Source organism: Thalassospira lohafexi (assembly GCF_002844275.1).
GTDB classification, from domain to species: domain Bacteria; phylum Pseudomonadota; class Alphaproteobacteria; order Rhodospirillales; family Thalassospiraceae; genus Thalassospira; species Thalassospira lohafexi.
This window is the reverse complement of the sequence record NZ_NXGX01000004.1, coordinates 1-115,343: the sequence shown is the minus strand read 5'-3', so window position 1 is coordinate 115,343 and position 115,343 is coordinate 1. Positions and strand designations below refer to the sequence as shown.

93 protein-coding genes and 1 riboswitch (1 of these 94 running past the window's edge) are annotated in these 115,343 nt (G+C 53.9%); of the genes, 45 read left to right on the top strand and 48 right to left on the bottom strand.

All coding sequences use genetic code 11. The features are described from left to right. From COO92_RS10345 to COO92_RS10330, 5 genes are all read right to left on the bottom strand, one after another. On the bottom strand, window positions 1-108 hold the beginning of the coding sequence (locus COO92_RS10345; protein WP_101301919.1) for an HlyD family secretion protein. 930 nt of this gene lie to the left of the window's left edge; the window shows 108 of its 1,038 coding nt (coding positions 1-108); it begins with the start codon at window positions 106-108; its stop codon lies beyond the left edge, outside the window. 8 nt (window positions 109-116) lie between these two features. Beyond that, window positions 117-1,400: a glycosyltransferase family 2 protein gene (locus COO92_RS10340; protein WP_165792320.1), complete on the bottom strand. Its 1,284-nt coding sequence runs from the start codon at window positions 1,398-1,400 to the stop codon at window positions 117-119. Beyond that, window positions 1,390-2,721: a TackOD1 domain-containing metal-binding protein gene (locus tag COO92_RS22070; RefSeq protein ID WP_165792319.1), complete on the bottom strand. Its 1,332-nt coding sequence runs from the start codon at window positions 2,719-2,721 to the stop codon at window positions 1,390-1,392. The genes COO92_RS10340 and COO92_RS22070 overlap by 11 nt, the downstream gene beginning before the upstream one ends. Before the next feature lie 276 nt (window positions 2,722-2,997). Continuing rightward, window positions 2,998-3,741, bottom strand: coding sequence for a phosphoadenylyl-sulfate reductase (locus COO92_RS10335; protein ID WP_101302563.1), 744 nt, complete (start codon window positions 3,739-3,741; stop codon window positions 2,998-3,000). Further along, a complete protein-coding gene (locus tag COO92_RS10330; protein ID WP_101301915.1) occupies window positions 3,738-4,298 on the bottom strand; it encodes a precorrin-2 dehydrogenase/sirohydrochlorin ferrochelatase family protein in 561 nt (186 codons plus the stop codon). Before COO92_RS10330 ends, COO92_RS10335 begins: the two co-directional genes overlap by 4 nt. A 255-nt stretch (window positions 4,299-4,553) precedes the next feature. Between COO92_RS10330 and COO92_RS10325 the strand changes: the two genes are divergently transcribed. Next, entirely contained in the window at window positions 4,554-5,621 is a 1,068-nt protein-coding gene (locus COO92_RS10325; protein ID WP_101301913.1) for a COX15/CtaA family protein, read from the top strand. A 78-nt stretch (window positions 5,622-5,699) separates the two neighbouring features. Here COO92_RS10325 and COO92_RS10320 read toward each other — a convergent pair whose 3' ends face one another. Then, window positions 5,700-6,968 carry a DUF3422 family protein gene (locus COO92_RS10320; protein ID WP_101301911.1) on the bottom strand — a complete coding sequence of 423 codons (1,269 nt, stop codon included), beginning with the start codon at window positions 6,966-6,968 and terminating at the stop codon, window positions 5,700-5,702. Window positions 6,969-7,191: 223 nt separating this feature from the next. Here COO92_RS10320 and tldD point away from each other — a divergent pair, with 223 nt between their 5' ends. The 11 genes from tldD to COO92_RS10265 all read left to right on the top strand — a co-directional run bounded on the left by tldD (window position 7,192) and on the right by COO92_RS10265 (window position 22,497). Next, window positions 7,192-8,625 carry a metalloprotease TldD gene (gene tldD, locus COO92_RS10315; RefSeq protein WP_101301910.1) on the top strand — a complete coding sequence of 478 codons (1,434 nt, stop codon included), beginning with the start codon at window positions 7,192-7,194 and terminating at the stop codon, window positions 8,623-8,625. A 313-nt stretch (window positions 8,626-8,938) separates the two neighbouring features. Next, window positions 8,939-10,348 (top strand): tetratricopeptide repeat protein, encoded by a 1,410-nt coding sequence (locus COO92_RS10310; protein ID WP_240626399.1) that lies wholly within the window; start codon window positions 8,939-8,941, stop codon window positions 10,346-10,348. Between the two features lie 2 nt (window positions 10,349-10,350). Next, window positions 10,351-11,787, top strand: coding sequence for a FecR family protein (locus COO92_RS10305; protein WP_101301909.1), 1,437 nt, complete (start codon window positions 10,351-10,353; stop codon window positions 11,785-11,787). A gap of 32 nt (window positions 11,788-11,819) precedes the next feature. Beyond that, entirely contained in the window at window positions 11,820-14,111 is a 2,292-nt protein-coding gene (locus tag COO92_RS10300; protein WP_101301908.1) for a CHASE2 domain-containing protein, read from the top strand. A gap of 100 nt (window positions 14,112-14,211) precedes the next feature. Continuing rightward, a complete protein-coding gene (locus tag COO92_RS10295) occupies window positions 14,212-15,234 on the top strand; it encodes a threonine aldolase family protein (RefSeq protein ID WP_101301906.1) in 1,023 nt (340 codons plus the stop codon). A gap of 139 nt (window positions 15,235-15,373) precedes the next feature. Further along, window positions 15,374-16,393 carry a threonine aldolase family protein gene (locus tag COO92_RS10290; RefSeq protein ID WP_101302560.1) on the top strand — a complete coding sequence of 340 codons (1,020 nt, stop codon included), beginning with the start codon at window positions 15,374-15,376 and terminating at the stop codon, window positions 16,391-16,393. Between the two features lie 407 nt (window positions 16,394-16,800). Then, window positions 16,801-18,408, top strand: coding sequence for an ABC transporter substrate-binding protein (locus COO92_RS10285; protein ID WP_101301905.1), 1,608 nt, complete (start codon window positions 16,801-16,803; stop codon window positions 18,406-18,408). A gap of 121 nt (window positions 18,409-18,529) precedes the next feature. Continuing rightward, window positions 18,530-19,540 carry an ABC transporter permease subunit gene (locus COO92_RS10280; RefSeq protein ID WP_101301903.1) on the top strand — a complete coding sequence of 337 codons (1,011 nt, stop codon included), beginning with the start codon at window positions 18,530-18,532 and terminating at the stop codon, window positions 19,538-19,540. A gap of 12 nt (window positions 19,541-19,552) precedes the next feature. Then, complete coding sequence (locus COO92_RS10275; RefSeq protein WP_206186391.1) at window positions 19,553-20,485, top strand: ABC transporter permease subunit; 933 nt, start codon at window positions 19,553-19,555, stop codon at window positions 20,483-20,485. A 3-nt stretch (window positions 20,486-20,488) separates the two neighbouring features. Continuing rightward, complete coding sequence (gene dppD / locus COO92_RS10270; RefSeq protein WP_101301902.1) at window positions 20,489-21,502, top strand: dipeptide ABC transporter ATP-binding protein; 1,014 nt, start codon at window positions 20,489-20,491, stop codon at window positions 21,500-21,502. Beyond that, window positions 21,502-22,497, top strand: coding sequence for a peptide ABC transporter ATP-binding protein (locus COO92_RS10265; RefSeq protein WP_022734069.1), 996 nt, complete (start codon window positions 21,502-21,504; stop codon window positions 22,495-22,497). The genes dppD and COO92_RS10265 overlap by 1 nt, the downstream gene beginning before the upstream one ends. A gap of 113 nt (window positions 22,498-22,610) precedes the next feature. Here the strand turns inward: COO92_RS10265 and COO92_RS10260 are convergent, their stop codons facing one another. The 5 genes from COO92_RS10260 to COO92_RS10240 all read right to left on the bottom strand — a co-directional run bounded on the left by COO92_RS10260 (window position 22,611) and on the right by COO92_RS10240 (window position 26,825). Continuing rightward, a complete protein-coding gene (locus COO92_RS10260; protein WP_101301901.1) occupies window positions 22,611-23,114 on the bottom strand; it encodes a cupin domain-containing protein in 504 nt (167 codons plus the stop codon). A gap of 113 nt (window positions 23,115-23,227) precedes the next feature. Then, window positions 23,228-23,749 carry a copper chaperone PCu(A)C gene (locus tag COO92_RS10255; RefSeq protein WP_101301899.1) on the bottom strand — a complete coding sequence of 174 codons (522 nt, stop codon included), beginning with the start codon at window positions 23,747-23,749 and terminating at the stop codon, window positions 23,228-23,230. Window positions 23,750-23,815: 66 nt separating this feature from the next. After that, window positions 23,816-24,373: a DUF2946 family protein gene (locus COO92_RS10250; RefSeq protein WP_133125057.1), complete on the bottom strand. Its 558-nt coding sequence runs from the start codon at window positions 24,371-24,373 to the stop codon at window positions 23,816-23,818. 123 nt (window positions 24,374-24,496) lie between these two features. Further along, window positions 24,497-25,888: a class II fumarate hydratase gene (gene fumC / locus COO92_RS10245; RefSeq protein WP_101301895.1), complete on the bottom strand. Its 1,392-nt coding sequence runs from the start codon at window positions 25,886-25,888 to the stop codon at window positions 24,497-24,499. A gap of 139 nt (window positions 25,889-26,027) precedes the next feature. Beyond that, the gene (locus COO92_RS10240; RefSeq protein WP_101301893.1) at window positions 26,028-26,825 is read right to left on the bottom strand and encodes a DeoR/GlpR family DNA-binding transcription regulator; all 798 of its coding nucleotides are present in this window, start codon (window positions 26,823-26,825) and stop codon (window positions 26,028-26,030) included. A 276-nt stretch (window positions 26,826-27,101) separates the two neighbouring features. Between COO92_RS10240 and phnD the strand changes: the two genes are divergently transcribed. From phnD to glpD, 5 genes are all read left to right on the top strand, one after another. Continuing rightward, the gene (phnD, locus tag COO92_RS10235) at window positions 27,102-28,028 is read left to right on the top strand and encodes a phosphate/phosphite/phosphonate ABC transporter substrate-binding protein (protein ID WP_240626398.1); all 927 of its coding nucleotides are present in this window, start codon (window positions 27,102-27,104) and stop codon (window positions 28,026-28,028) included. 77 nt (window positions 28,029-28,105) lie between these two features. Beyond that, on the top strand, window positions 28,106-28,903 hold the full coding sequence (gene phnC / locus COO92_RS10230) for a phosphonate ABC transporter ATP-binding protein (protein ID WP_022734079.1): 798 nt from the start codon (window positions 28,106-28,108) through the stop codon (window positions 28,901-28,903). After that, window positions 28,900-29,706, top strand: coding sequence for a phosphonate ABC transporter, permease protein PhnE (phnE, locus tag COO92_RS10225; RefSeq protein WP_101301891.1), 807 nt, complete (start codon window positions 28,900-28,902; stop codon window positions 29,704-29,706). Before phnC ends, phnE (COO92_RS10225) begins: the two co-directional genes overlap by 4 nt. Further along, complete coding sequence (gene phnE, locus COO92_RS10220; RefSeq protein WP_022734081.1) at window positions 29,700-30,524, top strand: phosphonate ABC transporter, permease protein PhnE; 825 nt, start codon at window positions 29,700-29,702, stop codon at window positions 30,522-30,524. The genes phnE (COO92_RS10225) and phnE (COO92_RS10220) overlap by 7 nt, the downstream gene beginning before the upstream one ends. A gap of 1 nt (window position 30,525) precedes the next feature. Further along, window positions 30,526-32,046, top strand: coding sequence for a glycerol-3-phosphate dehydrogenase (gene glpD / locus COO92_RS10215; protein ID WP_101301889.1), 1,521 nt, complete (start codon window positions 30,526-30,528; stop codon window positions 32,044-32,046). A gap of 18 nt (window positions 32,047-32,064) precedes the next feature. Here the strand turns inward: glpD and COO92_RS10210 are convergent, their stop codons facing one another. The 3 genes from COO92_RS10210 to COO92_RS10200 form a co-directional block, all read right to left on the bottom strand. Then, window positions 32,065-32,367 carry a chorismate mutase gene (locus tag COO92_RS10210; RefSeq protein ID WP_101301888.1) on the bottom strand — a complete coding sequence of 101 codons (303 nt, stop codon included), beginning with the start codon at window positions 32,365-32,367 and terminating at the stop codon, window positions 32,065-32,067. A 70-nt stretch (window positions 32,368-32,437) separates the two neighbouring features. Beyond that, window positions 32,438-33,808 (bottom strand): glutamate--cysteine ligase, encoded by a 1,371-nt coding sequence (locus tag COO92_RS10205; RefSeq protein WP_022734084.1) that lies wholly within the window; start codon window positions 33,806-33,808, stop codon window positions 32,438-32,440. A gap of 11 nt (window positions 33,809-33,819) precedes the next feature. Beyond that, window positions 33,820-34,620, bottom strand: coding sequence for a 16S rRNA (uracil(1498)-N(3))-methyltransferase (locus COO92_RS10200; RefSeq protein ID WP_101301886.1), 801 nt, complete (start codon window positions 34,618-34,620; stop codon window positions 33,820-33,822). Between the two features lie 73 nt (window positions 34,621-34,693). Here COO92_RS10200 and ubiA point away from each other — a divergent pair, with 73 nt between their 5' ends. The 3 genes from ubiA (at window position 34,694) to COO92_RS10185 (ending at window position 38,326) form a co-directional block, all read left to right on the top strand. Continuing rightward, window positions 34,694-35,647 (top strand): 4-hydroxybenzoate octaprenyltransferase, encoded by a 954-nt coding sequence (gene ubiA / locus COO92_RS10195; protein WP_101301884.1) that lies wholly within the window; start codon window positions 34,694-34,696, stop codon window positions 35,645-35,647. Window positions 35,648-35,725: 78 nt separating this feature from the next. Next, window positions 35,726-37,525, top strand: coding sequence for a cation:proton antiporter (locus COO92_RS10190; RefSeq protein WP_101301882.1), 1,800 nt, complete (start codon window positions 35,726-35,728; stop codon window positions 37,523-37,525). 84 nt (window positions 37,526-37,609) lie between these two features. Continuing rightward, a complete protein-coding gene (locus tag COO92_RS10185; RefSeq protein ID WP_022734088.1) occupies window positions 37,610-38,326 on the top strand; it encodes a class I SAM-dependent methyltransferase in 717 nt (238 codons plus the stop codon). Between the two features lie 12 nt (window positions 38,327-38,338). Here COO92_RS10185 and COO92_RS10180 read toward each other — a convergent pair whose 3' ends face one another. The 3 genes from COO92_RS10180 to COO92_RS10170 all read right to left on the bottom strand — a co-directional run bounded on the left by COO92_RS10180 (window position 38,339) and on the right by COO92_RS10170 (window position 41,479). After that, window positions 38,339-40,036 carry a methyl-accepting chemotaxis protein gene (locus COO92_RS10180; protein ID WP_101301880.1) on the bottom strand — a complete coding sequence of 566 codons (1,698 nt, stop codon included), beginning with the start codon at window positions 40,034-40,036 and terminating at the stop codon, window positions 38,339-38,341. Between the two features lie 280 nt (window positions 40,037-40,316). Next, window positions 40,317-41,105 carry a hypothetical protein gene (locus tag COO92_RS10175; protein WP_101301878.1) on the bottom strand — a complete coding sequence of 263 codons (789 nt, stop codon included), beginning with the start codon at window positions 41,103-41,105 and terminating at the stop codon, window positions 40,317-40,319. A gap of 17 nt (window positions 41,106-41,122) precedes the next feature. Next, window positions 41,123-41,479, bottom strand: coding sequence for a DUF4170 domain-containing protein (locus COO92_RS10170; protein WP_101301876.1), 357 nt, complete (start codon window positions 41,477-41,479; stop codon window positions 41,123-41,125). Window positions 41,480-41,743: 264 nt separating this feature from the next. Between COO92_RS10170 and COO92_RS10165 the strand changes: the two genes are divergently transcribed. After that, window positions 41,744-43,270, top strand: a complete 1,527-nt coding sequence (locus COO92_RS10165) for a UbiD family decarboxylase (RefSeq protein ID WP_101302555.1) — start codon at window positions 41,744-41,746, stop codon at window positions 43,268-43,270. A gap of 19 nt (window positions 43,271-43,289) precedes the next feature. Here COO92_RS10165 and COO92_RS10160 read toward each other — a convergent pair whose 3' ends face one another. From COO92_RS10160 to COO92_RS10150, 3 genes are all read right to left on the bottom strand, one after another. Then, window positions 43,290-43,580: a CcdB family protein gene (locus COO92_RS10160; RefSeq protein WP_101301874.1), complete on the bottom strand. Its 291-nt coding sequence runs from the start codon at window positions 43,578-43,580 to the stop codon at window positions 43,290-43,292. Next, entirely contained in the window at window positions 43,580-43,822 is a 243-nt protein-coding gene (locus COO92_RS10155) for a type II toxin-antitoxin system CcdA family antitoxin (protein ID WP_101301873.1), read from the bottom strand. Before COO92_RS10155 ends, COO92_RS10160 begins: the two co-directional genes overlap by 1 nt. Before the next feature lie 61 nt (window positions 43,823-43,883). Further along, window positions 43,884-44,459: a hypothetical protein gene (locus COO92_RS10150; protein WP_101301871.1), complete on the bottom strand. Its 576-nt coding sequence runs from the start codon at window positions 44,457-44,459 to the stop codon at window positions 43,884-43,886. A gap of 238 nt (window positions 44,460-44,697) precedes the next feature. Between COO92_RS10150 and COO92_RS10145 the strand changes: the two genes are divergently transcribed. After that, on the top strand, window positions 44,698-46,047 hold the full coding sequence (locus COO92_RS10145) for a TldD/PmbA family protein (RefSeq protein ID WP_101301869.1): 1,350 nt from the start codon (window positions 44,698-44,700) through the stop codon (window positions 46,045-46,047). A 106-nt stretch (window positions 46,048-46,153) separates the two neighbouring features. Here the strand turns inward: COO92_RS10145 and COO92_RS10140 are convergent, their stop codons facing one another. Further along, entirely contained in the window at window positions 46,154-48,202 is a 2,049-nt protein-coding gene (locus COO92_RS10140) for a methyl-accepting chemotaxis protein (RefSeq protein ID WP_101301867.1), read from the bottom strand. 350 nt (window positions 48,203-48,552) lie between these two features. After that, window positions 48,553-49,476 carry a diacylglycerol/lipid kinase family protein gene (locus COO92_RS10135; RefSeq protein WP_101301865.1) on the bottom strand — a complete coding sequence of 308 codons (924 nt, stop codon included), beginning with the start codon at window positions 49,474-49,476 and terminating at the stop codon, window positions 48,553-48,555. Between the two features lie 218 nt (window positions 49,477-49,694). Here COO92_RS10135 and COO92_RS10130 point away from each other — a divergent pair, with 218 nt between their 5' ends. Beyond that, a complete protein-coding gene (locus tag COO92_RS10130) occupies window positions 49,695-50,612 on the top strand; it encodes a UDP-2,3-diacylglucosamine diphosphatase (RefSeq protein WP_101301863.1) in 918 nt (305 codons plus the stop codon). Continuing rightward, the gene (locus COO92_RS10125; protein ID WP_240626397.1) at window positions 50,609-51,733 is read left to right on the top strand and encodes a glycosyltransferase family 4 protein; all 1,125 of its coding nucleotides are present in this window, start codon (window positions 50,609-50,611) and stop codon (window positions 51,731-51,733) included. Before COO92_RS10130 ends, COO92_RS10125 begins: the two co-directional genes overlap by 4 nt. Window positions 51,734-51,756: 23 nt before the next feature. Here the strand turns inward: COO92_RS10125 and COO92_RS10120 are convergent, their stop codons facing one another. Next, the gene (locus COO92_RS10120) at window positions 51,757-52,557 is read right to left on the bottom strand and encodes a lipopolysaccharide kinase InaA family protein (protein ID WP_101301861.1); all 801 of its coding nucleotides are present in this window, start codon (window positions 52,555-52,557) and stop codon (window positions 51,757-51,759) included. A gap of 220 nt (window positions 52,558-52,777) precedes the next feature. Here COO92_RS10120 and COO92_RS10115 point away from each other — a divergent pair, with 220 nt between their 5' ends. The 7 genes from COO92_RS10115 (at window position 52,778) to COO92_RS10085 (ending at window position 59,819) form a co-directional block, all read left to right on the top strand. Next, on the top strand, window positions 52,778-54,544 hold the full coding sequence (locus COO92_RS10115) for an ABC transporter ATP-binding protein (protein ID WP_240626396.1): 1,767 nt from the start codon (window positions 52,778-52,780) through the stop codon (window positions 54,542-54,544). A gap of 26 nt (window positions 54,545-54,570) precedes the next feature. Next, the gene (locus COO92_RS10110) at window positions 54,571-55,338 is read left to right on the top strand and encodes a lysophospholipid acyltransferase family protein (protein ID WP_101301858.1); all 768 of its coding nucleotides are present in this window, start codon (window positions 54,571-54,573) and stop codon (window positions 55,336-55,338) included. Next, the gene (locus COO92_RS10105; RefSeq protein ID WP_101301856.1) at window positions 55,335-56,627 is read left to right on the top strand and encodes a 3-deoxy-D-manno-octulosonic acid transferase; all 1,293 of its coding nucleotides are present in this window, start codon (window positions 55,335-55,337) and stop codon (window positions 56,625-56,627) included. Before COO92_RS10110 ends, COO92_RS10105 begins: the two co-directional genes overlap by 4 nt. After that, window positions 56,620-57,591, top strand: a complete 972-nt coding sequence (gene lpxK / locus COO92_RS10100) for a tetraacyldisaccharide 4'-kinase (RefSeq protein WP_101301854.1) — start codon at window positions 56,620-56,622, stop codon at window positions 57,589-57,591. Before COO92_RS10105 ends, lpxK begins: the two co-directional genes overlap by 8 nt. Beyond that, window positions 57,584-58,483, top strand: coding sequence for an LpxL/LpxP family acyltransferase (locus tag COO92_RS10095; protein ID WP_101301852.1), 900 nt, complete (start codon window positions 57,584-57,586; stop codon window positions 58,481-58,483). The genes lpxK and COO92_RS10095 overlap by 8 nt, the downstream gene beginning before the upstream one ends. A gap of 166 nt (window positions 58,484-58,649) precedes the next feature. Continuing rightward, window positions 58,650-59,198 carry a hypothetical protein gene (locus COO92_RS10090; protein WP_240626395.1) on the top strand — a complete coding sequence of 183 codons (549 nt, stop codon included), beginning with the start codon at window positions 58,650-58,652 and terminating at the stop codon, window positions 59,196-59,198. A 141-nt stretch (window positions 59,199-59,339) separates the two neighbouring features. Next, window positions 59,340-59,819: a MarR family winged helix-turn-helix transcriptional regulator gene (locus COO92_RS10085; protein ID WP_101301848.1), complete on the top strand. Its 480-nt coding sequence runs from the start codon at window positions 59,340-59,342 to the stop codon at window positions 59,817-59,819. Here the strand turns inward: COO92_RS10085 and COO92_RS10080 are convergent. From COO92_RS10080 to xseA, 3 genes are read right to left on the bottom strand one after another with little or no spacing between them, the layout of a single operon-like run. Then, window positions 59,797-61,350 (bottom strand): gamma-glutamyltransferase family protein, encoded by a 1,554-nt coding sequence (locus COO92_RS10080; protein ID WP_101301846.1) that lies wholly within the window; start codon window positions 61,348-61,350, stop codon window positions 59,797-59,799. The genes COO92_RS10085 and COO92_RS10080 overlap by 23 nt on opposite strands. Before the next feature lie 15 nt (window positions 61,351-61,365). Then, a complete protein-coding gene (locus tag COO92_RS10075) occupies window positions 61,366-62,217 on the bottom strand; it encodes a M23 family metallopeptidase (protein ID WP_101301844.1) in 852 nt (283 codons plus the stop codon). Further along, window positions 62,217-63,911, bottom strand: coding sequence for an exodeoxyribonuclease VII large subunit (gene xseA, locus COO92_RS10070; RefSeq protein ID WP_101301842.1), 1,695 nt, complete (start codon window positions 63,909-63,911; stop codon window positions 62,217-62,219). Before xseA ends, COO92_RS10075 begins: the two co-directional genes overlap by 1 nt. A 116-nt stretch (window positions 63,912-64,027) precedes the next feature. Between xseA and purD the strand changes: the two genes are divergently transcribed. Further along, window positions 64,028-65,311 (top strand): phosphoribosylamine--glycine ligase, encoded by a 1,284-nt coding sequence (gene purD / locus COO92_RS10065; protein ID WP_101301840.1) that lies wholly within the window; start codon window positions 64,028-64,030, stop codon window positions 65,309-65,311. 34 nt (window positions 65,312-65,345) lie between these two features. Here purD and COO92_RS10060 read toward each other — a convergent pair whose 3' ends face one another. From COO92_RS10060 to COO92_RS10040, 4 genes are all read right to left on the bottom strand, one after another. Further along, the gene (locus COO92_RS10060) at window positions 65,346-66,182 is read right to left on the bottom strand and encodes an ABC transporter ATP-binding protein (protein WP_101301838.1); all 837 of its coding nucleotides are present in this window, start codon (window positions 66,180-66,182) and stop codon (window positions 65,346-65,348) included. Beyond that, a complete protein-coding gene (locus COO92_RS10055; protein ID WP_022734112.1) occupies window positions 66,179-67,213 on the bottom strand; it encodes a FecCD family ABC transporter permease in 1,035 nt (344 codons plus the stop codon). Before COO92_RS10055 ends, COO92_RS10060 begins: the two co-directional genes overlap by 4 nt. Beyond that, window positions 67,210-68,241, bottom strand: coding sequence for an ABC transporter substrate-binding protein (locus COO92_RS10050; protein WP_101301836.1), 1,032 nt, complete (start codon window positions 68,239-68,241; stop codon window positions 67,210-67,212). The genes COO92_RS10055 and COO92_RS10050 overlap by 4 nt, the downstream gene beginning before the upstream one ends. Window positions 68,242-68,471: 230 nt before the next feature. Continuing rightward, a riboswitch (cobalamin riboswitch) is annotated at window positions 68,472-68,675 on the bottom strand. Window positions 68,676-68,771: 96 nt separating this feature from the next. After that, entirely contained in the window at window positions 68,772-69,689 is a 918-nt protein-coding gene (locus COO92_RS10040; protein WP_101301832.1) for an AraC family transcriptional regulator, read from the bottom strand. Window positions 69,690-69,858: 169 nt separating this feature from the next. Between COO92_RS10040 and COO92_RS10035 the strand changes: the two genes are divergently transcribed. The 3 genes from COO92_RS10035 (at window position 69,859) to COO92_RS10025 (ending at window position 72,814) form a co-directional block, all read left to right on the top strand. After that, window positions 69,859-70,605, top strand: a complete 747-nt coding sequence (locus COO92_RS10035; RefSeq protein WP_206186390.1) for an SDR family oxidoreductase — start codon at window positions 69,859-69,861, stop codon at window positions 70,603-70,605. 32 nt (window positions 70,606-70,637) lie between these two features. Continuing rightward, window positions 70,638-70,988, top strand: coding sequence for an Atu4866 domain-containing protein (locus COO92_RS10030; protein ID WP_101301830.1), 351 nt, complete (start codon window positions 70,638-70,640; stop codon window positions 70,986-70,988). A 224-nt stretch (window positions 70,989-71,212) separates the two neighbouring features. Beyond that, window positions 71,213-72,814 (top strand): OpgD/OpgG family glucan biosynthesis protein, encoded by a 1,602-nt coding sequence (locus tag COO92_RS10025; RefSeq protein WP_101301828.1) that lies wholly within the window; start codon window positions 71,213-71,215, stop codon window positions 72,812-72,814. A 78-nt stretch (window positions 72,815-72,892) separates the two neighbouring features. Here COO92_RS10025 and COO92_RS10020 read toward each other — a convergent pair whose 3' ends face one another. Next, window positions 72,893-73,525, bottom strand: a complete 633-nt coding sequence (locus tag COO92_RS10020) for a class I SAM-dependent methyltransferase (RefSeq protein ID WP_101301826.1) — start codon at window positions 73,523-73,525, stop codon at window positions 72,893-72,895. A 154-nt stretch (window positions 73,526-73,679) separates the two neighbouring features. Here COO92_RS10020 and COO92_RS10015 point away from each other — a divergent pair, with 154 nt between their 5' ends. After that, window positions 73,680-74,153 (top strand): RrF2 family transcriptional regulator, encoded by a 474-nt coding sequence (locus COO92_RS10015; RefSeq protein ID WP_101301824.1) that lies wholly within the window; start codon window positions 73,680-73,682, stop codon window positions 74,151-74,153. A gap of 16 nt (window positions 74,154-74,169) precedes the next feature. Here the strand turns inward: COO92_RS10015 and COO92_RS10010 are convergent, their stop codons facing one another. After that, window positions 74,170-74,622, bottom strand: a complete 453-nt coding sequence (locus tag COO92_RS10010; protein ID WP_022734120.1) for a nucleoside deaminase — start codon at window positions 74,620-74,622, stop codon at window positions 74,170-74,172. A 563-nt stretch (window positions 74,623-75,185) separates the two neighbouring features. On the opposite strand from COO92_RS10010, the gene COO92_RS10000 reads away from it, so the two are divergent. The 6 genes from COO92_RS10000 (at window position 75,186) to COO92_RS09975 (ending at window position 81,882) form a co-directional block, all read left to right on the top strand. Continuing rightward, window positions 75,186-75,908 carry a gamma-glutamyl-gamma-aminobutyrate hydrolase family protein gene (locus tag COO92_RS10000; RefSeq protein WP_101301820.1) on the top strand — a complete coding sequence of 241 codons (723 nt, stop codon included), beginning with the start codon at window positions 75,186-75,188 and terminating at the stop codon, window positions 75,906-75,908. Beyond that, a complete protein-coding gene (locus tag COO92_RS22370) occupies window positions 75,905-77,737 on the top strand; it encodes a pseudouridine synthase (RefSeq protein WP_101301819.1) in 1,833 nt (610 codons plus the stop codon). Before COO92_RS10000 ends, COO92_RS22370 begins: the two co-directional genes overlap by 4 nt. Before the next feature lie 6 nt (window positions 77,738-77,743). Then, window positions 77,744-78,313, top strand: coding sequence for a 16S rRNA (guanine(966)-N(2))-methyltransferase RsmD (rsmD, locus tag COO92_RS09990; protein WP_022734123.1), 570 nt, complete (start codon window positions 77,744-77,746; stop codon window positions 78,311-78,313). A 99-nt stretch (window positions 78,314-78,412) separates the two neighbouring features. After that, window positions 78,413-78,994, top strand: a complete 582-nt coding sequence (locus tag COO92_RS09985) for a helix-turn-helix domain-containing protein (protein ID WP_101301817.1) — start codon at window positions 78,413-78,415, stop codon at window positions 78,992-78,994. Between the two features lie 159 nt (window positions 78,995-79,153). Further along, window positions 79,154-80,320, top strand: a complete 1,167-nt coding sequence (locus COO92_RS09980) for an MFS transporter (protein WP_101301815.1) — start codon at window positions 79,154-79,156, stop codon at window positions 80,318-80,320. 104 nt (window positions 80,321-80,424) lie between these two features. After that, a complete protein-coding gene (locus COO92_RS09975; protein WP_101301814.1) occupies window positions 80,425-81,882 on the top strand; it encodes a serine hydrolase domain-containing protein in 1,458 nt (485 codons plus the stop codon). 7 nt (window positions 81,883-81,889) lie between these two features. On the opposite strand, the gene chrA is transcribed toward COO92_RS09975, so the two are convergent. The 4 genes from chrA to COO92_RS09955 all read right to left on the bottom strand — a co-directional run bounded on the left by chrA (window position 81,890) and on the right by COO92_RS09955 (window position 86,124). Then, window positions 81,890-83,179 (bottom strand): chromate efflux transporter, encoded by a 1,290-nt coding sequence (chrA, locus tag COO92_RS09970; RefSeq protein ID WP_101301812.1) that lies wholly within the window; start codon window positions 83,177-83,179, stop codon window positions 81,890-81,892. A gap of 184 nt (window positions 83,180-83,363) precedes the next feature. Further along, entirely contained in the window at window positions 83,364-84,833 is a 1,470-nt protein-coding gene (locus COO92_RS09965) for an AMP nucleosidase (protein WP_101301810.1), read from the bottom strand. Between the two features lie 519 nt (window positions 84,834-85,352). Continuing rightward, window positions 85,353-85,595 (bottom strand): hypothetical protein, encoded by a 243-nt coding sequence (locus tag COO92_RS09960; RefSeq protein ID WP_101301808.1) that lies wholly within the window; start codon window positions 85,593-85,595, stop codon window positions 85,353-85,355. A 1-nt stretch (window position 85,596) separates the two neighbouring features. Further along, window positions 85,597-86,124 carry an RNA polymerase sigma factor gene (locus COO92_RS09955; protein WP_101301807.1) on the bottom strand — a complete coding sequence of 176 codons (528 nt, stop codon included), beginning with the start codon at window positions 86,122-86,124 and terminating at the stop codon, window positions 85,597-85,599. A 342-nt stretch (window positions 86,125-86,466) separates the two neighbouring features. Here COO92_RS09955 and COO92_RS09950 point away from each other — a divergent pair, with 342 nt between their 5' ends. Then, window positions 86,467-86,676, top strand: a complete 210-nt coding sequence (locus tag COO92_RS09950; RefSeq protein WP_022734131.1) for a hypothetical protein — start codon at window positions 86,467-86,469, stop codon at window positions 86,674-86,676. A gap of 65 nt (window positions 86,677-86,741) precedes the next feature. On the opposite strand, the gene COO92_RS09945 is transcribed toward COO92_RS09950, so the two are convergent. Together COO92_RS09945 and COO92_RS09940 are read right to left on the bottom strand one after the other, a co-directional pair. Further along, complete coding sequence (locus tag COO92_RS09945; RefSeq protein ID WP_101301806.1) at window positions 86,742-87,326, bottom strand: YqaA family protein; 585 nt, start codon at window positions 87,324-87,326, stop codon at window positions 86,742-86,744. 114 nt (window positions 87,327-87,440) lie between these two features. Beyond that, complete coding sequence (locus tag COO92_RS09940) at window positions 87,441-87,905, bottom strand: hypothetical protein (protein WP_101302552.1); 465 nt, start codon at window positions 87,903-87,905, stop codon at window positions 87,441-87,443. Window positions 87,906-88,122: 217 nt separating this feature from the next. Here COO92_RS09940 and COO92_RS09935 point away from each other — a divergent pair, with 217 nt between their 5' ends. After that, window positions 88,123-88,626, top strand: coding sequence for a Dps family protein (locus COO92_RS09935; protein WP_101301805.1), 504 nt, complete (start codon window positions 88,123-88,125; stop codon window positions 88,624-88,626). A gap of 75 nt (window positions 88,627-88,701) precedes the next feature. Continuing rightward, complete coding sequence (locus COO92_RS09930) at window positions 88,702-90,084, top strand: diacylglycerol/lipid kinase family protein (RefSeq protein WP_101302551.1); 1,383 nt, start codon at window positions 88,702-88,704, stop codon at window positions 90,082-90,084. 73 nt (window positions 90,085-90,157) lie between these two features. On the opposite strand, the gene ftsY is transcribed toward COO92_RS09930, so the two are convergent. From ftsY to COO92_RS09880, 10 genes are all read right to left on the bottom strand, one after another. Continuing rightward, complete coding sequence (gene ftsY, locus COO92_RS09925) at window positions 90,158-91,093, bottom strand: signal recognition particle-docking protein FtsY (protein WP_101301803.1); 936 nt, start codon at window positions 91,091-91,093, stop codon at window positions 90,158-90,160. Then, window positions 91,090-92,346, bottom strand: coding sequence for a tRNA (N(6)-L-threonylcarbamoyladenosine(37)-C(2))-methylthiotransferase MtaB (gene mtaB / locus COO92_RS09920; protein WP_022734137.1), 1,257 nt, complete (start codon window positions 92,344-92,346; stop codon window positions 91,090-91,092). The genes ftsY and mtaB overlap by 4 nt, the downstream gene beginning before the upstream one ends. Window positions 92,347-92,554: 208 nt before the next feature. Continuing rightward, complete coding sequence (locus COO92_RS09915) at window positions 92,555-93,580, bottom strand: GGDEF domain-containing protein (RefSeq protein ID WP_101301801.1); 1,026 nt, start codon at window positions 93,578-93,580, stop codon at window positions 92,555-92,557. A gap of 146 nt (window positions 93,581-93,726) precedes the next feature. Beyond that, on the bottom strand, window positions 93,727-94,659 hold the full coding sequence (gene argB / locus COO92_RS09910; RefSeq protein WP_022734139.1) for an acetylglutamate kinase: 933 nt from the start codon (window positions 94,657-94,659) through the stop codon (window positions 93,727-93,729). Between the two features lie 54 nt (window positions 94,660-94,713). After that, the gene (yihA, locus tag COO92_RS09905; protein ID WP_022734140.1) at window positions 94,714-95,376 is read right to left on the bottom strand and encodes a ribosome biogenesis GTP-binding protein YihA/YsxC; all 663 of its coding nucleotides are present in this window, start codon (window positions 95,374-95,376) and stop codon (window positions 94,714-94,716) included. Window positions 95,377-95,446: 70 nt separating this feature from the next. Further along, window positions 95,447-97,159, bottom strand: coding sequence for a membrane protein insertase YidC (gene yidC / locus COO92_RS09900; protein ID WP_101301799.1), 1,713 nt, complete (start codon window positions 97,157-97,159; stop codon window positions 95,447-95,449). A 45-nt stretch (window positions 97,160-97,204) separates the two neighbouring features. Then, entirely contained in the window at window positions 97,205-97,516 is a 312-nt protein-coding gene (yidD, locus tag COO92_RS09895; RefSeq protein WP_022734142.1) for a membrane protein insertion efficiency factor YidD, read from the bottom strand. Beyond that, window positions 97,513-97,974, bottom strand: a complete 462-nt coding sequence (gene rnpA / locus COO92_RS09890; protein ID WP_101301798.1) for a ribonuclease P protein component — start codon at window positions 97,972-97,974, stop codon at window positions 97,513-97,515. The genes yidD and rnpA overlap by 4 nt, the downstream gene beginning before the upstream one ends. A 4-nt stretch (window positions 97,975-97,978) precedes the next feature. Then, the gene (gene rpmH, locus COO92_RS09885) at window positions 97,979-98,113 is read right to left on the bottom strand and encodes a 50S ribosomal protein L34 (RefSeq protein WP_033369208.1); all 135 of its coding nucleotides are present in this window, start codon (window positions 98,111-98,113) and stop codon (window positions 97,979-97,981) included. A 159-nt stretch (window positions 98,114-98,272) separates the two neighbouring features. Next, on the bottom strand, window positions 98,273-115,300 hold the full coding sequence (locus COO92_RS09880; RefSeq protein ID WP_206186389.1) for a calcium-binding protein: 17,028 nt from the start codon (window positions 115,298-115,300) through the stop codon (window positions 98,273-98,275). Window positions 115,301-115,343: the final 43 nt, after the last annotated feature.

Here is a 115,343-nt window from a genome sequence, read left to right as displayed (position 1 = left end):
AAGCAAAAGCAAGCCAACATAAATCCAGCGCCCAAGATTGCGCTTTTTGGGGATGGCGCGCGGCTCGCGGATCAATCGGGTTGATGGTCGGTGATTTTTAAGTTTCATTTTCTCGACTACTTATTATCTGCACGGGTTTCACGCGCTGCATGTCGCACACGACGCGGCACGTAGTTGTCATCAAAGGACCGTCGGAAAATCAGTTCGTCAAAGCAGGCGACAAGTCGCACAAACCGCAAAAACAGTGAATTAAACAGCCCATAGCCAATGACATACAGCCAAAGTCGCCCAATTTCCGGACGCGGGCTGGCAATTTGGGCCATCGCAAACCCGATAATCCCAAACGCCGAATAGGCCAAAAGGTTCACAACCGCGATGATCCAGCCAAAGCTGCCATAGACCTCAAAAAGCCAAATCAGATAAATCACGAATGACAGCGACAGGAATGCCTGAAAGAACAGGATATCGATGGTTCCCAACGCATTGGACAGACGAAACTGTGCATCTGTCGGATCGAGGAACACCCGGTAGCGCCGCCAACGCATCCGCACCAGTGATCTGTCCCAACGCAATCGTTGGCGTACAAGTTGACCGAAAGTTTCGGGAACATCGGTCAAACACCATGCGTCGGGCGCAAAACGGATCCGCCATCCGGCACGACGGATTTTGTTGGTCAGTTCGGCGTCTTCACCGGGACCAACCGACCAGCCACCAACTTGTTCAAGCGCCTGCCGGCGAAAGGCACCAAAGGCACCAGACACAATAAACAAGACGCCAAGCATGTCGGATACCTGCCGACCCAAACCGATAGAAATCTGGTATTGAATAGCCTGCCAGCGGGTCGCAAGTGAAACCTCTGGATTACGTGCGCCAAGGTTTCCGGCAACCGCACCGGTTTTCGGATCATCGAAGCCTTTCAGCAATTCCTCAAACGCGTTGCAGTCATAGGTGGTATCCGCATCGGCAATGATCACGATATCACCCGTGCATTCCGCCAGACCAAGATTGGCCGCGGCCGACTTTCCACCGCGAACCTGACTTGTCCGAACCACATCAACCAGACCGTCGCGCATCAGGATGTTGGCAACCTCCACACTTTTATCGGTCGAGCCATCATCCACAATCACGATTTGATCGGGCCGCACTGTTTGTTCGCGCATCGACATGATGGCGCGCGGCAGGTTGTCCGCCTCATTATGGCCGGGCAGCAGAACCGAGATACGAGGACGGTTCAACGGCTTACGCGGCAGGCCGTCCGGTTTTTTGAAAATTGTCGCAATGCAGACCGCAAGCCCAGCCAGCATGAAGCGTGGCAATTCCAGCAAAAAGAAATGCCAGAACATCGCAAAGAATGCCGGAAAGCTTAGTGATATCAGATAATTGATACCATCAGCGAACATTGCGAACCTCGCGCAAGATGTCACGCACGGAACGGTCGGACCAATCTTCGAAGCGATAATCGGGATGACCAGTGAGGTTTTTGCCAAGACCAGCGTCAATACGCCGGACAATGGCATCAAATTCGCTGGCATCGGTTTCGGGGAAGGCAAACACAATCTGATCCCCGGCCGCATACAGGAAATCTGAGTCCCGCAGAGTTTCGCGTAGCAGCTTGATCAATGTTTCGCGCATGGCACTGTCAAACCGGACGGGCTGATCCAGATCATCCTGTCCGGTATTAATCCTGACGGCCGCGATGCTAAACGGGCGCCCATAACGCTGTGCCGTACTCAACCCGTTATCAAGAAGGGCGACAAAGGTCGCGTAATCCTTAGAAGGTTCAAATTCGCCCAGTGCATTTTCAAGGCCGGGAACAGGCAACCGGCCCAGCAACAGGGCTTCTCGGCCTGCCTGAGAAAGACGGTAGTGATACCAGTCGCGTTGTGGGGTCTCGTCGCTCAGGGTCAGTTCTGCACAGTCAAGGCATTCGAAATATACATCGGGGCTTTCTGTGACAGCATGGCAATTGCTACATTTTTCGACACGCCCTGGCTTGTCATAATCCACCCCGAAATGGTCCAGATTTTGTTCGCAGGACGGGCAGATCATCCTGCCACCTGCACTTAATTGAAAGGCATCTTGTGGCCCCTGATGTCCGCAAGAAAAGTGATGAACAATGTCGAGTTCCTGTAAGTCCGACGACCGGCACTCCGGGCAATTTTCGGCAACATTCAAACGCGATGAGCCGCAACGGCCACAAAGGTGGGTTTTACGCCAATAGTCACGTTCCAGTAGCCCTTGCCGATACAACTGCGTCAAAAGGCTTCGCGATGCCAGATCAGGCCGAAGCCGCGAATATGCCACGGAGGATCTGCTTCCGGGTGCCCATGCGGGCACCGCGTCACATTGCCGGGTGGCAAGGTAGCCCAGAACATTCAGCCCTTCGCGGTCTTCCTTTGGGCGTGTACTGCCAAGTTTTGCAATCCGGCTTAGTTTTTCATAAGCGTCGCGGATTGCTTCATGGAGGAATTGATGGCTGATTTCGGGAAAGGCACCATCGACAAATTCCGGTGGATTTTCACCGAACCAATAAATCGGGAAAAGGTCGTGAGCTGCGGCTGCGCGCAAGGTAATGATCGCTTCTTGCGACAAATCGGTATTCTGATCGCAGAACACCGCCGAGAATTTACGTGAATTCGTTGCTTTGCGTACATTGACAGGCAGTTGTTCGAACATGCCAATTGTCAAAACGTCAAGCAGTTCCGCTTGCGCTACTTTCATTGTTGATTTGCCCTTTTCGTCCAACCAGTCCGCGCCTTACCGGTTCATATTCGACCAGCTTTACGAGCATCGGATTAACTAGCCATACGAACAAAAACGCATGACGGGTCACAAAGCAACGTGACATGTCTTTTTATTTTTCAATGAAATATGGGATAATTTTGACGGATTTTAAAACGACGCCGGTTTCACACGAATGGAACCATAAGTTATATCCAAAACGGCCACCTGATCACAGGTGGCCGTTTGTGGTTCTGATATCCGATGTTGAGATGTTCAGATAATGTAATGGATACCGCATTCGGTTTTATCCTGCCCGGCCCAACGGCCCGCACGCACATCGGTTGTGCCCGGATCAACCCGGTCTGTGCACGGCATGCAGCCGATGGATAAGAAACCCTCGGCCTGAAGCGGATGACGCGGCAGTGCGCGATGCTCAAAAATATCGTCGATATCTTCGGGCTTATATCCGGCGAGCGGGTTGATCTTGATACGCGTACCTGCCGTTTCAATCGCCGGAAGCGCGTCACGTTCCCCACCATGGAAACGCTTACGCCCCGTCAACCATGCGTCATAGCCCGTGAGTGCGCGTTGAAGCGGTTCGACCTTGCGCAAATAGCAGCATTTCGCCACATCGGATGCAAACAGCATTCCGTCAGGATCATCTGCTTTGAGCTTGTTTTCGTCCGGACGCATGATCTTGATGTTGGTCAGACCAAGCTGATCAACCAACTGTTCGCGGTACGTATGGGTTTCACCAAACAGCTTGCGGGTATCAAGGAAAATGATCGGCAGATTGGCATCAACCTCGGCCACCAGCGCCAGCAGTGCTGCCGCCTCTGTCCCAAAGGATGAGGTCATGGTGATTTTGCCGTTGAATTCTTCATGCACCATCGGCTCGATCAGAGCCGCACCCTGCAAATTACCATAACGGCTCATCAAAGACGCAACTCGATCCGTGGCCTCTTCAAGAGACATGGATCCACCAGTCAGAATGTCTTCTTCACGCATTACATTCATGGCAACCATCCACGACGATCAATATATTCATCCGTCTTTTCAAGCAACTGCTGCATATTTGCACCATTGGCTTTCCACTTTTCTCGTTCGGCAGAAAGCGCAGTAAGCCGATCTGACCAGTTTGGTTCCAGCCACTTATCTATCGCACGTCGTATACGTCCTGCAAGTCTTGGGCTATGACCGTTGGTCGAAATCGTGATCATCAGGTCACCACGCTGAACGCGCGCTGGCGAGAAAAAATCACAGTATTCCTTGACGTCTTCGACATTGGCAATCGTGCCGACCGCCTTGGCAATGGCGGCCAACTCGGCGGACTTTTCTTCGCCAAGGTCGACAATAAACATAATGGACGCCGCATTGACATCTGCCGAATTTGGCAAATAACGATGCAGCCGGTCACCAGCCTGTCGGGCCAGTTCAGGTATCGGGCCTTCAGAATAGACGGTGACGTATTTCGCCCCATCACCGTCAAGCTGTTGCAAACGGTTCAGCGTCGGCTGACCGTTGCCGACCAATGCGACCGAAAGCCGCGTCAGGTCCAGATTGATGGGAAACATCGTCGATCCTCTAAAGGGTTTCTATTGGTTAACCCTGACAATGAGTGTGGAGATTAAAAAATTCAATACATTTTTTATGTGTTTTTAATTTATACAACACTATTTTATATGTTTATTTAACCTGAACCTGAGCGATCTGAAGGCATTGAGATATTCGTACAGCTTTTCATGCATTTTTTGGAAAACCACCCTATATTGGGCCAAATTCCGCCAGCAAGCGTGCCCGCGCGCACTGAATGACGAGAGAACCACCAAATGCCCAGTAGTGCCTCCTCCGCCCTGTCAGGTAAGGTCCTTCAAAATCCGGCCCCTGATACAGTCGCCCATAAGAATGTCGCCATCTGGCTGTTTTCCTGTGCCGCACTTGTGTTCATCATGGTGGTGATTGGCGGGCTAACACGCCTTACGGAGTCGGGGCTGTCGATTGTTGAATGGCGACCGTTCACCGGGATCATCCCGCCATTAAACGACGCGGACTGGGCTGCGCTTTATGCCAAGTACAGCCAATACCCGGAATTCCAGAAAGTAAATGCCTGGATGTCCGTGGATGATTTCAAAAATATCTTCTGGCTGGAATTCATTCACCGGCTTTGGGGCCGTTTGATCGGCATTGTGTTCTTCATCCCGTTCGTCTGGTTTCTTGCCAAACGCTCCATTGATGGTGCGACGAAGTGGAAACTGTGGGGGCTTTTCATCCTTGGCGGGCTTCAGGGCCTGATGGGCTGGTACATGGTGATGAGCGGCCTGGTCGATCGCCCCGATGTCAGCCAGTACCGCCTGACCGCGCATTTTGGATTGGCACTGGTGATTTTCATCGCCCTTTTGTGGGTTGGACTTAATCAGTACGCCCCGCGCCCCGTTGGCACAAACGGATCAAGACGTGGATTGCAATTGCTGTGTCTGATCGTATTCACCGCCCTTTCGGGCGGCTTCGTCGCCGGGCTGGATGCAGGATATGCCTTTAACACCTTCCCTTTGATGGATGGGCAACTGATCCCGGATGGCCTTTATGTGTTTGATCCAACGTGGCTGGCCCCGTTTGAAGACCATATGACCGTGCAATGGGATCACCGCTGGCTGGCCAAACTGACCTTTGTACTGGTGCTGGTGTTCTGGTGGCGAGCTGGGAAATGGGACCTGACATCTAATCAACGCTTTGCAACACATCTGGTCTTGGCCGCAGCCTGCCTTCAGGTGGCACTTGGCATTTCGACCCTGCTGTCCGTTGTCTGGTTGCCGCTTGGCGTCGCGCATCAGGCTGGCGCGGTAGTACTCGTCGGAACCGCAACCTATGCAGCCTATAAGCTGCGCCGCGCAAACTGACAAAACTACAGAAATTGCAATATTTTAAAAAGGGCAGCCCGCGAGCTGCCCTTTTGATTTTGTAGCACCCATGCCGATTTAGGTATCGGCCCGATGCAATGCCTTCCTGATCCGTCGCATCGAAATCCAGATCGCAGCCAATACCACCGGCACCGCCAACCCGGTCGCCATCCGATCATTGATTGGAACGCCCGCATCCTTAAGCGCCTTAAACAAATAGCCCAGCAGGCCAACCGCATAATATGTAATGGCGGCCACAGACAGGCCTTCGACGGTTTGTTGCAGGCGGAGTTGCAATTTCACCCGGCGGTCCATGCTGGCCAGAAGGTCGCGGTTTTGTGCTTCCAGCAGGATATCAACACGGGTGCGCAAAAGATTATTAGCGCGCGCCACCCGTTTTGACAGGACTTCCAACCGATCACCAATATTCTGGCAGGTCCGCATGGCCGGCGCCAAACGGCGCTCCATGAATTCGGTGATGGTTTGCAGGCCTTCTACCCGTTCTTCGCGAAGTTCAAGCAGGCGGGCCTGCACAATGCGGTAATAGGCGCGTGCGGCACTGAAACGGTAATTGAGCGATGCCGCCATTTCTTCGGTCTGGGCGGCAAGGTCGGTCAATTTAGATAGGGTTTCTTCGTCATTGGTTTGTGTCTTGCTGGCCATTTCAGCGGTGATGTCTGATAGCCGGGTATCAATCTCGGAAACCTTGGGGGTTGCACAATGGGCCAATGGAAAGGCCAGCAACGCCATCATGCGATAGACTTCGATTTCCTTGAGACGTTGAACCAGACGCCCTGTCTGAAGCTGTTCCATCCCCTGATCACGGATCAGAATACGGCCAAATCCGTCTCCATGCAGGCGAAAGTCCGTCCAGACTTTTGCCGTTCCACCCAGAACCCGGCTGCCGGTCAGGCCGTTATGATCAAACAGGCGTGAAATTTCTTCGTCGTTACGCCCGGTTTTTTCAACCGCGATGTGCAGGCCAACAATCAACTGTCCGGGTGTCGCTGACAACCAATCCTGCGGGATCAAATTAATCACCGGGTCTTCGAACGGATCGTCAAACTCGGCGGATCGCTTAAAGACATAGACCGTGAATTCCGCATGACGTTCCCAAATGACGGTGAAACCGTCACAGGCAGCTTCGTAATATTTCTGGTCGGCCGCCGGGGGTGTCAGGCTGTATCGGCGGCAAAAAGACAGGAAGTGATCGCGCACGTCATCGTCAAGGTCTTCGCCCGCGTGAAACGCAATGCAAGAACATCGCGCCGGGCTTGAAACCCCACCAAACGGGCGGGCATGGATTTCATTATGGAGTGCGACACGCTGGGGATGTTCAACAAACATTGCCACGGGCTTTCATAATTGGCCATTGCGGTCTATATAAAACGTTCGGACTGCGGTTTTGAAACGTCGTTTTGAACCGCAAACCGACACACCCTGTATAGACGAAAGTCCAAGGTGACAGAAACCCCAGAAAGCATAAGGGAAAATACTGTCACAAGTGCTTTCATCATATGGGGAAAATCATTTGCCCGGCCAACGCTTTGACGGCCCCCAAGGAGGTTTCATGACCGATCTTCGCACCACCGACAATCTGTTTTTCGCCAAAGGTGATCTTGATCGCGAACGGCTTGAAAATCAGGTCAATGACGCGCTCGGCGCCGCAGAAGACGGGGAACTGTTTTTGGAATACCGCCAGTCTGAAAGTCTGGTCTGGGATGATGGCCGCCTGCGCAGTGCCAATTTTGATACTGCACAAGGGTTTGGCCTGCGCGCTGTTGCCGACGAAGCCACCGCGTTTTCGCACTCCAACGAACTCTCGAATGACGCAGTTGCCCGGGCTGCCGAAACCGTTAAGGCAGTTGGACAAGGGCGTTCCGGCAAAGTCGATCTTGGATCGATTGGTACCAATATATCGCTTTATTCGGATGTGAACCCGCTGGGTGAGGCAACGTTTGAGGCCAAAGTTGACCTTCTGGCACAGATTGATGCCTATGCCCGATCACGCGATCCGCGCGTAGCCCAAGTATCCGCATCGATTTCAGGCAATTGGCAGGCGGTGCAAATCTGGCGTTCTGGCGGCCAGCGCATTGGTGATATTCGCCCATTGGTGCGGTTCAACGTGTCGGTTGTCGTCAAACAGGGCGACCGTATGGAATCGGGTTCCCACGGTGAAGGCGGGCGGATTGGCTATGACGGTTTCTTTGACGAGAAAACCTGGAAATCCGCCGTCGACGAAGCACTTCGTCAGGCCGTCGTGAACCTTGAATCCGTGGCCGCACCGGCAGGTGAAATGACTGTGGTGCTTGGTCCGGGTTGGCCGGGGATTTTGCTGCATGAAGCCATCGGTCACGGGCTTGAAGGTGATTTTAACCGTAAGGGCACATCGGCCTTTGCCGGACTTTTGGGACAGCGCATCGCGTCACCCGGGGTTACGGTTGTTGATGATGGCACCATCAATGATCGTCGTGGGTCACTGTCGATTGACGATGAAGGCACCCCGACTCAGCAAACCGTTCTGATCGAAGACGGCATCCTCAAGGGCTTTATGCAGGACCGATTGAATGCACGTCTTACCGGGGTTAAATCCACCGGCAATGGCCGTCGTCAATCTTATGCCCACGCACCAATGCCCCGCATGACCAACACCTATATGCTGGGCGGTGACAAAGACCCTGCTGAAATACTGGCATCGGTCAAAAACGGTATCTATGCCGTCAATTTTGCTGGCGGGCAGGTTGATATCACCTCAGGTAAATTCGTATTTTCCGCATCCGAAGCCTATTTGATCGAAAATGGCAAACTCGGCGCGCCGGTCAAGGGTGCGACCCTGATTGGTAATGGCCCCGACAGCCTGACCAAGGTCTCCATGGTTGGCAACGACATGAAACTTGATAATGGCATCGGGACATGCGGCAAGGATGGTCAGGGCGTTCCTGTGGGTGTCGGCCAACCGACCCTGCGCATTGACGGCCTGACCGTGGGCGGAACGGCGGTATAACCCGCCTCCCCTCCCGCACAGGGGAATGACCTATTTTCATACAGATAACTTATCCTATTGTATGATGATACTATGCTGATCATCACGAGGACACCCATCGGGCGCATGGCTTACATCATGCGCCCGGACCTCATAATCTGTCTAAAGTAGATTCAAAAGATTTCGGATGCGGCTTGTCAGGTTCTGGCACCTGATCAGCTTACATTCGCCCGGTTGGGAGACCGGAAAAATCTGCGAGATTTTGGGGGATGACTTGAAGACAAGCCGATCGCGGCACGGCACAGCATTATTGGCTGTGCTCGGGGTCTTGGTAATGGGGATAACCGGTGCCGATGCGCAACAAGGCGTCGATGTGCGCACCGACGAGGCGCGTCAGTTTTCCACTGATTTTGACCGGCTTACCGATGTCACAGAACGGGCGAACCGTTTGCTTAAAACCGATGATGGCGGCGACATCACCTACGGCGACATTCTGGCCAATCCTGATGATATTGTTTTGAATTTCCGCTGGGCCAAGGCGCAACTTGGGCGCGGTGATGTGCGCGGCGCATCGGCCACCCTTGAACGTATTCTGGTTCTTGATCCGGACCTTGCACCTGTGCGTTTGTATTACGCGATTGTCCTGTATCGCCTTGACAGTCTTGATGAAGCGCGTGCGCAGTTTGATCGCCTAAGGGGAATGAACGTATCACCAGAAGTTGCTGCTGATATTGATCGGTATATCTCAGCCATTGAACGCCGTCGCAAACGCCTGCGGCAGGCCATTACCTTGACACTGGGCAGTCAGATCGACAGCAACCGAAATGCCGCCGCATCAGACAAGGAACAGTTGGTAACCGGAACATTGACTCAAATCACGTCAAGTTCGGACAAACCAACCAATGACATCGCCTATATCGGCGCTCTGCGCTATGATCTGAGCTACGATCTTGGCTATCAGGAAGGTCATGAACTCTTTGCCAGCATGACCGGCTATGCCAGTGATCAGGTGCAACTGGACTCCCTTGACCTTGGATCGTTTTCGGTTGATGCCGGGGCGCGTATTCGCGGCGGATATTGGGTTTTGACACCATCGATCAACCAAACCGCACAATCGCTTTCCAAGGAAAAGTACCTGACATCGCGCACGGGTCGACTGCGCCTTGATTGGAACCCGCGCCCGTTCTTTAATTTGAACGGTGATATCAGCTATTCTGACGAACGCTATCAAAACACCTCTGAGTCCAGCGCACTGCGTCTGCATTCCGGGCAACGCTATGGCACACGACTTGGCGGTAACTACACTTGGACGCCCAATAATCGCACCACGGTTAATCTTTTTGCGGGTGAAAAAGATGCTGCGCGCAACTATTATAGTTATGACAGCTTGAGCGGCGAGCTGATCCATGCTTATCTATTTGGTGGGGGAAGTTACATAAGCGGAAGTATCCGCCATGGTATTGATCGTTATCGCGACCCGGATTTTCTGGTGACCGGCAATTCGCCGCAACATCGAACGGATCGCAGCACACGGACAAGATTGACCTATGGCGCACCACTTTCACAATTGCTGCCGTCTGATTTGTTTGGGGATAGCAAAGCGGCAGATCAGGTATACAGCTTTTTGGCACCGATCAATTGGTCCATCACGGGTGAATATCTGAACACAAAATCAAACATTCCCAATTACGAATATCACAATGCCCGGGCGCAGTTTTATCTGACCCGGCGATGGGAGTTCTAGGAATGCTAGACCATGTAACCGCCACCCGTTCCACCCGTCACTTTGCGCGATGGATGAAAACCTTTGCATTTGGTAGTGCCCTTGCGCTCTGCATCTCACTAACAGCACCGGCCAAAGCCGACCTTAACGCCGAAATGGCGGGTGTTTCTGCAGCCGTGACTGGAGAAGTCTTGCTGGCGAAATCAGCGGGCGAAATCGGCACGTTGGTTGAAAGCGGAATGCCGGTTTATCTTGGGGATCGCATTACCACATCGCCCAATGCCGGGATGCAGATCCTGCTGCTGGACGAGACGGTTTTTACCATTGGCCCGAACAGCGACATTGCAATTGATGAATTTGTCTATGACCCGGTGACCGGCAATGGCCGCATTGTCGCCGACATGGCGCGTGGGGTGATGCGCTTTATCACAGGTAAAATCCCACTCAACAACCCGGCCAGCATGGACATCAACCTTCCGGTTGGCTCCATCGGCATTCGCGGCACCATTGGCCTGATCCGGTCTGTCTCCGCCGAGCAAGCCAATCAAATCATGCCCGGCACATTTGATACATCCAGCCCGGATGGCGCCAATCAGCAGATTTTCATGGCAGTTAACCAAGGACCCGGCCTGTCGCGCAATGACACCACATCGCGCCCCGGCGCCTTTGCCGTATCAGATCAGACCGGCAACAGCGAAAACATCACCGGTGAGAATTTCGGCGTCTTTATCAGCAACTCGGTTGTAACCGAACCGGCGCGCTTTCCGCTTGGTGTTGCGACCTATGATTTTTCTGCCAATCTTGTAAGGACAGCGTCACGCCGGACAAATGATGACGGCAGCTCCTCGTCGACAAGCAGCTCTGCACCCCTGGTAAGTCAGCAACAAGCTGCGCAGGCGAACACGCAAACCGGATCAACAATGGCATCGTCGCTTGATGTCGCGCTGGCGCAGGTCGGCACGACCAGCCCATCTTCGACAGAAGATGAAACGACGTCGATCCTCGGCAATGTTACCAGCTCAAACAGCAGTGACAGCGGAAGCAATAGCGGGAGCGATACATTCACTTTTGATGCATTGCGCCAGATTAGCAGTGGTTCGGCTTCGACCGGCACGATCAATATTGATGGTGCGAATGTTGATTACAGCTTTAGTTCGACCGTTGATTTTGCGAACCGGACTGTCGGCATTCTGTTTTCAAATATCACTCAAACAGGTTCCGGCCTGACTGGTAAAGCGGGCTTCCTTGATGGCAGCTATAACGCAACCACTTACGATTATTCTGGTAGCAACGGACAGGTATCTTTCTCTGGCTCCGATTTTCAGTATACTTCCGACTGTGTCACGCTTGGTTGCAATGCGTCCGCAACGTTCAAAGACGCTCACAATGTTGACTTCAATCTATCGACTGACGATTATTCGTCCGGCACAGATGGCAGCGCGACACTGACCGACGATTGAAAACTGGCAGGCAAAATGACATTAAAACCCTCATGCGCCTGACTAAACGACGTTTACTGACATCGCTACATTATCTTGGTCCTTTGGCCATCCTGCTTGGCTGCATCTTTTTGCGGTGGCAGGATGTGCCGTTTGTGGATCAGTTGCGCCTGAGCGTTTTTGATACCTATCAGCGTATTTCGCCACGGACTTACGAAGATGTCGGGGTGCGGATTGTCGATATTGACGAGCGCAGCCTTGAGGAACTTGGTCAATGGCCGTGGCCACGCACACGGCTGGCTGGGCTTCTATACCGTTTGCGATTATCTGGCGCGCAGGTCGTCGGGTTTGACATTGTGTTTGCCGAACCGGACCGAACATCCCCCGCCCGTGTTGTCAACGATTGGCCATCGGGTCCGGACACCGACAAAATCAAGGCTCTGGCCGATAACCTTCCCGATCATGATGCGCTATTTGCCCAGTTCATTCGTGGCACGGGAAAGGTGGTTACCGCCATCCAGCTGACCACCAAGAAAATCAATGAGTTGCCGCGCCAGACCGGCAATTTCAGCGTTGCTGGCGAGGCCGGACGCACACTTTCCGATTTTATTCCGGTGCTGCCCGGGGCGGCCAAAAACCTTGATGCGATTGAGGACGCCGCCAGTGGCAATGCATTGGTCAATGTATCGCCCGAACAGGATGGCATTGTCCGCCGGGTGCCATTGCTCGCCGCCATTGATCATGAACTTCCCGCTATTGGCATGCCTGTTTATCCCACACTATCGATGGAAATGTTGCGGGTGCTGCAAGATGCACCGCGCACCATGAATGTGCGGATGTCAGGCGCAAGTGGCAGCGAACGCTGGACACAATCACAGGGGATTGAGGCCATCCGCGTTGGCGCAGTTACCATTCCGACCGATCATGCCGGACACATGTGGGTGCATTTCACCGGCCATCAGACGGATCGGTATATTTCCGCAGCCGACGTTATGAATGACGCGCTGCCCAGCGGCAGCCTGCAAAACAAAGTTGTACTGATCGGAACAAGTGCGGCGGGGCTTCTTGATTTGCGGTCCACGCCGCTTGACCGGGTTTTACCCGGTGTGGAAGTTCATGCCGAGATGCTTGAACAAATGATCCTTGAACATTTTCTAACCCGCCCCTATTGGGCCGCAGAGGCCGAAACCATTGTCCTGTTGATACTGGGTCTATTTTTTGTTCTGGCCGTCCCACGTCTGGGTGCAATTTGGCCTGCGGTCATTGGCAGCAGCTTAGCGCTTGGCGCAATCACCTTTTCCTGGTGGGCCTATAGCAGCCAATTGTTGCTGATTGATCCGGCCTATCCACTGATCAGTCTTTTGGCAGTATATCTTGCGACCAGCTCAATCGGCTTCATGCGCACCGAAGGCGAACGGCGACAAGTCAGGTCAGCCTTCGCCAACTATTTATCCCCGGCACTGGTCGAACAGCTTGCCCGTCACCCCGACCGCCTAAAACTTGGCGGGGAAACCCGTGACATGACCTTGATGTTTTGTGATGTACGTGGATTTACTGCAATTTCCGAGGGTTTCAAATCCAATCCGCAAGGCTTAACCCGCCTGATCAATCGGCTCCTGACCCCACTTACCGACTGCATCCTTCGACGTGAAGGTACGATTGATAAATACATGGGTGACTGCATCATGGCATTCTGGAATGCGCCGCTTGATGTCAAAAACCATGCTCATCAAGCCTGCGAAAGCGCACTTGCCATGCGGCGTGCACTTGATGAACTCAATACCGAACGCCAAACCGAAGCCACAAATGAAAACAGCCCGTTTTTGCCGCTAAATGTCGGGATCGGGATCAATTGCGGTGATTGCCTTGTTGGCAATATGGGATCTGATCAGCGGTTTGATTATTCGGTTCTGGGCGATGCGGTCAATCTGGCATCGCGTCTTGAGGGACAGTCAAAAAACTATGGCGTTGATATCGTTCTGGGCGAAGCCATTGCTGAACGCGTTCACAACGATTTTGCCATTCTCGAACTTGATCTGATTGCGGTAAAAGGCAAAAGCGAAGCGGTCCATATCCATGCGCTGTTGGGCGATGCAAACCTGCAAAACTCGGATGGGTTTGCATTCCTCCGGAACGCACATCAAAGCATGATAAGCGCATATCGCGCCCAGAACTGGGACGCCGCCGCGGCCTTGCTTGATCAATGCCGTGAAATATCGCGCACCGCTGACAACGCTGGGCCACTTAACGGACTTTATGATCTTTACGAGGAGCGCATTCGCCTCTTCCGCGCAACACCGCCCCCCACCAATTGGAACGGTGTTTTTGTTGCGATCAGCAAATAGTGTCTCTTGCCACGTGGGCGAAATCACAACACTCTGCTGAATGCTAACCTTGCCAGCCCCACCAGAAGACCATCGCCACCAAAGCGACAAAGAGGATTTGATGAACTTCTCATCTGACAATGTTTCGCCGATCTGCCCCGAAATCCTGTCTGCCATCGTAGCGGAAAGTGAAAGTGCCGCCCTGCCCTATGGCGCGGATGACAAAAGTCAGCAGCTTGATACCGCCTTTTCCGAGCTGTTTGGCACTGAGGTCGCAGTTGTCCCGGTCGCAACCGGCACCGCAGCAAACCTCATCGGTCTTTCTGGTCTGGTATCGCCGTTTGGCGGAGTGGTTTGCCACCACCACGCCCATATAAATATGACGGAATCAACAGGGGTGGCATTCTATGGCGGGGGAACAAAGCTTTTGGGACTTGATGGCCCATCGGCCAAGATCGAGGCGGCGACACTTGATAGCTTTTTGACCGCACACAGCCCCAATGGCATGCATTCGGTTGATCCGGAATGTGTCGCCATTACCCAGACCACCGAGTTCGGAACAGTTTATACTGTTGATGAGATCCATGCGATTGGCTCGGTATGTCAGAAACACGACATGCGGCTGTTCATGGATGGTGCACGGTTTGCCAACGCGGTTGCCGCTCTTGAGTGCCATCCATCCGATATCACGTGGAAGGCTGGCGTTGATGTATTGAGTTTCGGGGCGACCAAAAACGGTGCCTTGGCGGTGGATGCCATTATCCTGTTTGACCCTGAATTACGCCGTCACACCGAAAAAAGCCGCAAGCGCGGCGGACATCTGTTTTCCAAGCATCGCTACCTTGCCGCACAGCTTCTGGCCTATGTGCAAGATGACCTTTGGCTGCGAAATGCACGCCACGCCAATACAGCTGCAATCACCTTAATGCAAAGCCTTGAGGCCCTTGGCGCCAAAGCGGCCTTCCCGCCACAGGGAAATGAGCTGTTTATTCATATGAATGACGATCTTGCCAAAACGCTCCGCGATGCCGGAATTATTTTTCGCCCGTGGGCATCTATTGGCCCGGATGCATATCGCTTTGTCTGTGCTTGGAACAGCCCCACAGATTTGATCCGGGACCTTGGCAAAACAATCGCCGGCTAAGGCGGGTCCATTTTCAAACAATGGCAACCCTACGCACATGCCAGCCCCATTGCCTTCTTCAATGATTGCGTGTGATAACGTCGTTCATAAACACAAACTTCCCATCCGTTTTGCCACCAAGATATATGCGAGAAAACCGATGAATTTTGCGTCTGATAACGTAACGCCCTTTTGCCCCGAAGTCCTTGAAGCCATCAGCCATGAGGGCAAAAGCAACGCCCCGGCATATGGCGGCGACGATATCAGCCAGCAACTTGATGCGGCCTTCTCCGACCTGTTTGGCACAGACGTCGCGGTTATTCCCGTTGCCACGGGCACCGCAGCAAATTGCATCAGCTTATCCGCCCTTGTATCGCCCTATGGCGGGGTGATTTGTCATCACGAAGCCCACATCAACGAAGATGAAAGCACTGGCGTTGCCTTTTTCACCGGCGGAGCCAAGCTTCTGCCAATGGATGGGCCGACGGCAAAGCTTGAAGCCAGCACCCTTGACCAGTTTATCGCCGGGCAGGTTAATCGCGGCGTGCATTCTGTTTCACCAGAATGTGTTGCCATTACCCAAGCAACGGAACTGGGAACGGTGTATACGCAGGCTGAAGTCAGCGCGATTGGTGACGTTTGTAAAAAACACGGCTTGCGCCTGTTTATGGATGGGGCGCGCTTTGCCAATGCGGTTGCGCATCTGGGTTGCCATCCCGCCGACATCACGTGGAAAGCTGGCGTTGATGCGCTGAGCTTTGGCGCGACCAAAAATGGCGCGATGGCCGTCGATGCGATTGTGCTATTTGACACCAGCCTGAAAACCCGCGTTGAACAGGCACGTAAACGCAGCGGACATTTACATTCCAAACACCGGTATCTTGCGACCCAGCTTCTGGCTTATGTCAAAAACGATGTTTGGCTGAAAAATGCGGGGCATGCGAATGATGCAGCAACGGTTCTTACCGATATTCTGTGCCAGCACGGTGCCACACTTGCCCATCCGTCGGACGGCAATGAATTGTTCGTCCATCTTGACGCCGATCTTGCCGAGAAACTGCGTGCGGCTGGTGTTCAATTTCATCCGTGGCCGTCGCTTGGTGCAACTGTTTATCGTTTCGTCGCGGCATGGAGCACGGATATCGCGCAAGTCCACGAACTTAATGCACGCATAGGTTAGTTTCTGGTGCTTGCGGGGGAAGTTATTCAAACGAATCATTGAAATTCAATGGGATATGAATCGTTTGAAACCACATCTCCAACACGTGATATTCGCGTTTCCCCGCCTAAGCCCCGAAAAAAATGCACACCTCCCATACACAAATGCGGGGGTGATTTTCATAAAAATAACAAACACTTGACATAAATTCATCATTCACGGGGCTTGCCATACCTACGTAGAACCACGCAGCAAGCGTTGACGATACCTAGAAACCCTGATTATTTTCCCTCGTCGATTACCAACATAGAGTGTTGTTGGATCGGGTAACCCCGTCCGTTCCAGTGCGCACACTGCCAAGCATGACTTTCAACAAGATCATGTGGTGTTTGCCATTGTGTTCGGGCCAGCCTTGAGGGAGGCATTTAATGAAAGCGAATTTCGTCAAAGCGGCGATTGGTGCAGGTCTGCTTGCAGCCACCGCACTTGCTGCTCCGACTGCTGCTTCGGCAAAAACTCTGGTGTATTGCTCGGAAGGTAGCCCGGAAGGCTTTAACCCGTCGCTTTACACCGCAGGTACCACCTTCGACGCCTCCTCGCGTCAGGTCTTTAACCGTCTGGTACAGTTCAAGCGCGGCACCACCACCATCGTTCCGGGTCTTGCGACCAGCTGGGACGTGTCGGCTGATGGTCAGGAATACACCTTTAACCTTCGTAAAGGCGTCAAGTTCCATACCACCGATGCCTTCACCCCGACCCGTGATTTCAATGCTGATGACGTGATCTTTACCTTCATGCGTCAGTTTGACAAAAATCACCCGTACCATGGTGTTTCAGGCGGCTCGTACGAGTACTTCAACGGCATGTCCATGCCAGACCTGATCAAAGACATCGTCAAAGTTGATGATTACACTGTCAAATTCGTTCTGAACCGTCCGGAAGCCCCGTTCATCGCCAATATGGCCATGGATTTTGCATCCGTTCTGTCGGCTGAATATGCTGACAAAATGATGGAAGCCGGTACCCCGGAAAATGTTGACCTGAACCCGGTCGGCACTGGTCCGTTCCAGCTTGTTCAGTATCAAAAAGACGCGGTTATCCGTTACAAAGCATTCCCGGAATATTGGGAAGGCAAAGCGGCAATCGATAACCTGATCTTCGCCATTACGCCTGACAGCACTGTTCGCTATCAGAAGCTCAAAGCTGGCGAATGCCATGTCATGCCGTACCCGAACCCGGCTGACCTGACCGCGATGGATGCTGATGAAGACGTCAACCTGCTGAGCCAGGAAGGTCTGAACGTTGGCTATCTCGGCTACAACACCGAAAAAGAACCCTTTACCGATGTGAAAGTGCGTAAAGCACTGACCATGGCGATCAACAAAGACGCCATCATCGAAGGTGTCTATCAGGGTGCGGGTGCGCCTGCTAAGAACCCGATCCCGCCGACGATCTGGTCTTATAATAACGATACCGTTGATGACCCCTACGATCCGGAAGCAGCCAAAGCCCTTCTGGCAGAAGCTGGTTACCCGGACGGGTTCAAAACCGATATCTGGGCCATGCCGGTTCAGCGTCCTTACAACCCGAATGCACGTCGTATGGCTGAACTGATTCAGGCTGACTGGGCGAAAATTGGTGTTCAGGCCGAAATCGTTTCCTATGAGTGGGGTGAATACCTTGAGCGCACCAAGAACGGTGAACAGGGTACCTTCATGCTCGGTTGGACCGGCGATAACGGCGACCCCGATAACTTCCTTGCAGTGCTTCTCGGCTGTGACGCGGTTGGTGGTTCGAACCGCGCTCGTTTCTGTAACGACGAATTCGAACAGCTGATTCAGCAGGCAAAAACCACTTCGGACGTTCTTGAGCGTACCCGTCTGTACGAAGAAGCTCAGGTTGTCTTCAAACGTGAAGCGCCTTGGGCAACCATCGCACACTCGATCGTTTTCGAACCGATCCGTAACGAAGTTGTCGACTACAAGATTGATCCGTTTGGTGGTCACATCTTCTATGGTGTCGACATCAAAGAATAAGACGCACCAAAACCTTGTCGAAGAGGCCCGGACTTCCGGGCCTCTTTGCAATTCCGCAAAATAGAGAGAGACATCCACCCACAACCCTACCTGTGCGTGGATGCAATAAAGGCCCGATGGCATGCTAGGTTTCCTTTTACGCCGTTTGGGTGACGTCATACCCACCTTCTTTGGCGTTACCATTCTGGTGTTTCTGATGATCCACCTGATCCCGAGCGACCCGATCCAGATGATGGCGGGTGAACGCGGCGTTGATCCCGCACGTTACGCCGAACTGCAAAAGGAATTCGGCTTTGATAAGCCGCTTGTGGTTCAGTATTTCAATTATCTCGGCGGCGTATTGCAGGGCGATCTGGGTAAATCCTTTGTCACCAAACGTCCGGTGATTGAGGAATTCACAACCCTGTTCCCGGCAACCATCGAACTGAGTGTGATGGGCATATTATTTGCCATCATAATCGGCCTGCCACTTGGGGTGATTGCCGCCATCAACAGGGGAAAATGGCTCGACCATCTTACGATGAGTCTGTCATTGACCGGCTATTCGATGCCGATCTTCTGGTGGGCGTTGCTACTGATCATGTTCTTTTCGACAACTCTAGGCTGGACACCGGTGTCTGGACGATTGTCGGTCTTTTACTATATCGAACCCACCACCGGTTTCATGTTGATCGATACTTTGCTCAGTGGCGAAAAAGGCGCGTTTACCAGCGCGCTCAGCCACTTGATCCTGCCGACCATAGCACTGGGCACCATTCCCATGGCGGTGATCGCACGTATGACACGGTCATCAATGCTCGAAGTTCTGGGCGAGGAATATATTCGTGTCGCACGCGCCAAGGGCTTAACCCCCATGCGCGTCATCATGGTTCATGCCCTGCGCAATGCACTGATCCCGGTGATCACGGTCATTGGCCTTCAGGTGGGTGTACTGTTTGCCGGTGCGATCCTGACCGAAACCATCTTTTCGTGGCCCGGCATTGGCAAATGGATTGTCGAGGCGCTAAACCGTCGCGATTACCCGACCATTCAGGGTGGCATTTTGATGATTGCCTTTGTCGTGATGGGTGTGAACCTGTTTGTCGATCTGATGTATGGGGTGATCAATCCCCGTATCCGGCATAAACGTTAAGGAGCGCGGGACATGACAAGTCAAAACACGCCGTCAACTGCACCGCAAAATGCCGTAGACGACGCCATGGACACGGTGGGAAAGCCGCCAAGCCCGTTCATCGAAACATGGAACTATTTCCGTAAAAACCGCGGCGCCTATGTCGGGTTGATCGTCATTGCGATCATCCTGTTTGTTGCCGCGTTCGCAACGTTTATCGCCCCTTACGATCCGATTTTGCAGGACCGCACCGCGTTCCTCAAACCGCCGATATGGATGGAGGGTGCCGATCCGCGTTACATCCTTGGCACCGATGCGGTGGGCCGCGATATTCTGTCGCGCCTGATCCACGGTGCTCAATTATCGGTATCGATCGGTGTCTTTGTCGTCATCATTTCGATGGTAACCGGCATTATACTTGGCATCACAGCCGGGTATTTCCGGGGATGGATCGAAGTTGGCATCATGCGCTTGATGGATACCATGCTGGCATTGCCCAGTCTGATCATGGCGATGGCAATTGTCGCCATCCTCGGTCCGGGGCTTGAAAATGCCATGCTGGCCATCGCGATTGTTCAGCTTCCCCACTATGTCCGCCTGTCGCGTGCATCGGTGGTGACGGAGCTTAACAAGGAATATGTTATCGCGTCCCAGATTGCGGGTGCCGGTCATATGCGCCAGATGTTTATCAACATCCTGCCCAACTGCATGGCACCGCTGATTGTTCAGGGGACACTTGGTATTTCCAGCGCCATTCTTGATGCTGCGGCCCTTGGCTTCCTGGGTCTTGGTGCGCAGCCGCCGCTGCCCGAATGGGGTACCATGCTGGCCGAAGCCCGCGAATTTGTGGGTTCGGCATGGTGGGTGATCACCTTCCCCGGTCTTTGCATCCTCGTCACCGTGCTTGCCTTCAACCTGATGGGTGATGGTTTGCGCGATGCCCTTGATCCTAAAATGAAGCGGTAAGTTATGGCTCTTCTCGAAGTTAAAAACCTGACAGTCGAGTTCGGCTCCGAAGACAAGCCGTTTCGTGCTGTTGATTCAGTAAGCTACTCGGTTGATCGCGGCGAAGTCCTTGGCATCGTCGGTGAATCGGGCTCTGGTAAATCTGTGTCGTCGCTTGCGATTATGGGGCTGATCGATTTTCCCGGTCGCGTGACAGCAGACAGTCTGACCTTTGATGGTCAGGACCTGCTCAAGATGCCTGCCAAGAAACGCCGTGCGATTACGGGCAAAGACATCGCCATGATCTTTCAGGATCCGATGTCGGCCCTTAATCCATGCTTTACGGTTGAAGCCCAAATCATGGAGGCGCTTAAGGTCCATGAAGGCGGCAACAAAAAGCAGCGTCGTGAACGCACGCTTGATCTGCTTAATCAGGTCGGCATTCCCGATCCGAAGTCACGCATGACGGCCTATCCGCACCAGTTGTCGGGCGGCATGAGCCAGCGTATCGTCATCGCCATGGCGATTGCCTGTCAACCGCGCCTTCTGATTGCCGATGAGCCGACCACCGCCTTGGATGTCACCATTCAGGCCCAGATCATCGACCTTCTGCTTAAATTGCAGGACGACAGCGATATGGGACTGCTTTTGATCACCCATGACCTTGCACTGGTCTCCGAGGCCGCCAACCGCATTCAGGTCATGTATGCCGGTCAGCTGTTTGAAAGTGGACCGGCCGACAGTATCTTTGCAGCACCGCGTCATCCCTATACTCAGGCCCTGCTTGAAGCATTGCCAGAACGTTCAACAGGCAATGACCGACTGAGCACCATCCCCGGCGTGGTTCCGGGTCAGTATGACCGCCCGAAAGGCTGTTTACTGGCACCGCGTTGCCGTTACGCCAATGATCACTGCATTCAGGATCGCCCGGAAGTCACCGATTTTAACGGACGTGATGTGCGGTGTTTCTATCCACTGAATGACCAAGGCCAACCGACGGGTCAAACCACCGGCCAAACTGCCGGGGAGACAGTATAATGAGCTTTCTCGATACCAAACCCGGTGTTCCGTTGCTGGAATCCGACGATCTTGTCCGGCACTACGATGTTAATCGTGGCCTTGGCAAACCCAGTGCCACGGTCAAGGCGCTGGACGGTGTTTCGTTTACGCTTGAAGCCCAAAAGACTTTGGCGGTTGTTGGGGAATCTGGCTGTGGCAAATCGACCCTTGGCCGTCAGTTGACCCTGATTGAAAAGCCAAGTGCCGGACAGCTTAAAATCAATGGTGAGGCCGTCGGCGATCTGTCCGACAAAGACGCCAAGATGTTCCGTCGCACGGTTCAGATGATTTTCCAGAACCCGTATGGGTCGCTGAACCCTCGTAAAAAAGTCGGTCAGATCCTGGGCGAGCCCGTCTTGCTCAATATGGATCACCTTGGCCGTAAGGAACGCGAAGAACGGGTGCGCGACACAATGGCCAAGGTTGGCCTGCGCCCTGAGTTCTATGGCCGCTATCCGCATATGTTTTCAGGTGGGCAGCGTCAACGCATCTCGATTGCACGTGCGCTGATTTTGGAACCGAAAGTCATCGTAGCCGACGAACCGGTTTCCGCCCTTGACGTGTCGGTGCAGGCACAGGTTCTCAACTTGATGATGGACCTGCAGGAAGAGATGAATGTCGCCTATGTCTTCATCTCGCACGATCTTTCTGTCGTCAGACATATTGCAGATGACGTCATGGTGATGTATCTCGGTCGCGTCGCGGAAAAAGGACCGACCGAAGAAATCTTTGCCAAGCCATTACACCCCTATACGCGGGCACTTTTGGCATCGGCGCCAAAGATTGATCCGGCACAACGCGTGAAGGCAGAACCGCTTACCGGCGAGCTGCCTTCGCCGATCAACCCGCCATCGGGCTGTGCGTTTCATAAACGCTGCCCGTTCGCCAACGAACATTGTGCACAGGTCCGCCCGGAACTGCGCATGTTCGAGGGCCGCGAGGTGGCATGCCATCGGGTTGAGGAAATCGCCTGACAACAGGTGATCACCCGGATTGCCAAACAGGTTTTCCGGGGAGACAAGGGAGCAAGGGGGCGCGCTGTAACCAGCTGCGCCCCTGCGCATTTCGGGGCTTTTTCTTTAAAAAATCAGTCGCGCGTCAAGGTGGCAATCATGTCCGATGCTGCGGGCCATTTGGCGGTCAATGCCGTACGCGTGCCCATGGAGAAATCGGAAAAATCAAATCCCGGTGCCACGGTACAGCCCAAAAGCGCGAACTTTCCGCCGGGTTTCAGGCGTGCGCCCTGCCAGACATTTTTTGGCACAACCATTTGCGGTTTTTGCCCTGCCAGCAGGTCCTTGCCAATTTCAACATGCTTGTGCGTGCCATCGTCAAACAGCTGAAGCTGTTCAACCGCATCACCAAGGTAATGATGGAAAATCTCGTCACTGGTCAGGATGTGCATGCCTGAAAAGGTATCTGGCGTCAGAAGATAATAAATCGCCGTGCCGGTGCTGCGCACGCCCAGATAGCGGTTGCCCGGATTACAGGTTTCAAAGGATCGAAATGTTTCGGCGTAATAGCCGCCTTCGGGATGAGGTTGCAGGCCGAGTTTTGCGATCAGGTCGTCAATCGTGATGGCATCTGGCATGGCGTACTTCCCTTTAATCAACGGCATTTATTTCCCGACATCATGACGAAAAAAGGGGAAAGGCGCAAACCTTCCCCCTGATATATTCAGCCCGACTTGATGGGGTCACACACCTAGTTGGTTTTGTGATCCATCTTGTCATGGTCCATTTCGCCGTGGTTCATCTCGCCATGATCCATGTCGCCCATGCCAGCCGGTCCTTTGGCAAGCGGACCAAGCACATTGATCATCACCGGCACATCACCCGCTTTTTCAAATTCAAGCGTCACGTTGATCATTTCGCCTTCGGTAAGCGGCTTTTTCAGGCCCATCAGCATGACGTGATAGCTGCCCGGCTTGAACATGACAGTGCCGTGCATCGGCACATCAATGCCGCCTTCGACCTGGCGCATCTTCATGACGTTGTTGGCCATGATGTGGGTATGAAGCTCGGTTTTTTCCGCCAGATCACTGCGTACGCCAACAACCCGATCCGCGTCACCGTGATTGACGACTTCAAGGAAAGCGACACCATTGCGCACCTGACCAAGCGACGCTTTGGACCATGCGTCCTTGATTTCGATATCCGCGGCGAAGGCGCTGGAAACAACAAACAGCGACGCAATGGTCGCAATAACAGCAAACAGTTTTTTCATGTGATTTCATCCGTCTTTTGGCCTGCAACACGCAGGCCGATTTCATCAATGGTCTTTGGTTTGAAATCAGACGGAAAGTGGTGGTGCACGCGAATGACGGATGCGCGGAATTTCATGTCCTGCCGCCACCCCGATCGCATGGGCATAGGTGATATGACCGACCTTTGACACCGGCGAAATGTCGGGCACACCCAGATCAACAAAAACACCATGATGGGTCGCACAAAGCGAACAGAACCCATGGGCGGCATTATTCTCGCCATCTGGCGTCGGCAAGTCACCCCCACCAAGCGACACGGCCCGAATACCATCCGGTGTGCAGATCAGCAAAAGATCACCGCCGGGTGCAGCCTGTGCGCCAGAAACGCCAATCCCCTGCCCGCCAAGAAGTGCCGTGATAAAGCCCGATTGCGTGACACCAGCCAGCAAAATAACACACGCCATGCCCCAGACCTGAAGCAAACGGCTTAGAGGTCGGACACAGCTGGCACTATGTGAGCAGGTAAAAACACGCATCGGTTTGATATGCACGATATAGCGGTCCCTCGCAATGACATTGATCATGTCGGTCCGGCCATTTGGGGCAATGATGCCAACGGTCCAAATATCAGGAAACCCCATCATGCCGTTTCACCGCAAAATTGTTCCGGCCATGCTCAATGCAGCCTATGGCCGTCATGCTCTAACAACAAAGGCCGGACTGATATCCGCCCGGCCTTTGATCCAAAAAACGTAATGCCCGCGCCATCAGATCATGTTACGCGCCTGAACCAGTTCATCGAACTTGTTTCCGTCAAGGAAACCAAGTGCGACGGTTGCTTCTTTCAGGCTGGACCGATCCTTATGCGCCTTTTTGGCAACGGCGGCTGCATTGTCATAGCCAATATGCGGCGCCAAGGCCGTCACCAGCATCAGACTTTGTTCGACATAGTGATCGATCTTTTCCTGATCGGCATCCAACCCGGCAATGCAATTATCCGCAAAGCTTGCGGACGCATCGGCGATCAGGCGGATTGATTGCAACAAGTTATAAATGATCACCGGTTTAAACACATTAAGGTCAAGATGCCCGTTTGATCCACCAACCGTAACCGCAACATGATTGCCAATAACCTGCGCGCAGACCATGGTCAGCGCCTCTGCCTGCGTCGGGTTGACCTTGCCTGGCATGATAGAGGACCCCGGTTCGTTGGCCGGCAGGACCAATTCACCCAACCCGCAACGCGGGCCCGATCCCAGCAGACGAATGTCGTTGCCGATTTTCATCAGGGACGTTGCAAGAACGTTCATAACACCCGACATTTCAACGCAGGCGTCATGGGCAGCCAAGGCTTCGAACTTGTTTTGGGCGGTTTCAAACGCAATACCGGTAATGTCAGATGCCTGTTTGGCAAATTCGACATCAAAGCCCTTTGGCGCATTCAGCCCGGTGCCCAATGCGGTTCCGCCCTGTGCGAGTTTACGTAAACGTTTCATCGCATCATCAATGCGGTCCAGACCAAATTCAATTTGCATGGCATAGCCGGAAAATTCCTGCCCAAGCGTCAGGGGCACGGCATCCTGCATATGGGTTCGGCCAATTTTCACGATATCGGCGAACGCTTTTTCCTTGGCTTCAAGAGTACTGCGCAGATGCTTTAACGCCGGTTTGAGGTTTTCTTCAATCTCGACCACGGCCGCAATATGCATGGCCGCCGGGAAACTGTCGTTCGATGACTGCCCACGGTTCACATGGTCATTGGGATGGACAGGATCACGTAGCCCCATCGGTTTACCAAGAATTTCACAGGCGCGGTTTGCGATCACTTCGTTGGTGTTCATGTTGGTCTGGGTACCCGACCCTGTTTGCCAGACAACCAGCGGAAAATGATCCAGCAACTTGCCATCGGCAACTTCGCGTGCCGCCGTTTCAATCGCCCGTGCAAGCTCCCCGTCCAGATTTCCAAGCGCGACATTGGCCCGCGCTGCGGCAAGTTTCTGAATACCGAACGCCTTGATCAACGCGTCTGGCATCCGTTCCCCACCAATGCGAAAATTCTGGGTGGAACGCTGTGTTTGCGCCCCCCAATATCGGTCTGCGGGCACATCAATCGTCCCCATGGTATCTTGCTCGGTACGGGTGGTCACTTGATTGGTCACGATAGAAATCCTCCGTGTCAGAAAACAAACTGACCGGGGCGGGAAACCCGGCACGGCAATCCTCTCGGTACTGCCATTTTGGGAATATGGTCTGGAACCTGCCGTAACGCAAATCCGATTGAGACCAATTCTTAAAATGTCAGGCGATCTTCGTTTGGGCGTCTTGCCACGTCACAAGCTTGATGCCTGCGCGCTGAAGCTGCGAGATGGTTTTCTGCGACGGCACCAGATCCGTGATGATCCCGGTCAGGGCCTCAATCGGGGCGACATTTTCAAGATAACGCTGATCAAATTTGGTGTGATCCACCATCAACCAGGTTTCGTCAGACCGTTCCATCATCGAACGTTTGACCGCAACCGCACGCCGGTTTACATCACTAAAGCCCGGCCAAGAGACACCCGACGCACCGATAAAGGCGATATTGGCGTGAAACCGGCGCAGGAAATCAATGGTGTCACTTCCGTACACGGCATTTTCGCGAACATCAAAAACGCCCGGACACATCACCACATCATCACGGTCGGGCATATCGCCCATGCCATGAACCACCACATAACAGTTGGTGATAAACGTACGCGCCTGCGTCCCGCCATTCACTGCAAGATACGGTGCCAACTGGGCCACTGTTGATCCGGCATCAATCATCACAACATCACCCGGGCGCACCAGATTGGCCGCAAGCATACCAATACGGTCCAGTCCGGCCACTGCGGTTGATTGACGTTCGATCAGGTCAGGCTGATGTCCCATGGGCTGCGCCGATGCCCCGCCGAACTCGCGCTTGATCAAGCCATCTTCGCTGAGCGCATCAAGATCACGGCGAATGGTTTCGGTCGCAACGTCGAATCGCTCCGCCAATGTGGCAACTCTCACATGCGGATGGAGCTTGAGTTCCTGCAGAATGCTCTGCTGGCGTTGTTTTTTTCCAATTCGCAAAGCAATTCCTCCCCCAATACTGGCGTTTTACCTGACTTAAAGAGCACTTTAGCAATATTGATGGAAACCTTTTGTTACAGTTTTGTGTTGATTTCCAAACTTTTTCAAATTCATAATGTTGGGAAAAGCAACAATACCAAAACCACAAAACCACAAAATCGCTGGGAAAACCCGGCTTTCATAGGGAAGAAAGGTCACAACATCGTGTTTTCACATTCGAAAAAAACAGACACATTGAAGCTCACCACCTTGTTCGCAGCAATCGGTATGGTTGGCATGGCATCCGCTCCGGCTCATGCGGCGGACGATTGCATTGCGCGTGGCGATCTTGATCAGATCTATTGCGATATGGATGGCGATCTGGTTGCAGATGCACCGGCTGCGGATCAGCTGGTTGATCCCGATACCCTCGTCTTTGCCTATACCCCGGTCGAAGACCCAGCGGTTTATGCAGACATCTGGAATCCGTTCCTTGAACATCTCGAAAAAGTCACTGGCAAAGACGTTCACTTCTTTGCAGTTCAGTCGAACTCTGCCGAAGTTGAAGCCATGCGTTCAGGCCGCCTGCATGTTGCCGGCTTCTCGACCGGGCCGACCCCGTTTGCGGTGAACCTTGCCGGTGCGGTTCCATTTGCCCTGATGGGTGCGGATGATGGTCGTTTTGGTTATACGCTTCAGCTTTATACCCGCACCGACAGCGGCATTGACACGGTTGCCGACCTTAAGGGCAAGCGCGTTGCGCACACCTCACCGACCTCGAACTCGGGCAACCTTGCTCCGCGTGCACTTCTTCCGGGTCAGGGCATCGTTCCTGAACAGGATTACGAAGTTGTCTATTCCGGTTCGCACGACCAGTCGATCCTTGGCGTTGTTGCCGGCGACTATGACGCAGCCCCGGTCGCATCCGAGGTGGTTGAACGTATGGCGCAGCGTGATCTTTATGATCCCAAAGAAGTCAAAATCATCTACGAGAGCAAGCCCTTCCCGACCACCTCGTTCAACTATGCCCACAATCTGAAGCCTGAACTGGTCGAGAAAATCAAAGAAGCCTTCTTTACCTTCGACATGAAGGGCACTGCCCTTGGCGAAGAGTTCAAAGGTGTCTCGAAATTCCTGCCGATCACCTATCAGGATGACTGGGCGGTTATTCGCGAAATTCAGGCTGCCAACGGTGTTAAATACACCCCTGACAACCTGAAATAATTCACACCATCGCACACCACAGCAGGGCCTGATGATTTCGGGCCCTGCAATGGCCCATTTATATCCGGGGTAACGCAATGCTGCGTATCAAAGAACTCGTAAAACGCTATGGCGACGAAAAGGCAGTGTTGAAAAACCTGAACCTTGAAGTGCCGGGCGAAAGTGTCGTTTCAATCATCGGCGCGTCTGGCGCTGGTAAAAGTACCTTGTTGCGCTGTATTAACCGCCTTGTTGAGCCATCTTCAGGCTCCATCGAATTGAACGGCACAGAACTGACCAAGCTGGAAGGCAAATCGCTGCGCCTCGCGCGTCGCCGCATTGGTATGGTGTTTCAGGGCTTTAATCTGATTGAACGCCTGACGGTCATGGAAAACGTCCAATCTGGCCGTCTCGGTTACCTTCCGGCATGGCGCGCTGTCAGCCGCAAATATCCGCAAGAAGACATCGACCGCGCTTTCCATCTGATGGAACGTGTCGGTATTGCCCATTATGCCAATAAACGTGCGAGTGAACTTTCCGGTGGTGAACGCCAACGTGTTGGTGTTGTGCGCGCCCTGATGCAGGAACCGGAAATTCTGCTGGCCGACGAGCCGACCGCATCGCTTGATCCGAAAACATCGCGTCAGATCATGGAACTGTTGCGCGCACTCGCATCCGAGCTGCAGCTGCCGGTTCTGATCAACATCCACAACGTTAACGAAGCCAAGGAATATACCCAGCGTATCGTTGGCATGCGGTTTGGTCGTATCATCTTTGACGGTGAACCTGTCGATCTGAGCAACGACGCCATGGATGAAATCTATGCCGGTGTTCCGGCTGAAGAACGCGGCGGCGCCGAAAGCAGCACTCATTTGCGTGAGGTTGCGGCAAAATGAATACGACCGTTGAAAAAACGGGTCGCACCTGGAAAAAGCCTCCCTTCATCGCCAATCCGGCGATCCGTTGGGCGCTGATCATTGGGATTGCGGCCTATGTCTGGTGGGCGATCACGACCCTGCCATTCGACTGGGAACGTATTCAGCAAGGCATCCCGCGCGCCATACGTATCTTTAAGGGGGCCTTCCCCCCCAGCTTCCTGCGCGGTGAATTGCTGTTTGACGGCTTTATGGAAAGCATCAAGATTGCGATTGTCTCGACCTTGCTTGGTCTGGCTCTTAGCATTCCGATTGCCTTTGCATCGGCCTCAAACGTTGCGCCCAAATGGCTTTACACCATCGGGCGCGGCGTGATCATCGTCGCCCGTTCCTTCCATCCGGTGATCGTTGCCATCCTGTTTGTGAAGGCAGTTGGTTTTGGTCCGCTGGCTGGCATCTTGACCCTGACCATCTATTCCATCGGGTTCGTGGCCAAAATGTTGGCCGAACGGATTGAGGAAATCGATTGGGGTCAGGTCGAAGCTATCAAAGCAGCCGGGGGTGGCACGTTCGTCACCATGCTCTATGCCGTGATTCCGCAAATCATGCCGCGTCAGATTGGTCTTTCGATCTATCAGCTTGATAGCAACCTGCGTGCATCCGCCATTGTTGGAATCGTCGGTGCCGGTGGTATCGGATCGACCCTGCTCAATGCGTTTGGACGCTATGACTATGACTTCGCGCTGGCGATTACGCTGTGCATCATTGCCGTTATCCTTGTCAGTGAAGCCATCAGCGGCCGGATCAGGAGGAACCTATGGTAGCCACCACACAAAATTCCGGCCCTGACGCCATCGCGCATCGCGAATGGGCGCGCTATACCTCCAAACAACGCTGGCAGCGTTTTGGGGCGATGGGGCTTGTCGCACTTGCGGTTGTCTGGTCACTATCGACGATCAATGTCATCTGGCCATGGTTGTGGGATGCCCCGCAACAGATGGGAGATCTGTTTGGTCGTATGTTCCCGCCTTCGCTTGAGGGCTGGAAAGACATCGCATGGACGCTTTTGGAAACGATCAATATCGCGACCATCGCGACATTCTTTGCCGTTTTCCTATCCTTGCCGATTGCGCTGATTTCGGCCCAAAACACAACGCCAAACCGCTATACCCTGTGGCTTGGCCGGTTCATTCTGGTGTCGTCACGCTCGGTCAACACCATTATCTGGGCATTGCTGTTTGTCGCGGTATTCGGCCCGGGTGTTCTGGCGGGTATTCTGGCCATCGTGTTCAGATCGCTTGGCTTCCTTGGCAAGTTGCTTGGCGAGGCGATTGAGGAAATTGACCGTGCCCCGATCGAGGCCCTTGAGGCAGTTGGTGCATCGCGGTTCAAAATCCTGATTTACGGGGTAATTCCGCAAGTCATGCCGACCTTCTTTGCCGTATCGATCCTGCGGTGGGACATCAACCTTCGCGAAAGCACGGTTCTCGGTCTTGTCGGGGCCGGTGGTATCGGCATCATCCTTCAGGGTGCGATTGATACTTTTGCCTGGCAAACCGTTGCGACGATCCTTCTGGCGATTATCGGCCTTGTCATCATTGGCGAGGCGATCTCGGCTTACCTGCGTAAGAAGGTGATCTAACGTGACAAGAACGTACGACCTTCTGGTCGTAGGCGGCGGCATCAATGGGGCTGGTATTGCCCGTGATGCCGCCGGTCGCGGACTGTCTGTTCTTTTGGTCGAACAGCGCGACCTTGCCTCGGCCACGTCTTCCTCCTCGACCAAACTTATCCATGGCGGCCTTAGATATCTTGAACATTACGAATTCCGGTTGGTGCGCGAAGCCCTTCAGGAACGTGAAGTTCTGTTGTCCGCAGCCCCGCATATCATCTGGCCCCTGACCTTTGTCTTGCCGCACCATAAAGGTTTGCGTCCGAAATGGATGCTGCGTGCCGGTCTGTTTTTGTACGACCATCTGGCACGGCGTAAACGCCTGCCCGGATCGCGTTCCGTATCACTTAACGGGACGCCCGAAGGTGATCCGTTAAAGGCAACATTTGGCAGCGGCTTTTCCTATTCCGACTGCTGGGTCGATGATGCACGTCTTGTTGTGCTTAATGCGCAGGACGCACAGGCACATGGCGCTGAAATTCGCACCCGAACACAGTGCAAAAGTCTGGTCCGTCATGCGGATCACTGGAACGCCCAACTGTCGCAAGACGATGGCTCAACGCAAGTGGTGCGGGCCCGTTCGGTGGTCAATGCCGCCGGTCCATGGGTAACCGAAATGGTGCAGAATGCCGGACTTGGGGATAAGGCCGCTGGCCTGCGTCTGGTCAAGGGCAGCCACATCATTGTCCCGCGCATTCACGACCATGATCATTGCTATATCTTCCAGAACGGCGATGGACGGATTGCCTTTGCCATCCCCTATCAGCGCGAATACACCCTGATCGGCACCACCGACATTCCCTATGACGGTGATCCGGCCAAAGTCAAAATCAGCAGCGATGAAATCGACTACCTGCTTGAACTGGTCAATGGGTATCTCGCCAAACCCGTCACACGCGATGAAATCGTTTGGGACTATGCTGGTGTGCGTCCGCTTTATGATGACAAGAACGCCAATGCATCCGCCGTGACCCGCGATTATGTGTTTGATCTTGATACCGGAGACACCGAAAACGCCCCGGCAATCCTGTCGATCTATGGCGGTAAAATAACCACCTATCGCAGGCTTGCCGAACACGCGATGCAAAAGCTTGGCCCGGTTCTGGGCAACACTGCACCAGACTGGACAGCCTCAGCCATCCTTCCGGGCGGGGATATGGAGGATGGCGATTTTGATCGTTTCCTTGCCACCGCCAAGGCGAGGCTTGACTGGGTACCAGATGCGCTTTTGCACCGTCTGGCCCGATGCTATGGCACGGCCCTTTACAAGATTATTGGCGATGCCTCTGAAATTTCACAATTAGGACAAGAGGTTGCGCCAAATCTGTATGAATGTGAGTTGCTCTACCTGATTGCCAATGAATGGGCCACCACCACAGACGATGTTTTGTGGCGCCGGACCAAGCTTGGCCTCGGGATGCAGTCTGATCAGGTCGACGCAGTTACCCACTGGTTTGCCACCCAAGCCCGACTTGGTCAGGCTGCACAATAACCCCAAGGAACACGAAACTTAATCGCGCAGGTCATCCCATTTGATGAATTCATGGGCAATGAAATCTTCCATCATTGCGCGCCACATGCGTTCAGCCATGTCTTCGTCAAAACCATCAATGCGACACTGTGCCTTTACCTTGGCAATCACATCCTCGATGCGGTCTTCATCACGGACCGCATCGCGGGATGGCTTAATCCGTGCGGCCTGTTCGATATAGTTCAACCGTTCGGCCATCAATGCGACCAACAATCGATCAACACGATCCACATTTTCACGAACGTCAGACATGGTTTCGCAGTGATTGGCTTTGGCAGACATGGCAGCAAGGTTTCCTGATGTGTTTTCATGACAAAAAAGGCGGTGATTTCTCACCGCCTGATCCGTTGCCTTAGTAAGCATATTCCTTGAACAGCGGATCGACCGATCCGTTCCATTCAGTTTCATATTTATCCAAAAATTCTTCAGCCAAGGTCCGACCGCTTTCAGCGACGTCTTCAAGGCTGTCAAGGAAGTGGCTTTCATCATCGCCGTAGCCATCCATGCGACCACGGTTTTTCAAGCCTTGCTTGGCGATTGCCAGAACTTCTTTGGACAGGTCCTGAACCGTGCCGTTTTTGAACTTGGTGGCAAGGGCCGTGCGCGGCACATCGTTACGCAATGCTTCGCGCTCGGAGGTGCTCAGGTCACTGACCAAATTCCATGCCGCGTCCAGTGCCGCATCATCATAAAGCAAGCCAACCCAGAAGGCCGGCAACGCACAAATGCGCTTCCACGGGCCGCCATCCGCCCCACGCATCTCAAGAAACTTCTTAAGACGCACTTCCGGGAAGGCTGTGGTCATATGATCTGACCAGTCATTCATGGTCGGGCGTTCACCAGGCAAAACATCAAGTTTGCCATCCATGAAATCACGGAACGATTTGCCCGCCGCATTGATGTATTTGCCATCGCGGTAGACAAAATACATCGGCACATCAAGCATGTAATCGACATAGCGTTCAAAGCCAAAACCGTCTTCAAACACAAACGGCAACATGCCGCATCGATCCGGGTCGGTATCGGTCCAGACGTTCGACCGTGCAGACAGAAAACCACTTGGTTTGCCATCAACAAACGGGGACGCGGCAAATAAGGCCGTGGCAACTGGCTGCAAAGCCAAAGACGTTCTGAATTTTTTGACCATGTCGGCCTCGGACGCGTAGTCCAGATTGACCTGAATGGTCGAGGTCCGCAGCATCATATCAAGGCCGAGATTACCGACCTTTGGCATATATTCGCCCATGATCGCGTAGCGCCCCTTGGGCATCCACGGGATATCCTCACGCGCCCATTTCGGATTATGCCCGACACCAAGCATATCGATGCCAAGACCATCGCAAATTTCGCGCACTTCATGAAGATGGGTATGAACTTCACCACAGGTCTGGTGAATGTTTTTAAGTGGAGCACCCGACAATTCAATCTGACCGCCCGGTTCGAGAGATACAGAACATTTGTCTTTGGTAAGGGCAATCACATTGCCGTTTTCAATGACCGGTTCCCAGTCAAATCTTCGGGCAAGTTCGGTAAGAAGGGTTTTAACACCGCGTTCCCCTTCGTAGGGGATCGGGCGAAGATCATCGCGGGTAAAGGCGAATTTTTCGTGTTCGGTACCGATGGCCCAGTCACTTTTTGGCGTAGAGCCGGACTCGAACCATTCGACAAGCTGGCGCCGGCTTTCAATAGCCGGACTATCACCAGTGGAGGCGCTGACAGTCATAAGGGCTTCCCCTAATCTCTCGTGACCGGTTGGTTAGACCAATCGCCGAGGCGATCCTGAAACACCGTTAAAGCAGCAATTGCCGCCGTTTCAGCACGCAGGATTCGCGGACCGAGACTGACAGGTGTGGCAAAAGACTGTTTGCGGATACGTTCAAGTTCGTCGGCGCTAAAGCCGCCTTCAGGTCCAATCACGAGTGCATGGTTAATAACATTGACATTGTCGATAGCCGAGCCAGCGCCCTTTGCCAATAGCTGACTTAGCACTTCACCAATTGGTGACCCGGATCCCGTTTCGTCACAGAACAGCAAATGGTGGTTTTCCGGGCAATTTGCCACCCAATCGAGAAGACGCACTGGTTTAAATATTTCTGGCACCGTCAGGCGTTCGCACTGCTCGGCCGCTTCAATCACCTGTGCCTGCAAGCGATCAAGGCGGACTTTGTCGGTAATGCCGTGCTGGGTAATGACGGGTTGTAACCGTCCGACTCCCATCTCGACGGCCTTTTCGATCAGGAAATCAAGCCGCTGCTTTTTGATCGGGGCAAAGACAAGTGTCGGCCCAACTTCGGTCCCTTGTGCACGCAATTGACTTTCAACGGCAACACTTCCCTTCTTTTTGCGAAGTTCGTTAATGGTTGCCAACCATTCGCCATCAAGACCATTAAATATCTTTACCGGCGTTCCGGGCTTGAGCCGCATCACATGTTCAAGGTAATGAGACTGTTCAGAGGAAAGTTCGATCTCGCATCCCGGCGTGATAGGATCAGAGACGAAAAGGCGTTGGCGCGCACGGGTGGCGTCTGCTGTCATGGATATCCTCAAACATAGCCCAAAGCCGATAAATGGCCGGGTTCGAATTCGTTAGGCGTTACATAGGTCGATTATGACACAGGTCAACCAACCAATACAGACTGGCAAAAACGACATGCCCCAAGACGGCTGGATTGACCGTTTTGTACCAGCCCCCGCACGCCCCTATCTGAAATTGCTGCGCCTTGACCGGCCGATTGGCACGTGGCTTTTGCTGTTGCCCTGCTGGTGGTCAACCGCCATGGCGGGCGGCATAACCGCCGACATCACCGCAAAGCAGATTGTCATCATGATGGCACTGTTTGGGGTTGGTGCCCTGATCATGCGCGGGGCTGGGTGCGTGATCAATGATCTGGCGGACCGTAATTTTGATGGCAAGGTCGAACGCACCACCACGCGCCCGCTTCCCAGTGGTCAGGTAAAAGTCTGGCAGGCGTTACTATTCCTTGGTGTCATCTTGTTGCTGGGCCTCGCCATTCTGGTGCAGTTCCGTATTGAGGCGATCATTGTCGGCGTTTGTTCCTTACCGATCATCATCACCTATCCGTTTATGAAACGCGTCACCTATTGGCCGCAGGCCTGCCTTGGTCTGGCGTTTAACTGGGGTGCCTTGGTCGGGTGGACGGCGGTAACCGGAACGGTGGAACCCGCCGCCATTGCAATGTACGCCGCCGGGTTCTTCTGGACGCTGGGCTATGACACGATTTATGCCCATCAGGACAAGGACGATGATGAAAAAATCGGTTTGAAATCACTGGCCCTGCGTCTGGGGGATGCAACCCCGAAATGGGCCAAGGGGTTTTATACCATGACCACGCTTTTGCTTGGCGTTGCCGGGATGCTGGCCGATCTGCACTGGTCGTATTTCGTCCTTCTGGGCCTTGCAGGCATTCATCTTGGCTGGCAGGTCGCGACGGTGAAACTTGATGATGCGGCAAACTGCCTGAAACGATTTAAATCCAACCGCGATTACGGTTTGCTGGTTCTCGGCGCAATCGTGATTTCGCACCTGATTGCCATTGCCTGATATCCAACGCGGTGGGGCTGGGTTTTTGAAATCAGCACACCATCTGTCTGATATCATTTTGTTTATAAGGGCGTGTTTATGACTGCACCGCTGGCCTTGATGATTGCCGGATTGATCCTTGCGGGGGTTGGCGCCCAATGGATGGCGTGGCGTGCTGGCGTGCCCGCCATCGTGTTGCTTTCGGCCCTCGGACTGATTCTTGGTCCGGGGACCGGGTTGCTGGATCCGGTGACCGATTTTGGCGCGCTGTTACAGCCCCTTGTTGCGGTTGCGGTGGCTGTCATCCTGTTTGAAGGCGGTCTGGCACTCGATTTTCGCGAACTCCGCCACAGTGTGAGCGGCATCTTGCGCCTCACCACCATCGCCCCGCTTTTGGCGTGGCTTCTTGGTGCGTTTGCAGCCCACTATCTGGCCGATTTGTCATGGCCGGTAGCCGCCCTGTTTGGCGGGATCATGATTGTCACGGGTCCAACCGTGATCGCGCCACTATTGCGCCACGCGCGTATGGCCAAACATCCCAGTACGCTTTTGAAATGGGAAGGCATTGTTAATGACCCGATTGGCGCGCTGTTTGCCGTTCTGGCCTATGAAATCATTGTCGCCAGCCAGCGGGGAAACGGCCTGAGTGCCGCGATTGGGCATCTGGCCTTTAACATCCTGATTGCCATTGCAATTGGTCTGGTCGCCGGGCTTTGCACCGTGCAGGTGTTTCGTCGGGGCTGGATACCTGAATTCCTTAAGGCGCCGCTGGTTCTGGGTGTCCTTCTGACCTGCTTTGCCGGGGCCAATATTGTTCAGGAAGAAACCGGACTTTTGGCGGTCACCGTATTGGGACTTGTCATTGGCAATGCACATTTGATGGCGATTGATGAAATCCGCCGGTTTAAGGAAACCCTGACCGTCATTCTGGTTTCAAGTGTCTTCATCATTCTGACCGCGACATTGGAATGGTCGATGGTTGAAGAACTCACATGGGGGCATGGGCTTTTTGTCGCAGCGATGCTGTTTGTTGTTCGGCCTGTCTCAATCATCGGCGCATTGTCCTTTTCCAAAATAAACTGGCGCGAACGCATTCTGGTGGGCTGGATTGCCCCGCGCGGGATTGTCGCCGTCGCCATCTGCGGCCTGTTTGGTACCGAGCTTGTTGAACTGGGATATGCCGATGGCGCGCTTTTGATCCCGCTTGCCTTTGCCATGGTGTTTTCCACGGTTGTGTTGCACGGCTTTTCAATTCGCCCGATGGCGCGATACCTTGATCTTGCGGTCAATGGGCCGCCCGGTGTGTTGATTGTCGGTGCACACCGCTGGACCATTGATCTCGCCACCCGTCTGGATGAACTCGACATCCCGGTGGTGATTACCGATTCACGCTGGCACAGCCTGCGCACGGCCCGCGAGGCCGGGTTGACCACGTTTTACGGTGAAGTCCTGTCCGAAGTGTTTGAGCATCACCTTGATACATCCGCCTTGGGCAAGCTGATCGCCACCACAGATAACGATGCATACAACACGCTTGTCTGCACCGACTTTGCCCCGGAATTCGGGCGCCGGTCGGTCTTTCAGACCGGCATTCATCGCGCGCCCGAAGATCGCAGTCGCCACAGTGCTAGTCAAACACTGGGTGGCCTGCCATTTTGTTCCGATCCACTGACCACTGATGACATTCGCAATGCCTATCGCAATGGGGCCAGCATCCGACAAACCCGACTGACCGACAGTTTTGGCTGGGACGATTTTCTGGGGCATCATGAACAGGCACCGCCGGTATTGGCACTCGTGCGCGGCAATCAGCTTTTTATCGGCACAGACATCCCCAAGGCCAAGGCACGTGATGTGATTTTATATCTGGGCAATGGTGAAACAGATAGCACGGCGTAAAGAACCGCTTGCTCCACAGGGTCAAAGCCGATACTCCCGGCACATGATCATAGCCAAAGCACCAAAGCCCAGAGCACCCAAACCATGAGCGAAAACGTCTTTGCCGATGCCTTGGTACCCGACGTCGACGATCCGCAATTTGCCGATCTGATCGAAACCTTTACCGTGCCTGCGCGCGTACCGCTTGCACCGGAAATCGAGATGCATCTGGCGACCCACATCACCCCGCTTTGGCAGGCGACCGAGGATATGCTGGGCGTGCTTGATATCCCGCCCCCCTATTGGGCCTTTGCATGGCCGGGTGGGCAGGCCATCACGCGCTACATCCTTGATCATCCCGAAATGGTCAGCGGTAAGCGGGTTCTTGATTTTGCCTGTGGTGGTGGCATGCAGGCCATTGCATGCGTCATGGCCGAGGCAGGCGAAATTTTGGCCAATGACATTGATCCTGTGGCCATCACTGCAACGCGTCTGAATGCCAAGCACAACGGCGTTGCCTTCCCGACCACGACCGATAACCTTGTCGGCACCAGTGCGCCGGAAAAACGCTGGGATGTGATTTTTGCCGGCGACGTTTGTTATCAGCAGGACATGGCAAATGCCGTTCTGCAATGGCTGATGGCGGAAGCCCGCCTTGGCACGCGGGTTATTCTGGCCGATCCGGGGCGGACTTATGCCCCGACCCATAACATTGACGAGCTGGAAACCTATGAGGTCCCAGTCGATGTCGCCGTCGAGGACACCGATACAAAATTCACCCGAATCTGGCAGTTACTGCCAGATCGGGGAAATTCTGTTTAATCGCTGATCGCGTTAGCTCGCAATGCTCTTCACACAGCTGTTGAGCTCGTTAATGCCGTTAAACACGAACTGAATGTTTTTGGAAATGTCGTGGGTAACACTTGTCTGTTCTTCGACAGCAGACGCAACCGTGTTGACATAATCACTTACCGATCCAGCCGATTCCGAAATTTCCCGTGTTGAATCAACCACCCGCTTGGTAATGCTCAGCATCGAGTTGATTTGCACCTCAATCTGGTCGGTTGCCTTGGCTGTTTGGGTCGCAAGATTTTTGACCTCGCCTGCGACAACGGCAAAGCCCTTGCCCGCATCGCCTGCGCGTGCGGCCTCAATCGTGGCGTTAAGCGCCAAAAGGTTTACCTGCTCGGCCAGATCGCGAATGATCTGGACCACCCCGGACATTGACTCCGACGTGCTTTCAAGTTCCGTGCGAATGCCATCGGCCATTTCAGATTTGGCAACGATATCATTCACCGCGATCTGGGACCGGTGCATGCTTTCACTGATTTCCTGGATGGCCGCCAGCATTTCCTCGGATGCACTGGCAACCGCCTCGGCACTGGCACTTGATCCTTCGGCGAGTTCTTCCGCGGTTGTGCGGGTCATGACCTGCTTGGTAACATCGGAGGCATATTTAACAACTTTGAACGGTCGCCCGTTCATGTCAAAAACCGGGTTGTAGCTGGCGCTGATCCAGACTTCCTTGCCGCCCTTGCCCATGCGTTTGAACTCACCAGACTGATACTCGCCCCGTCTTAGCGCCGCCCAGAAAGCTTTATATGCATCAGTTTTGACATATTCGGGATCAACGCACATGCTGTGATTTCGGCCTTTCAACTCAGCCAGCGTGTATCCCATTGCGTTCAGGAAATTGTCATTGGCATCAATAATCGTCCCGTCCAACTCGAACGAAATTACGGCTTGGGACTTTCCAATGGCATCTATCTGGCCTTCATAATCCGCCGCACGCAGCTTTTCGACCGTAACGTCAGTTGCGTATTTGACGACTTTGAACGGTCGACCATTCATATCAAGGATCGGATTATAACTGGCTTGAATCCAGACTTCCTTGCCGCCCTTGCCAAATCGCTGATACTCGGCGGACATGTATTTTCCAGACCGAAGCGTTTCCCAGAATTTCTTGTATTCCGGACTTTTTGCGTACGCCGGATCGACAAAAATCTGGTGATGCTTGCCCTGCACTTCCGCAAGCGTATAGCCCATTACATCAAGGAAATTCTGATTGGCCGTCAGGATCTTTCCGTCCATGTCAAATTCAATGACAGCTTGTGACTTTCCGATCGCCTCAATCTGGCCAGCATAGTCGGCCTTTTGGCGTTTCTGATCAGTTACATCGCTGGCGACTTTGAAAACTTTGTAGGGCTTGCCATGTTTGTTGAGAACCGGGCAATAGGTCGCCTGAATCCACACATCCTTGCCACCTTTGCCAAAACGATGGAACTCAGCTGTGAAAAACTCCCCGGCGGCAAGTCTTTCCCAGAATTCTCTGTATTCGGGGCTTTTTGCATATTCCGGATCAACAAACATGCTGTGATGTTTGCCTTTAACCTCTTCAAGCTCATATCCAAGCAGTGACAGAAAGTTTTTGTTCGCGGTGAGGATCTTGCCATCCATCGTGAACTCGATTGTGCCCTGCGACAGCTTGATCGCGTCGATGATGTGCCCATCATCGTTTCGTGCACCAAACATCATCTTCTCCCTCTATATCAACAAGGCCCACCTTAGCCTTGATACGCGCATTTCCAGTTGCAGGAAACGGCATCCCCAGTACTTCCCCCCAGAAGCATCGTTTGTTCGGATGTTAGGCACACTTTACCCAATCATCCCAGATCGTTCCACCTTATCAGTCGGTTAATCTGTTTGTGTACCAGCGTTATGTTGCCAGGAATTTATCTATTGCCGTCAAAATCCAGCAACGCAATCTTTAGTTGCATAATAGATGTTCACAGAAACTGATCAAAATGAAACGCTATTTCGGAACACTAGTTCTACGTGGTGTCGGATTGTCCGTTTTTAAATAGCGCCCCACCAGTTTTCGTCGCAATTCTGCATCGTCAATCAACTGTAAAACGAATGTTGGATGCGGTGCATACCCGGCGCGTTTTACGATCTGGCAGAACATTTCCCATTGGCTGCGCGCGGCAAAACGTCGATTTCGCACGGGAATATCGACAAGTGCAAAGGTATCGCCGTGATCAAATACGTGTCCGGCAACAGACTGGTAACTGCCAACCCGGCCTGTCTTCAGCCCGCAATCAAGTGTGATGTTTATGCCGTCGAGCTGACAGTATTGGTAATGATCGGGCACTGATTCCGTGCTGTGCATATGACTAAGCTGCGTGGGTGTTAGCCATGTAACCGCCACCCTGACTGTCGTCCCCGGCGAGGATGCCAAAGTTGCCGGAAGTGCGCCATAACCAGCCATATGCGCCGAATAGACAATATCGTGGTTGGCCATCCAACCAAACGTCACCGGAACAGGTTCTTCATGATGATGGGGTGGTGCGAATTTGCGGGCCAATTGAACTGGCGCACGGTTGGACCCAACGGCCAGAACCGGGGTCCGTCCAGCCGTCGAGCGGTCTATATCACCTGCAACCATCTTCCTGATTGTGCCATCCGCAAACAGGAAATCATAATCTGGCGCGTCATAGGGATACAAAAACGCGCGCAGGATTTCCTGCGCGCGTGGATGCTGTTCGATCTGTTCACGCAACACGGGATCCGTGATTTTATGCGCATCAGAAATCGAAAACATGCAAAAGTCTGTCCGGCTTAGTCTTCGACAACGCGATAACGGCAATTGCAGTTATCGACATGTTGCCACGCCAGCTTTGACCATGCCTTTTCGGCATCTTCAAAAGTTTTATACGGACCATGGCGTTCTTCTTCGCCACCGACCGGGGTTTCAAATTCGGTGGTTTCATATTCACCACCGACAACCCAGTATTCGTCAAAACGTTCGATGCGATACCGCGAGTTTGCGTCATCGACCGACTGCCAGGCCATTTTAGACCACTGTTTTTCCGCGTCTTCGAAGCTGCCAAACGGACCAACTTTGGTTTCTTCGCCAATCGGCTTATCAAAACCGGTATCCTGATAGGTGCCCCCGATAACCCAATATTTGGCCATCTGTGCGTCCTTCATGCTTTTGGTGATTTGCCATGCCGCGCGCTGTGGGTCACGCGACTCAATTCCTTGCCCTTGTATACCGAAATGATACGTCAACCAAAACCGCAAAGTTTCGTATAACCTTGCAACGCAGCATCCCGACTGTATTTGGGGACGCCGTTACAAAGTTACAAACGCTTCTTTGCCAACAAGCATGGTTGTCCCCAGACGCAGCAAAGCGTATGAAGACAATCAGATTTTAGTGCTCAGCAGATGACAGGTGCCATGCCCTATCAATCCCTTCGTGACTTCATGGATGCGCTGGAAAAAACCGGCCGTCTTGTTCGTGTCACTGAACCGGTTTCCCCCAACCTTGAAATGACAGAAATCCAGACGCGTCTTCTGGCCGAAGGCGGCCCGGCGGTGTTGTTTGAAAATGTTGTCGGGGATGACGGCAAAAAATATGACATGCCGGTTCTGGTCAATCTGTTTGGCACGGTAGACCGCGTGGCAGAGGGCATGAACAGAAAGCCCGAAGAACTGCGCGAAGTCGGCGAAACGCTGGCCTTCCTCAAACAGCCCGAACCGCCCGGCAGCCTCAAGGAAGCCTTTTCGATGCTGCCGTTGGCCAAGACCGTGATGGCGATGAAACCCAAAACGGTTTCCAAGGCCCCGTGCCAGGAAATCGTCATGACGGGCGATGATGTTGACCTGTCAAAAATCCCCATTCAGTCGTGCTGGCCAGGCGAACCGGCTCCGCTGATTACATGGCCGCTGGTCGTGACCCAAGGACCGTCGGCCGGCAAAAATGGCGGCGACAAACGCGATGTGTTTAATCTTGGCATCTATCGCATGCAGGTGCTGGGCAAGAACAAAACCATCATGCGCTGGCTCAAACATCGTGGTGGTGCGCAACATCACGCGCGCTGGAAAAAGGAAAAGCCCGATCCGCTGCCAGCGGCAATCGTTCTCGGTGCCGATCCTGGCACCATTCTGGCCGCCGTAACGCCTGTGCCCGATACTCTTTCGGAATATCAGTTTGCCGGGCTTCTGCGTGGTGCCAAGGTCGAACTTGTGGACTGCAAAACCGTCCCGCTTAAAGTACCCGCCACCGCCGAGATTGTGCTGGAAGGCTATGTCTCGCTGGATGAATACGCGCCCGAAGGCCCTTATGGCGATCACACGGGCTATTATAACTCGGTCGATGATTTCCCGGTGTTTAACATCACCGCGATCACCATGCGCAAAGACCCGATTTACCTCTCGACCTTTACCGGTCGCCCGCCAGATGAACCCTCGGTTCTGGGCGAAGCATTGAATGATGTGTTTGTGCCGATCCTGCAGCAGCAATTTACCGAAATCGTTGATTTCTGGCTGCCGCCCGAAGGATGTAGCTACCGGATTGCAGTGGTGTCGATGAAGAAGGCCTATGCCGGTCATGCAAAGCGCGTGATGATGGGCGTTTGGTCGTTCCTGCGTCAATTCATGTACACCAAATTCGTCATTGTCGTGGATGACGACATTGATGTGCGTGACTGGAAAGACGTCATGTGGGCGATATCGACCCGTATGGACCCGGTGCGCGATATCACCACGGTGACCGACACCCCGATTGATTATCTTGATTTCGCCTCCCCGGTTAGTGGTCTTGGCGGCAAGCTTGGCCTTGATGCCACCAACAAGTTCCCCGGCGAAACCAACCGCGAATGGGGCGAAAAAATCTATATGGACGATGACATCATCGACCGTGTCGATCAGAAATGGGACCGATACGGACTGCCCGGTTCAGGTAAGAAAATCTGGAAAGACTAAGATCGGTTCAATCGCGGGATTAAATCCCGTGAAAAACCATATCCAATGCGTTGGTGAGTTTGAAGGCATCTTCAAATTCACCGACCTTCTCCCCCAATTCAGATGTGCTGAGCGTCGCTATAAACTGCGGCAACAGCACCCAATCATCCCCACCAATTTTAATCACCGGATTAAGCCTGTCGGCAGGTTTTGGGAATTGGGAAACCGGTTTTAGGGGAACCACGACGCGGGTGCGCAGGTCCGATAGCAGATCCGACTGTGCATCAACGACATACCCGGTTTCAAACCGGAAAATATCACCTTTTGCCATCAGAATTTTCGATGGGATGCCAACGGGATACCCTGTCGATCAACATAGCTGTTACTGGCATCGATCGCCGCCTTGTTTTCCTGCTTCCAAAGGACAGCACGCTGCTTGGCGACAGCTTCGCGCAAACCCAATTCAGCAGTGCGGGAAATATTGATCCCCAGCGCCTTTGCTTCGTTCAAAAGATCAACATCTAGACTGATATTGGTAGGTTTTCGGTGTGGTTTGGCAGCGGTGCCCGTCATTTCGACCTACCCTTCATGCGCAAAATTTATGCGCATATTTTACCAACAAACCGACATTAACTCAATTGCGGAAAAACAGCCAGTGATCGCCATTGCCTGCTGGTTCTTGCGAATAGAAGAACTGCGGCGCATCGCACATGAAATCATCGACCCGGATCGCAAAGTTGCACAGCCTGTCATCGCCGATCACCTCGGCCATGAACTCGGTGCTGTTTTCCTGCCAGCTCATGACCGGCGGGGCGGTTTCATCATGAATGCACAGCGCAACCTGTTCGGAGCTTTCAAACGGAAGATAGCGGACTTCACTTTGGTCCTTGCCACCATGATTAGTGACAAACAGCATTGCAAATCGCGGTCCATCAGGACTGTCCAGATCAACCCAACCCGCAACCCGATCAACCACATCATCACAGGTAAAGTCACCGGTCAGCATCTGATGACGGTAGTTTTGCGCATATTGACCACCCTGAATGCGCATTTCGGAATAAAGCTGATTGGCGGATACCGGATCGACCGTGTTCCCATCATTCAGAGGCGTCTCAACATCTGCATTTGGACTTTCGTCGGCATACGCAAGACCGCCCAGCCCAGCAGAGATCGCGAAAAAAAGCCCCATCAACATTGCCTGCTTGCTCATATTTTTTCCGTGTGTATTTCGGCTTTCATAGCCATTTATGTGCCGTTTTTTTGAGTATAGCAAAACGGCAATAAAAATCGTCAAAAGACATGCCCTTGCCGATCCCCCTTTATCGCGCCACCTTTGGGGCAGCAAGGCAAATGAACAAAAGACGAAACCTCTTTTTGTTTCGCCCCTTTGCGAATGCGCCTGCGCGCCCTATAAAGTAGCCATCACATTCCGAATTAAGGGAGCTTCCATGCCCAAGACCGACATGACACTTGATCGCATCACCGATCTTCTGGCCCGTGCAAAAAAAGCCGGTGCCGATGATGCCGACGCCGTTTATGTCGAAGGAACGTCGCTTTCGGTGGCCCAGCGTCTGGGCAAGATGGAAAAGCTTGAACGTTCCGAAGGGGCTGATCTTGGCCTGCGGGTTCTGATTGGCAAAAAACAGGCGGTTGTTTCATCTTCCGACACCAGCGATGCTGCCTTGAATGAACTGATCGAACGCGCGGTCGCGATGGCCAAAAACGCACCAGAAGACCCCTATTGCGGGATTGCTGATCCGTCTGAACTGGCCGAAACGTTCGATGTTGACGCACTTGAGCTGTGCGAACCGGGCGAAGTCGATCAAGCAAAAATGATCGAATGGGCAACCGCCTGCGAGGAAGCTGCACGGTCAGTCGAAGGCATCACCAATTCGGAAGGATCCGAAGCTGGCTGGGGCCGTCATCAAGTCACTTTGGCGGCAACCAACGGCTTTGCCAATTGCTATGCCGGGTCCGGCAGCCACATTTCGGTATCGGTTATTGCCGGGACGGGAACGGCAATGGAGCGCGATTATGATTATGACAGTGCCGTCTTTTCGACCGATCTGCGCGATCCGGTCGATATTGGCAAAAAAGCCGCCGAAAAAACCCTGCGTCGCCTGAACCCGCGCAAGGTCAAAAGCGCGCACGTTCCGGTGATTTTGGACCCACGTGTATCGGCCTCCATCGTTGGTCACCTGTCCGGTGCAATCAATGGATCGGGCATCGCGCGCGGCACCAGCTTCCTGCTCGATGCGATGGGCAGCGAAGTTTTCGCCCCGCATATCAACATCATTGATGACCCGCATCGCAAACGCGGTCTTCGCTCCAAACCGTTTGATGCCGAAGGTGTCGCCAATCAGAAACGTCACCTGATTGAAAATGGTGTTCTGAAAACCTGGATCATGGATTTGCGCTCTGCCCGTCAGCTGGGCCTGAAATCGACAGGCAACGCATCGCGCGGGGCCGGCAGCCTTCCGGGGCCATCGACCACCAACCTGTATATGGAACCGGGCACCATTTCGCCCGCCGATATGATCAAGGAGATCAAATCGGGGCTCTATATCACCGAAATGATCGGCAGCAGTGTCAACGGTGTGACCGGCGATTATTCGCGCGGCGCATCGGGGTATTGGATCGAAGATGGCGAATTGGTCTATCCGGTATCGGAAATCACAGTCGCAGGGAACCTGAAAGACATGTTTAAAACGGTCGTTCCGGCAAGAGATCTGACTTTTAAATACGGCACCAATGCCCCGACGCTGCGCATTGATGGAATGACGTTGGCTGGTCAGTAAAACGCCGGCTTAAAGTTGCCAGCCCCCTAATAAAAACGCCCGGTCCAAGTGGAACCGGGCGTTTTTATTTGTGCTGATCGTCTAATTGAAACCGAAATGGATTACCTTAGGCTGCGCGAATTTTACTCACGAATGTGTCGGTGGCCCCTTTAAGCGTATTGAAGTTCTGCGACAGCATATCAACCGCTGTCAGCACATCGCCCGACGCCGTACCAGCCTCATTCACAGCTTCTGACACGGTGACAATGTTGGAACTGACAACCGTGGTCCCGCTAGCGGCCTGTTCGATATTGGCGGCAATTTCACGGGTGGCGGCAGATTGTTCTTCAACAGCCGATGAAATGGTTGCAACGATGCCTTCCATTTCGGAAATGGTTTTACTGATCTGCTCAATCTGATTGGATGCATTGCCCGTGCGGCTTTGCACCCCGGCCACCTGTTTGCGGATTTCGTCGGTTGCCTTGGCGGTCTGGGATGCAAGGGTCTTGACCTCGTTGGCGACCACCGCAAACCCAGCACCAGATGCCCCGGCACGTTGAGCCTCAATCGTTGCGTTAAGTGCAAGCATATTGGTCTGATTTGAAATATCGGTAATCAGTTGCAAGACATCCTCGATATTGTTGGATGCGTCAACAAGCTCTGTCATGCTGGTAAAAGCTTCATGCGCCTGCTCAACCGCCCTTTTGGCGACCTCACTTGAAAACACCACCTGACGGTTGATTTCTTCGATCGCGGCATTGAGTTCTTCGGTGGCGGAGGCAACGGAATGGACATTGCCGCTGGCTTGCTCGGTGGCAGAGGCAACTGCTGTGGTTTGCTCGGACGCGGTGCGGGCAATTTGCGACATGCCGTGTGCGGTGGCCTGTAGTTCTACCGAAGCAGCGGCGACCGCTTCGATGATACCACCAACACTGTTGGTAAAACTATCTGCCGTTTGGTTCATAAACGCACGTTGGGCTTCTTTGGCACGGGCTTCCTGTTCGCGCGCCTCGGCTTCAAGTGCGTCATTGCGAATAGCACTTGCTTTAAACACTTCAACAGCCGTAGCCATAACGCCAATTTCATCCCGACGTCCCTGCCCCGGTACCGTTACGGTCAAATCATGATCGGCTAATTTGCGCATGACCCCAGCAATCGCAATGATCGGTTTTGACAGGCGATCGCCAAGTATCCAAGCAATCGCAATGCCCAAAACCACCCCCGCAAGCGACGCAATCAGGATTTCTTTTTCTGCGAGACTGACTTTGGCGAGAACGTCTTGAAAGATGCTTTTTTCCACCGCAGAAAGTTCCTGTTTAAGGTTTTCTGCATCGGCAACGATCTGTGCACTTTCTTCGCGCATAGCGCCATTGACGTTTTCTTCAATCAAAAGCTCGTCCGCGCGGATCTTTTCAAAAACGGTTCGATAGCCGCGAAACATCGTCACCGCATTGGACAGAACTTGCTTGCCGTCTGGCGACACTAGTTTTTGATCAAGTGCGGTTAAGGCGGCTTCTAATTTACGAAACTCATCAGCAGACTTTTCGCCAAAGCTGTCATCCTGTCGCCCGATCAGGATATTGGCATACAACCGCGCAAGCAGGGCGTGTTCGCGGGCATCAGAGACGATTTGATAGGTTTCAAAATCACCGGTTCTGCCGGCATATGCCGTCAATTGGTTTAGGTCAGACAGGATTTTGATGCCGTTTGGTTCAAGCTCATCGAGGATCAAGGTGTGGTATTCGTCGCTCAGCTGCTTTGCCTTGGTGAAATTGGCCAAATAAGCATCAAGTGACGCCGCGATGCGATCAATACGCGCCCGGCGGTCTTCGCTGACGAACATTTCGCGTGCGTGCTCCAGCATTGGTGCCAATTCGTCGGCAATCAGGAAAACCTGCTTTGCATCGGCATGATTGGCCGTATTGGCAAATTCACGTGCGTGGGAACTAAACCTTAAAAAGCGGGCCTCAATCTCGGAAATAGCGGACGCTTCTTCGACATAGACCGCATATTCTTCGACATCTTGGCTGACCCAGACAAAACTGCTATAGACAAAGGAAAGTGCACCGATCAGCACAAGTAAAACCACGGAAAACCCGCAGAGAATTTTTGTCCGCACCCGCATATTGGTAAAAACTCCACCCTGCACAGCAGTTACAAAAGCAACAGAAACCATTCAACATCTCCGAATCCGGCAACAATGTATTTCGACATCGTTAGAGAGGATTTTAGAGCCACTCGAACCATGAGATAATCCCTATTTGGGGAGGTTCGTTTGGGTTTGTTTTAGAATATTAAAATAGTGCGTCCCCAAACCTCACATGGGTGGTGGTGCAGCGTTTACAATAAACGCTACACTTCTGAGTAGGCACATAGGGAAACAGTCAAAAGTCTCCAAAGCGCGCTATGGCACGGGCGCCACAGTCACAACTCAGCCAACCTTTGAGCTGGGAGGTTCGACCGACATTCTTGGTTGCCGTTGCGGTTTGATCCGTCAGGAACAATCAATATAGGCGAACCATCCTTCTAAGCCAGATCGGCGTCGGTCACCTTGTTCAAACCGTCATAATCCTGAGGCACCATCAGGCGCACCGGATAGGGCGACAAGCTGATTTCGCAGGGTAGTTTTCCGGCATTTTCACCGTCAATCTGCAAGGGGGCAGGGCCACAATGGCTTTTGATCGTCAGGCGTTCGGTGCGCACCAGCGACACATCACTTTGTTTGTGTAACCGGTTTAACGTCAAAGCCAAACCATAGCGCGCCAAGGCCCAGATGCCATTGCCCGGCATCAACAAAACATCAAGCTGATTTGACGTCAGGGACGCATCATCGGATATCACAAATGCGCCGCCATAATGTTTGGCATGGGTGACGATAACCCCAGATGCCCGGTAATTTTCCCGGCCAATGCACACTTCAAAGTCGCGGTGACGCGGGAAAAAGATACTGCGCAATCCTTCAAGAACGTATGCGCCCTTGCCGATAAGGCGTTTTAACCGCAAGGACACATTATCCACCGTATCGGCATCGGCCCCCATCCCGACCATCAGGAAAAACGCGCGGCCATTTACAACACCAGGCCGCACCCAAACCATGCCGGGATTATTGATATAGTCGGCAATTGCCTTGGCGCGCAGATTAAGCCCAACTTCGACCGCAAGCACATTGGCAGTGCCCAATGGGACAATGCCAAGGGGTGGAACTTCATGGCCATCAATCTGCGCATCGAGCAAACCGTTCAATGCTTCGTTTAGCGACCCATCCCCACCGGCAACAAATAACCGTTTGTGTGCGCGGACCTTGCGCGCCAATTCACGGGCATGACCGGGATGGGTGGTTTGTAGCAGTTCAACCTTCACCCCGGCATGTTGCAGAATTTCCGACAGAAACCGTTGTTTATTCCCGCCGGCACGCGGATTGAAAATGATGGTCACTTCGGGCTGGGACATTCAGGTTCGACTTCCGCAATAAAACCGAAATAAAAAGTAAGTACTCGCTAGCATATGAAGTAAAATATGTAACAGTTGCTTTACAGAATCGCGAAATTTATGTGAACGGGTTATATATTCGCGCGATTTATTTTAAACCGATACTGGTTGGAGACAGTATCTGGCATCTTTAAAGTCAGTTTCCAGCCATCCTTTTGGCAGGATACGGAGGAGCGGCAATGACAGCGATGACGCTGCAACCGCATTACCGCACGGTCTGGATTTCGGACGTCCACTTGGGGACACGTGGATGTCAGGCAGATCTTCTTTTGGATTTCCTCAATGAAGTAACGGCAGACACCTACTATCTGGTGGGCGACATTATTGATGGCTGGCGTCTCAAGAAAAGCTGGCATTGGCCCGAAAGCCACCACGCCGTTATAACCACAATCATGGAGAAGGCCAAGAACGGTGCCAAGGTTATCTTTGTGCCCGGAAACCATGATGAATTTGCCCGTGAATTTGTCGATATGACTTTTGGGCATATCGAAGTCAAAATGAACGACATCCATGAAACGGCCGATGGCAAACGTCTTTTGGTGATCCATGGCGATGAATTTGACGGTGTTGTCAAATATGCCAGATGGCTCGCCTATCTTGGCGATACGGCCTACAACTTCGCCATCACCCTTAACCGCTATTACAACGCCATTCGCCGTCGCCTTGGATATGGATACTGGTCGCTTTCGGCCTATCTTAAAAACCGGGTGAAGAACGCGGTTCAATTCATCTGCAACTTTGAAAATGCCGTCGCCCATGCCGCTGCCAAACGCAAGGTGGATGGTGTGGTCTGCGGGCACATCCATCATGCCGAGAAACGCATGATTGGGGATGTGCTTTATTGCAATGATGGTGACTGGGTCGAAAGTTGCACCGCCCTTGTCGAAGACATGGACGGCAAGCTTGAACTTCTCCATTGGGCAGAAATGCGCCAGATGGCCATGACCCATTCCACGCCGGGCCGCGATGCTGCCAGTGCTCCGTCGCTTGGCCTTGGCAAACTGATTTCCATGTTCCGTATCGCCCATACTTCGGGCAAACCAGCATCTGCCAAGTCTGAAAAGCGCGGCGATGCACCGATTGGAAAGACTGCATGAAAATACTGATCGTAACCGATGCCTGGTATCCACAGGTCAACGGTGTTGTCCGTACCCTTGAAACCGTACGCGGCGAGTTGGGCGAGATGGGGCATGATGTTCATGTCATCTCGCCTGATCAGTTTAAAACCATTCCGTGCCCGACATACCCGGAAATCCGCTTGGCCCTGTTTGCCAAACGTAAAATGGCCAAAATGATCAAGGCCCTGCACCCGGTTGCCATTCATATTTCGACCGAGGGTCCGCTGGGGCAGGCCGCCCGGGCCTATTGCCTGAAACAGGGCCTGCCATTTTCGACCGCCTATCACACGCGGTTCCCTGAATACATCCACGCACGGTGGCGTTTACCGTTATCGATTTCCTATCGTGGGATGCGCAAATTCCATTCAAAATCACAATCGGTGATGGTCGCGACCGAAAGCCTGCGCGAAGAACTGTCTGACTGGGGGTTTGATAACCTCCATATCTGGTCGCGCGGTGTTGACCTTGACCTTTTCCGACCCCGACCAGATGCAAGCTTTGGCGATTTTCCCAAACCACACTGGCTGTTTGTCGGACGGGTCGCTGTGGAAAAGAACATTGGCCATTTTCTGGATCTTGACCTGCCCGGCACCAAATTCGTGGTCGGCGATGGGCCACAGCTGGCGGACCTGCGTCAGAAACACCCCAATGCGCAATTCCTTGGCAAAAAGGTTGGTGAAGACCTTGCAAACGCCTTTGCGTCCGCAGATGTTTTTGTTTTTCCCAGCAAAACCGACACGTTTGGGCTTGTGATCCTCGAAGCATTGGCATCAGGCACGCCGGTTGCTGTTTTCCCGGTTCAGGGACCAGCCGACATTGTCCGGGGCACAAAAGCCGGTGCGATTGACGCCGACCTTGGCAAAGCCGCCATGGCCGCCCTTGACCTTAAACCCGAAGATGCTCGTGCCTTGGCCGAACAATACAGCTGGCAAAATTCCGCCAGCCAGTTCCTACACAACCTTGCACCATTTTCAGGTGGGTTTGACGGGGTTGAGGCCATCCGCATAACGGTTGATGATGCGGCACGCGCGACAGCATCTTTAACCGCCGACGACACGACCACGATCGGCGATCAACCACTTGCTCAGCCAGCGCAGTAATGCGCTGGTACGACCTTGGCGGATTACTCGTGGTTCAGGCTTTTGCGAAGAATACGATAAGCCAAAATCCCATTGATCGCATCCGTGCCCAACCAACGCCGAAACGGGCGCAACATAAGATAAACCGGGCGCAGCACCTTAACGATTTTGCGCAGCGGGACCAGCTGAGGTGCGTCAAATCCGGCCTGATCGACATAGGCGCGCCACCCCGCGCGCAACAATTCCGGACGTTTTTTAAATTCGCGCTGGATCGAAAAAACAAACAGCAGGATATCACGCGCCTGCGCATCAATGATCGGCATGCGTGCGTTGGGATCTTCTTCAAAATCGATAAAGCCGATTTTGTCATCATCCCGAATGGTCAGGTTACGCAGCAAGGGTGCACCATGCGCAACGCCTGCCTGATGAAGCTGTGCCAATCCTTTGCCTGCGGCATCAATCAATTTTGTGACGGCGTCATGATCCCCTGCACGAATGCAATCTTCGATCCGGGTTTGTAAAATGCCACCATTATCCCCAATCGCGATCCAGTTTTCGGTCACACAGACCAAATCGGGCACCAGAATGCCTCGCTCAGACAATTTGCGCAGAGTGTTTGCTTCGGTTTCAAGGCCTTCTTCGCCGCCGGGCGAGACCGTCGGGCGCAACAAGGCAATGCCCGTAATGTTTGCCAGAAACCGTTGCATATGATGCCAGCCCTTTTGTTTGGCCGGCACAGCTTGCTTGATCCAGATACGCCTATTCTTCCAGCGCAGCGCGAAAACGCGTGCCCCGACACCTTGCGCCATTGTATGTTCTACGAGTGCGTGCAGTTGCTCGTTCATTTTTTTATCTTATATGTCGTTGCGCGTGACCTGCTGATTGGCGGGTCAAATTTGTATCTTTCACATGTGCGCTGCAGCTTGCCGCCCATGCTCGAGCATGCTAGCAACAGCGCATATAGATCGACACATTTTGAAGCCCTATTCCATATAGAGTGTATCATATTGATACAACTTGGAAATGGCCGGAACGACCAGGAACAAATCATTGCCGAAGAATCCGATGGACCACACTGCTGAACACTGGCGCACTTGGCCCTTGGTCAAACGTATCGTGCAAGATGCGGTAAAGCCTTACTTCGGCAAGATTGTTCTCGCTCTGATTTGCATGGCACTTATGGCGGGTGCGACTGGTGGATATGCCTATTTGATGGACCCGGTCATCAACGAAGTGTTTGTTAAACAAAACGGTGCAATGCTGGTTCCGGTCGGCGTGGCTGTTTTGTTCGCATTTGCCCTGAAGGGCTTTGCCAACTACGGCCAGTCCGTGTTGATGAGCTATGTCGGTGGGCGTATTCTTGCTGATATCCAGAACAAGCTTTACGAACATGTCATTCGGCTCGACATTGGTTTCTTCCACAGTACGAATACCGGCAAACTGATCACCCGCTTTACCAGTGATATTACGTCCATGCGCGCGGCTGTTTCTGTCGCCCTGACCGGGTTTGGTAAGGATCTCTTGACGGCTATCGTCTTGATCGGTGTGATGTTCTATCAGGATTGGCAACTGGCGATCATCGCATTCACGGTCTTTCCTGCCGCCATTTTGCCGATTGCCCGGCTCGGCAAACGCATGCGCAAGGTATCAGCCAATACCCAGCAACAAATCGGCGAATTTGCCACCCTTCTCGAGCAGACGTTTCAAGGTGTGCGTCACGTCAAAGCCTATGGCATGGAACCATACGAATGTTCACGTATGGAAAAACTGGTCGAGACTGTTTTTCAGTTGAGCTTCAAGGCGCAAAAAGTCAGTGCCCGGTCCTCCCCCATCATGGAAACGCTCGGCGGTGCCGCGATCACAACAATCATCATTTACGGCGGCAGCCGGGTCATTGATGGCGCAAGTGATCCGGGTAGTTTCTTCTCGTTCATTACCGCCCTTTTGCTGGCCTACGAACCGGTAAAGCGTCTGGCAAATATCAACATGAATTTGCAGTCAGGCCTTGCCGCGTCCCAGCGCGTGTTTATGGTGATGGATCTTGAGCCCGAAATCAAAAACGCCCCGAATGCCAAGGACCTCACCGTGTCGGGTGGAAACATCAATTTCAAGAATGTTTCCTTCGCCTACAACCCGGAGGTCACGGCCCTTCGTGATATTGACCTTGATATCAAGGCCGGTGAAACCGTCGCACTTGTCGGACCTTCGGGGGCGGGTAAATCGACCATCCTGAACCTGATCCCGCGCTTTTACGATATTGATAACGGCGCCATCACTGTTGATGATCAAGACATCCGCAATTTAACACTTGAAAGCCTGCGCCGTGCGACCGCACTGGTCAGTCAGGAAATCACCCTGTTTGACGACACGGTGCGCGCCAACATTGCCTATGGCCGTGCTGGTGCGACCGAAGCCGAGATCGAAGAAGCCGCGCGCAATGCTGCCGCTCATGACTTTATTGGGCAGCTAGAAGACGGTTATGACACCATCGTCGGCGAACATGGGGTTAAGCTTTCTGGTGGGCAGCGACAGCGTATCGCGATTGCCCGTGCAATGCTTAAAAACGCACCGATCCTGTTGCTCGATGAGGCAACATCCGCACTCGATACCGAATCAGAACGCCATATTCAGGACGCGCTTGCGAAATTGATGAAAGGGCGCACCACCCTTGTGATTGCGCACCGCCTGTCGACCATTATTGATGCGGACAAAATTTGTGTGATCAATAATGGCCGTGTGACGGAACAAGGAAAACACGATGAATTGCTTGCACTTGGAGGGGCTTACGCACACCTCTATAATCTTCAATTCTCTGAAGAAAATGAAAACTGATCCGGGTAATTTCGGGATTTACGGGCGTGCAGTTGCATAAACGCATTATCAGAAGCGAAACCACGCGCAGCACCTTGTGTTGGCTTGCGGCGTCGTATGTCCGCCTGATCCACGCGACTGGGCACTGGCGCACCAAGGGCGGTGACCTTCCTGCGCATTACCTGACCGAGGGCAAACCGTTTATCGTCGCATTCTGGCACCAGCGCCTGTTGATGATGCCCTATACATGGCGCTCGGTCGGTGGTGATCGTCCGTTTAACATGTTGATTTCATCGCACCGCGACGGGGAAATCATTTCTCGCACCATTGCCCATTTCGGGCCAAAGACCATTGCCGGATCGACCGGCAAGGACAAAGGCGGAGCTGCTGCCTTACGTCAGATACTAAAGGTACTGAAGGCAGGTGAAGTTGTAGGTATGACCCCGGACGGCCCACGCGGCCCTCGCATGCGCGCCTCAGACGGCATCATTCAGGCCGCCCGCATGGCTAATGTTCCGATTTTTCCGCTGACCTATTCGGCCTCCAACCGCAAAGTTCTTGGCAGTTGGGACCGTTTTATTCTGCCCTTACCCTTTTCGCGCGGCGTCTATCACTGGGGCGATCCAATCCATGTGGATCGTAAACTCGACGCGGCGGATATCGAAGCCAAACGCCTTGAACTTGAAAATGCGCTGACCAAGCTCACTCAGGAAACCGACAGTGCACTCGGGCTTAAAATCATTCCGCCTGCGGGCCTTGGCGCACTCCCCAAGCAGAAACGGTCGGCGATTGCGGCGGGGGAAACCGGTAAATGAGCCTGTTTTACGCCTATCGTGCGGCGACACGCCTGCTGGGTCCGGCTCTGTATCTGTATCTCAACCGTCGAAAAAATCTCGGCAAGGAAGATCCGGGCCGGATTGGCGAACGGTTTGGTCACCCAAGTGCTCCAAGGCCCAAAGGCAAACTTGTCTGGATACATGGCGCGAGCGTGGGAGAGTCTCTTTCTGCCCTACCTGTGATTGATGAAATCCATCGTCGCTATCCCGACGTTTCAGTCCTTGTGACGACGGGTACCGTGACCTCGGCGGCCTTGATGCATGAACGCCTGCCAAAGGGTGTCATTCATCAATTCATCCCGATTGATCGCCAAGTGTGTGTCGCGCGGTTCCTCCATCACTGGAAACCCGATCTGGCACTCTGGCTTGAAAGCGACCTTTGGCCCAATATCCTGACCAAGGCCAAGAAGGCTGGTACGCGCCTGGTGCTGGTCAACGGTCGTATTTCGGAAAAAAGCTTTAAGGGCTATTCGCGCTTTCCATCCTTTATCCGCCCGGTCATTGCTGCGTTTGATCTGATCCTGACGCAGGGCGCAGAAGAAACGGAACGGTTTGCCGCCCTTGGCGCAACCAATGTCAAGGCCGTCGGCAACCTGAAATTCGCTGCCCCGTCGTTGCCCGCCAATGACGAGGAACTCGGTAAACTGCGCGATCAAATCGGCAATCGTCCCGTGTGGTTGGCATCAAGTACCTTTGACGGTGAAGAACGCATTGCCGGTCAGGTGCATCACAACCTTGCCTCGACACATCCCGATCTTCTGACCATCGTCGTCCCGCGCCATCCTGTACGTGCTGATGACATCGAAGCCGACCTGATTGCCCAAGGGTTGCAGGTATCGCGCCGAAGCCTCGGCCACCAGATCACCGAACAAACAGAAATCTATCTTGCCGATACCATGGGCGAGCTTGGCCTGTTTTACCGCATCGCGCCGGTATGCTTTATGGGCAAATCTTTGTGTTCGACCGGTGGGCAAAATCCGCTGGAACCGGCCCGATTGGGCTGTGCGATCCTTCATGGCCCGGATATGAGCAACTTTGCCATTATCAGCCAAGAGATGCTGGCTGCCGGCGCCTGCCGCCCTGCATCTGACGCAGATGACCTGACACGGCAACTTAGCGGGTTCCTCCGCGACCCGACATCGGCACAAAAAGTCGCCGCGGCTGGCTTGGCCTATGCCAGTTCCAAGGCGGAGGTTCTTGACCGCACCCTTGATGCCATCGATCCACTGATTGCAGACATTCCGACACACGGGGGCAACAATGCGTGATCCCCGTTTCTGGCAAGAAGACGGAATTCTTGCAACGGCAATGACCCCACTTTCCTTGCTTTGGCGCGCTGGCGGATGTGTTCGCACGATGAAAACAACCCCACGCCATCCCGGATGCCCGGTGTTTTGTGTCGGAAATTTTACTGTCGGGGGTGCGGGGAAAACACCAACAGCACTTGCGCTTTTTGATCTATTGACCGCACTAGGCCGGACACCGCATTTCGTCAGCCGCGGATATGGTGGATCCATGCGCGGGCCACACCGGGTTGATCCAGAATCTGATCGTGCAGATCAGGTCGGCGATGAACCGCTTTTACTCGCGGCACGTGGACCGACTTGGGTGTCACGCGAACGGTTCCTTGGTGCTGAAATGGCCCGTGCTGCCGGGGCGGATGTCATTATTCTTGATGATGGATTACAAAACCCGTCTCTGATCAAGGATTGCAGCTTTGCCGTCATCGACAGCCAATACGGCATTGGCAATGGCCGGGTGATCCCGGCGGGCCCGATGCGCGAACCGCTGGATTCAGGGCTTGAAAAAGTTAGGGCCATTATTCTGATTGGTGATGAAACCCCGGACTTCATCACCAACCTTCATGCATCGGTTCCGGTCGTGCGTGCGCGCATTGAAACGGAAAATGGTGCGGATTTCGCACATCAGCGCGTTCTTGCCTTTGCCGGGATTGGACGCCCTGCGAAATTCTATGAAAGCCTGCACCAATGCGGCGCAATGATCGCCGAAACCCAAGACTTTGCCGATCATCACCCGTTTAGCGCACAGGAACTTTCCGATCTGCGCACGCGTGCACAAACACTGGGCGCGCGTCTTGTCACCACACAAAAAGACCTGATGCGCTTGCCAAGTGAAAATCGCAGCGGCATAAGCAGCCTTAACATCCGTCTGGTGTTTGACGCACCAGATCAGCTGAACCAGATTGTTAAAACGGTGCTTGCCGATGGATAAGAACAGCAAATTTTACAAGATGCGCCAAAAATACCTTTCTCATCCGCTTCAAGGACTGGGCGCGCATATCCTGTATTGGTTCTTTGCGGCGATGCCGATTGATATGGCATCAAATTTTGCCGGCCGCCTGATGCGGAACCTCGGCCCCAAAATGGGCCAAACAAAAAAGGCCCGTAACAATCTTACCCGTGCCTTCCCGGAAAAATCCAAAGACGAAGTCGAAGAAATCGTTGCCGATATGTGGGAAAATCTTGGCCGGTCGGCGGGAGAAATCCCCCATCTTCACAAGCTCCAACCCGGCGGCCCCCGCATCGAAATTGTCGGCCTCGAGCACGGACTGGCATCACGCGATGACGGGAAACCGGGATTATTCTTTACCGGTCATATCGGCAACTGGGAAGTCAGCATGTGCATCGCAACCGTCCTTGGGATGGATATGATGAGCGTGTATCGCGCGCCGGATAATCCATGGGTCGATAATCTGTTCACCCGCGCGCGCAAAACATTCAGTGGCGAGTTGGTCAAAAAGGGCCCGGATGGTGCCCGCAAACTGACCCGTTGCATGAAAGACGGCGGACATGCCTGCATGCTTGTCGATCAAAAAATGACGGACGGCATCGCGGTTCCGTTCTTTGGGCGTGATGCCATGACCGCCCCGGCACTGGCACAGTTTGCACTTAAATATGATGCCCCGATTGTACCGGTTCGGGTGGAGCGGTTGAATGGTGCCTATTTCCGCATGACGTTTTATCCCGCCCTGACGATCCAGAAAACCGGTGATCGCCGCGCCGATATTGCCAACATCATGACGGAGGTCAATGCCATCATGGAAAGCTGGATACGCGAACGCCCGGCCCAGTGGCTTTGGCCGCATAAACGCTGGCAAAAATGATCGGCGCACGCAAATGTTGCGCAGGGATAAAACGATGTTTCTGTCATTAACGGAATAAGAACTCCCATCGGGCACACTCGGCATTTGACGATGTTCGCATGACCTCAGGAGCCAGTTTGCCTTGTCCCGCATATTGATCATTATTTGCATGATACTGGCGGGATCAGTGTTTCTTTCCTGGCCCGGCATGGCGCTGGACAGTCAAACAGATCAAATCAAGGAAACGGCGCGCGAAATCCGTTTGCAGATTTCGCAACTGGACCTGCAATTAAAGGAACATTTGCGAAAGGCGCTTGAAGAATTTGGCGATCGTCCGGTCGAATGCGCCCCGAATGAAGCCCGCCAAAGCCTTTCTGATTGTATTGCTGAAGATGGCGACACACTGACCCACACAACGATCACCGTCGCCAAAGTCAGCAAACAGGATGACGATCCGCTGGGGGATCTCAAAGATACCGAAGAACGGTTTGCCCTGTTCTCCGAACAACTCAACAAAACAAATGATCTTTTGGCCAGTGCAGGTGCAACACTGTATCGCAGCGGCTTTGACATTACGCCTGAAATGGATCAGCTGCGCCGTAACGTAATTGTCTATGTTGAACGCAAACAGGCAAATGACCTGCGCACCAAACAGGCCCTTTTAATCGCAACGGTTGCCATCATTCTGATTGCGATATTCGGATTAATCTTCGCTGTGATCCGCCGCTTCCGATAGGGTTTATGTCTGACATAAAATGTCATGAGACAAATCACCTTGAACAATTTGGGAAAGCCCGTTACCCGGTAACAGACATTTCGCACCGTTGCAGTTCGCCAGTACGGTGCTCTTGGTACTTGGCTCTCATAAGGAAACATCATGAGCGAAGCCTACTGGCAGGACATTCTCGTGGCCCTGCGCCAGATTATCCGGGCGACCGATTTACATTCAAAACGGATGATGAAGAACTGTGGCCTGACCATTCCGCAAGTTATGGTATTGCGCGCGATTGACGAGCTCCAAAATGTCACGGTCAAACGCATTTCCAACCACGTTTCGCTTAGTCAGGCGACGGTCACCACGATCTTAAACCGCCTAGAACAGCGAAACCTTGCCGAACGTCGCCGCAGCACCACCGATAAACGTGTGGTCAATACGGTCCTGACCGATGCCGGGCGCGAAATCCTGACAACCGCGCCGACCATGCTGCATGAAGAATTCATTTCCCAGTTCGAAGCCCTGCCTGATTGGGAAAAGACCCAGCTTCTCACATCCATGCAGCGCGTGGCCTACATGATGGACGCGGAAAAGATTGATGCCGCCCCGATCCTTGACCTTAGGTCTGATCCGACCCGGTAACGATCCGATGCCCATTCCGCCGCGCGTCACCCACGGCAGAAAACGTTGCACCATCCGCACTGACCTTCGCGGCATGCACCCCGCCAAAGAACATATCCCCAGACTCCCAACGTTGTTGGTTTTTGATGCTTAAGCCATCAAGAAGTGCGTCATCAAAGCCCGGCTCAACCGACAGAAGACCATCTTCAACATGTAGTCTTGGCGCCGCAACCGCGCCATGCAGGGTCATGTCAAAGGCATCCATGTTCAGCATCACCTGAAGCATGGTGGATCGAATGCGGTTTGATCCACCTGATCCCAAGGCAACCGATGATCCATCCGCCCCCAGATAAAGGGCCGGGGTCATCATCGATGTCATCCGAACCCCACAAGGCCATTGATGGAAACCATCGGATGACAAATCGGCCTCACCCAGCATGTTGTTCATCATGATGCCGGTTTTGGGTACCACCCGCCCGGATGACGACCCGTTTGATAGGGTTGCCGCCGCAAGGTTACCATCCTGATCGACAACCGAAATATGGGTCGTTCCGCGCTGACTAAGCGGGCGCTCGCCAATCATCATACGATAACTTTCGCACAACTCATCTGACAGGATAACCGGCGACGCACCGTACTCACCACGCGCAAGCCCGGTGGCATGTAAAACGCCCGACACGGCTTCAAGATGGCGGGCAGACCCAAACGACCCCAAGGCCATATCACGCGCCAGTTTAAGACCAAATCCAACCAGAACCCCGCCTGATGCAGGCGGGGGGTTCAGCACAAATCGGCCTTTTCGTCCGGCAACCAAAAGCGGGTCACGGACCAACACCCGGTAAGCCGCCAAATCCTTACGGGTCAAATAGCCACCTGATGCACGGCTTTCGCGCACAAGCGCATCGCCAAGATCACCGTGATAAAACCCGTCAACACCGGTTCGGACCAGATAATCAATGCTGTGCGCTAAATCGGCTTGGTGATGAACAACGCCTTCATCAAGCAATTCGAAGCCGTCCTCATCCTGATGACCGGGTTTACCAAAGATTCTCCGGCTGTCGGGTGAAAACCCAAGTAACGGCTCAACAATACCCATCACATATCGCTGAAACGCATCCAGTTCGATCCCGTCACGCGCAGCCGTGATCGCAGGTTCGGCCAATTGCGACATGGGTAAACCCGCAAGATCGTCATGAATTTTAAACAGCCCAGCGACAACGCCCGGCGTTGCAACAGATCCGTAGCCACCATGAAATTCCTGCGTAACCCCGCCAGCGAATGTCGCAAGGCGGCTTTCAAATTCCAGATCCTCGCGTGCGCGTTTTTCAAGTGGAGTTTCAACAAAGAAATCATAAAGACGTGGTGGCTTACCAGCCGGTCGGGCCATCACAAACCCGCCGCCGCCAAGGGACGCCAAAACCGGTTCGGCCACACAGGCAGCCCACATCGCGGCAATCACTGCATCAAAGGCGTTGCCGCCTTCCTCAAGCACACGGGCAGCGGCACCTGCGGTAACATCATGTCCTGCGGCAACGGCCCCGTGCTTTTTCATGGCATGCGTTTCCCGTTAGTTTTTGGCGTTTTCCGCCTTTTGTGCGTCTTCCATCGGCGGGACCAGCAGTTGCGCATCAACCCTTGCCGCCCCGACATTGATCCGCCAATCCAAATGAGGTCCGGTGGCCCGGCCCGATGCGCCGACTTTAGCAATCACATCACCCTGCTTGACCACATCGCCAACTTTGACGTCGATTTCCGACAGGTGCAAAAATGCCGACACCATGCCAAGACCATGATCAAGAAACAGCGTCGCCCCGGAAAAATACATATCGGGGTGGGCCAAAGTCACGATCCCATCGGCTGGCGCAACCACGGGCGTTCCGGTCGGAACTGCAATGTCCACGCCCCAATGTGGGGACCGTGGCTCGCCGTTTAAAATCCGTTGTGATCCATAGACACCACTGATCGGCCCCAATGCAGGCCAGATAAAACCGCTTTCGAGGAATTTTTCGGTGAACCGTTCGGTGCGCGCTTCGCGGGCCTGACGGGAATCATCCTTGATCCGGTCCATCACGGCAGGATCGGGTATGACCATTTTCTTGGGCAAACCATCAATCCGCTGAATATCAAATTCACGATCCCCGATGTCATAGGCAAAGTCTTCGACGCTGCCATCCGTATGCTTGATCGTCAGTTTGGCAGGACCCTCGTAATCGCGTGGGAAACCCAGAACAAACCGGCCATCACCTCCGATGGTATCAATCGCTGTGCCATCTAGTAGAACCTGATCCCCGGCGTCAGTTTGACCAAACACAATTCCACCCTGAACAAACTGTCCCTGATAGGCTGGTTCTGCGGCCCGGACTGTGGTGACCGCGAAGAGTCCAGCAGCTGCGACAAGGGTGGTGATTGCCAAGCGCATTACAAAAGGCTCCCTTGCCTGTCATCGTCTTTTGGTTGTGGGTCTTTCTTTTTGACGGCTTTTGGTTTGCTGGCCGTTTCGGGCTTTGATGTGGCAACCGCTTTAACTGGCATATCTTCGCCATCACGCGCCCCACCTGACGTCGGGGCTGTCGGCGTTGATACAGGCCCAGTTGTCGCATCGCCAGCCGTAACACGGGTCACGCCATCACCCAGCTCAAGATCATATCCCTGCCCGGTGATAATATCGGCGGATTTTTCCACCAGATTCCCCGCCCCGTCGCGCACCACGGCAAAGCCGCGTTTCAGGACATTGCGATAAGAATAACTTTCCAGCAGACGGTCATAGCGCGCCAGTCCTTCGGCTTCACGCGTCAGGGTATTTTTCACCGCTGATCCCATGCGTGCACCAAGATCTGTGATCTGTTTGCGGGCCCGATCAACATCGCGTTTGGCGTCACTTGGGCGCAACCCGGCAGACGCGCGATCAAGGCGGGACTTTTGCAATTGCAAGGCCGACTTCATCGCCCCGTCCAGCCGCACAGCGGCATTTTCAAGCCGCCCGCGTTTTTCCGAAAGCTGCTCACGCGGACTGACCAGCCGTGCGCTGGTTTCATTGAGCCGCGCCCGTGCTTGGCTCACGACATTGACCGCCGAACGCGGCAACCGATCCGCCCAGTTGTCCAACATCTGATTGCGTTCTTCGAGCATCCTTTTGGGATCACCCAAACCCCGCGCCAGACTTTCAAGGGCCGTCTTCTTTTCGACACCTAACCGCCGGACCGCTTGCGACAACCGCAAACCGTTTTCTTCGATCTGACCAATCAGGTCGCCGCGCACTGGCACTGCCTTTTCCGCCGCCCCGGTCGGGGTCGGTGCACGCAGGTCCGATACAAAATCAATCAGGGTCGTATCGGTTTCATGCCCGACGGCGGAAATCACCGGAATGTCAGAATAGGCCACCGCACGGGCAACCACTTCCTCGTTAAAGGCCCATAAGTCTTCAAGCGACCCGCCACCGCGTGCGACAATCAACACATCAGGGCGCGGAATATGGCCATAGGGCAAAAGGTCGTTAAAGCCGCGCACAGCTTCGGCCACTTGTTCGGCGGCACCATTTCCCTGCACCAGCACTGGCCACAACAATACCCGGCGCGGAAAACGATCGCGCAGGCGATGCATGATGTCGCGGATCACTGCCCCGGTCGGCGATGTGACAATGCCAATCACGTCGGGCAAAAACGGGATCGGCTTTTTGCGGTCCGCATCAAACAGGCCCTCGCCCGCCAGCTTCTTTTTACGTTCTTCGAGAAGCTTTAAAAGCGCGCCTTCGCCGGCAACTTCCATCGTCTCAATGACAATCTGGTATTTCGACCGTCCGGGAAATGTAGTCAACCGCCCGGTAACGATGACTTCCATACCGTCTTCTGGGACAAGGCCAAGCTTCCCCGCCTGCCCGCGCCAGCACACCCCGTCCAGAACCGCCTTATCGTCCTTAAGCGCCAGATACATATGGCCGCTGCTGGCACGCTTGAACCCGGAAATTTCACCGCGCACACGCACAAACGAAAAGGCATCTTCAACGGTATTCTTTAACGCGTTGGACAGGTCGGACACCGAAAATTCGGGCGCATTTCCCGATTTCGCGGGGGTTTCAGGAACCGGGGCAAAAGGGTCGAACAAATCTTGCGTCATCAAGGGCACTTTATGCTAAAAGCCCGCTTTAAATCATTGGCGGGATGAACTGTGTCACAAGCCTAGTTCATCCCGCACGGACCATCAAGCAATCGGACAAGTCGAAGGATAAAGTCATGAAGGTTCTGGTCGTTGGCGGCGGTGGACGCGAACACGCACTTTGCTGGGCAATTGCGCGCAGCCCGCGCATTTCCAAACTCTGGTGCGCACCGGGCAACGCCGGAATAGCGGATTCGGCCGAATGCGTGACGATTTCCGATGGCGATGTCGACGGTCTGGTGACGTTTGCCAAGGACAACGCGGTTGATCTGGTCGTGGTTGGTCCCGAGGCCCCACTGGTTGCCGGCCTTGTCGATGCACTTGATGCGGCCGGGATCAAATCGTTTGGCTGTTCCAAGGCCGCCGCCCAACTTGAAGGCTCCAAGGGCTTCATGAAGGACATGGTGGCAAAGTTCGGTGTGCCAACCGCTGCCTATGGCCGGTTCACAACCCCGGATGATGCCAAGGTGTTTGTCAAAAAACATGGCGCACCGATTGTGGTTAAGACCGATGGCCTTGCCGCTGGTAAGGGCGTAATCATTTGTATGACAATTGACGAAGCCATTGATGCCATTGACGAATGCATGGTCGGCGGCAAGTTTGGCGATGCCGGTGCGGAAATTGTCATTGAAGAATTCCTTGTTGGCGAGGAAGCTTCCTTCTTTGCGGTGTGTGACGGCGAAAACGTCATTCCACTGGTTGCTGCACAGGACCACAAGGCAGTTGGCGAAGGCGACACTGGCCCAAATACCGGCGGCATGGGTGCTTATTCCCCGGCCCCGGTTTTCACCAAGGACGTCGAAACCAAAGTCATGGAACAAATCATTGTTCCCACGGTTAAGGGCATGGCCGACGAAGGCCACCCGTTCAAGGGTGTCTTGTTTGCCGGTCTGATGATTGATGATGCGGGCAATCCGAAACTGATCGAATACAACATTCGGTTCGGCGACCCGGAATGTCAGGTCCTGATGACACGACTTAAATCAGACGTTCTTGATATCCTTGATGGGGCCGCCAGTGGCACGCTTAATACCGTCAAACCGCAATGGTATGAGGAAACCGCCATGGTGGTTGTCATGGCGGCAAAAGGATATCCGGGGTCTTATGAAAAAGGCACCGAGATCAAAAACGTTGCCGCGGCGGATGCCATGGACAAGGTCAAGGTTCTGCATGCCGGAACCAAAATGGCTGGTGATAAGCTGACCGCGACGGGCGGCCGCGTTTTGGGGGTTACCGCACGCGGTGCGACTGTCACCGAAACGCAAAAACGCGCCTATGAGGCGGTTGATGCAATTGACTGGCAGGACGGTTTTTGCCGCCGGGATATCGGCTGGCGCGCGGTTGCTCGCGAACAGAAATAAGCCTCCGCACCACCGCATTTTCAAAAGACCGGATTTACGCAATCCGGTCTTTTTTTATGTCTGCTTTTATATCCGCGAAATCTGACACGACGTCTGTATTTGCACCCCCGGCATGATATCGGATCATGCAACGCCCCGGATGGATATCATCGGGTTCCACCGTTGCCGACACCCCAAAAACATCGCGCAGATTTTCTGGTATGAGGATATCTTGCGGGGTCCCAATCGCGCGTAATTTTCCGCCATCCATCATCGCGATCCGGTCACAAAACATCGCCGCATGGTTCAAATCATGCAGGGCGGCAACCACCGTTACCGGCAATCGTCGGACCAGTTCCAGAATGCCCAGCTGATGACGGATATCAAGATGGTTGGTCGGTTCATCAAGCAACAGAAATTCCGGTTCCTGTGCCAGTGCGCGGGCGATATGGACCCGCTGTTTTTCACCGCCCGAAAGCGTATGCCACATGCGGTCTTTCATTGATCGCATATCAACCGCGTCAAGGGCATCGTCCACCACCGCGTCATCATTTTGCGACCACGGGGACAGCAGACCAAGGTACGGCGTCCTGCCAAGCGACACCGCCTCGGTGACGGTGATCCGGTCAATGGTGTCGGCCTGTTGTTCAACAAATCCGATGCGCTGCGCAAGATTGCGCCGCCCGATGTTTTTTAACGCCTGCCCATCCAAAATAGCATCGCCGCGCGATGGTCGACGAAGGCCGCCCAAAACCGACATTAATGTGGTTTTACCCGAGCCGTTCGGCCCGATCAGGCCAAGGAACTCGCCGGGCTTTACCGCAATTGTCACATCCGTAATGATCTTTTTGAACCCGGCTTGCCAGTCCACATTGCGCAATTCAAGGCTCATCGAAGGACCCTTCCGTGGCAGAGGATCAGGGCAAAGGCCGGCGCACCGATCAAGGCCGTGATCACCCCGATGGGCAGGACCTGACCCGGCACAATCATACGTGAAAAGACATCGGCACAGACAAGAAACAGTGCCCCAATAAGGGCCGATACCGGCAAAAGAGCACTATGGCGTGTTCCGACGAAAAACCGCGCGGCATGCGGGATCACCAAGCCAACAAACCCGATAGACCCGACAATACTGACCATCACAGCCGTCATCAGGGCGGCACAGCCAATCAGCACGACATAGGCGCGCCGGACCGGCACACCAAGGGATGCGGCGGAATCCCGGCCAAAGGTGAAGGCATCCAGGGCACGCGAATAGCCAAAACAGATTACAAGGCCAACAATGGCGACCGGCAAGGCCAACCAGACGTCGGGCCAGCGCACACCACTTAGATTGCCCAGCAACCAGAACATGATCCCGCGGGCTTCTTCAGCACTGGCAGATTTGGTCACGATAAAAGAGGTCATCGCATTGAAAAGCTGCGATCCGGCAACGCCTGCAAGGATAATCGCCCCGGTTCCCCTGCCCGCCTGAAGCGACAATAAGGCAACAAATGCGAATGCCACCAGCGACCCGATAAAGGCCCCGACAGACAAGCCAAGCACCCCGGCCCCCAATCCAAGGATTGCGACACTGACCGCCCCGGTCGATGCCCCGGCCGAAATCCCCAACAAATAGGGATCAGCCAACGCATTACGCAGCAAGCCCTGCAATACAGCACCGGCAACCGCCAATGATGCCCCGCAACTCGCCGCAACCACCGCACGGCTTAACCGATAATTCCAGACAATGCCCGCATCAATGACATCAACCTCATGCCCGGCATTCCAGACATGATTGGCGATGGTATTGATGACGGTTTGCATTGGAATGGCCGTCTCACCGACCGATGCGGCAAACGCCAGTGTCACGCACAAAAGCATCAGCGCGACAAGCGTCGCACTGATGCGGTTGGTGAAGGCAAGTGAAAGCAGACCGATCAATTGCTGGTGTCCATATGGAAGCCCTCAACAGCGTCGGCCAGTTTTTCGATGCCGTTGATCGTACGGATCGTCGGGTTCATCGACAACGCATCAAGGACGATCACATGATCATTTTTAACCGCGTTCATTTGACTTGTGACCGGATCAGATTGCAGAAACTTCATCTTGAGTTCCCAGTCATCGGCCGGGAAGCGGCGACGGTCCATCTTCCCAATCGCAATGATGTCGGGGTTGGATCGTGCAATTGTTTCCCAACCAACTTTTGGCCATTCATCATCACTTTCAATGACATTTTTCACGCCCAGTACATTGGCGATATAGGCTGGTGCGCCTTTTTGCCCGGCAACAAACGGATCAACATCAAGTTCCGCACTTGAGAACCAGAACAGGGCACTGATCCCACGACCATCAACGTCACTGACGCGATCACGCGCCGCCTGTTCACGCGCACGAAGATCCGCCATCAGTTCGGCACCGCGTTCTTCAACATCAAAAATCTGCGCCATTTCGGTAATCGTGCGATAAATCAAATCCATAGAAAACGCGTCAATGCGCGTACCATCGCCGCCGGTGGTATTGTCCTTGCCCACGCAATCGGCGGGTGCGGTATAGACCGGAATGGAAAGCTCGGAAAACTGCTTAATGGTTCCCACGGCACCATTCGGCCCGACATGCCACTGATACTGGTTGGTCACCAGATCGGGCTTCTGCCCGACGACACTTTCGAAACTGGGATCATTATCGGCAAGACGCGGTATTTTAGCGTTGGCGTCGCGGTATTCCTCGGCAACCGGATTAAACCATACCGCCGTCCCGACAACCCGGTCGGCCAGCCCCAGCATATAAAGAATTTCGGTATTGCTTTGCCCAAGCGAGACAACGCGAGTTGGCGCCTGATCAAAGGTCACCGTACGACCGCAATTTTCCAAGGTCAGCGGATAATCCGTTGCCGATGCATTTTGTGAAACAGATGCCAGTCCCGCAGCAAACACCCCGGCTGCAAGAACATGTTTGTTCAATGTGATCACTTTGTACCCTTTCCAAGGATATGACGGCCAAGGAGACTTTTCCTGAAACCGAACATCCCAAACCAACAAATGTTATGATATAACATAACATGAGCATTCCTGTCGTCAATGGACTGGCAAAAGTGTCGGGAAATGGCGGACGGTATCAGGGCCAAAGAAAGGGCGGGATGATTGATATCCTGCCAGCGACCGTAACACATGGCCGACATTTTCCGGGGCACCCCGCCCGGTCCAGTGTCGTGATGTTGGCAGGTCTCCTGGCTCGCGGGTCGTCACACTTTTCTGCCTTCCCAGGGTAAACCCCAGTGGCTTTTGATCAGAAAAGTGCTCACCGCCTACAGTTGCGGGGGCAGCTTCGGTTAACAGCCCTACCATCGGCATGGCTGCGTCGAATTCCCTTTATCCTTTCGGATACCAACCCAAATAGGATGTCACACAGCCCCCCGTACCCGTCAAGCGAATTACGGGAACACAGGGCAAATGCGCATCTGGCGCATCTGGCGTGCCTGGGTACCTAGGGCTAGGACCTACTAATGAACGGAGGGCTCTACCACTTCATGCCCTGAGGGCTGGCTTCGAATTGTCGAGATATCACGCATTGGTGGCGCCCCAAACATGCGGGCATATTCGCGGCTGAACTGGGATGTACTTTCGTATCCCACCTCATAGGCCGCACTGGCCGCATCCTTCATTTCGGCCAACATGATTTGCCGGGCCGTGGTTAAGCGCAGGCGTTTTTGATATTGCAGCGGGCTCATGGCGGTGACCTGCTTGAAATGATGATGGAAGGAAGACGGGCTCATATTGGCATGACTGGCCAGTTCATCGACCCGGAGCGGTTTGTGGAAATTATCCTTCATCAAACGCAGCACGGCTGAAATCCGCTGCATATTGCTGCCGCCCATCGCCAGACGGGCAATCAAGGCACCCTGCCCGGTTCTTAACAGACGGTAATGCACTTCGCGCATCAAAAGCGGCAACATCACCGATATTTCTTCGGGGTGTTCGAGAAGCTCAACGACACGCAAAACCGCATCAACAAGTCCTGTGGATGTTTCTTCGACGAACAGGCCCCTGAAACTGTCGCCGTCGCCCCCGATGTTCAAATCCATGCAGGCAACCAGATCACCAAGAATTTTCCCGTCTAGATCAAGAGACAAACTGCGATAGGGCAGATCAGGTGTCGCATCGGTCACATGCCCGACCAATGGCAAGTCCACCGACGCCGCAAGCAACTGCCCCGGCGCATAGCGATAGACCTCCTGACCGAGCGTAACTTCCTTGGCACCGGAAATGATCAGACACAGACAGGGCTTGTAAATCGTTGGCACCTTAAGGGTTGGGCCGGTCGAACGATACATCCATACCGGTTCAACCGCAGTGCGCACAGCCCCATCCGGTTCACAGTATTTGTCAATCAAATGACATAGCCGTTGAAAGTTATCCATCGCCCAAACCCTTTGTTTTCAGTGACCCCAGTATACACCGCGAAACTGTCCCGCAAAGCACCTCAAACCGAATTTGGAGGATTAGGCAATCGATGTCGAGTTCTGTGTATTCATCGAACGCATCGAAAACGACACAGTAAGGCCATGACACAAACACACGGAGGATGTCATGCCGAACCCAATCAATCACGTCGAAAACAAAACCGTTATCATCACCGGTGCCAGCAGCGGCATCGGCGAAGCCACCGCCAAACTTCTGGCCAGCCATGGTGCAAACGTCGTTCTGGGTGCACGCCGCACCGAACGGCTTGACCAACTTGCCACCGAAATCGAAGCATCGGGTGGCAAAGCAATGGCACGCGCGGTCGATGTCACCAACGCCGAAAGTGTCGAAGCACTTGTCTATCATGCAAAGAACATGTTTGGCCGCGTTGATGCGATCTTTAACAATGCCGGTGTCATGCCACTTGCCCCGATGTCGGAACTGAAAACCGATGAATGGGACAATATGATCAATGTCAACATTCGCGGCGTTCTGAACGGGATTGCGGCAGTTCTGCCGATCTTTAAGGAACAGGGCAGCGGGCATGTACTTAATACCGCATCGATTGCTGCGCATATGGTCGCACCAAGCGCTGCTGTTTACTGCGCCACCAAATATGCCGTTTGGGCCATTTCCGAAGGCCTGCGTCAGGAAAGCAGCAATGTCCGGGTAACAGTCATTTCGCCCGGCGTTGTCGAAACCGAACTTGGTCATGACATCACCGATGAAAGCGGCAAGAAGCTTTTGACCCAGTTCCGCCAGATTGCCCTAACCCCGGATGCCATTGCACGGGCCGTTTTGTATGCACTTGATCAACCTTCTGATGTTGACGTCAACGAAGTGATTGTACGCCCGACGGCATCGGCCTTCTAAGGACTGAGAACACCTGAAACAAGGACGCAGTTATGAAACACAGCATCCTTTCATTCACCCTAACAACGATGCTGATGGTGTTCGCACCATCAGCATCCGCCCAGCAGGAGGCAGAGATGAACCCAACATTACAAACGTCACCGCATCCTTATGTCGGCATGTGGGTCACCGAGGATGGATATGTCCGTCAGGAGTTGCGCTCTGACGGTCGCTATGACGAGGCGCGCGGAACACGACAATCGGCCTATCAGGGCGATTATCAAATTTCGGGAAATTATGTCACCTATCAGGATGACACTGGTTTTACCGCCGATGGATATTTTGAAAATGATGTGCTGTATCACGGCGGCATGGTGATGTTTCGCCAAGATCAAACCAACTGATCTCAGCAAGCTCCCCATCCGCCTGACAACCGCCCACACGATTATTTCGAGTATCGCAGAACGATATCGCCCGGCGGTATCGTTCTTTCTTATGAAATGCTATTCCTGCGGGGTACCATGCATAGGATCCAGTAATTACGACCTTGAATTTGCCATCATTTGTCCCGATTACCTCCACACTGTCAGGTATTATTCCGGCATATTCGACAAACGGGACTTGGTGAATGACAACTTCTTTGGAACGCAGACGTTTTTTAAAATCCGTGGCCGCCGCAGGTGTCATCCTGCCGGGCATGTCGATGTTTGGTGCGGCAATGGCCGCGAACGACACGCTTGAACTGGGCGATGCGCAGAACTTTGATTTTGACGCACTGATCAACCGGGCGCGTACGATGGCAACGAAGGACTATGTTGCCCCCATCGCACCCGACCCCGAGATTGTCGGCAAGATCGATTACGACACCCACGGAAAGCTGCATTACAAACGCGACCATTCGCCGTTTGCCGATGGGTCGGGCACTTATCCGATGACGTTCTTCCACTTGGGTATGTATTTCGCCAAGCCGGTGCACATGTATCTGCTTGAAGACGGGGCGGCGCGTGAAGTTGTCTATCGTCCGGATTACTTTGACATGCCCGAAGACAGCATCGCGCGCAAACTGTCCGACAACAGCGGCTTTGCCGGATTCCGCCTGCATGAAAACCTTGAACGCGATGACTGGAAAACTCAGGATTGGGCGGCCTTCCTTGGTGCATCCTATTTCCGTGCGATTGGCGATGAAGGCCAGTATGGCCTGTCCGCACGTGGCATCACGGTCAATACCGCCACATCCGTCCCCGAAGAATTCCCCGATTTTCGCGAATTTTACATCGAACCTGCCAAATCGGCTGAAGACCCGGTAACCATCTATGCCCTGCTCGATGGGCCCAGCATTACGGGTGCGTATAAATTCCTGCTCTATCGTGGCAAAGGGGTCACGATGGACATCGAAAAGCACCTGTTTATCCGCAAAGATATTGAACGTCTTGGTATTGCGCCGCTGACCAGCATGTTCTGGTATTCCGAACAAAACAAATCATTCCGGTTTGACTGGCGTCCGGAAGTCCATGATTCTGACGGTTTGGAGCTTTGGACCGGCAGTGGCGAACGTATCTGGCGACAGCTCAATAACCCCGAAGTCATCCGCGCTTCTGCCTTTGGCGATCACACGCCACGTGGTTTTGGTTTGATGCAGCGCGACCGTGAGGTCAGCCATTATCTTGATGGGGTGCGCTATCACCGCCGTCCCAGCCTGTGGGTTGAACCGCTTGAAGACTGGAACAAGGGGGCTGTTCAGCTGATTGAAATTCCGACAGATGACGAAATTCACGACAATATCGCGTCATTCTGGGTGCCTGATGAGCCTGCCAAGGCGGGCAACAGTTATCAGTTCAAATATCGTTTGTACTGGCAGGCTGAAAATCCGTTCCCGGTTGAAAAACTGGCCAAGGTCACCGCAACCCGCATGGGTCGCGGTGGGGAACCCGGTACGAACCGCCCCAAAGACGAGATCAAGTTTTCCGTCGAGTTCGAAGGCGATATTCTGGGCACCCTTGAATATGGCGAGTTCCCGGAAGTCATCGTTTCGACATCACGCGGCGAGATTGTCCGCACCAAGATCGAACCGATCATGGATACAAGGATCTGGCGGGCCGCGTTCGACCTTAAGGCCACCGGCACCGATCCGGTTGATTTGCGCATGTATCTGAAACTTGATGATGCACCGCTCAGCGAAACCTGGATGTTCCAGCATCTGCCGGGACTCACCAACCAGCAGCAAGGCTAAAACAGGTTTCGCAACAGACCGAAATACGGCGGACCGACATCATGACGATGTCGGTCCGTTTGCATTTAAGTTTGCCGGTTAACCTTTGCGCTCAAGGGCGATGACCGTGTCGAGCACCATGCCTTCTTCGCCGTTCGGGCCCTTTGCCAAACGGTCAAGGTTATCGACGCAGATCTGCGTCCATTCAGTCAGGTCAAGGCTCAGGTTTTCGAGCGCCTCTTTTGGCTTTGGGTAGCATTTATCGGGCTTTTCCCATGACCATGACGGCACCGACCCATGCGATGTCGCCAACAACAATCCCCCCGGTGCAACCAGACGCGATGCACAGTTGATAATCGAATTACGCGCAAACACCACCGGGGATTCAAGAAACTGTGCGGTCACCAACGTAAAACTACCCGTTGGAAAATCGGTCATAAGATCTCGTTGGTCAAATGTGATCTTTTCCAAAACGCCGTTGCGCACCGCATTGGCGCGCGCATAGCCCATCGCGGTTGCGGAAATATCAATCGCGGTTACAGCCCAGCCATTTTTCGCCAGCCAGACCGCATCATCCCCCTTGCCACATCCAAGTTCCAGTGCCGCGCCGGGCGTCCGGTCAGTTACGAATTTCTCCAGCACCGCCGTTGGCCGACCGCTGGTTTTGGGTGTGGCCTTTTCATAATGCTGTTGCCAAAACTCTGTCGGGTCCATGTTCGGATCAATCTTCATGTCGTGCCTCAGTTCAATGACAGGTACGTTCTCAAAAGCGGATCATGAATCATTTAAAGTTACATGATTCGCTGTGCCTGTCAATTTCATGTATCTTTGGTTGTTTCATGTGTTAAAGATCAGACAGAACCAACCGACCAACAGGAGCCCTTTGATGCGTCAGGACAACCGCATGCCCCGTGTGCTGCATGCCCTTTTGCACCTTGACCAGATGACGGATCCGGCAACATCCGATCTGCTTGCCGGGATGCTCAACACCAATGCGGCTGTTGTCCGGCGTACCATGGCGGGATTGCGCGATCAGGGGTTTGTCACCTCGACCAAGGGGCATGGCGGGGGCTGGGTTTTGGCCAAACCGCTGTCAGAGATCACACTGGCCGGGATTTATGACGCGCTTGGCGCGCCCAAACTTTTTGCGCTGGGCTGTGGCAACGAAGAATCACACTGTTTGATGGAACAGGCCGCCAATGCGGCCACCGCCGAAGCTTTGCGCGTGGCCTCAGAAACATTTCTAAGCGTGCTTTCGGCAATTACGATGGCCGATCTTGCCCGTGATTATGAAACGCGGATGAAAGAACTTGGCTTAAATCCGGATGATTACCGGTTTGATGCCAGCAAAATCCCCTAAGCCCCGATGCCAGGTATCAGCGCAGGCTGCCAAAGAAATCCTTCAGCAACTTACCGGCTTCAATCTCGCCAATGCCGCCATACACTTCCGGACGGTGATGGCATGATGAGCTTTCAAACACACGTGGCCCGTGATCAACGCCACCGCCCTTTGGGTCATAGGCGCCGAAATAAACCCGGCGCAGACGGGCAAAGGAAATGGCCGTGGCACACATCGGGCAAGGTTCAAGCGTGACATACAAATCGCAATTGGGAAGCCTTGGCTCGCCCTTGGCCCCGGCAGCTGCACGGATGACAAGGATTTCGGCATGCGCAGTCGGATCGTTAAGTTCCTCGGTCAGATTGCCTGCACGTGCAAGGACTTCGCCCGTATCGGCGTCGACCAGAACCGCCCCCACCGGCACCTCACCGCGACGGGCGGCGGCACGGGCTTCTTCAAGGGCCATGTCCATAAAGCTGTCTGCGCTCATGATTTTTCCATCCCGATCACGCACTGCACGGAGCAAGCGGCACAACTTGCCAAAGCGGCGTTTGTTTTTACTTGATGTTAGGGCCCGTTTAGGATCTGAACCCATATGACAGTGCAATCTCGCATCGGATCGGTCAAGAGATCATCATTGGATCGTCCGTTAGATGATGCCAGTTTGGCCTTTGCACACAACGCATAGACCATCGGCGTGAATTGCCGTTGCCCTTACGCGGTTGCAAGGGTAGTTTCCGCCAAGAATTATTCGCCGTAGGGTCAGGACCTATTAATTTGATTGAAATGGCAGTCGTTATATTTGCCAAATCCAAGGAAAAGCCCGCAGAACGGGTCGGCATCCCGAACAAGGGATTTGACGCAGGAGTTGACAAATATAACGACTGTCCTTCGGATCAGTCAGATTTGCACGGGCTACTTTGTCGCAAAAACTTGAAAGATATATATCTTCCTGCATTCTTGCTTCGCCTATCCGCACAAATCTGATTGACCAGTTCAACCAAATTAATAGGCCCTGACCCTAGCATTACCACAAGCAAAGTTGCACCCGACATGACCACGCGCAAGCCGATCATTGGTATTACACTCGATTCCGAAGAACCGGGTGGTTATTCGAAATTCCCGTGGTATGCGCTGCGTGAAAACTATGCCGGTGCTGTGGCGCAAGCCGGTGGCATTCCAATGCCCCTGCCCCATGAGGTTGACCTTGTGCCTGATCTGCTTGATCTGATTGACGGGCTGGTGGTGACCGGCGGGGCGTTTGATGTTTCGCCAACCCTGTTTGGCGCAGAAGAAGTCCATGATACGGTTGTCACCAAAGATCGCCGCACCAAGTTTGAATGGGCGATGGCCGAAGGTGCGCTTAAACGTGATATGCCGGTTCTAGGGATTTGTGGCGGGCAGCAATTGCTTAACGTGATCCTTGGCGGGTCGCTGATCCAGCACATTCCTGATAGCGTCAAAAACGCGCTGGCGCATGAACAGTCCAATCCGCGTGATGAAGCCGGTCACGATGTCACGGTTGAACCGGGCACACTGCTTGCGAAAATTGTTGGCGACGTCAAAACGCTTTCGGTCAATTCCGCCCACCATCAGGCGGTTGATGGGGTTGGCCCGGATGTGATCATTAACTCGGTCGCGCCTGACGGCGTGATCGAAGGCATTGAACATCCGAAATACCGTTATTGTCTCGGGGTCCAGTGGCATCCCGAATTTCATATCAGTTCGGGCGATGCGAAGATTTTCGACGCCCTGATTTCCGAGGCCCGCACATGAGCGACAAGACCCCGACACCAGGTGAAAACAAACCCGAACGCATTGCCAAGCGCATTGCACGGTCGGGCGTCTGTTCGCGCCGCGATGCCGAACGCATGATCGACGAAGGCCTGGTCAAACTGAACGGCAAGGTGCTTGATAGCCCCGCCGTCACCGTGACCAACGAAGACGAGATTTACGTCAACGGTAAACCCTTGCCGGAAAAAGAAAAACCGCGTCTTTGGCGTCTGTTTAAAAAACGCGGACTGGTCACCAGCCACCGCGATGAACAGGGCCGCGATACAGTATTTGAACATCTGCCAAGCTATGTGCCGCGTGTCATTTCAGTCGGACGGCTTGATTTGAACTCCGAAGGGTTGTTGTTGCTGACCAACGACGGCGAATTGGCCCGTTATCTAGAACTGCCTGCAACTGGTTGGGCGCGCCGATATCGTGTGCGTGTGCATGGCCGCATTGAAGAATCAAAGCTTAAACAGCTTGAAGAAGGTGTCACCGTTGATGGTGTGCACTACGGATCGATCCATGCCGAGGTTGATGTTCAAAAAGATTCCAACGCCTGGATGACGGTGACCTTGCGCGAAGGCAAAAACCGGGAAATCCGGCGCGTGATGGAACATCTTGGCTGGCCGGTCACCCGTTTGATGCGCGTGTCCTATGGTCCGTTCCAGTTGGGCAGCCTTGCCCCGGGTGATTGCGAAGAAATCACCGGCAAGGTGATGAAAGAACAACTCGCAGCCTTCTTTAAGGGTGATTACAGCAAGGTTTCTGAAAAGAAATCCGTGGCACGTGGCGGCACATCGCGCCCCAAAGCACCGCGCACTGTTTTTGGCCAACCCGCACAGCGCAAACGCCAGCAAGGCGGTCCGGCCCAAAACCCGAACGCCAATACCAATGGCACCGATGACGACCCGCGCGATAGCCGTGCAGGCCGTCCAAGCCTTGGCCGTCCGGGGGCGGGTCGCTCCTATGGACGCCCATTGGACCGTTCCGAAGGTGATCGCAACGAGGCGGATCGTGATGGTGGCAATGACCGTCGTGGCAATGATGCCCCTCGTGGTGGGGCCTCGCGTGATGATAAGCGCAGTGCTTCGTCGCGCTCGGAAAAGCCGCGCATCGGCGCAGCCCCCCGTCCGGGTGGCCGCGGAAAACCGGCCGCCAGCAACGCCCGTCCAGAACGCGATGACCGTGATGATCGTAACGATCGCAGTTCGGGCCGTCCGACCGACAAGGGACGCGGACGCTATGCGCCGGGTGGGGCATCTGGTTCTGACAAACCCGGTCGCGGCAGATTTGCCGGTTCCGATGCTAGAGATGGTCGTGGCCGTGACGATGCCAGAGACGGACGTGGCCGTGATGGCGGTCGAGACGGTGGGCGAAATAGTGGCCGAGATGGCTTTGGACGCGATGGCGCCAGAGATTCTGGTGGCAGAGACTCTGGTGGTAGAGACGGTGGAAACCGCAATAGCGGTTCGCGCGGCACAGGACCACGCGGCAGTACCGGCGGACGGAGCAGCAATGCCCGTGATGGCGGACGTGACAGTGCGGGACGCGACAGTGGCGGACGCGACGCTGGAAACCGTGACGGGGGTTCACGCGGCACCGGTGCACGTGGTACTGGCCCACGGGGCAGCACTACCCGTGATGGTGGGCGCGATACTGGACGTGGCGGTTCTCGCGATAGTGCCCGTGACAGCGGCCGGCGCGATGGTGCCGGGTTCGCGGGCGGTCGCGGCAAGCCGGGTGGCAAACCAGCCGGTCGTTCAGGCAACAGTACAAGCACCCCGGGTCGCAAGCCCGCAGGCAACCGCCCACGCGGCAAGAAGGACTAATCGAACATGCGGATTGTAGGTGGCAGTCATCGCGGCCGGGCTCTGACCCCGCCAGCAGGACGTGAAACACGCCCGACCCTTGATCGTGTACGCGAAGCGCTTTTTAGCATCCTGTCGCATGCATCGCGCTGGTATGAGGATGATTTCCATCCGCTGTTTGATGGCGTGATCCTTGATGCCTATGCCGGATCGGGGGCCCTGGGCCTTGAAGCGATTTCACGCGGGGCAAGCAAGGCGGTTTTGTTTGATACTGATCGCGGTGCTCTGGCGGTGATCGAAGAAAACATCACCAATTTGAAGCTTGGCGATCAGGCACGCGTTCAGCGTGCCGATGCCACCAAGCCACCACGCGCATCTGCCCCCGCCAGCATGGTTTTCCTTGATCCGCCCTATGGCAAGCAATTGCTTGAAACCAGCATTACTGCCCTTGCTGCTGCGGGCTGGATTGATGGCAACACATTAATCATTGCCGAACGTGACCCACGCGACCCGGAAATCACGCTGGACGGGTTTGAGCTGTGTGACAGCCGCAAATACGGAAAATGCCAGATCGATATCGGACGGTTTTCGGCCTGACCTAATATCCTTTGCGTAAAGCTGGACATCACATCAGCCTGCTGCAAAAACCCGTGATCTGTGGTAGCGTTTTGACGTTAAACGATATGGTTAAGCGCAATGAAACCCTTGCCCCAAACAGCACCGGACGGTGAATTTGGCCGTCGCCTGCGCCATTGGCGTCGCGAAAGCGACATCAAGCAGGCCCGCCTTGCCGATATTCTGGGCGTCACGCAGGCGACCGTTTCGCGCTGGGAAAAGGGCATGCAACGCCCCGCCCCGGTCCAGCTTGACCTGATTGATCAGATGATGACGCGCAAGCGCAATTTCCGTCTGGATCAGGCAATCAAACGGCTTGTCATTCATTCGAACCAGCGCGTGCACCTGATCGAAGACCGATCCCACCGGTTGCTCTGTGCCTCACAGGCCCGCGAACATGAATGGCAACGTGATTGTTCCGATCTTCTGGGCACATCACTTTGGCGGTTTGCCACACCGGAAATCGCGGTTGCGGAAAAAAGCCTGCATGTCCTTGGCTGGCACGAAGATCAAACCGACCACCTGACATTTGAAACATCGCGGCGCGACGGCGCACCGATGCGCATTGTCGATAGCTACATCCTGTGGGAACGGTTCTTCCTGTCAGACGGGACGGCGGTGCGCCTGACAACCGGGTTTGATCACGCGCCTCACACCATCTAACGCATTTTGCCATAACCACGCATATTTCATTCGTGGATATTCAAGGCGGTTTTCAGGTACATCTGAAAACCGCCTTTTGCATGTTTGCCAAGATTTAAAAGCACCGGCAAAACTGCACAGCAAACCGAAAATAAAAGACACCAAACGGACACGCCCCACATGCCACCGATCTTTGCTATTTCGATCCTGTACGGACTTGGACTGACAGCCTCAATGCAGGTCGGCTTGATCGGCCCAATTGCGCCTGATTTGCGTGCGGGTTTTGGATTAAGTCAGGCAGAATTTGGCCTTGTGGCATCGCTGATTACAGCTGCCGGTGCGCTGACCGCCATTCCAACAGGTGTTTGGGCCGCCCGCGCCGGATTGCGTAAATCGCTTGTTCTGGGCTGTTTGATGATGATCCTTGGCGCAACCATCTTTGCAGCGGCCGATGTCGCCGTCATGCTGTATGTCGGGCGGGTTGTAACCAGCATCGGCTATCTTTTGATTGTCGTCGGCGCACCAAGCTGGATGGCCGGATTTGATAATCCCAAAATTGTCGCCATGGCCATGAGCATCTGGGGCACGTTTATTCCGGTCGGCATTGCCATGGGCAACTGGGTCAGTGCGGCAGTGCTGGTTTGGCTTGACTGGCGGCTGGCGGTTGTGGCCTGCACGGTTCCGGTTGTGATCCTGTTACCTTTGCTTGCCATTATGACGCCCCCCACAACAAGCACACCACGTAAATCGCTTCTGGTCGGGGTCATCGGGGTTTTAAAATCACGTGCGGCCTTACGTGTCGCGCTGACATTTTCGGCTTTTGCCGGGGCGACCTCAGCCGCCCTTGCCTTCATGCCCACAATGCTTGCCGATAATCTTGATATCGGCATCGCACCCGCCGCCGGAATTATTGGCACCACAGCCATTGTCGGCAATATCATCGGCAGCGTCGGGGCTGGCATGGCATTGGGCCGAAATATTGCCGGACGTCGGATTTTGATGCTGTTTTTACCCATAATGGCAGTTGCGATTTCCACTCTTTTTGTCAGCACGCATATGCCACTGAGCCTGACGGCACTGATCATATTTAACATCGGTCAAGGGGCGGTTGCTGGCACATGCTTTGCCCTTTTGCCCGGCATTGCCAAAGGTGGGCTTTCGATGCCCGCCCTTCAGGGGATGCTTGCCCAATTCGCCGAGATTTTTGTCGTGATTGTCCCACCTATTGCTGGTGCGATGATCGATCGGAGCGGCTGGTCCGGGGCAGCGGGGGTTCTTGGCGCGCTTTACTTTGCCGGCTTCCTGATTTCACTGGGAAAATCGTCACAGAAACGCAGTGCAACATAAGGCGACCTATACGATACGATGACTTGACCTGTCCATCGAAGCAGGCGACTCTCATGCTCTGAAGCAGTCGGGAGTACTGCGAAGCTCGTAACAGGGAAAACGGAATGAAACTGATCAAGGCCATCTTTATCGGCACGATATTGCTTGGTCTTATGGTTGTTTCCGGCTTTTTCATCTGGCTTGCCCCGATCGGCGCCGGTTACAGCGCAAAGATCATGTGTTCGGCCATTTTTGTAAACGGGCTGCCATCCAGCCGGGCGCAGGCCGAAGATGTTCTGGCCGATAACAACCCGCTATTGTCATTGATTACGACCAATGTTGATCTGCGCAACCAGACTGTTAGCGCACATGCCTTTGGTTTTCGCAAACGCTGGGCGGTGTATCGGCCACATCTGGGTTGCGTTCTGGCCAATGATGAAGACCAGATCACCCGTTTACGCAACAGTACCCCTCTTATCAGCCCCATCACGGCAAGGCCGCTTTTAACCGGACCATTGCCGATTGATGTCGAACGCCGTGCACTTACCGGCCTGTTGTTTGACGCGATGGATGAACCCGGCCCGAAACCAACGCGGCGCACCCGCGCCCTTGTCATTTTGCATCAAGGCAAGGTGATTGCAGAACGTTATGACGACGGGATTTCTGCCAACACGCCCCTTCCCGGCTGGTCGATGACCAAAAGCGTGTTTAATGCGCTGCTTGGTCGGATGCAGTTCGAAGGCATGATTGGCGACATGGCCGACCCGGTCCTGATCAATGAATGGCACGCAGAAGCAGGCGACCCACGCGCGACCATCACCTATGACAACTTACTGCATATGAGCAGTGGTCTCGAATTTGATGAAAGCTATGCCAACCCGTTATCAGACGTTGTGCAGATGCTGTTCATCGAACCGGCCGCCGCCGGGTTTGCCGTGTCCCAACCACTTACCAATTCCCCCGGGGAGGTCTTTTCCTATAACTCCGGGACAACCAACATTCTATCGGCTGCAATCCGCAATCTGAGCGGATCGCGCGAAACATACCAAAAACGTCCGGCAGAACTTCTGTTCCGTCCGCTTGGCATTAACAATGCCGTGATTGAAACCGATCAGGATGGCTACTTTATCGCATCAAGCTTCATGCATGCCACCGCACGCGATTGGGCAAAAATCGGTCAGCTGTTCCTGCAAGACGGCGTGTGGGACGGCGAACGTCTTTTACCCAAAGGATGGGTGGATTACTCCACCACCCCGGCACCAGCCGCGCCAAATGGTAATTACGGCGCGCATTGGTGGCTTGATCTGCCGGGCGGCACTGATGACCGCCCTGGTGCACCGCAGGTACCCGATGATGCCTTTTTCGCGCTTGGGCATGATGGACAATCCATCAGCGTCATTCCGTCAAAAGAACTGGTTGTTGTTCGTTTGGGCCTGACGCGCAACCGCGATGCTTTTGATTTGCGCCAGTTCATCGCCAACCTGAGCCAGCTTTTCCCAACAGTTGATCCAAACGCCACCAAGCTGCCAGACGGCGAGGGCGAGGATCAAGATGCAGGGCAGAACGAAAAACCTGCTGAATAAAGCCAGCTTAGATCAAACCAACAACATATCCCAGCAATGCCCCCAACCCGACCAAAGCCCACACTGGCATGACCCGCCATTGCAGGATGGCAAAGGCCACAGCGACACAGACGATATCGACAGCATTATGAATGGCCCCGGTCCAGATCGGATCATATAAAACCGCTGCCAGCAAGCCGACCACAGCCGCGTTAACGCCCAGTAATCCTGCCCGCATGCTTTGCACATGCCGCACACGATCCCAGAACGGCAAGATGCCAATCACCAGCAACCATGCAGGCAAAAAAATCGCGATGAGTGTGATCAAAGCCGTAACCGAACTGATCAACCACGTGCCCGATCCCTCACCCGCATGAAGCACAGCCCCAAGATAGGCGGCAAAGGTAAAAATCGGACCGGGCACTGCCTGTGTTGCGCCGTACCCGGCAAGGAAGGCTTCCTGATTGACCCAACCCGGATCAACCACGGCAGCCTCAAGCAAGGGCAAAACAACATGCCCACCACCAAACACCAATGCGCCACTGCGGTAAAACCCATCAATCACGGCAAACAGCCCACTGTGATCAAAATGGGCGACAATCGGCAGCCCTGCGAGCAACACAAAGAACAGGCCAAGCGCAAAAACCGCACCCTTGGTGGAATGCGATGTTGGCGCATCGTACCTCTCGGGCTCGGTTACAGTACGTAGCAGGATAAACCCGGCAATCATGCCGCCGATAATCACGCCAAATTGCGCCAACACCGTATCGCTGACAATCATCACACCGGCCGAAACCACCGCAATGGTGGCGCGTGGCACGTCCGGACACAGGTTTCGGGCCATCCCGACAAGCGCATGGGCGACAACGCCAACCGCCACCAATTTGAGCCCCCGAATGACGTTATCAATCGCCGCCAGATCAAAATGCACAAATGTTATGCCAAGAACCGCCAGGACAATCGCCGACGGCATGGTAAAGCCAAGCCACGCCATAAGGGATCCACGTACCCCGCCAAGCGCCATGCCAATCCCCATCCCGACCTGTGAACTGGCCGGTCCGGGGGCGAATTGACACAAAGCCACCAGATCGGCATAGCGCGAATCACTTAGCCAGCGACGACGATGCACGAACTCTTCGCGGAAATAACTGATATGGGCGACCGGCCCGCCAAAGCTGGTCAGGCCAAGACGCAAAAAGATCAGGAAAACCTGCCAAAGTGTGACCCCATCGGCTGGCAGAACACCTGTATCGGCGTTGTTTGCCCCGCCCTTATCCTGATCGGCTTTCGCCGTATCACTTGGTGTCTTTTGTGACATTGCCGGCCTCGTCCCCTGATCGTTTGGCATATTCGTGCCGCCAGACCATATCCAATGGCACCACTGGCGAAAAGCCAAAAGCCGACCATTTGGCAATCGTCACGAAACCATAACAAAACCCCTGCCACGCGGCTTGAACCGAATGACAGGGGTTTGATTTTTAAATCGGAACGTCTTATCGGCCTTATCGGAAGGCTGGCTCGTCCAACGACCGCAATTTGCGCGAATGAAGCTGATTGACGTCCTGGCGCAGCGTATCGATCGTATCAAGCCCGACCTGAAGGTGCTGGCCGATACGCTGACGGTAGAACGTGTTTGCCATGCCCGGCAGTTTCAATTCGCCGTGCACCGGTTTGTCCGACACACATAGCAACGTTCCATACGGAACGCGGAACCGGAAACCGTTGGCGGCAATGGTCGCACTTTCCATATCGACCGCAATTGCACGTGACTGGTTAAGGCGGACAAACAGTTCGCTATAACGCAGTTCCCAGTTCCGGTTATCGGTTGTGGCAACCGTCCCGGTCCGCATGCGTGCCTTCATCTCGCGGCCTTTAAGACCAGTGATTTTGGTCACCGAATTTGCCAATGCGACTTGCACCTCGGCAATTGGCGGCACGGGAACCCACAATGGCAGATCGGAATCAAGCACATGATCATCGCGGACATACCCGTGTGCAAGAACGTAATCCCCCAAAAGCTGACTGCGGCGCAATCCGGCACAATGGCCCAGCATCAACCAGCAATGCGGTCGCAGGACCGCGATATGGTCGGTGGCCGTTTTGGCATTCGACGGGCCAACACCGATATTGACCAGCGTCACGCCCAACCCGTCTTCGCGGACCAGATGGTAGGATGGCATCTGAGGCAGTTGTGCTGCCGCCTCACCACTTTCTTTCCACTTTTTAGGAGCATTTTTGCTGACATGAACCTTTGGCCCCGGCTCGACAAAGGCGATATACGGACTTTCGGGATCATCAAGCTGTTCCTTGGCAAACTCGATGAACTCATCGACATAGCGCTGATAGTTGGTGAACAGCACGAACTTTTGAAAATGTTCCGGTGCGGTTGCCGTGTAATGGCGAAGACGTGCCAGCGAATAATCAACCCGTTCGCCCGAAAACAGCGACAGCGGCTTTGGCCCGGCTGTCACCCCGTAATGAACACCGTTTGCGATGTCATCATCGGTCCGCGCCAGATCAGGCATATCAAAGACCATCTGCAACTGACGGATATCGGTCGGGCCGATGCTATCGGTTGCGGTTTCGACCAGAAACGGCAATGGGATCGGGCGATCCGACACACCGACAACAACCGGGACGTCGTGATTTTTCAGCAGAAGTTCGATCTGCTGGCGGTAATATTCTTCAAACACATCCGGACGGGTGAGCGTCGTGCCATAAACACCGGGGTCGCGGGGGGCACCAAAAGACAATGTGCTTTCGACATGCAGTTTTTCCGGCGGCACTTCAATTCCCAGATACGGGTAGTATGCGCGCACAGGGGAAGATTGCTTACCTTCGCCGAAAAGATCAAAGGCCTCTTGGACAGCCTTGGCACCGTTCGCATAGATGTCCTTTATGCGCTCAAGTGCCTTTTGGGCGTCGGTGAATTCAAACAGTTCTCTTACAGACCCGTGAACTTCTGAAACCATAATGGATGCTCCTTTTTGTTATTGTTGTTTGGTCCTGTTGTTTTGCGTCTACATGACTTTATTCAAGTGACAGCAAATAACAACAGCCCTTGGAGCGAGAGATTTATCACCGCTCGCCCGTCACCTGACAACCGAAAACTTTTTGGGTTTCCTCAATCAGCAGGCGAAGTCGTCTTCATGCCATAACATGCATATTTCGCTTTGGCCCGGTTTGCCGTCGGTTTCAGCAGGTTATGACTTATATGTCGGGATGATTTTCAAGAATTCCAAATGACAGTTTTGATGCGCTGATCATAACAGCATCAAAAATACTGGCACGCTTGTGGCGTCGTCACCTGTACAGAACTGGAATGCAGATAAAAAAAGGGCCGAAACCGGGGGACGGTTTCGGCAATTTCGAGGAGGTGCCTTAGACGTTGAGGGAAAAGACGGTCAACCTCGATGTATGATTAGTATCTGACCAATGGTCACTAAAGTCAATATTATTTTATATCAACTTCCATGCATAAAATGCATGCCTTAGCTGCGCGCCCCTACTTTATTCGCTATCTCGCGCAGTTTTCTCAGACGACGAAACGCCTCAATATCAAATGTCCCGTCGTCACCTATATCGTCTGCCTGTATGTTTTCAACAACATCAGCTGCCCGCAGGTCACTTTTTACAAGACTTTCAATTTCTTGTTGTTCTTCTTTGTCATCGAGTGCCCCGCGAACATAGGCAAGGATGTCTTCCTTGCCATAGATCGCAAGAACCGCACACATTTTAAGCTGCCTCTGAAACATAACGGGATGCATGTTCACGTGCTTCGATTCGACCGACTGACGCACGCAGCTTACGGCGTGCACGGCCAACGCGGGATTTTACAGTCCCGATTTCCACACACATCTGATCAGCAGCATCCTGATAGGATACGTCTTCAACAGCCGTTAGCATGATTGCCTGACGTTCCTGTTCAGGCAGCTCTTCAAGAACACGGTCAGCATCACGAAGCTGCAAACGCGCCATCTGATTGCTACCATGACCGTAAACGTCGCCCAAATCATCCCAGTCCACTTGCGGACCACGCGTTTTTTCGCGGCGCTTGCCTGAAATAAACGTGTTGAACAGAATCCGGTGCAACCAAGCCTTCAGGCTCGTACCTTCTTCGAACTGATCCTTTTTGCTGATGGCTTTCAACAGGGTGTCCTGAACCAGATCCTGTGCACGGTCCATGCTGCCAGCCAGCCGATATGCATGACGGCGCAACGCGGGTACATGATCTTCGATTTCATTCATCACTTGTTTAGACATCACAACCTCCTTGTTCGATGCCCCAACCGTAACAAATAAAAATAATAGTTAAAGTAAAATCGTATACTTCACTTAGGCAATACAGTGCAGTTGCTACATATACATAACAACATCAACACACATATTTGACATATTATAGTTCACCGGCTGAATGTACATCCATTACTATAAATAATTACTTTACATTACTTACTTAACTGAATGGACTTACGCCAACTAAGCAAGATGGTTGTCTTATGGAACAAACAGCGGTAACGTAAGTTACTCCAAAATTTTGAAGTGCCTTGATAATCAACGGCTTCAGGCGGATGTTAGTCCCGCTGTAAACGACAGGAAATCCACGTGGCATCCCCGAAAAGAACAGAAAAACTCCAGATTATGCTGGATGACGATGAACTAAAGGTCATTGATGATTGGCGTTTTGAGCATCGTATGCCGACACGTGCAGCCGCTATTCGCGAACTTATCCGCCGCGGCTTGATCAACGAAAAGCTCGCTGAACCGGAAACAGATGGCAAAGCCACAACTGATTTCCGCGTCGAATCAGAATAAATTTTCTGTTTTATCATCAAAATGGCCCGGTAATTTACCGGGCCATTTGTCTTTTTCGTACTGTATCAACCAGAATTTCGACTGACTTTGGGCTTTCGCCCCTCGAATATGCGGGCGATTCCGGCCCCGAAACCTAAAACCAGCAACCATAATCCGTAATATCGCAATGCACGCGAAGCCGAAATTGCAATGACAAACAGCCAAATCGGATAGGATGCTGCCCCGGCAGCCAATGCGGCAATTTGCATGGGGACTGGCGTGACACTGATGGCAAACACCACCCAGAACCCACCCGTTTCAAATTTGGTCTGCAAATCGTCAAACTGCGCCTGACCGCCCGCCATATCAATTAGCGGCTGGGCCAGATCGTCAAACAGCAGATAGGCCAAAAGATACAACGCCAACGCACCTGCGACACTGCCAGCAAGTGTCACGGTCGCGACAATAAAACCGCGTGCACGCGACGCTGCCATAACCGGCGCGATCACAATTTCAATGGGGATAGGGATGATTGTGGTTTCCATGAAGGACGCCAGCGCAATCCCCCAAAGCCCCTTTCGGCCCGCCGCCAGCGTAGCAAGACGGTCCTGCCAGATTTTCAGTTTTTGCCGCATCGACGATGGTGAGTGTTGTTTTTCATTTTTTGCCATTCAGACCGCCCTTTGCATCGACCTAACGAATGCCCGCACAAAGAAACAGCCCGCCCGAAATGGGCGGGCTGCAACTCCCGGAACGTCACGTCACCGAGTTCAAGTTGTGATGTCTTACTCGACGGTTTGATCGTCCGAGAGAGCATTCTGAGCATCTTCAAGCGCGGTCATGGTATTTTTCTTTACCTCTTCCCAGCTTTCGGCGGACGCTTCCTTCGCGTCTTCGAACGCCTCACCAAGCTCGGCGCTTGCACCATTCCATGCTTCAGCAAGTTCATCGACAGCTTCTTCGCTGTCCTGTTTCACACTCGCTGATACCTCGTCATACTGGTCGCCCAACTGGTCACTTTTCTCTTCGACCCAAGCCAGAAACTCATCTTTCTCTTCATAGGTGAAGTCCTTCGCGTCTTCATACTCGTTCGCGACCTTGTCACCCATTTTGTTGGCGTCCGATTTCATTGCGTCGTCGGTTGCCATCGTATCTGCCTGGTCGGTCGTCGCAGTCGATCCGGCATATACAGGACCGGCAACAGCAACAGACATTATCGTACCAACCATAAGTGCAGTTTTACTAAACATCACAACCTCCTTATTCGTGAAATACAGCGCAATTACTTGCACGCTGCTTACAATGATCAACGGATGGGTCAAAAGAATGTTCCAATTATGTTGATTTTAATTCATGGAACTTTTGCCTCCCCCTTTACGTTTTTAAAGCAACTACCCGCGATACGGCGTACGTCTTGCGCCTGTCGCTGTCGCATAAAGACGCTCAAGAAACCAAAGGAGTTTTGAGATGGCACATAGCAGTATGAAAACCGTTGCGAAGGAATTTCCCGTCGATGCCGGTGTCGATCGCAAGGATCGTCAGAAACTTGCCAAAATGCTCACCCGGATCGTTGGTTCGTCGCACGTGCTTTATGCCAAAACCCGCGGCGTTCACTGGAACGTTGTTGGACCGACCTTTTATTCGCTGCATAAAATGACCGAAGAACACTATGAGGATCTGCATGTCGCAAACGACGATATGGCAGAACGCATCCGTGCAATCGGTTTCGCAGCACCGACCGGGATTACGGAAATGATTGAACATTCCGTCATCACCGATCAGGAAAAGCTCCTTCCGGCCAACGAAATGGTCAAGGAACTGGTCGAGGATCATGAAAAAATGGCCCGACTGATCCGTGACGGTGTTGCCGCAGCAGAAGAAGTCGAGGACGTAAAAACCGCCGACCTTCTGACCGAACGCATCGGCGTGCATGAAGAGTCCGCATGGATGTTGCGTGCAACAATTTCCTGATCTTGCCATAATGATGACCGGTGTCTGACACAGGCACCGGTCACAATGCATTTTTCCTTATCAAAGGGGATCCCGGTGAAAAACTCTGATCTAACGGGCAAAGTCAGTCTGTTGCTGACCAAATCAAAGCTTCCCGACGACTGGCGCCAGAATGGTGCCCAAGCCTTACGTGATGTGTTTGAAGATGCCGGGTATCAGACGAACCTGACCCTGTGTGAGGATCCATCCAAGATTCGTGATTGCATCATCAACGACACCGAACCGGGCGATATCGTTGTCGTTGGCGGCGGAGATGGCACAATGAATGCCATTCTTGATACCGTGATTGAACACAAGGTGGTGTTGATCCCCCTGCCCCTTGGCACGGCCAATGATTTTGCCCGCACACTGACATTGCTTGATGATCCCTTGACCGCCGCGCGTTCGGCAATTCATGGCCGGATCGCAATGATTGATGTTGGTCAGGTCAATGATCAGACTTTTGTAAATGCGGCGAGCATCGGCGTGCCCGCAGATGCCCGGCACCGGATCAATCCGGATTTAAAACGTGCCTTTGGCGCTGTCAGCTATGCAGTGGCAAACTGGCAAAGCTGGCAGGAAATGACACCGATGGATCTGTCAGTGACATGTGGCGATAACGCACCACAGTCGCTGACACTTCGGCAGTTGACCGTAACCAATGGTCGTTATTTTGGTGGCGGGCTGCGCCCAAGCGAAGCCAAACGCCCCGATGACGGCTACCTTCACATGTTTGCCATCCGCGATAGCGTCGATACACTAAGCGGCATGGACATTGCCGCCGAACTTCTGTTTGGCTCGGTCGATGATAGCACCTATGCCCTGACCATGGAATGTGACGAGATCACCATCACCGGGCAGGATGGCGCACCGATCCTTGCCGACGGTGAAATCATCAGTAAACTTCCCGCACATTTCACCATCCATCGCCGCGTACTTCCCGTATTTGCGCCAAACACCTTTTTTGATCTCGATACAGACGGTGCCCCACAGGAAGAAAGCCCACACGCAGACCTTACGCAGCGGGCCCTGATCAACGACATCATGGTAGATACCCTCGATTTTGCGATCCGGTTGGAAGCAATTTTCCCGGTGGCCAAAAGCGGTACATTACGGGCGGTCTGCAACGATGGCGCACGCGATCTCCGCGCTATTTCCCGTCAGCTTGAACTAGCCCTACACAAATATGGCCTTCCGACATCGTCACCCGATCCGGATTTGCACAGTCTCGAAGAACTGCGCGACCATGTTATGGGCTGGTTGCTTGAAAACGCCGACCAACGACTGGCACATGGCCTTAAAACCCGCTCAGATGCCCTGTCAACGCAAACAGAGCAGATTGACATGACGCAATTGCCTGCTGATGCGCAACACCCTATGGACGCGCTTAAAAGTGAAATCAGCCGTATCAGCAAAAGCTTTGCGGAACTAAAGGCATAATAAAAAAGGCAGCCTCAACAGGCTGCCTTTTTAAATTCTCTGTCCGCAGTTAAAATGCAACCGCAAATCTAATCTAGTCTTCAAGCCCAGCCAAACTGCGCGCAAAGGACCTTGCCTCGAACGGCCGCAAATCTTCAGCTGCCTCGCCAACACCGATGGCATGCACCGGCTTGCCGAATTTTTCGGCCAGCGCGACAACAACGCCCCCTTTGGCTGTGCCATCAAGCTTGGTGACAATTAGCCCGCTAACATTTGTTGCCTGGGAAAATGTTTCGACCTGTGAGTGGGCGTTTTGGCCGGTGGTCGCATCAAGAACCAGAAGCGTATCATGCGGCGCCGTCTCATCGCGCTTGGTGATCACCCGGACAATCTTTTTAAGTTCGTCCATCAGATGCGCCTTATTTTGCAGGCGACCAGCAGTATCAACCAACAGCACGTCATAGCCATCGCGCTTGGCCTGATCAATCGCGTCAAAGGCAAGACCGGCGGCATCCGCCCCGGTATCACGCGCAATTACCGGGCAATCGGTGCGCTCGCCCCAGACTTTAAGTTGCTCGACCGCGGCTGCACGGAATGTGTCGCCCGCCGCCATCATGACCTTGAGGCCCTGATCCTTATATGTTTTTGCAAGCTTGCCGATTGTTGTGGTTTTGCCCGATCCATTAACACCAACCACCAAAATCACATGGGGTTTCTTTGTCGGATCAATCACCAGTGGCTTGGCCACAGGCTCCAGGATTTTGGCAACTTCGTCGGCAATGAATTGCTGAATTTCCGCAGAATCGACTTCTTTGTCGAACCGGGTTTTGGCCAGTTCCGCGCTCAGCTTGGCAGCGGTTGTAACCCCAAGATCCGATGTAATCAGAAGATCTTCAAATTCTTCAAGCGCATCATCATCAAGACGGCGCTTGGTGAAGATGTCGGCAATCCCGGTGGTCAGCTTTGAGGAGGAGCGTTTCAGCCCGTTTTTTAACCGGGCAAACCAGCTTGTCTTCCCCTCTTCACTCATCCCGTAAGCTCCGCTATCAGTTTTCCATCTTCAAGGCCAGTGACTTTGGCCTTGGCTATCGTGCCCGCTTCTATCACGCGATCAAGCATAACGGGAGCAAAATGCTCCGTATGGCCGGTATTTTCCTTTTCAACCAAGACATTCTCGATCATGCCGATGCGTGACTTCAAAAATGTGTTGAGTTGAATATCCCCTGCGGCACGCAAAGCGGCCGCACGATCCTTACGAATGTCTTTTCGCACCTGGGGCATTTTTGCCGCCGGTGTGCCGGGCCTAGATGAATACGGGAAGACATGCAGGTAAATCAGGCCGCATTCGTCGACAAGACGCAGGGTATTTTCGGCCATCTCGTCAGTTTCGGTCGGGAAACCGGCAATGATATCAGCACCAAACGTTACATCAGATCGCAGATCACGGACTTTTTGGCAAAAATCGACTACGTCTTGGCGCAAATGACGACGTTTCATGCGTTTGAGAACCATGTCATCACCCGCCTGCAAACTGATATGCATATGGGGCATCAGACGCGGTTCGGTTTCGATCAAACGGAATAAATCCTCATCAACTTCAACCGGGTCAATCGATGAAATGCGCAGACGCGGCAATTCAGGCACCTGTGCCAGCAACCGACGTGACATCTGCCCCAAGGTCGGCTTGCCCGGTAAGTCATGACCATAGGACGTGATATCAACACCGGTCAGAACAACTTCGCCATATCCGTTGGCCACAAGTTCGCGCACCTGACTAACGATCTCGCCCATCGGCACACTGCGGGAATTCCCACGGCCAAACGGGATGATGCAAAACGTACAACGATGATCACAACCGTTTTGGACCTGCACAAAGGCGCGTGCACGACCTTCAAACCCGGAAACAAGGTGACTTGCGGTTTCCTCGACCGACATGATGTCGTTAACAACAACACGTTCATGGTCGGGCATCAGGAATGTTTCGGCCTTCATCTTGGCATCGTTGCCAAAAATACGGTCGATCTCGCCCATCTTGGCGAATTTGTCCGGATTGACCTGAACCGCACAGCCGGTCACGAAAATCTTGGCGTCCGGGTTTTCACGACGCAGGCGGCGGATGCTTTGCCGCGCCTGACGTTCCGCCTCGGTCGTGACCGCACATGTATTGATAATGATCGCATCATCAAGTCCCGCATTTTTGGCATGGTCGCGCATCACCTCGGATTCATAGGTGTTCAAACGACATCCAAATGTAACGACGCGTGGCTCTTTGATGCTCGACATTCTGCGATCAATCTCAGGTTCGGGAAATATTCCACAATGTCCCTTATTGAAGGAAAAGTGCGGAGCGCCCGGCAAGGTCAATCACCTTGCCGGGCGCTGGTTACATACGCTTTTGCACTGTTTAATGCAAGCCTGCGCCGTTCATGGCACACATGCACAAGACGCGCAAAACAACGCCCTTTGGGCACATTTACAGTAGAACGATGTGTTACTCGGCAGCAAAGTGACGGTTGCGACCATCCTTTTTTGCGCGGTACAGCGCACTGTCTGCACGATCAATCAGTTTTGCCCCGCCTTCATGGGCAACATATTCCGCCGCACCGACTGAAACCGTCATGTGGCCATATGAGGCCCCGGAATTCTTTGCCTTGATCTCGCGTGCGGCGATGCGTTTACTCATATCGGCGGCAACTTCCATCGCATCATCAAGCGAGGTTTGCGGAAGCAAAATCGCAAATTCATCCCCACCATAACGCGCAACGATATCGCGGCCCTTGATGTTGGCCTTAAGCATCGATGCGATCAAAACCAGAATTTCGTCGCCGATCCGATGACCAAACCGGTCATTGATGGACTTGAACTGATCAAGATCCACCATCATCACACAAAACGGCTCGGCGTCTTCGCTGCTGTCGTATTCCTTGGCAAGCTGGGAAAGCTGTTCTTCGAAATGCATGCGGTTCGAAACGCGGGTCAGGCCATCTGTGTAAGACCGTTCACGGGTTTGCTCAAGTTCGCGCTGAAGCAAAACAACGCGGTTAAGATATCCGTCCAACCGCACATGAAGGTTGTCGATGGTGGATTTCATTTCTTCGGTCTGGTCAACAATCTCGCCCACAACCGGCCCGACGTCCTTGTGCGCGCGAAGGGTCCCCAACGAACTTTTCAGCAGTTCACCATAACTGCGGATATTGTTTCGCGCCGACGTCAGGCATTCGTCACTGTTTTCGACAACCTGCGAAAAATCTTCCATTCCGCGCTGAAGGAAATCGGCGGCCTGACGGTCAAAGATATACCGATAGTATAGCTGCAGAAGGGTATCTTCGGCGAGATCATCTCCGCTGGCATTTACTGCATCAATGACCCGCAATATTTCCGGGTTTTCCGCAGCAAAATAAATGAACCACACATGATAAAGTTCGGGTGTTGGACGCAGACCGCGATCACGCAGGGCTTTCAGGGTTGCGTCGGCATATCCCCAATGACGAGATATCTGTTCTTCCGTCGTCGGCACAACGGTTGCTCCGGGTAATTTTATAAAAAAATCTCAATGGGTTATGATGATTTCGCATCAAATTCCGCACCAAGTTATCCTAATTCATCCCGCAGAGCCAGATTTACCCAGTAAAAACTATACTAAAGTGGTGGAATTCTTCCGGACTACTCACGCGCCCGGATCATCGTGCCTGCACCACGTTCTGTAAACAGCTCCAGCAAGACCGCATGCGGCGCACGACCATCAACAATTACAGATGCTTCAACCCCGTTCTGTACTGCATCCATGCAGGTTTCAGTTTTGGGTATCATGCCGCCTTGAATGGTCCCGTCCGCGATCATCTCATTGATATGGTCAATGGTGGCGTCCCGAACAAGGTTCTTGTCTCCATCAAGTATACCTTTTACATCCGTCAGCATATACAAACGGCTTGCACCAACCGCCTTGGCGATCGCACCAGCGGCGGTATCCGCATTGATATTGTATGTCTGCCCGTCTTCGCCAACACCGATTGGCGAAATAACCGGAATTATGTCGGTATTGATAAAGCAATCAAGCACATGCGGGTCCACTTTGACCGGTTCGCCGACAAAGCCAAGATCGAGCACTTTTTCGATATTGCTTTCAGGATCACGTTTGGTCCGCGTCAGTTTGCGCGCGGTGATAAGATTGGCATCCTTACCGCACAGACCAACAGCAACGCCGCCAGCGGCATTGATGTTTGAAACGATTTCCTTGTTGATTTTCCCTGCCAGAACCATTTCGACAACATCGATGGTCTGTTGATCGGTCACCCGAAGGCCGTCCACGAATTCCGACTGGATATTAAGCTGCTTAAGCATCTGGCCAATCTGCGGTCCCCCGCCATGCACCACAATCGGGTTCATACCGACCTGCTTTAAAAGCACCACATCCTGTGCGAACAAACGCGCCAGTTCGGGGTCACCCATCGCGTGACCGCCGTATTTAATAACAATCGTCTGACCGTTAAAGCGACGCATATAGGGAAGAGCTTCGGATAGGACCTTCGCACGGGCCAACGTCCGGTATGCGCTGGATTCCGATTGATCTTCTTCAGAACGGATTTCTTCGTTCATCCTACTCTTCCCCATATTAACGCATCAGGATATTAACGCATCAGACCGGCAATTTTACAGCAGCGACGCGATTTCAGCGCGCAATTCTGCCAGTCCGGTATTCTTTTCACTCGACGTCGCAAAGATTTTTGGCAAGGCCGCTGGATGCTTAACCAGTGCGTTGACCACTTCCTTGATACGTTTTTCGAGCTGTCCCTTTTTTAGCTTATCAGCCTTGGTCAGCACAACCTGATAGGTCACGGCACTTTCATCAAGCACCTTCATCATGTCGAGGTCGGCCTTCATAAAGCCATGCCGTGAATCGATCAACACGAAGACACGCCGCAGGGTTACCCGACCACGCAGATACTGCTTGATCAGGTTTTGCCACGTATCAACGATGTCTTTTGGGGCTTGCGCAAAGCCATAGCCCGGCAAATCGACAACATGGCAGGCGCCATCAAGATCAAAATAGTTAAGCTGCTGCGTCCGGCCGGGTGTGTTGGACGTACGCGCAATGTCCTTACGACCCGTGATCGCGTTGATCAGGCTGGATTTACCAACATTGGACCGTCCGGCAAAACAGATTTCCGTTTTGTCTTCAGGCGGCAGTTGCTCAAGCTGGGCGACACCCAAAAGAAAGGTAACCGGGCGGGAAAAAAGTTTCCGCCCGGCTTCAATTTGTGGTGCTTTGTATGTCGGTATTGACGTTACCGACGGCAGGTTTTCGTCTGTCATCGTTCTTCCTTCCCCATGATCCGGGCATCTTCCCCGAAGGGAAGATCAACCCAGAAAGGGTAGATGGGGATTAAATCCCCATCTTATACATGATGTAGCGCTGCTGAATGATCGACAGCGTATTGTTCCAGGCCCAATAGATCACAAGACCAGCCGGGAAGCTTGCCAGCATGAAGGTAAAGATCAGCGGCAAGAACATCATGATCTTGGCTTGTGTCGGATCGGCAGGCGCCGGGTTGAGTTTCTGCTGCAGGAACATGGTAAGACCCATGATCAGCGGCCAGACACCAATCATCAACATCTGCGGCGGATCAAACGGGATCAGACCAAACAGGTTGAACAAAGACGTCGGATCCGGAGCAGACAAATCCTGAATCCAGCCAAAGAACGGCGCGTGACGCATCTCAATGCTCACAAACAGAACCTTGTACAGTGCAAAGAACACCGGGATCTGTACAATGATTGGCAAGCAACCCGAGGCAGGATTGATTTTCTCACGCTTGTACAGCGCCATCATTTCCTGCTGCTGACGCTGGCGGTCATCCTTGAACTGCTCGCGCATTTCAGTGATCTGCGGCTGCAGCTTTTTCATCGCACTCATGGATTTGTACGATTTATTCGCCAACGGGAACATGACTGCCTTAACGGCGACCGTGATCAGCAAAATGGCAACACCGAAGTTACCAACAAGATGATACATCCACTGTAGAACAAGGAAGAACGGCTTGGTCAGGAAGTAGAACCAGCCAAAATCAATCGCGAGATCGAAATTGGTGATGCCGTAGTCCTCGGCATAAGTATCAAGCAGGGTTACTTCCTTGGCACCCGCAAACAGACGGGTTTCCGCCTTTGCTTCGCTGCCATTGGCAACCGTGCGAGCTGCCCCAAGATAATCGGTCTGATACTTGTCCGTATTTTCAGCAAAATGGTGGCTGAAACGCGTGGTCATTTCCTCGTCCGAGGAAGGTGCCAGCGCAACCAGCCAATATTTATCGGTGATGCCAAGCCAGCCGCCGGTGGTTTTCTTTTCAACCGCACCATCATCGGCAAGATCATCATAATCGATCTCGGTCAAAGTCCCGTCGATCACGCCAAGCGGGCCTTCATGCAGGATATAGAACCCTGCGGTCTGCGGCTTGTTCTTGCGCGAAATCAGGCCGTAAGGATGCAGGGTAACTTCGCTACCGCTGTTATTGACCACTGACTGATTAACGGTGAACAGATAATTCTGATCGATGGAAATTTCGCGTTTGAAGGTCAGGCCGGCACCGTTATCCCAACTTAGCGTAATCGGGTTATCGACCGTCAGGGTGTCGCCACTTGCGCTCCAGCGGGTTTCGCTGCTGGGCAGAACAACATCCTTGCCCGTACCGACCCAGCCGAACTCCGCGAAATAAGCATCACTGCTGCCGGTCGGGTTCAAAACATGGATCAGTGGGCTGTCAGGTTCTTCGGTTTCGTGATAATCCTGAAGCTGGATATCATCAATCACACCACCGACAAGACGTATCGAACCTTCGACGCGCGGCGTATCAATTGCGATACGTGGTGATTTCGCCAGCGCATCATCCCGATTAACGGTCGGGACAGCAGGCTGTCCCCCCGGGACACTTGGCCCACCGGTGGATGCCTGCGGCGGATTACTACCACTTGCATCAAGCTGTTCGCGAACTTGCGCTTCACGAACCTGAGTATCAGGTTCGGGCGCGAAGAAGAATTGCCAACCGATGAGAATCACAACTGCCGATGCAATTGCGACCCATAGGTTACGTTGTTCGTTCATCGCTTCTTTCCGCTTTTCTCAGCCAGCATCAACCGACCGATTATTCTATTTACATGACGAAAGCGCCGGGGATCGGTTTTCACCATCCGACGACGCTTTGTTTTGTTCGCAGCCACATTCGGGCACCGGATCATAACCATGACCACCCCATGGATGGCAACGCATTATCCGTTTAAATCCCATCCAGCCGCCTTTTATTGCCCCATGACGGGCCAATGCTTCCATCATGAAAGCCGAACAGGTCGGCTGATAACGGCAAGACCACCCGATATAAGGCGATAAAAAGAGCTGGTAACCGCGAACTGCGATTTGAAGAAGACGTGCAAGGGGACCGGGGGATGGACTCGAAGAGTTCATGTCGCAGGACCTCCTGCTTTTGTCGAACCGCCGGGCTTCTTTGCGCCACCCCCCTTACGGGGACGACGAGAATCGGCCGGAGACGGCTTTGCATCAGGGACTCGGCGCAGGGCAAACCGCATATCATCAACCAGCTTTTCAAAAGGCCGATCGATGGTTTGGTTACGACCGATCACAACATAATCCCAACCGGGCAATGCGAGTTCAGTCATCAATTGCTCTGCCACAGCACGCAAACGCCGCCGAACGCGATTGCGGACGACGGCCTTTCCCACCTTTTTGGTGACAGTAAAGCCTACTCGTACGAGCAGGTCTTCACCGGCGTATTCTGTATCCGGCTTGATCCCCGGGCGTGGTGCGCCCTGCAGGATCAATCCCTGTGTAACCCATTTTCGGCGGGTGCCCGCAACACGGAGGAATTCCGTACGCTTTTTAAGGCGTTCCACCGAAATGGTCACAACATTAGGCCGACAGACGCTTGCGGCCCTTGGCGCGGCGTGCGGTAAGCACACGGCGGCCACCGACGGTCGCGCTGCGGGAACGGAAGCCGTGGCGGCGTTTCCGTACGAGATTGCTAGGCTGGTAGGTGCGCTTCACTGCACTTACTCCGTTCTAAATAAGGTAATCCGATAAAATTCGAGGTCCGCTGTATAGGACTTCACACCCATGCTGTCAACTCGTGACAAGGTGTTGGTCCCCAGAAAACCGGCAATGCCGTCGGGATTTTGTCCCGACGGCACCCGAAATGCGAATTCGTCACCATTCGATACGTTCGACGTTGGAGAATGTCAACTCAGAACCGTCCGAAAAGACGATAGTTCCCGACGAATCGGTCGAAAGTTCCAGATGGTGCTTTTTCGAATCGGTGATTTCGCCTTCATCAAGGATCAAGGTCCAGTCACTCGAGTCGATTTTGCCGCCACCTATGCCGTTCAATTCGATGGTATCGGTGGTCCATCCATTGGCCCCACCATCAACATAGTCATTGCCTTCGCCCATGTTAAAGATGAACAGATCCGACCCACCGTCACCATAAAGCGTATCGTCGCCGATACCGCCGATCAGGGTGTCGTCGTCATCCCCGCCAAACAGCGTGTCATTACCATCGCCACCATCAAGGGTATCCCTGCCTGCACCGCCCAGAAGAGTGTCGTCACCTTCATCGCCATACAGCTTGTCATCACCCCCGCCACTGCTCAGCGTATCGTCGCCTGAGCCGCCATAGAAGGTGTCTTTGCCCCATCCGCCGGTCAGGGTGTCGTTGTCCGCCCCGCCGTCGAAATAGTTATCGCCGCCGTCGGCAACAAGAATGTCGTTCCCATCGCCGCCAAAGAAGCTGTCATTGCCCCAAGTGCCGTGGATGGAGTCGTCACCACCCTCACCCCAGACCTTGTTTCTACCGTCGCCAACATCGATATTGTCATTCCCATCGCCAGCATTGACCGTATCATTGCCGCCGCTTGCGGTGATGCTGTCGTTGCCGCTGCCTGTCTCGATGATGTTATTCCCACCACCCGCGGAAATCGTGTTGTTGCCATCTCCGGCATAAATTTTGTCATTTTCCGAACCGGTGCTGATGGTATCGTTACCAGTCCCCGCCCAGATGGTGTTTTTGCCTTCGCCAGCGGTTATTTCGTTGTTGCCGTCCCCACCAATGATCGTGTCGTCGTCACTTCCTGACGTAATGCGATCATTGCCAGACCCGGTTGCAATGTAATTTTCACCCTCGCCTGCGCTGACGTAGTTGTCGCCATCGCCCCCAAGGATTGTGTCGTCACCACTCCCGGCATACAGGCTGTCATTGCCTGCACCGGTTTCAATATGGTTATTACCCTCGTTGGCATAGATGATGTTGTCACCGTCGCTGGCATAGATACTGTCGTCATCGCTGCCGCCAGTGATGTAGTTATTCCCCGATCCGCCATAGATCGTATTTTCGCCTTCACCACCGTGAACGGTATCATTGCCGGCACCGGCATCAATGTAATCGTCACCACCATCGCCGGTGACACTGTCGTCACCGTCACCAGCATAGATTACATCATTGCCATTCCCGGCCCAGATCGTGTCATTGCCGGCATTGGTTGAAATCGTGTCATGACCGCCACCAGAACCGATGGTGTCATTGCCCGATCCGGTTTCGATGCTATCATTCGAACCAGATCCCCAGACAACTTCATCCGCAGCAACCATTTCTTCAATCGTGACATCAAGAATGGCGGTGGTCGTTGCGGTGTCATCGCCATCGCGCGACTGCACAGAAACATTGAGCTCAAACGTGCCGGAATAGTCACTGGCCGCCGCAATCGTCAGTCCAACCAATTGCGCGGACGTCAGGGTCCATGTGCCATCACCGTTGTTGGTCCCGGCAGACAAAGTTGCCCCCGACGGCACGCCACTGATGGTAATGCTCAGCGTTTCGCTGCTATCGGTCACGGCGGCATCGATATCCAGTGCAACGCTGTTACCTTCGTCACCGCTGGCATCCGACACCTCAAGGGTTGGCGTGTCGGCAACACCCTCGACATCCACTGTTATGGTATCAGAAACACTTGCGGTATCATCACCATCGGTCGAGGTCACCGTCACGGTCAGATCAAACGAACCGCTATAATCGTCCGCCGGTTTGATTGTCAGTCCGTCCAGATCCCCCGCCGACAGCGTCCAGGTCCCATCCCCGTTATTGATACCAGCCGACAGAGTTGCCCCATCCGGAACGCCAGAAATCATAACGGAAAGAACTTCGGACGCGTCGCTTAGACCTGCGTCGATATCAAGTGCAATGTTGGTATCTTCATCACCAGACGCGTCACTTGCTTCAACTGTCGGCGCATCGGCAACACCGGCAACATCCACCGTGATGGTGTCCGAGACACTCGCGGTATCGTCGCCATCGGTCGAGGTCACCGTCACACTCAGATCAAATGATCCGCTATAGTCATCCGCCGGCTTGATCGTCAAACCATCAAGATCGCCAGCCGCCAAAGTCCAGGTGCCATCACCATTATCGGCACCAGCCGACAGGGTCGCACCATCTGGAACACCAGAAATCGTGACGGAAAGAACTTCGGACGCATCGCTTAACCCTGCGTCGATATCAAGCGCTATGTTGGTATCTTCATCACCAGACGCGGCAATCACATCAAGCGTCGGCGTATCGGCAACACCGGCAATATCAACTGTGATGACATCGGTGACACTCGCAGTATCTTCGCCATCAGTCGAGGTCACTGTCACACTCAGATCAAACGATCCCGAATAATCATCCGCAGGCGTAATCGTCAGACCTTCAAGGTCGCCCGACGAGAACGTCCAAGTACCATCGCCATTATCGGTACCCGCAGACAAAGTTGCGCCATCAGGAACACCACTGATCGTGACCGTCAGAACTTCGGAGCTGTCGGTAAGACCCGCATCGATATCAAGCGCAATTGCGCTGTCTTCCGAACCGCTGGCGTCGGAAACTTCAAGCGTGGGCAGATCAGCATCGCCAATCACATCCACCATTACCGTGTCAGAAACACTTGCGATATCAACGCCGTCTTGTGTGCTTGCCGTAATTTGAAGATCGAAACTACCGCTATAATCAGAAGGCGGTGTAACCGAGAGCCCCGCCAGATCATCCGACGACAAGGTCCAAGTACCATCCCCGTTATCGTTACCGGCAGACAGCGTAGCGCCGTCCGGAACACCAGAGATCGTAATCGTTAAGGTTTCTGAACTGTCGGTAAGACCTGCGTCAATGTTGAGCGCGATCGCGCTGTCTTCGTTGCCAGACGCGTCCAAAACATCAAGCGTCGGCGCATCGGCGACGCCAGCAACATCAACCGTCAAACTGTCGGTCGTTACGGCAACGTCTTCACCATCCGTAGACTGAGCACTCACACCAAGCTCGAACGACCCACTAAAATCATCCGCAGGCGTAATCGTCAGACCTTCAAGATCGCCCGACGACAGCGTCCAGGTGCCATCCCCATTATCCGTACCGGCAGACAAAGTCGCACCGTCTGGAACACCGGAGATCGTGACTGTCAGAGTTTCGGAACTGTCGGTAAAGCCTGAATCGATATCAAGCGCAATCGCACTGTCTTCCGAACCGCTCGCGTCAGAGGTTTCCAACGTCGGAGCGTCAGCGACACCGGTAACATCAACCGTGATCGAACCTGAAGTGGTCGCGACATCTTCACCGTCAGCAGACTGTGCCGTCACACCAAGATCAAACGAACCGCTAAAATCATCCGCAGGCGTAATCGTCAGACCTTCAAGATCGCCCGACGACAGCGTCCAGGTGCCATCACCATTATTCGTTCCAGCCGACAGGGTCGCACCATCTGGAACACCCGAGACGGTTACTGTTAGCGTTTCGGAGCTGTCCGTCAGACCCGCATCTATATCAAGCGCGATGGCTGAATCTTCATTACCGGATGCATCCGCCACATCAAGCGTCGGTGCATCAGCAACACCCGCTACATCGACCGTCAGACTATCGGTCGTTACGGCAACATCCTCACCATCCGCAGACTGAGCGGTAACACTCAGATCAAAGCTGCCAGAGAAGTCATCGGCAGGCGTGATCGTCAGACCTTCAAGGTCACCAGACGACAACGTCCAGATGCCGTCACCGTTATCCGTACCGGCCGACAGGGTCGCTCCATCCGGAACACCGGAGATCGTGACAGACAGAACTTCACTGGAGTCCGTCAGACCCGCATCGATATCCAGTGCAATCGCACTGTCTTCCGAACCACTCGCGTCAGACGTTTCCAACGTCGGAGCGTCAGCGACACCGGCAACATCAACCGTGATCGAACCTGAAGTGGTCACAAGATCTTCACCATCGGCAGACTGTGCAGTCACACCAAGGTCGAACGAACCGCTAAAGTCATCCGCAGGCGTGATCGTCAGACCTTCAAGATCACCCGACGACAGGGTCCATGTGCCGTCACCGTTATCTGTGCCAGCCGACAAACTCGCACCGTCCGGAACACCAGAGATCGTAACCGTCAAAGTTTCGGAGCTGTCCGTTAGACCCGCATCGACATCAAGTGCAATCGAACTGTCTTCCGAACCGCTCGCGTCAGACGTTTCCAGCGTCGGTGCATCCGCAACACCCGCAACATCAACCGTGATTGATCCACTGGTCGTGGCGACATCTTCACCATCCGCAGACTGTGCGGTCACGCCAAGATCGAACGAGCCACTAAAGTCATCTGCCGGGGTAATCGTCAGACCTTCAAGATCACCCGATGACAGGGTCCAGATGCCGTCACCATTGTCCGTCCCAGCCGACAGGGTCGCACCATCCGGCACACCGGAGATCGTCACCGTCAGAACTTCGGAGCTGTCTGTCAGACCGGCATCGATATCAAGCACAATTGCACTGTCTTCCGAACCGCTGGCATCAGACGTTTCCAGCGTCGGTGTATCAGCAACACCCGCAACATCGACCGTAATTGATCCGCTGGTCGTCGCAACGTCTTCACCGTCCGCAGACTTCGCCATCACACCAAGATCGAAGCTACCTGAGAAGTCATCAGCCGGCGTGATCGTCAGACCTTCGAGATCTCCTGAACTCAACGTCCAAGTACCGTCACCGTTATCCGTACCAGCCGAAAGGGTCGCACCATCAGGCACGCCGGAGATCGTAACCGTAAGAATTTCCGAACTGTCGGTAAGTCCAGTATCGATATCAAGAGCGATAGCTGAATCTTCATTGCCAGACGCATCCGCGACATCAAGTGTCGGCGCATCAGCTACACCGGCAACATCAACTGTAATGGTATCGCTAACATTGGCGACATCTTCACCGTCGGCAGACTGAGCACTCACACCGAGATCAAACGACCCACTAAAATCATCCGCAGGCGTAATCGTCAGACCTTCAAGATCGCCCGACGACAGCGTCCATGTGCCGTCACCGTTATCCGTACCGGCCGACAGGGTCGCACCATCCGGAACGCCAGAGATCGTAACCGTTAGCGTTTCCGAGCTATCGGTAAGACCTGCGTCGATATCCAGTGCAATGGCACTGTCTTCATTGCCAGATGCATCCGCAACATTAAGCGTCGGCGCATCAGCAACACCCGCAACATCGACCGTCAGACTATCGGTCGTTACGGCAACATCTTCGCCGTCGGCAGATTGCGCCGTCACACCAAGATCAAACGAACCGCTAAAGTCATCCGCAGGCGTAATCGTCAGACCTTCAAGATCTCCTGATGACAGCGTCCAGGTGCCATCACCATTATCCGTACCAGCCGACAGAGTAGTACCGTCCGGTACACCGGAGATCGTGACAGTCAGAACTTCACTGGAGTCCGTCAGGCCCGCATCAATATCAAGCGCAATCGCACTGTCTTCCGAACCGCTGGCGTCAGACGTTTCCAGCGTTGGCGCATCCGCAACGCCAGCAACATCAACCGTCAGACTGTCGGTCGTTACGGCAACGTCTTCGCCATCCGCAGACTGAGCGGTAACACCCAGATCAAAGCTGCCAGAGAAGTCATCGGCAGGCGTAATCGACAGGCCTTCAAGGTTGCCTGACGACAAAGTCCACGTACCGTCACCGTTATCCGTACCAGCCGAAAGGGTCGCACCATCAGGCACGCCGGAGATGGTGACTGTAAGAATTTCCGAACTGTCGGTAAGCCCAGCATCGATATCCAGAGCAATAGCTGAATCTTCGCTGCCAGACGCATCTGTAACATCAAGTGTTGGCGCATCGGCAATACCGGCGACATCCACCGTGATCGAGCCAGAGGTCGTCGCGACGTCTTCGCCATCCGCAGACTGAGCACTGACGTCCAGATCGAACGAACCGCTGAAGTCATCTGCAGGTGTAATCGTCAGACCTTCAAGATCACCCGACGACAGCGTCCAGGTGCCATCACCATTATTCGTTCCAGCCGACAGGGTCGCACCATCTGGAACACCCGAGACGGTTACTGTTAGCGTTTCGGAGCTGTCCGTCAGACCCGCATCTATATCAAGCGCAATCGCACTGTCTTCCGAACCGCTCGCGTCAGAGGTTTCCAACGTCGGAGCGTCAGCGACACCGGTAACATCAACCGTGATCGAACCTGAAGTGGTCGCGACATCTTCACCGTCAGCAGACTGTGCCGTCACACCAAGATCAAACGAACCGCTAAAATCATCCGCAGGCGTAATCGTCAGACCTTCAAGATCGCCCGACGACAGCGTCCAGGTACCATCACCATTATTCGTACCAGCCGACAGGGTCGCGCCATCCGGAACGCCAGAGATCGTGACTGTAAGTGTCTCGCTGGAATCCGTCAGACCCGCATCGATATCAAGCGCAATCGCGCTGTCTTCCGAACCGCTCGCATCAGACGTTTCCAACGTCGGTGCATCCGCGACGCCAGCCACATCAACTGTAATCGAGAAAGAAGTGATCGCAACATCGTCACCGTCGGCAGACTGAGCACTCACAGCAAGGTCGAACGACCCACTAAAGTCATCCGCTGGTGTGATCGTCAGACCTTCAAGATCGCCTGATGACAGCGTCCAGGTGCCATCACCATTATTCGTTCCAGCCGACAGGGTCGCACCGCCCGGAACACCGCTGATTGTGACGGTCAAAGTCTCAGAGCTGTCGGTCAGGCCCGCATCGATATCCAGTGCAATCGCACTGTCTTCCGAACCACTCGCGTCAGAGGTTTCCAACGTCGGAGCGTCAGCGACACCGGCAACATCAACCGTGATCGAACCAGAGGTCGTCGCAATATCTTCGCCGTCCGCAGATTGGGCCGTCACATCCAGATCGAACGAACCGCTAAAGTCATCGGCAGGCGTAATCGACAGGCCCTCAAGATCACTCGACGACAGCGTCCAGGTGCCGTCACCGTTGTCCATACCAGCAGACAAAATCGCACCATCGGGTACGCCGGAGATCGTGACAGATAGAACTTCACTGGAGTCCGTCAGACCGGCATCGATATCGAGTGCAATGGCACTGTCTTCATTGCCAGATGCATCCGCAACATTAAGCGTCGGCGCATCCGCAACGCCCGCGACATCGACAGTGATTGACTCAGAGGTCGTCGCAACGTCTTCACCGTCCGCAGACTGCGCCGTCACACCAAGATCAAACGAGCCACTAAAGTCATCGGCAGGCGTAATCGTCAGACCTTCAAGGTCGGTTGAGCTCAGCGTCCAGGTACCATCGCCGTTATCCGTACCAGCCGACAGGGTCGCACCATCCGGAACACCGGAGATCGTAACCGTCAGTGTCTCGCTGGAATCCGTCAGACCCGCATCGATATCAAGCGCAATCGCACTGTCTTCAGAGCCACTGGCGTCAGATGTTTCCAGCGTTGGCGCATCCGCAACGCCAGCAATATCAACCGTCAGACTATCGGTCGTAACTGCAACGTCCTCGCCATCTGCCGACTGCGCCGTCACGCCAAGATCGAACGACCCACTAAAGTCATCTGCCGGGGTAATAGTCAGACCTTCGAGATCAGATGATGACAGAGTCCAGGTGCCATCGCCGTTATTCGTACCAGCCGATAGGGTCGCGCCGTCCGGAACACCGGAGATCGTAACCGTTAGCGTTTCGGAGCTGTCGGTCAGGCCCGCATCGATATCAAGCGCAATAGCCGAATCTTCGCTGCCAGACGCATCCCCAACATCAAGCGTTGGCGCATCCGCAACGCCCGCGACATCGACAGTGATCGAACCAGAAGTCGTCGCAACATCTTCGCCGTCTGCCGACTGCGCGGTGACACCCAGATCAAACGAACCACTAAAATCACCGGCTGGCGTAATCGTCAGACCTTCAAGATCACCAGACGACAGCGTCCAAGTCCCGTCACCATTATCAGTACCAGCCGACAGGGTCGCACCATCCGGAACACCGGAGATCGTAACCGTAAGAACTTCAGAGCTATCGGTAAGACCTGCGTCGACATCCAGTGCAATGGCAGAATCTTCAGCACCCATCGCATCTGTAAGTTCAAGTGTTGGCGCGTCGGCAACACCGGCGACATCAACTGTGATCGAACCAGAGGTCGTTGCAATATCTTCGCCATCAGCCGACTGTGCCGTCACACCAAGATCGAAGCTGCCAGAGAAGTCATCTGCAGGTGTAATTGTCAGACCTTTAAGGTCACCCGATGACAGGGTCCATGTACCGTCACCATTATCAGTCCCCGCCGACAGGCTCGCACCATCCGGTACGCCACTTATAATAACTGTCAGGGTTTCGCTGGAGTCCGTCAGTCCCGCATCAATATCGAGCGCAATCGCGCTGTCTTCCGAACCACTCGCGTCAGAGGTTTCCAACGTCGGAGCGTCAGCGACACCGGTAACATCAACCGTGATCGAACCTGAAGTGGTCGCAACATCTTCACCATCGGCAGACTGTGCCGTCACACCAAGATCAAACGAACCACTAAAGTCATCCGCAGGCGTAATCGTCAGGCCTTCAAGATCACCCGACGACAGCGTCCAAGTGCCGTCACCGTTATCCGTACCAGCCGACAGGGTCGCGCCATCTGGCACGCCACTGATGGTCACAGTGAGAACTTCACTGGAGTCCGTCAGACCTGCATCAATACCAAGCGCAATCGCTGAATCTTCGTTGCCAGACGCATCCGCAACATCTAGCGTCGGCGCATCCGCGACACCCGCAACATCCACCGTGATTGAGCCAGACGTGATGGCAACATCTTCGCCGTCGGCAGACTGGGCCGTCACGCCAAGATCGAACGAACCGCTAAAATCATCCGCAGGCGTAATCGTCAGACCTTCAAGATCGCCCGATGACAGGGTCCAGGTCCCGTCACCATTATCCGTACCAGCCGATAGGGTCGCACCGTCCGGAACACCGGAGATCGTAACTGTCAGAGTCTCGGAGCTGTCCGTCAGATCAGCATCGATATCCAACACAATCGCACTGTCTTCCGAACCACTGGCATCAGACGTTTCCAACGTCGGCGCATCCGCAACACCCGCAACATCGACTGTGATCGAACCACTGGTCGTTGCACTTTCTTCACCGGAAACTGATGTTGCTGTCACGCTCAGGTCAAAACTGCCCGCATAATCCGCAGGGGGCGTAATTGTGAGGCCATCCAGTTGATCCGGGCTCAATGTCCAACTGCCATCACCATTGCTGGTTCCAGCTGACAAAGTCGCCCCTTCCGGCACACCTGAAATGGTCACACTCAGCGTCTCTGTCGCATCCGAAAGCGAAGCATCAATATCGAGCGCAATAGCCGAATCTTCATTCCCAGGTGCATCGGCGACATCAAGTGTGGGTGCATCGGCAAGCGGGTTATAAACTTCACCGTCGACAAAAACCTGAAGTTGTTCGACATTGACAACTTCAACACCAAGAGCCGGAAGGGTGAGGCTACCTGTAGTGCCGCCGTTGATGTGGTTTTGCAAATCCTGCAGAGCACTCAGGATGTCGGGATTTGAGAGCTGTTCACTCGTCAGATTGAGCTTGAGAGTATCGGTGTCGCCACTGCCATCGACGAGGCCTATCTGCCCACTTTCCGGCTCTATCGTATAATCCAGAACGTCATCACCCGACCCGCCGTCAAGCGTATCGCCGCCAGACCCGATCAGCGTATCATCCCATGAACCACCCGACAGCACATCGGTGCCATCACCACCATCAAGCGTGTCGTTTCCGCTGCCGCCCTCCAGAGTATCGTCGCCAGCACCACCCGTGATGATATCCTCACCACTGCCGCCGTCGAGGTAATCATTCCCTTCGCCACCGGTAATTGTATCGTGGCCTGTTCCACCGAAAACGCTGTCATCTCCAGCACCGGCATCAATCGTGTCATGACCGTCACCACCATAAACAGTATCGTTGCCTGCACCCGATGCTATGCTGTCATGGTCACGGCCACCATCAATGTAATCGTCCGTTTCGCCGCCGGTAATCTTGTCCTTTCCATCACTGCCAATGATGGTTTCCCGCCCATCAGATGCAACATCAACAGTAATGATATTCGACACACTCTGGCTGTCTGTGCCATCTGTGGAGGTAGCCGCAACACCCAGATCAAATGATCCCCAATATTCATCAGCCGGTGTGATCGTCAGACCTTCAAGATCGTCCGAACCCAACGTCCAGGTGCCGTCGCCATTATCTGTACCCGCCGACAGAGTTGCACCGTCCGGCACGCCGGAGACCGTAACCGTCAGAACTTCCGAGCTATCCGTCAGACCAGCACCGATATCAAGCGCAATAGCTGAGTCTTCGCTGCCAGACGCATCTGTAACATCTAGCGTCGGCGCATCCGCAACACTCGCGACATCAACCGTCAGACTGTCGGTTGTTACGGCAACATCTTCACCATCCGCAGACTGAGCACTAACGCCCAGATCAAACGAACCACTAAAGTCATCTGCAGGCGTAATCGTCAGACCTTCAAGATCGACCGACGACAGCGTCCATGTACCATCCCCGTTATCCGTACCGGCCGAGAGGGTCGCGCCACCCGGAACACCTGAGATGGTGACTGTAAGCGTCTCACTGGAATCCGTCAGACCGGCATCGATATCAAGGGCGATGGCTGAATCTTCATTGCCAGATGCATCCGCAACATCAAGCGTCGGCGCATCCGCAACGCCAGCCACATCAACGGTGATCGAACCTGAAGTGGTCGCAACATCTTCGCCATCGGCAGACTGTGCCGTCACACCAAGATCAAACGACCCGCTAAAATCATCCGCAGGCGTAATCGTCAAACCTTCAAGATCGCCCGACGACAGCGTCCAGCTGCCATCCCCGTTATCCGTACCCGCTGACAAGGAGGCACCGTCCGGAACGCCAGAGATCGTAACCGTAAGAACTTCAGAGCTATCGGTAAGACCTGCGTCGACATCCAGTGCAATGGCAGAATCTTCAGCACCCATCGCATCTGTAAGTTCAAGTGTTGGCGCGTCGGCAACACCGGCGACATCAACCGTGGTCGAACCAGAGGTGGTCGCAACGCCTTCACCATCCGCAGACTGGGCCGTCACATCCAGATCGAACGAACCGCTAAAATTGTCGGCTGGCGTAATTGTCAGACCATCAAGGTCACCCGACGACAACGTCCAAGTACCATCGCCATTATCGGTACCCGCAGACAAAGTTGCGCCATCAGGAACACCACTGATCGTGACCGTCAAAACTTCGGAGCTGTCGGTAAGACCCGCATCGATATCAAGCGCAATCGCACTGTCTTCCGAACCGCTCGCGTCAGACGTTTCCAACGTCGGCGCATCCGCAACACCAGCCACATCAACCGTCAGACTGTCGGTCGTTACGGCAACGTCTTCACCATCCGCAGACTGAGCGGTAACACCTAGATCAAAGCGACCAGAGAAGTCACCCGCAGGCGTAATCGTCAGACCTTCAAGGTCGCCCGACGACAACGTCCATGTGCCGTCACCATTATCCGTACCCGCCGACAGGGTCGCACCATCCGGAACACCGGAGATGGTGACTGTAAGTGTCTCGCTGGAATCCGTCAGACCGGCATCAATATCAAGCGCAATCGCGCTGTCTTCCGAACCACTGGCGTCAGACGTTTCCAACGTCGGCGCATCCGCGACGCCCACGACATCAACTGTCAGACTGTTAGTCGTTACGGCAACATTTTCACCGTCCGCAGACTGAGCAGTCACAGCAAGATCAAAGCTGCCAGAGAAGTCATCCGCAGGTGTAATCGTCAGGCCTTCAAGATCACCCGACGACAGCGTCCAAGTACCATCCCCGTTATCCGTACCAGCCGAAAGGGTCGCACTATCCGGCACGCCGGAGATCGTAACCGTAAGAGTTTCGGAGCTATCGGTAAGACCCGCATCGATATCAAGCGCAATCGCACTGTCTTCCGAACCGCTCGCATCAGACGTTTCCAACGTCGGAGCGTCAGCGACACCCGCAACATCCACCGTGATTGAGCCAGAAGTGGTTGCGACGTCCTCGCCATCAGCCGACTGTGCCGTCACAGCCAGATCAAAGCTACCAGAGAAGTCATCTGCCGGGGTAACCGTCAGACCTTCAAGATCACCTGAACTCAACGTCCAAGTACCATCACCATTATCGGTACCGGCAGACAAGGTTGCCCCAGCTGGCACGCCAGAGATCGTAACCGTCAAAGTCTCGGAGCTATCGGTAAGACCCGCATCGATATCAAGCGCGATGGCTGAATCTTCATTGCCGGATGCATCCGCCACATCAAGCGTCGGTGCATCCGCAACGCCAGTAACTTCAACCGTCAGCCTGTCAGTCGTAACCGCAACGTCTTCACCATCCGCAGACTGAGCACTCACACCGAGATCAAACGACCCACTAAAGTCATCCGCTGGCGTGATCGTCAGACCTTCAAGGTCGGTTGAGCTCAGCGTCCAGGTCCCGTCACCATTATCCGTACCGGCCGACAGGGTAGCGCCATCCGGAACACCAGAGATCGTAACTGTCAGGGTTTCGCTGGAATCTGTCAGACCGACATCAATATCAAGCGCAATCGCACTGTCTTCCGAGCCGCTGGCATCAGAGGTTTCCAACGTCGGCGCATCCGCAACGCCCACGACATCAACTGTCAGACTGTCGGTCGTTACGGCAACGTCTTCACCATCCGCAGACTGAGCACTGACGCCCAGATCAAACGAACCACTGAAGTCATCCGCAGGCGTAATCGTCAGACCTTCAAGATCACCTGAACTCAACGTCCAAGTACCATCACCATTATCGGTACCGGCAGACAAGGTTGCCCTATCTGGCACGCCAGAGATCGTAACCGTCAACGTTTCGGAGCTGTCCGTCAGACCGGAATCGATATCGAGTGCGATCGCACTGTCTTCAGAGCCAGAGGCATTCGAAGTCTCAAGCGTTGGTGCATCCGCAACACCCGCAACATCAACCGTGATTGATCCCGTGGTCGTCGCAACATCTTCACCATCCGCAGACTGCACCGCCACACCCAGATCAAAGCTGCCAGAGAAATCGTCCGCTGGGGTAATCGTCAGACCTTCGAGGTCGCCCGACGACAGCGTCCAGGTGCCATCCCCATTATCCGCACCCGCCGACAGGGTCGCACCATCAGGCACGCCGGAGATCGTGACCGAGAGAACTTCGCTGGAGTCCGTCAGACTTGCATCTACATCAAGCGCAATCGCGCTGTCTTCCGAACCGCTCGCATCAGACGTTTCCAACGTCGGAGCGTCAGCGACACCGGCAACATCAACCGTGATTGAGCCAGACGTGGTTGCGACGTTCTCGCCATCGGCAGACTGTGCCGTCACACCAAGGTCGAACGAACCGCTAAAGTCATCCGCAGGCGTGATCGTCAGACCTTCAAGATCACCCGACGACAGGGTCCAGGTCCCATCCCCGTTATCCGTACCAGCCGACAAGGTCGCGCCATCCGGAACGCCAGAGATCGTAACCGTAAGAACTTCAGAGCTATCGGTAAGACCTGCGTCGACATCCAGTGCAATGGCAGAATCTTCAGCACCCATCGCATCTGTAAGTTCAAGTGTTGGCGCGTCGGCAACACCGGCGACATCAACTGTGATCGAACCAGAGGTCGTCGCAATATCTTCGCCATCCGCAGACTGTGCCGTCACACCAAGATCGAAGCTGCCAGAGAAGTCATCTGCAGGTGTAATTGTCAAACCTTCAAGGTCACCCGACGTCAACGTCCATGTGCCGTCACCATTATCCGTACCCGCCGACAGGGTCGCACCATCCGGAACGTCGGAGATCGTGACCGTCAGAGTTTCGGAGCTATCGGTAAGACCTGCGTCGATATCAAGCGCAATCGCTGAGTCTTCATTGCCAGATGCACCCACGACATCAAGTATTGGCGCGTCGGCAACACCGGCGACATCAACCGTGATTGATCCCGTGGTCGTGGCAACATCTTCACCATCCGCAGACTGTGCCGTAACGCCAAGATCAAAACTGCCAGAGAAGTCATCCGCTGGCGTAATCGTCAGACCTTCAAGGTCACCAGACGACAGCGTCCAGGTGCCATCCCCATTATCCGTACCGGCCGACAGGGTCGCGCCATCGGGCACGCCGGAGATCGTGATAGTCAGAACTTCACTGGAGTCCGTCAGACCGGCATCGATATCAAGGGCGATGGCACTGTCTTCAGAGCCAGAGGTATTCGAAGTCTCAAGCGTTGGCGCATCTGCAACGCCCGCGACATCAACCGTCAGACTGTCGGTCGTTACGGCAACATCTTCGCCGTCCGCAGACTGAGCACTCACGCCAAGATCAAACGAACCACTAAAGTCATCCGCCGGTGTAATCGTCAGACCTTCAAGATCACCCGACGACAGCCTCCAAGTACCATCCCCGTTATCCGTACCTGCCGACAGGGTCGCGCCATCCGGAACACCTGAGATCGTGACTGTTAGAACTTCACTGGAGTCCGTCAGCCCCGCATCGATATCAAGCGCGATGGCTGAATCTTCATTGCCAGATGCGTCCGCAACATCAAGCGTCGGCGCATCCGCGACGCCAGTAACCTCAACCGTAATCGTGTTGCTACCGGAGCTTGAGCCCCGCGTCAGTCGAATTGGGTCTGATGTCGATGCAGAAGAATCGCCATCCGTGGATCGGGCAACGACACTCAGATCGAATGATCCGCTATAGTTTTCAGGTGGAGTAATTGTCAGACCTTTGAGGTCATCGGCCCCAAGTGTCCAGGTGCCATCTCCATTATCTGTTCCCGCAGAAAGGATTGCACCATCAGGAACACCACTCACTGTAACGGTCAGAACTTCACTGGAATCGGTCAGACTTGCGTCTATATCAAGCGCGATCGCACTGTCTTCATTGCCCAATGCATCAGACACATCAAGGAGCGGTCTGTCTGCAACGCCTTCGACATCAACAGTGATACTGTCACTGACGCTGGCAATATCTGATCCGTCCGCTGATTGTGCACTCACGTCGAGATCAAATGACCCGCTAAAATTATGGGCCGGGCGTATCTTGAGGCCATTAAGATCGCCAGAGCTTAACGTCCAGCTACCGTCACCGTTATCCGTACCCGCTGACAAGGTGGCACCGTCCGGAACACCGGAGATCGTAACCGTAAGAATTTCGGAGTTATCGGTCAGACCCGCATCAATATCGAGTGCAATTGAGCGATCTTCGTAACCACTCGCGTCGGACACTTCCAACGTCGGAGCGTCAGCGACACCCGTCACATCAACCGTGATCGAACCACTGGTCGTCGTAACGTCTTCGCCATCCGCAGACTGTGCCGTCACACCAAGATCGAAGCTACCTGAGAAGTCATCAGCCGGTGTAATCGTCAGACCTTCGAGATCGCCTGAACTCAACGTCCAGCTGCCGTCACCATTATCCGTACCCGCCGACAAGGTCGCGCCGTCCGGAACACCGGAGATGGTAATGGTAAGAACTTCGCTAGAATCTGTAAGCCCCGCATCGATATCCAGTGCAATGGCTGAATCTTCATTGCCAGATGCATCGGCGACATCAAGTGTCGGCGCATCGGCAACGCCAGCCACATCGACGGTCAGACTGTCGGTCGTGACCGCAACATCTTCACCATCCGCAGACTGAGCACTAACGTCCATATCAAACGAACCGCTAAAATCATCAGCAGGCGTAATCGTTAGACCTTCCAGATCACCAGATGACAAGGTCCAAGTCCCATCACCGTTATCTGTACCAGCCGACAAGGTCGCACCGCCCGGAACACCGCTGATTGTGACCGTCAAAGTCTCAGAGCTGTCGGTCAGACCCGCATCAATATCTAGTGCAATTGATCGATCTTCGTAACCACTCGCGTCGGACACTTCCAACGTCGGAGCGTCAGCGACACCCGCAACATCAACCGTGATCGAACCGCTGGTCGTGGCAACATCCTCGCCGTCTGCAGACTGCGCCGTCACACCAAGATCAAACGAACCGCTAAAGTCATCCGCTGGCGTAATTGTCAGACCTTCAAGATCCCCCGATGACAGCGTCCAGGTGCCATCACCGTTATCCGTACCAGCCGACAAGCTCGCACCATCCGGAACACCGGAGATGGTCACTGTCAAAGTTTCGGAGCTATCGGTGAGGCCTGCATCGATATCAAGCGCAATCGCCGAATCTTCATTGCCAGACGCATCCGCGACATCAAGCGTCGGTGCATCCGCGACGCCCGCGACATCGACTGTGATTGATCCAGACGTGGTGGCAATATCTTCGCCGTCCGCAGACTGCGCCGCCACACCAAGATCAAACGACCCACTGAAATCATCAGCTGGCGTAATCGTCAAACCTTCAAGATCACCAGACGACAGGGTCCAAGTGCCGTCACCATTATCAGTACCAGCCGACAGGGTCGCACCATCCGGTACACCGGAGATCGTTACTGTCAGAGTTTCGGAACTGTCGGTAAGGCCAGCATCGATATCAAGTGCAATAGCAGAATCTTCATTGCCAGACGCATCCGCCACATCAAGCGTCGGTGCATCCGCAACGCCCGCAACATCAACCGTGATTGACCCCGTGGTCGTCGCGACGTCTTCGCCGTCCGCAGACTGCGCCGTCACACCAAGATCAAACGAACCGCTAAAATCATCCGCAGGCGTGATCGTCAGACCTTCAAGGTCGGTTGAGCTCAGCGTCCATGTGCCGTCACCATTATCCGTACCCGCCGACAGGGTCGCACCATCCGGCACACCGGAGAGCGTAATGGTAAGAACTTCGCTAGAATCTGTAAGCCCCGCATCGATATCGAGTGCAATAGCCGAATCTTCATTACCCGACGCATCAGACGTTTCCAACGTCGGTGCATCCGCAATGCGAGCAACATCAACCGTCAAACTG

Bases quoted from the DNA above. Each gene is read 5' to 3' on its own strand.
- COO92_RS09955 (WP_101301807.1), bottom strand. From the start codon at position 86,124: ATGTCTAAACAAGTGATGAATGAAATCGAAGATCATGTACCCGCGTTG.
- COO92_RS10295 (WP_101301906.1), top strand. From the start codon at position 14,212: ATGAACTTCTCATCTGACAATGTTTCGCCGATCTGCCCCGAAATCCTG.
- phnE (WP_101301891.1), top strand. From the start codon at position 28,900: ATGAATACGACCGTTGAAAAAACGGGTCGCACCTGGAAAAAGCCTCCC.
- COO92_RS10200 (WP_101301886.1), bottom strand. From the start codon at position 34,620: ATGACAGCAGACGCCACCCGTGCGCGCCAACGCCTTTTCGTCTCTGAT.
- rsmD (WP_022734123.1), top strand. From the start codon at position 77,744: ATGCGGATTGTAGGTGGCAGTCATCGCGGCCGGGCTCTGACCCCGCCA.
- COO92_RS10170 (WP_101301876.1), bottom strand. From the start codon at position 41,479: ATGGCCAAATATTGGGTTATCGGGGGCACCTATCAGGATACCGGTTTT.
- COO92_RS10210 (WP_101301888.1), bottom strand. From the start codon at position 32,367: ATGTCTGCCAAAGCCAATCACTGCGAAACCATGTCTGACGTTCGTGAA.
- COO92_RS09945 (WP_101301806.1), bottom strand. From the start codon at position 87,326: ATGGCAAAAAATGAAAAACAACACTCACCATCGTCGATGCGGCAAAAA.
- COO92_RS09935 (WP_101301805.1), top strand. From the start codon at position 88,123: ATGGCACATAGCAGTATGAAAACCGTTGCGAAGGAATTTCCCGTCGAT.
- COO92_RS10310 (WP_240626399.1), top strand. From the start codon at position 8,939: ATGGGGATAACCGGTGCCGATGCGCAACAAGGCGTCGATGTGCGCACC.
- COO92_RS10115 (WP_240626396.1), top strand. From the start codon at position 52,778: ATGGACCACACTGCTGAACACTGGCGCACTTGGCCCTTGGTCAAACGT.
- yidC (WP_101301799.1), bottom strand. From the start codon at position 97,159: ATGAACGAACAACGTAACCTATGGGTCGCAATTGCATCGGCAGTTGTG.
- COO92_RS10140 (WP_101301867.1), bottom strand. From the start codon at position 48,202: ATGGTTTCTGTTGCTTTTGTAACTGCTGTGCAGGGTGGAGTTTTTACC.
- COO92_RS10155 (WP_101301873.1), bottom strand. From the start codon at position 43,822: ATGACGGGCACCGCTGCCAAACCACACCGAAAACCTACCAATATCAGT.
- COO92_RS10145 (WP_101301869.1), top strand. From the start codon at position 44,698: ATGCCCAAGACCGACATGACACTTGATCGCATCACCGATCTTCTGGCC.
- COO92_RS10130 (WP_101301863.1), top strand. From the start codon at position 49,695: ATGACAGCGATGACGCTGCAACCGCATTACCGCACGGTCTGGATTTCG.
- COO92_RS10020 (WP_101301826.1), bottom strand. From the start codon at position 73,525: ATGAAGATTGATCCGAACATGGACCCGACAGAGTTTTGGCAACAGCAT.
- COO92_RS10320 (WP_101301911.1), bottom strand. From the start codon at position 6,968: ATGTTTGTTGAACATCCCCAGCGTGTCGCACTCCATAATGAAATCCAT.
- COO92_RS10300 (WP_101301908.1), top strand. From the start codon at position 11,820: ATGCGCCTGACTAAACGACGTTTACTGACATCGCTACATTATCTTGGT.
- COO92_RS22370 (WP_101301819.1), top strand. From the start codon at position 75,905: ATGAGCGACAAGACCCCGACACCAGGTGAAAACAAACCCGAACGCATT.
- COO92_RS10265 (WP_022734069.1), top strand. From the start codon at position 21,502: ATGAGCTTTCTCGATACCAAACCCGGTGTTCCGTTGCTGGAATCCGAC.
- COO92_RS10010 (WP_022734120.1), bottom strand. From the start codon at position 74,622: ATGAGCGCAGACAGCTTTATGGACATGGCCCTTGAAGAAGCCCGTGCC.
- COO92_RS10085 (WP_101301848.1), top strand. From the start codon at position 59,340: ATGAGCGAAGCCTACTGGCAGGACATTCTCGTGGCCCTGCGCCAGATT.
- COO92_RS22070 (WP_165792319.1), bottom strand. From the start codon at position 2,721: ATGAAAGTAGCGCAAGCGGAACTGCTTGACGTTTTGACAATTGGCATG.
- COO92_RS10025 (WP_101301828.1), top strand. From the start codon at position 71,213: ATGACAACTTCTTTGGAACGCAGACGTTTTTTAAAATCCGTGGCCGCC.
- COO92_RS10175 (WP_101301878.1), bottom strand. From the start codon at position 41,105: ATGTTTTCGATTTCTGATGCGCATAAAATCACGGATCCCGTGTTGCGT.
- COO92_RS10135 (WP_101301865.1), bottom strand. From the start codon at position 49,476: ATGTCCCAGCCCGAAGTGACCATCATTTTCAATCCGCGTGCCGGCGGG.
- COO92_RS10330 (WP_101301915.1), bottom strand. From the start codon at position 4,298: ATGTTTCCCATCAATCTGGACCTGACGCGGCTTTCGGTCGCATTGGTC.
- COO92_RS10165 (WP_101302555.1), top strand. From the start codon at position 41,744: ATGCCCTATCAATCCCTTCGTGACTTCATGGATGCGCTGGAAAAAACC.
- ubiA (WP_101301884.1), top strand. From the start codon at position 34,694: ATGACACAGGTCAACCAACCAATACAGACTGGCAAAAACGACATGCCC.
- COO92_RS10250 (WP_133125057.1), bottom strand. From the start codon at position 24,373: ATGATGGGGTTTCCTGATATTTGGACCGTTGGCATCATTGCCCCAAAT.
- COO92_RS10120 (WP_101301861.1), bottom strand. From the start codon at position 52,557: ATGAACGAGCAACTGCACGCACTCGTAGAACATACAATGGCGCAAGGT.
- COO92_RS09975 (WP_101301814.1), top strand. From the start codon at position 80,425: ATGAAACTGATCAAGGCCATCTTTATCGGCACGATATTGCTTGGTCTT.
- yihA (WP_022734140.1), bottom strand. From the start codon at position 95,376: ATGACAGACGAAAACCTGCCGTCGGTAACGTCAATACCGACATACAAA.
- COO92_RS10030 (WP_101301830.1), top strand. From the start codon at position 70,638: ATGAAACACAGCATCCTTTCATTCACCCTAACAACGATGCTGATGGTG.
- COO92_RS10205 (WP_022734084.1), bottom strand. From the start codon at position 33,808: ATGACTGTCAGCGCCTCCACTGGTGATAGTCCGGCTATTGAAAGCCGG.
- COO92_RS10185 (WP_022734088.1), top strand. From the start codon at position 37,610: ATGAGCGAAAACGTCTTTGCCGATGCCTTGGTACCCGACGTCGACGAT.
- COO92_RS10150 (WP_101301871.1), bottom strand. From the start codon at position 44,459: ATGAGCAAGCAGGCAATGTTGATGGGGCTTTTTTTCGCGATCTCTGCT.
- phnC (WP_022734079.1), top strand. From the start codon at position 28,106: ATGCTGCGTATCAAAGAACTCGTAAAACGCTATGGCGACGAAAAGGCA.
- COO92_RS09965 (WP_101301810.1), bottom strand. From the start codon at position 84,833: ATGGTTTCAGAAGTTCACGGGTCTGTAAGAGAACTGTTTGAATTCACC.
- COO92_RS10095 (WP_101301852.1), top strand. From the start codon at position 57,584: ATGGATAAGAACAGCAAATTTTACAAGATGCGCCAAAAATACCTTTCT.
- xseA (WP_101301842.1), bottom strand. From the start codon at position 63,911: ATGACGCAAGATTTGTTCGACCCTTTTGCCCCGGTTCCTGAAACCCCC.
- COO92_RS10015 (WP_101301824.1), top strand. From the start codon at position 73,680: ATGCGTCAGGACAACCGCATGCCCCGTGTGCTGCATGCCCTTTTGCAC.
- COO92_RS10105 (WP_101301856.1), top strand. From the start codon at position 55,335: ATGAGCCTGTTTTACGCCTATCGTGCGGCGACACGCCTGCTGGGTCCG.
- COO92_RS10040 (WP_101301832.1), bottom strand. From the start codon at position 69,689: ATGGATAACTTTCAACGGCTATGTCATTTGATTGACAAATACTGTGAA.
- COO92_RS10075 (WP_101301844.1), bottom strand. From the start codon at position 62,217: ATGCGCTTGGCAATCACCACCCTTGTCGCAGCTGCTGGACTCTTCGCG.
- argB (WP_022734139.1), bottom strand. From the start codon at position 94,659: ATGAACGAAGAAATCCGTTCTGAAGAAGATCAATCGGAATCCAGCGCA.
- COO92_RS10080 (WP_101301846.1), bottom strand. From the start codon at position 61,350: ATGAAAAAGCACGGGGCCGTTGCCGCAGGACATGATGTTACCGCAGGT.
- COO92_RS09960 (WP_101301808.1), bottom strand. From the start codon at position 85,595: ATGTGTGCGGTTCTTGCGATCTATGGCAAGGAAGACATCCTTGCCTAT.
- COO92_RS10180 (WP_101301880.1), bottom strand. From the start codon at position 40,036: ATGTTTGGTGCACGAAACGATGATGGGCACATCATCGACGCGATCAAG.
- COO92_RS10325 (WP_101301913.1), top strand. From the start codon at position 4,554: ATGCCCAGTAGTGCCTCCTCCGCCCTGTCAGGTAAGGTCCTTCAAAAT.
- COO92_RS10160 (WP_101301874.1), bottom strand. From the start codon at position 43,580: ATGGCAAAAGGTGATATTTTCCGGTTTGAAACCGGGTATGTCGTTGAT.
- COO92_RS10190 (WP_101301882.1), top strand. From the start codon at position 35,726: ATGACTGCACCGCTGGCCTTGATGATTGCCGGATTGATCCTTGCGGGG.
- COO92_RS10125 (WP_240626397.1), top strand. From the start codon at position 50,609: ATGAAAATACTGATCGTAACCGATGCCTGGTATCCACAGGTCAACGGT.
- dppD (WP_101301902.1), top strand. From the start codon at position 20,489: ATGGCTCTTCTCGAAGTTAAAAACCTGACAGTCGAGTTCGGCTCCGAA.
- COO92_RS09985 (WP_101301817.1), top strand. From the start codon at position 78,413: ATGAAACCCTTGCCCCAAACAGCACCGGACGGTGAATTTGGCCGTCGC.
- COO92_RS10255 (WP_101301899.1), bottom strand. From the start codon at position 23,749: ATGAAAAAACTGTTTGCTGTTATTGCGACCATTGCGTCGCTGTTTGTT.
- phnD (WP_240626398.1), top strand. From the start codon at position 27,102: ATGGCATCCGCTCCGGCTCATGCGGCGGACGATTGCATTGCGCGTGGC.
- COO92_RS10260 (WP_101301901.1), bottom strand. From the start codon at position 23,114: ATGCCAGATGCCATCACGATTGACGACCTGATCGCAAAACTCGGCCTG.
- tldD (WP_101301910.1), top strand. From the start codon at position 7,192: ATGACCGATCTTCGCACCACCGACAATCTGTTTTTCGCCAAAGGTGAT.
- COO92_RS10290 (WP_101302560.1), top strand. From the start codon at position 15,374: ATGAATTTTGCGTCTGATAACGTAACGCCCTTTTGCCCCGAAGTCCTT.
- COO92_RS10335 (WP_101302563.1), bottom strand. From the start codon at position 3,741: ATGAATGTAATGCGTGAAGAAGACATTCTGACTGGTGGATCCATGTCT.
- lpxK (WP_101301854.1), top strand. From the start codon at position 56,620: ATGCGTGATCCCCGTTTCTGGCAAGAAGACGGAATTCTTGCAACGGCA.
- COO92_RS10275 (WP_206186391.1), top strand. From the start codon at position 19,553: ATGACAAGTCAAAACACGCCGTCAACTGCACCGCAAAATGCCGTAGAC.
- ftsY (WP_101301803.1), bottom strand. From the start codon at position 91,093: ATGAGTGAAGAGGGGAAGACAAGCTGGTTTGCCCGGTTAAAAAACGGG.
- COO92_RS10305 (WP_101301909.1), top strand. From the start codon at position 10,351: ATGCTAGACCATGTAACCGCCACCCGTTCCACCCGTCACTTTGCGCGA.
- mtaB (WP_022734137.1), bottom strand. From the start codon at position 92,346: ATGTCGAGCATCAAAGAGCCACGCGTCGTTACATTTGGATGTCGTTTG.
- chrA (WP_101301812.1), bottom strand. From the start codon at position 83,179: ATGTCACAAAAGACACCAAGTGATACGGCGAAAGCCGATCAGGATAAG.
- yidD (WP_022734142.1), bottom strand. From the start codon at position 97,516: ATGAACTCTTCGAGTCCATCCCCCGGTCCCCTTGCACGTCTTCTTCAA.
- purD (WP_101301840.1), top strand. From the start codon at position 64,028: ATGAAGGTTCTGGTCGTTGGCGGCGGTGGACGCGAACACGCACTTTGC.
- phnE (WP_022734081.1), top strand. From the start codon at position 29,700: ATGGTAGCCACCACACAAAATTCCGGCCCTGACGCCATCGCGCATCGC.
- COO92_RS10035 (WP_206186390.1), top strand. From the start codon at position 69,859: ATGCCGAACCCAATCAATCACGTCGAAAACAAAACCGTTATCATCACC.
- COO92_RS10340 (WP_165792320.1), bottom strand. From the start codon at position 1,400: ATGTTCGCTGATGGTATCAATTATCTGATATCACTAAGCTTTCCGGCA.
- COO92_RS10000 (WP_101301820.1), top strand. From the start codon at position 75,186: ATGACCACGCGCAAGCCGATCATTGGTATTACACTCGATTCCGAAGAA.
- COO92_RS10280 (WP_101301903.1), top strand. From the start codon at position 18,530: ATGCTAGGTTTCCTTTTACGCCGTTTGGGTGACGTCATACCCACCTTC.
- COO92_RS09940 (WP_101302552.1), bottom strand. From the start codon at position 87,905: ATGTTTAGTAAAACTGCACTTATGGTTGGTACGATAATGTCTGTTGCT.
- COO92_RS09980 (WP_101301815.1), top strand. From the start codon at position 79,154: ATGCCACCGATCTTTGCTATTTCGATCCTGTACGGACTTGGACTGACA.
- COO92_RS10060 (WP_101301838.1), bottom strand. From the start codon at position 66,182: ATGAGCCTTGAATTGCGCAATGTGGACTGGCAAGCCGGGTTCAAAAAG.
- COO92_RS10285 (WP_101301905.1), top strand. From the start codon at position 16,801: ATGAAAGCGAATTTCGTCAAAGCGGCGATTGGTGCAGGTCTGCTTGCA.